The 98,579-nt window shown below is 70.7% G+C and carries 98 protein-coding genes, 5 tRNA genes and 4 pseudogenes; 42 read left to right on the top strand and 65 right to left on the bottom strand.

Annotated elements, in window-relative coordinates; all coding sequences use genetic code 11:
- The 3 genes from IE286_RS20740 to IE286_RS20730 form a co-directional block, all read left to right on the top strand.
- A partial coding sequence (locus tag IE286_RS20740; protein WP_229863210.1) for a transposase family protein occupies positions 1-210 on the top strand: 210 nt, incomplete at its 5' end.
- Between the two features lie 79 nt (positions 211-289).
- Positions 290-1,510: a hypothetical protein gene (locus IE286_RS20735; RefSeq protein WP_189798271.1), complete on the top strand. Its 1,221-nt coding sequence runs from the start codon at positions 290-292 to the stop codon at positions 1,508-1,510.
- A 398-nt stretch (positions 1,511-1,908) separates the two neighbouring features.
- A complete protein-coding gene (locus IE286_RS20730) occupies positions 1,909-2,580 on the top strand; it encodes an enoyl-CoA hydratase-related protein (protein WP_189798270.1) in 672 nt (223 codons plus the stop codon).
- Positions 2,581-2,712: 132 nt separating this feature from the next.
- Here the strand turns inward: IE286_RS20730 and IE286_RS20725 are convergent, their stop codons facing one another.
- From IE286_RS20725 to rpsB, 5 genes are all read right to left on the bottom strand, one after another.
- The gene (locus IE286_RS20725) at positions 2,713-4,050 is read right to left on the bottom strand and encodes a phosphatidate cytidylyltransferase (protein WP_189798269.1); all 1,338 of its coding nucleotides are present in this window, start codon (positions 4,048-4,050) and stop codon (positions 2,713-2,715) included.
- Positions 4,050-4,607: a ribosome recycling factor gene (gene frr / locus IE286_RS20720; protein ID WP_125499900.1), complete on the bottom strand. Its 558-nt coding sequence runs from the start codon at positions 4,605-4,607 to the stop codon at positions 4,050-4,052. Before frr ends, IE286_RS20725 begins: the two co-directional genes overlap by 1 nt.
- A gap of 188 nt (positions 4,608-4,795) precedes the next feature.
- Positions 4,796-5,554 carry a UMP kinase gene (pyrH, locus tag IE286_RS20715; protein ID WP_189798268.1) on the bottom strand — a complete coding sequence of 253 codons (759 nt, stop codon included), beginning with the start codon at positions 5,552-5,554 and terminating at the stop codon, positions 4,796-4,798.
- A 222-nt stretch (positions 5,555-5,776) separates the two neighbouring features.
- Positions 5,777-6,613 (bottom strand): translation elongation factor Ts, encoded by an 837-nt coding sequence (gene tsf, locus IE286_RS20710; RefSeq protein WP_168131274.1) that lies wholly within the window; start codon positions 6,611-6,613, stop codon positions 5,777-5,779.
- A gap of 177 nt (positions 6,614-6,790) precedes the next feature.
- Positions 6,791-7,633 carry a 30S ribosomal protein S2 gene (rpsB, locus tag IE286_RS20705; RefSeq protein WP_189798267.1) on the bottom strand — a complete coding sequence of 281 codons (843 nt, stop codon included), beginning with the start codon at positions 7,631-7,633 and terminating at the stop codon, positions 6,791-6,793.
- A 662-nt stretch (positions 7,634-8,295) separates the two neighbouring features.
- Between rpsB and IE286_RS20700 the strand changes: the two genes are divergently transcribed.
- Positions 8,296-8,739 (top strand): peptidoglycan DD-metalloendopeptidase family protein, encoded by a 444-nt coding sequence (locus IE286_RS20700; RefSeq protein WP_372462568.1) that lies wholly within the window; start codon positions 8,296-8,298, stop codon positions 8,737-8,739.
- A 26-nt stretch (positions 8,740-8,765) separates the two neighbouring features.
- On the opposite strand, the gene IE286_RS20695 is transcribed toward IE286_RS20700, so the two are convergent.
- From IE286_RS20695 to IE286_RS20680, 4 genes and pseudogenes are all read right to left on the bottom strand, one after another.
- Positions 8,766-9,323 carry a TetR/AcrR family transcriptional regulator gene (locus IE286_RS20695; RefSeq protein WP_189798265.1) on the bottom strand — a complete coding sequence of 186 codons (558 nt, stop codon included), beginning with the start codon at positions 9,321-9,323 and terminating at the stop codon, positions 8,766-8,768.
- Between the two features lie 111 nt (positions 9,324-9,434).
- Positions 9,435-10,277 (bottom strand): RNA polymerase sigma factor WhiG, encoded by an 843-nt coding sequence (whiG, locus tag IE286_RS20690; RefSeq protein WP_189798264.1) that lies wholly within the window; start codon positions 10,275-10,277, stop codon positions 9,435-9,437.
- Positions 10,278-10,551: 274 nt separating this feature from the next.
- On the bottom strand, positions 10,552-11,853 hold the full coding sequence (dprA, locus tag IE286_RS20685) for a DNA-processing protein DprA (protein WP_189798263.1): 1,302 nt from the start codon (positions 11,851-11,853) through the stop codon (positions 10,552-10,554).
- Positions 11,850-12,494 (bottom strand): annotated as a pseudogene (locus tag IE286_RS20680) (ATP-binding protein); the annotation flags it as partial. The gene dprA and the pseudogene IE286_RS20680, both read right to left, overlap by 4 nt.
- A 37-nt stretch (positions 12,495-12,531) precedes the next feature.
- On the opposite strand from IE286_RS20680, the gene IE286_RS20675 reads away from it, so the two are divergent.
- Positions 12,532-13,473: a hypothetical protein gene (locus IE286_RS20675; RefSeq protein ID WP_189798262.1), complete on the top strand. Its 942-nt coding sequence runs from the start codon at positions 12,532-12,534 to the stop codon at positions 13,471-13,473.
- A 113-nt stretch (positions 13,474-13,586) separates the two neighbouring features.
- Positions 13,587-15,221 carry a recombinase family protein gene (locus IE286_RS20670; RefSeq protein ID WP_189798261.1) on the top strand — a complete coding sequence of 545 codons (1,635 nt, stop codon included), beginning with the start codon at positions 13,587-13,589 and terminating at the stop codon, positions 15,219-15,221.
- 53 nt (positions 15,222-15,274) lie between these two features.
- Here IE286_RS20670 and IE286_RS20665 read toward each other — a convergent pair whose 3' ends face one another.
- Positions 15,275-15,535 carry a GntR family transcriptional regulator gene (locus IE286_RS20665; protein WP_189798260.1) on the bottom strand — a complete coding sequence of 87 codons (261 nt, stop codon included), beginning with the start codon at positions 15,533-15,535 and terminating at the stop codon, positions 15,275-15,277.
- Between the two features lie 168 nt (positions 15,536-15,703).
- On the opposite strand from IE286_RS20665, the gene IE286_RS20660 reads away from it, so the two are divergent.
- From IE286_RS20660 to IE286_RS27300, 14 genes are all read left to right on the top strand, one after another.
- Positions 15,704-16,045 (top strand): hypothetical protein, encoded by a 342-nt coding sequence (locus tag IE286_RS20660; RefSeq protein ID WP_189798259.1) that lies wholly within the window; start codon positions 15,704-15,706, stop codon positions 16,043-16,045.
- 791 nt (positions 16,046-16,836) lie between these two features.
- Complete coding sequence (locus IE286_RS20655) at positions 16,837-17,037, top strand: helix-turn-helix domain-containing protein (RefSeq protein WP_189798258.1); 201 nt, start codon at positions 16,837-16,839, stop codon at positions 17,035-17,037.
- Positions 17,034-17,285, top strand: a complete 252-nt coding sequence (locus IE286_RS20650; protein WP_189798257.1) for a hypothetical protein — start codon at positions 17,034-17,036, stop codon at positions 17,283-17,285. Before IE286_RS20655 ends, IE286_RS20650 begins: the two co-directional genes overlap by 4 nt.
- On the top strand, positions 17,282-17,455 hold the full coding sequence (locus tag IE286_RS20645; RefSeq protein ID WP_189798256.1) for a hypothetical protein: 174 nt from the start codon (positions 17,282-17,284) through the stop codon (positions 17,453-17,455). The genes IE286_RS20650 and IE286_RS20645 overlap by 4 nt, the downstream gene beginning before the upstream one ends.
- A 148-nt stretch (positions 17,456-17,603) precedes the next feature.
- Entirely contained in the window at positions 17,604-18,704 is a 1,101-nt protein-coding gene (locus tag IE286_RS20640; RefSeq protein WP_189798255.1) for a hypothetical protein, read from the top strand.
- A gap of 92 nt (positions 18,705-18,796) precedes the next feature.
- Positions 18,797-18,982, top strand: coding sequence for a hypothetical protein (locus tag IE286_RS20635; protein ID WP_189798254.1), 186 nt, complete (start codon positions 18,797-18,799; stop codon positions 18,980-18,982).
- Between the two features lie 85 nt (positions 18,983-19,067).
- Positions 19,068-19,670 carry a hypothetical protein gene (locus IE286_RS20630; protein ID WP_189798253.1) on the top strand — a complete coding sequence of 201 codons (603 nt, stop codon included), beginning with the start codon at positions 19,068-19,070 and terminating at the stop codon, positions 19,668-19,670.
- A 530-nt stretch (positions 19,671-20,200) separates the two neighbouring features.
- Entirely contained in the window at positions 20,201-20,542 is a 342-nt protein-coding gene (locus IE286_RS20625; RefSeq protein WP_189798252.1) for a hypothetical protein, read from the top strand.
- Positions 20,539-21,144 (top strand): helix-turn-helix domain-containing protein, encoded by a 606-nt coding sequence (locus IE286_RS20620; RefSeq protein WP_189798251.1) that lies wholly within the window; start codon positions 20,539-20,541, stop codon positions 21,142-21,144. The genes IE286_RS20625 and IE286_RS20620 overlap by 4 nt, the downstream gene beginning before the upstream one ends.
- Before the next feature lie 247 nt (positions 21,145-21,391).
- Positions 21,392-21,997, top strand: coding sequence for a hypothetical protein (locus IE286_RS20615; protein ID WP_189798250.1), 606 nt, complete (start codon positions 21,392-21,394; stop codon positions 21,995-21,997).
- 113 nt (positions 21,998-22,110) lie between these two features.
- Positions 22,111-22,527: a hypothetical protein gene (locus IE286_RS20610; RefSeq protein ID WP_189798249.1), complete on the top strand. Its 417-nt coding sequence runs from the start codon at positions 22,111-22,113 to the stop codon at positions 22,525-22,527.
- Positions 22,524-23,195 carry a hypothetical protein gene (locus tag IE286_RS20605; protein ID WP_189798248.1) on the top strand — a complete coding sequence of 224 codons (672 nt, stop codon included), beginning with the start codon at positions 22,524-22,526 and terminating at the stop codon, positions 23,193-23,195. Before IE286_RS20610 ends, IE286_RS20605 begins: the two co-directional genes overlap by 4 nt.
- Entirely contained in the window at positions 23,192-23,374 is a 183-nt protein-coding gene (locus IE286_RS20600; RefSeq protein WP_189798247.1) for a hypothetical protein, read from the top strand. The genes IE286_RS20605 and IE286_RS20600 overlap by 4 nt, the downstream gene beginning before the upstream one ends.
- The gene (locus IE286_RS27300; protein ID WP_189798246.1) at positions 23,374-23,682 is read left to right on the top strand and encodes an HNH endonuclease; all 309 of its coding nucleotides are present in this window, start codon (positions 23,374-23,376) and stop codon (positions 23,680-23,682) included. Before IE286_RS20600 ends, IE286_RS27300 begins: the two co-directional genes overlap by 1 nt.
- 467 nt (positions 23,683-24,149) lie before the next feature.
- Here IE286_RS27300 and IE286_RS20590 read toward each other — a convergent pair.
- Positions 24,150-24,428, bottom strand: a pseudogene (locus IE286_RS20590) (ATP-binding protein); the annotation flags it as partial.
- Between the two features lie 14 nt (positions 24,429-24,442).
- Between IE286_RS20590 and IE286_RS20585 the strand changes: the two are divergent.
- The 8 genes from IE286_RS20585 to IE286_RS20555 all read left to right on the top strand — a co-directional run bounded on the left by IE286_RS20585 (position 24,443) and on the right by IE286_RS20555 (position 32,130).
- Positions 24,443-25,984 carry a recombinase family protein gene (locus IE286_RS20585; RefSeq protein WP_189798245.1) on the top strand — a complete coding sequence of 514 codons (1,542 nt, stop codon included), beginning with the start codon at positions 24,443-24,445 and terminating at the stop codon, positions 25,982-25,984.
- 124 nt (positions 25,985-26,108) lie between these two features.
- Positions 26,109-26,309, top strand: a complete 201-nt coding sequence (locus IE286_RS20580; RefSeq protein ID WP_189798244.1) for a hypothetical protein — start codon at positions 26,109-26,111, stop codon at positions 26,307-26,309.
- 2,265 nt (positions 26,310-28,574) lie between these two features.
- On the top strand, positions 28,575-29,480 hold the full coding sequence (locus tag IE286_RS20575) for a major capsid protein (RefSeq protein ID WP_189798243.1): 906 nt from the start codon (positions 28,575-28,577) through the stop codon (positions 29,478-29,480).
- Positions 29,481-29,837: 357 nt separating this feature from the next.
- The gene (locus IE286_RS20570; RefSeq protein WP_189798242.1) at positions 29,838-30,128 is read left to right on the top strand and encodes a hypothetical protein; all 291 of its coding nucleotides are present in this window, start codon (positions 29,838-29,840) and stop codon (positions 30,126-30,128) included.
- Positions 30,129-30,146: 18 nt separating this feature from the next.
- The gene (locus IE286_RS28030) at positions 30,147-30,524 is read left to right on the top strand and encodes a DUF8602 domain-containing protein (RefSeq protein WP_505014454.1); all 378 of its coding nucleotides are present in this window, start codon (positions 30,147-30,149) and stop codon (positions 30,522-30,524) included.
- 282 nt (positions 30,525-30,806) lie between these two features.
- The gene (locus IE286_RS20565) at positions 30,807-31,256 is read left to right on the top strand and encodes a P27 family phage terminase small subunit (RefSeq protein WP_189798241.1); all 450 of its coding nucleotides are present in this window, start codon (positions 30,807-30,809) and stop codon (positions 31,254-31,256) included.
- A 5-nt stretch (positions 31,257-31,261) separates the two neighbouring features.
- The gene (locus tag IE286_RS20560; protein ID WP_189798240.1) at positions 31,262-31,483 is read left to right on the top strand and encodes a hypothetical protein; all 222 of its coding nucleotides are present in this window, start codon (positions 31,262-31,264) and stop codon (positions 31,481-31,483) included.
- Complete coding sequence (locus tag IE286_RS20555; RefSeq protein ID WP_229863205.1) at positions 31,480-32,130, top strand: transfer protein spdA; 651 nt, start codon at positions 31,480-31,482, stop codon at positions 32,128-32,130. The genes IE286_RS20560 and IE286_RS20555 overlap by 4 nt, the downstream gene beginning before the upstream one ends.
- A 110-nt stretch (positions 32,131-32,240) precedes the next feature.
- Here IE286_RS20555 and IE286_RS20550 read toward each other — a convergent pair whose 3' ends face one another.
- Together IE286_RS20550 and IE286_RS20545 are read right to left on the bottom strand one after the other, a co-directional pair.
- Entirely contained in the window at positions 32,241-33,005 is a 765-nt protein-coding gene (locus tag IE286_RS20550) for an HNH endonuclease (RefSeq protein ID WP_189798238.1), read from the bottom strand.
- Between the two features lie 305 nt (positions 33,006-33,310).
- Positions 33,311-33,613 (bottom strand): hypothetical protein, encoded by a 303-nt coding sequence (locus tag IE286_RS20545; protein WP_189798237.1) that lies wholly within the window; start codon positions 33,611-33,613, stop codon positions 33,311-33,313.
- Positions 33,614-33,763: 150 nt separating this feature from the next.
- Here IE286_RS20545 and IE286_RS20540 point away from each other — a divergent pair, with 150 nt between their 5' ends.
- Positions 33,764-33,985 carry a GntR family transcriptional regulator gene (locus tag IE286_RS20540; protein WP_189798236.1) on the top strand — a complete coding sequence of 74 codons (222 nt, stop codon included), beginning with the start codon at positions 33,764-33,766 and terminating at the stop codon, positions 33,983-33,985.
- Between the two features lie 62 nt (positions 33,986-34,047).
- Here the strand turns inward: IE286_RS20540 and IE286_RS20535 are convergent.
- The 20 genes and pseudogenes from IE286_RS20535 to nsdA form a co-directional block, all read right to left on the bottom strand.
- Positions 34,048-34,791, bottom strand: a pseudogene (locus IE286_RS20535) (magnesium chelatase domain-containing protein); the annotation flags it as partial.
- On the bottom strand, positions 34,791-35,156 hold the full coding sequence (locus IE286_RS20530) for a YraN family protein (RefSeq protein ID WP_189798235.1): 366 nt from the start codon (positions 35,154-35,156) through the stop codon (positions 34,791-34,793). The gene IE286_RS20530 and the pseudogene IE286_RS20535, both read right to left, overlap by 1 nt.
- 197 nt (positions 35,157-35,353) lie before the next feature.
- A complete protein-coding gene (locus IE286_RS20525; protein WP_014675276.1) occupies positions 35,354-35,662 on the bottom strand; it encodes a DUF2469 domain-containing protein in 309 nt (102 codons plus the stop codon).
- Between the two features lie 56 nt (positions 35,663-35,718).
- The gene (locus IE286_RS20520; protein ID WP_189798273.1) at positions 35,719-36,195 is read right to left on the bottom strand and encodes an NUDIX hydrolase; all 477 of its coding nucleotides are present in this window, start codon (positions 36,193-36,195) and stop codon (positions 35,719-35,721) included.
- 25 nt (positions 36,196-36,220) lie between these two features.
- Complete coding sequence (gene lepB, locus IE286_RS20515) at positions 36,221-36,997, bottom strand: signal peptidase I (RefSeq protein ID WP_189798234.1); 777 nt, start codon at positions 36,995-36,997, stop codon at positions 36,221-36,223.
- A gap of 106 nt (positions 36,998-37,103) precedes the next feature.
- Complete coding sequence (lepB, locus tag IE286_RS20510) at positions 37,104-37,982, bottom strand: signal peptidase I (protein ID WP_372462569.1); 879 nt, start codon at positions 37,980-37,982, stop codon at positions 37,104-37,106.
- Between the two features lie 25 nt (positions 37,983-38,007).
- On the bottom strand, positions 38,008-39,078 hold the full coding sequence (gene lepB, locus IE286_RS20505) for a signal peptidase I (protein ID WP_189798232.1): 1,071 nt from the start codon (positions 39,076-39,078) through the stop codon (positions 38,008-38,010).
- Positions 39,071-39,841, bottom strand: coding sequence for a signal peptidase I (gene lepB / locus IE286_RS20500; RefSeq protein ID WP_189798231.1), 771 nt, complete (start codon positions 39,839-39,841; stop codon positions 39,071-39,073). The genes lepB (IE286_RS20505) and lepB (IE286_RS20500) overlap by 8 nt, the downstream gene beginning before the upstream one ends.
- A gap of 47 nt (positions 39,842-39,888) precedes the next feature.
- Entirely contained in the window at positions 39,889-40,239 is a 351-nt protein-coding gene (rplS, locus tag IE286_RS20495) for a 50S ribosomal protein L19 (protein ID WP_125499450.1), read from the bottom strand.
- A 136-nt stretch (positions 40,240-40,375) separates the two neighbouring features.
- The gene (trmD, locus tag IE286_RS20490) at positions 40,376-41,209 is read right to left on the bottom strand and encodes a tRNA (guanosine(37)-N1)-methyltransferase TrmD (protein WP_189798230.1); all 834 of its coding nucleotides are present in this window, start codon (positions 41,207-41,209) and stop codon (positions 40,376-40,378) included.
- Positions 41,209-41,769 carry a ribosome maturation factor RimM gene (gene rimM / locus IE286_RS20485; protein WP_189798229.1) on the bottom strand — a complete coding sequence of 187 codons (561 nt, stop codon included), beginning with the start codon at positions 41,767-41,769 and terminating at the stop codon, positions 41,209-41,211. The genes trmD and rimM overlap by 1 nt, the downstream gene beginning before the upstream one ends.
- Positions 41,770-41,851: 82 nt before the next feature.
- Positions 41,852-42,091 (bottom strand): RNA-binding protein, encoded by a 240-nt coding sequence (locus tag IE286_RS20480; RefSeq protein WP_003973401.1) that lies wholly within the window; start codon positions 42,089-42,091, stop codon positions 41,852-41,854.
- Positions 42,092-42,096: 5 nt separating this feature from the next.
- Complete coding sequence (gene rpsP / locus IE286_RS20475; protein ID WP_189798228.1) at positions 42,097-42,519, bottom strand: 30S ribosomal protein S16; 423 nt, start codon at positions 42,517-42,519, stop codon at positions 42,097-42,099.
- A 309-nt stretch (positions 42,520-42,828) separates the two neighbouring features.
- Entirely contained in the window at positions 42,829-43,425 is a 597-nt protein-coding gene (locus tag IE286_RS20470) for a hypothetical protein (RefSeq protein ID WP_189798227.1), read from the bottom strand.
- Between the two features lie 597 nt (positions 43,426-44,022).
- Positions 44,023-46,005: an ATP-dependent zinc metalloprotease FtsH gene (gene ftsH, locus IE286_RS20465; protein ID WP_189798226.1), complete on the bottom strand. Its 1,983-nt coding sequence runs from the start codon at positions 46,003-46,005 to the stop codon at positions 44,023-44,025.
- A gap of 127 nt (positions 46,006-46,132) precedes the next feature.
- Positions 46,133-47,698, bottom strand: coding sequence for a signal recognition particle protein (gene ffh / locus IE286_RS20460; protein WP_189798225.1), 1,566 nt, complete (start codon positions 47,696-47,698; stop codon positions 46,133-46,135).
- A gap of 192 nt (positions 47,699-47,890) precedes the next feature.
- Positions 47,891-50,368 (bottom strand): [protein-PII] uridylyltransferase, encoded by a 2,478-nt coding sequence (locus tag IE286_RS20455; RefSeq protein WP_189798224.1) that lies wholly within the window; start codon positions 50,366-50,368, stop codon positions 47,891-47,893.
- 43 nt (positions 50,369-50,411) lie between these two features.
- The gene (locus IE286_RS20450; RefSeq protein ID WP_125499442.1) at positions 50,412-50,750 is read right to left on the bottom strand and encodes a P-II family nitrogen regulator; all 339 of its coding nucleotides are present in this window, start codon (positions 50,748-50,750) and stop codon (positions 50,412-50,414) included.
- Positions 50,747-52,096 (bottom strand): ammonium transporter, encoded by a 1,350-nt coding sequence (locus tag IE286_RS20445; RefSeq protein ID WP_189798223.1) that lies wholly within the window; start codon positions 52,094-52,096, stop codon positions 50,747-50,749. Before IE286_RS20445 ends, IE286_RS20450 begins: the two co-directional genes overlap by 4 nt.
- 335 nt (positions 52,097-52,431) lie before the next feature.
- Complete coding sequence (nsdA, locus tag IE286_RS20440; RefSeq protein WP_189798222.1) at positions 52,432-53,907, bottom strand: transcriptional repressor NsdA; 1,476 nt, start codon at positions 53,905-53,907, stop codon at positions 52,432-52,434.
- A gap of 449 nt (positions 53,908-54,356) precedes the next feature.
- On the opposite strand from nsdA, the pseudogene IE286_RS20435 reads away from it, so the two are divergent.
- Positions 54,357-55,016 (top strand): annotated as a pseudogene (locus tag IE286_RS20435) (bifunctional DNA primase/polymerase); the annotation flags it as partial.
- 144 nt (positions 55,017-55,160) lie between these two features.
- On the opposite strand, the gene ftsY reads toward IE286_RS20435, so the two are convergent.
- Positions 55,161-56,372, bottom strand: a complete 1,212-nt coding sequence (gene ftsY, locus IE286_RS20430; RefSeq protein WP_189798220.1) for a signal recognition particle-docking protein FtsY — start codon at positions 56,370-56,372, stop codon at positions 55,161-55,163.
- 255 nt (positions 56,373-56,627) lie between these two features.
- On the opposite strand from ftsY, the gene IE286_RS20425 reads away from it, so the two are divergent.
- Positions 56,628-58,091 (top strand): cytosine permease, encoded by a 1,464-nt coding sequence (locus IE286_RS20425; protein ID WP_189798219.1) that lies wholly within the window; start codon positions 56,628-56,630, stop codon positions 58,089-58,091.
- A gap of 770 nt (positions 58,092-58,861) precedes the next feature.
- Here IE286_RS20425 and IE286_RS20420 read toward each other — a convergent pair.
- The 4 genes from IE286_RS20420 to IE286_RS20405 all read right to left on the bottom strand — a co-directional run bounded on the left by IE286_RS20420 (position 58,862) and on the right by IE286_RS20405 (position 65,271).
- Positions 58,862-60,280 carry a sugar porter family MFS transporter gene (locus IE286_RS20420; protein WP_189798218.1) on the bottom strand — a complete coding sequence of 473 codons (1,419 nt, stop codon included), beginning with the start codon at positions 60,278-60,280 and terminating at the stop codon, positions 58,862-58,864.
- A 314-nt stretch (positions 60,281-60,594) separates the two neighbouring features.
- On the bottom strand, positions 60,595-64,155 hold the full coding sequence (gene smc, locus IE286_RS20415) for a chromosome segregation protein SMC (protein ID WP_189798217.1): 3,561 nt from the start codon (positions 64,153-64,155) through the stop codon (positions 60,595-60,597).
- A 259-nt stretch (positions 64,156-64,414) separates the two neighbouring features.
- Positions 64,415-64,618, bottom strand: a complete 204-nt coding sequence (locus IE286_RS20410; RefSeq protein ID WP_189798216.1) for a hypothetical protein — start codon at positions 64,616-64,618, stop codon at positions 64,415-64,417.
- Between the two features lie 371 nt (positions 64,619-64,989).
- A complete protein-coding gene (locus IE286_RS20405) occupies positions 64,990-65,271 on the bottom strand; it encodes an acylphosphatase (RefSeq protein ID WP_189798215.1) in 282 nt (93 codons plus the stop codon).
- Positions 65,272-65,441: 170 nt separating this feature from the next.
- On the opposite strand from IE286_RS20405, the gene IE286_RS20400 reads away from it, so the two are divergent.
- Together IE286_RS20400 and IE286_RS20395 are read left to right on the top strand one after the other, a co-directional pair.
- Entirely contained in the window at positions 65,442-66,404 is a 963-nt protein-coding gene (locus IE286_RS20400) for a CAP domain-containing protein (RefSeq protein ID WP_189798214.1), read from the top strand.
- Positions 66,405-66,715: 311 nt separating this feature from the next.
- A complete protein-coding gene (locus IE286_RS20395) occupies positions 66,716-67,162 on the top strand; it encodes a winged helix-turn-helix transcriptional regulator (RefSeq protein WP_189798213.1) in 447 nt (148 codons plus the stop codon).
- On the opposite strand, the gene mutM is transcribed toward IE286_RS20395, so the two are convergent.
- From mutM to fakA, 9 genes are all read right to left on the bottom strand, one after another.
- On the bottom strand, positions 67,135-67,995 hold the full coding sequence (gene mutM, locus IE286_RS20390) for a bifunctional DNA-formamidopyrimidine glycosylase/DNA-(apurinic or apyrimidinic site) lyase (protein ID WP_189798212.1): 861 nt from the start codon (positions 67,993-67,995) through the stop codon (positions 67,135-67,137). The genes IE286_RS20395 and mutM overlap by 28 nt on opposite strands.
- Positions 67,996-68,100: 105 nt before the next feature.
- A complete protein-coding gene (gene rnc, locus IE286_RS20385; protein ID WP_189798211.1) occupies positions 68,101-68,922 on the bottom strand; it encodes a ribonuclease III in 822 nt (273 codons plus the stop codon).
- A gap of 7 nt (positions 68,923-68,929) precedes the next feature.
- A complete protein-coding gene (gene rpmF / locus IE286_RS20380; RefSeq protein WP_125496153.1) occupies positions 68,930-69,103 on the bottom strand; it encodes a 50S ribosomal protein L32 in 174 nt (57 codons plus the stop codon).
- Positions 69,104-69,105: 2 nt separating this feature from the next.
- Complete coding sequence (locus tag IE286_RS20375) at positions 69,106-69,750, bottom strand: YceD family protein (RefSeq protein ID WP_189798210.1); 645 nt, start codon at positions 69,748-69,750, stop codon at positions 69,106-69,108.
- Between the two features lie 152 nt (positions 69,751-69,902).
- Positions 69,903-70,985 (bottom strand): F0F1 ATP synthase subunit B, encoded by a 1,083-nt coding sequence (locus IE286_RS20370; protein WP_189798209.1) that lies wholly within the window; start codon positions 70,983-70,985, stop codon positions 69,903-69,905.
- Positions 70,986-71,094: 109 nt separating this feature from the next.
- Entirely contained in the window at positions 71,095-71,574 is a 480-nt protein-coding gene (gene coaD / locus IE286_RS20365; protein ID WP_229863219.1) for a pantetheine-phosphate adenylyltransferase, read from the bottom strand.
- 26 nt (positions 71,575-71,600) lie between these two features.
- Positions 71,601-72,188 carry a 16S rRNA (guanine(966)-N(2))-methyltransferase RsmD gene (gene rsmD / locus IE286_RS20360; protein ID WP_189798207.1) on the bottom strand — a complete coding sequence of 196 codons (588 nt, stop codon included), beginning with the start codon at positions 72,186-72,188 and terminating at the stop codon, positions 71,601-71,603.
- 50 nt (positions 72,189-72,238) lie between these two features.
- Entirely contained in the window at positions 72,239-74,506 is a 2,268-nt protein-coding gene (gene recG / locus IE286_RS20355) for an ATP-dependent DNA helicase RecG (RefSeq protein WP_189798206.1), read from the bottom strand.
- 79 nt (positions 74,507-74,585) lie between these two features.
- On the bottom strand, positions 74,586-76,340 hold the full coding sequence (gene fakA, locus IE286_RS20350; RefSeq protein WP_189798205.1) for a DAK2 domain-containing protein: 1,755 nt from the start codon (positions 76,338-76,340) through the stop codon (positions 74,586-74,588).
- Positions 76,341-76,615: 275 nt separating this feature from the next.
- On the opposite strand from fakA, the gene rpmB reads away from it, so the two are divergent.
- Complete coding sequence (gene rpmB, locus IE286_RS20345; protein ID WP_189798204.1) at positions 76,616-76,801, top strand: 50S ribosomal protein L28; 186 nt, start codon at positions 76,616-76,618, stop codon at positions 76,799-76,801.
- Positions 76,802-77,060: 259 nt separating this feature from the next.
- Here the strand turns inward: rpmB and thiD are convergent, their stop codons facing one another.
- Both thiD and IE286_RS20335 read right to left on the bottom strand, forming a co-directional pair.
- On the bottom strand, positions 77,061-77,870 hold the full coding sequence (gene thiD, locus IE286_RS20340) for a bifunctional hydroxymethylpyrimidine kinase/phosphomethylpyrimidine kinase (protein ID WP_189798203.1): 810 nt from the start codon (positions 77,868-77,870) through the stop codon (positions 77,061-77,063).
- On the bottom strand, positions 77,867-78,832 hold the full coding sequence (locus IE286_RS20335; protein WP_189798202.1) for a thiamine-phosphate kinase: 966 nt from the start codon (positions 78,830-78,832) through the stop codon (positions 77,867-77,869). The genes thiD and IE286_RS20335 overlap by 4 nt, the downstream gene beginning before the upstream one ends.
- A gap of 237 nt (positions 78,833-79,069) precedes the next feature.
- Here IE286_RS20335 and IE286_RS20330 point away from each other — a divergent pair, with 237 nt between their 5' ends.
- Positions 79,070-79,303 (top strand): Lrp/AsnC family transcriptional regulator, encoded by a 234-nt coding sequence (locus tag IE286_RS20330; protein ID WP_125496163.1) that lies wholly within the window; start codon positions 79,070-79,072, stop codon positions 79,301-79,303.
- A gap of 21 nt (positions 79,304-79,324) precedes the next feature.
- The gene (locus IE286_RS20325) at positions 79,325-79,822 is read left to right on the top strand and encodes a DUF3515 domain-containing protein (RefSeq protein ID WP_189798201.1); all 498 of its coding nucleotides are present in this window, start codon (positions 79,325-79,327) and stop codon (positions 79,820-79,822) included.
- 40 nt (positions 79,823-79,862) lie between these two features.
- Here IE286_RS20325 and IE286_RS20320 read toward each other — a convergent pair whose 3' ends face one another.
- The 3 genes from IE286_RS20320 to IE286_RS20310 form a co-directional block, all read right to left on the bottom strand.
- Positions 79,863-81,020, bottom strand: coding sequence for a D-alanine--D-alanine ligase family protein (locus tag IE286_RS20320; protein WP_189798200.1), 1,158 nt, complete (start codon positions 81,018-81,020; stop codon positions 79,863-79,865).
- Positions 81,021-81,220: 200 nt separating this feature from the next.
- Positions 81,221-82,231, bottom strand: coding sequence for an NAD(P)H-dependent glycerol-3-phosphate dehydrogenase (locus IE286_RS20315; RefSeq protein ID WP_189798199.1), 1,011 nt, complete (start codon positions 82,229-82,231; stop codon positions 81,221-81,223).
- Positions 82,228-83,061, bottom strand: coding sequence for a lysophospholipid acyltransferase family protein (locus tag IE286_RS20310; RefSeq protein WP_189798198.1), 834 nt, complete (start codon positions 83,059-83,061; stop codon positions 82,228-82,230). Before IE286_RS20310 ends, IE286_RS20315 begins: the two co-directional genes overlap by 4 nt.
- Before the next feature lie 187 nt (positions 83,062-83,248).
- On the opposite strand from IE286_RS20310, the gene cofC reads away from it, so the two are divergent.
- Positions 83,249-83,881 carry a 2-phospho-L-lactate guanylyltransferase gene (gene cofC / locus IE286_RS20305; protein ID WP_189798197.1) on the top strand — a complete coding sequence of 211 codons (633 nt, stop codon included), beginning with the start codon at positions 83,249-83,251 and terminating at the stop codon, positions 83,879-83,881.
- Between the two features lie 337 nt (positions 83,882-84,218).
- Positions 84,219-84,422, top strand: coding sequence for a hypothetical protein (locus tag IE286_RS20300; RefSeq protein WP_189798196.1), 204 nt, complete (start codon positions 84,219-84,221; stop codon positions 84,420-84,422).
- A gap of 138 nt (positions 84,423-84,560) precedes the next feature.
- Here the strand turns inward: IE286_RS20300 and IE286_RS20295 are convergent, their stop codons facing one another.
- The 4 genes from IE286_RS20295 to leuC all read right to left on the bottom strand — a co-directional run bounded on the left by IE286_RS20295 (position 84,561) and on the right by leuC (position 87,852).
- Positions 84,561-85,187 (bottom strand): HU family DNA-binding protein, encoded by a 627-nt coding sequence (locus tag IE286_RS20295; protein WP_189798195.1) that lies wholly within the window; start codon positions 85,185-85,187, stop codon positions 84,561-84,563.
- 134 nt (positions 85,188-85,321) lie between these two features.
- Complete coding sequence (locus IE286_RS20290; protein WP_125496171.1) at positions 85,322-85,552, bottom strand: SCO5555 family protein; 231 nt, start codon at positions 85,550-85,552, stop codon at positions 85,322-85,324.
- Between the two features lie 272 nt (positions 85,553-85,824).
- Complete coding sequence (gene leuD, locus IE286_RS20285; RefSeq protein ID WP_189798194.1) at positions 85,825-86,418, bottom strand: 3-isopropylmalate dehydratase small subunit; 594 nt, start codon at positions 86,416-86,418, stop codon at positions 85,825-85,827.
- A 6-nt stretch (positions 86,419-86,424) separates the two neighbouring features.
- A complete protein-coding gene (gene leuC / locus IE286_RS20280; RefSeq protein ID WP_189798193.1) occupies positions 86,425-87,852 on the bottom strand; it encodes a 3-isopropylmalate dehydratase large subunit in 1,428 nt (475 codons plus the stop codon).
- Between the two features lie 197 nt (positions 87,853-88,049).
- Here leuC and ndgR point away from each other — a divergent pair, with 197 nt between their 5' ends.
- Positions 88,050-88,766: an IclR family transcriptional regulator NdgR gene (gene ndgR, locus IE286_RS20275; protein ID WP_028425251.1), complete on the top strand. Its 717-nt coding sequence runs from the start codon at positions 88,050-88,052 to the stop codon at positions 88,764-88,766.
- A 216-nt stretch (positions 88,767-88,982) separates the two neighbouring features.
- On the opposite strand, the gene IE286_RS20270 is transcribed toward ndgR, so the two are convergent.
- The 9 genes from IE286_RS20270 to IE286_RS20230 all read right to left on the bottom strand — a co-directional run bounded on the left by IE286_RS20270 (position 88,983) and on the right by IE286_RS20230 (position 93,340).
- Positions 88,983-89,055 (bottom strand) — tRNA-Glu (locus IE286_RS20270).
- Between the two features lie 25 nt (positions 89,056-89,080).
- Positions 89,081-89,152: transfer RNA gene (locus tag IE286_RS20265), tRNA-Gln, on the bottom strand.
- A gap of 36 nt (positions 89,153-89,188) precedes the next feature.
- Positions 89,189-89,261 (bottom strand) — tRNA-Glu (locus IE286_RS20260).
- A 27-nt stretch (positions 89,262-89,288) separates the two neighbouring features.
- A tRNA-Glu gene (locus tag IE286_RS20255) sits at positions 89,289-89,361 on the bottom strand.
- 39 nt (positions 89,362-89,400) lie between these two features.
- A tRNA-Gln gene (locus IE286_RS20250) sits at positions 89,401-89,472 on the bottom strand.
- Positions 89,473-89,564: 92 nt separating this feature from the next.
- Positions 89,565-90,311 carry an HAD family hydrolase gene (locus IE286_RS20245; protein WP_189798192.1) on the bottom strand — a complete coding sequence of 249 codons (747 nt, stop codon included), beginning with the start codon at positions 90,309-90,311 and terminating at the stop codon, positions 89,565-89,567.
- 166 nt (positions 90,312-90,477) lie between these two features.
- Entirely contained in the window at positions 90,478-91,962 is a 1,485-nt protein-coding gene (gltX, locus tag IE286_RS20240) for a glutamate--tRNA ligase (RefSeq protein WP_189798191.1), read from the bottom strand.
- Entirely contained in the window at positions 91,946-92,731 is a 786-nt protein-coding gene (locus tag IE286_RS20235) for a fumarylacetoacetate hydrolase family protein (RefSeq protein WP_189798190.1), read from the bottom strand. Before IE286_RS20235 ends, gltX begins: the two co-directional genes overlap by 17 nt.
- A 420-nt stretch (positions 92,732-93,151) precedes the next feature.
- A complete protein-coding gene (locus tag IE286_RS20230) occupies positions 93,152-93,340 on the bottom strand; it encodes a hypothetical protein (RefSeq protein WP_189798272.1) in 189 nt (62 codons plus the stop codon).
- 608 nt (positions 93,341-93,948) lie between these two features.
- Between IE286_RS20230 and IE286_RS20225 the strand changes: the two genes are divergently transcribed.
- From IE286_RS20225 to IE286_RS20215, 3 genes are all read left to right on the top strand, one after another.
- Positions 93,949-97,620: a sensor histidine kinase gene (locus IE286_RS20225; RefSeq protein ID WP_189798189.1), complete on the top strand. Its 3,672-nt coding sequence runs from the start codon at positions 93,949-93,951 to the stop codon at positions 97,618-97,620.
- A 5-nt stretch (positions 97,621-97,625) separates the two neighbouring features.
- A complete protein-coding gene (locus IE286_RS20220; protein WP_189798188.1) occupies positions 97,626-98,039 on the top strand; it encodes a roadblock/LC7 domain-containing protein in 414 nt (137 codons plus the stop codon).
- 112 nt (positions 98,040-98,151) lie between these two features.
- Positions 98,152-98,550 carry a DUF742 domain-containing protein gene (locus IE286_RS20215; protein ID WP_189798187.1) on the top strand — a complete coding sequence of 133 codons (399 nt, stop codon included), beginning with the start codon at positions 98,152-98,154 and terminating at the stop codon, positions 98,548-98,550.
- Positions 98,551-98,579 lie beyond the last annotated feature (29 nt).

Raw genomic sequence — 98,579 nt, 5'->3', positions numbered from 1 at the left:
TGGCTGACCACGGGCATCAAACGCAGGCCCCTGCAGGAACTCACCCCCACCGAGAAGACCGTCAACCGGACCCTGGCAGCAGCGCGGGCACCGGTCGAACGCGGTGTCGCCGGCCTGAAGTCCTGGCGGATCTTCCGCAGAGCCCGCTGCAGCCCGAACCGCATGACGTCAATCGCCAAAGCTGTACTCACCCTGGAGCGGCAACGCTGAAGAAACTCACTGATCTCAATGGCTCGGCCGACCGCATCCCTCCTCGTTATGCCCCATCGCGATGATCCGGAGCGCCGTCATGGCCGACTTCCCCGTGAGCGCACCCCAGGCCGGTGATCAGAAGCAGCCCGCCGTCGCCTCGTTGTTGGGCACGCAGTACATGGCGCTGTGGGCGGACCAGCACGACTTCACCGTCAAGGGCCGACTTCTGGGGCTCCAGGGCAACACGCTCGACGACGAGTTCACGGTCGGCTCGCGGCCGGCCGGAGGCGCCCCGGTGCGACCGCAGTGGCCCGCGGTCCTGTCCGCGGGCATCAGCGGCCAGTTCGCCGTCTGGCTGGAGACTTCTCCCGGCATCCCCGGCCCCCACCCGAGCCTGCGACTGCAGCGGTTCACCGACGGCCGCCCGGCCGGCGAGCCGGTGCTGGTCAGCGAGGACGTGGACCCGGAGGTCCGGCCCTTCCTCACGTTCATGACCGACGGCGGTGCCCTCGTCACCTGGGCCGACCCGCGAGCCGACCAGCGCATCCGCGCACGGCGGTTCACCTCAAAGGGCGCGCCGGCGACCGGGGAACTCACGCTCAGTACCACCGAAGGGTTCCACCGGGCGCCGGCGGCCACGGTCCTGAAGGGCGGCAACTGGGTCTGTGCCTGGTCGACGGATCCCCTCGCGATCGGCGGCGACCGGCTCACGTTGAGGTTCTTCGACTCCGAGGCGAACGCCCTGACAGCCGAGATCCAGCCGAACGTCGGCCATGTCACGGGCGTCAACGGGATCACGCTGCTCGACAGCGGGCAGTTCGTCGTCACCAGCGTCAGCCACATCCAGCCGAGCGACCTGGGCAAGGATCAGAGCACGGTGGTGGCGAACGTCTTCAAGCCGGACGGCACCAAGACCGTGCACTTCACGGCCGGCGATCCACGGCACTTCACCCGCTACGATCCCGCCGTGGCGCACCTGCCGAGCGGTCGCTTCCTCCTGGCCTGGGTCGAGGAGAGCGCGGACACCCATCAGACCGTCCCCACAGCGATGGCGCGCCTCTACTCCGAGCACGAGAGCTCGCTCGGCGAGAAGGTCCAGGTCAGTACGGCGACCACCGGTGCGCGGTTCCAGACGTGCGTCACGACGGCTTTCGGCAACGGGCCGGAGGGCGCGCTCATCGCCTGGGCCGACGACAGCCGTCCCGACGGCGACCCGAGCGTCGGTGTCCAGGGCCGCACGTTCACCATCACGGCCGGCGGAACACTGGTCCAGCTGTTCTGTCCACGGAGGTCGAGGACGCCGGTCACCGACGTGTGATCTCGGAAAAGGGTGAGATCCCCCATGCCGAAGGGTGTGCTCGTCGGCCGCCTCGTCGACCCCTCACCGCCCCGATGCTCCGGCCTGCGTGCGAGGCGGGCCGGCGGAGCAGTCGTTTTGTCCTCGGACCGCCTGTCCGAGGCACTCGACCGGTCTGCTCTGCTGTCCACCGCCCGCGGCGTGTTCATGCCGGTGCCCCGGCCTGACCGCCGGAGCACCGGACTCGCGCAGCGAGCGCCGGGTTGCGGCCCGAGGCGGCGACGGAGGAGACGATCGTCGCCGGGGCATCCCTGGCTCGGACGTCGCGCAGGCACCCCGGGCGGCGGCACCCTCCCTTGCGCGGCGGCACTCCGCCACCTACCTTGCGGGCGCACAAGCACCGCCTCGAAGGAGCCGTCATGCCCGCGCTCGACCGTCAGGACACCGTCTTCATCCTCGACCTGGGGGACGGCGAGAACCGCTTCCATCCCGAGTGGATCGGCGCGGTCGGCGCCGCGCTCGACGAGGTGGAGAAGGCCGAGGGTCCCCGCGCCCTGGTGACCGTCGCGGCGGGCAAGATCTACTCGAACGGGCTGGACCTGGAGTGGCTGTCCGCGCACGCCGACCGGTACCGCGACTACGTCGTCTCCGTGCACGAGCTGCTGGCGCGGATGCTGGCCCTGCCCGTCGTCACCGTGGCCGCGCTGCAGGGGCACACCTTCGGCGCCGGCGCGATCTTCTCCCTCGCGCACGACCTCCGCGTCATGCGCGCCGACCGCGGCTACTGGTGCGTGCCCGCAGTGGACGTCGGCATCCCCTACACCTCCGGCATGGCGGCACTGATCCAGGCACGGCTGGCGCCGCAGACCGCGCATGAGGCCATGGTCACCGCGCGCCGTTACGGCGGCACCGACGCCGCGGCCGCCGGCATCGTCGACCGGGCGGTCGCCGAGGACGCCGTGCGCTCCACGGCCGTCGAGCTGGCCCGGGCCCAGGCGGACAGGGCCGGCGAGACCCTCGGCACCATCAAGTCCCGTATGTACGCCTCGGTGCTGGCCGCCCTGCGCGACACCCGCAACCCGCTCGGCTGACCGGAGTCGCAGGGTCCGCCCGCGCCACGCCACGGACCCCCGGGCACACGCGTCACGCGACAGACACACACGCAGAGGGACCCGCCACCCCTGCGGGCGGCGGGTCCCTCTCGTGCGGGGAACGGCAGCGGGTCAGCCCGCGCCGACGAAGACGACCAGCAGCAGCCAGACCACGGGGGCGGTCGGGAGCAGGGAGTCGAGGCGGTCCATGATGCCGCCGTGGCCGGGGAGCAGGGTGCCCATGTCCTTGATGCCCAGGTCACGTTTGATCATGGATTCGCCGAGGTCGCCGAGGGTGGCGCTGGCGGCGACCGCGAGACCCAGAAGGAGGCCCTGCCACCAGGCGCCCCCGTCGATGAGGAACTCCATGCACAGCGCCCCGGCCAGCATGGCGAAGGCGACCGCGCCGAACAGGCCCTCGCGGGTCTTGCCCGGGCTGATGCGCGGGGCCAGCTTGTGCTTGCCGAAGCGCCAGCCGATCGCATAGGCGCCGGTGTCGCTGACCACGGTCAGCAGCAGGAAGGTCAGCACGCGGAACGGGCCGTCGTCGGCGGTGAGCATCATCGCCACGAACGTGGCCAGGAACGGCACGTAGAACGCCGCGAACACACCGGCCGTGACGTCCTTGAGGTATCCCTCGGGTGGTCGTGCCATGCGCCAGACCAGGACCGCGAGCGCGGTCAGCGCCATCGCCACCCACGCGCCCTCGGCGTCGCGGAGGTATCCGGCGAGCACCATCGCCACGCCGCCGACGGCCAGCGGCACCAGCGGCGCCTTGATGCCCTTGCGTTCGTCCAGTCGCTTGGTCAGCTCCCACAGGCCGACCACGACCGCGACCGCGATGACGCCGACGAAGGCCGCCTTGACGACGAAGAGGGCCGCGACGATCACCACGCCGAGGCCGACGCCGACCCCGATGGCCGCGCCCAGGTCGCGGCCCGCGCTCTTCTTCTGCGGTGCGGGCGCCGGCTGCGGGGCGTCGGGCATGGGCTCCGGATTCTGCGACGCCGTCCCGGCAGCGGGCGGCGTGTGCGGCGTGTCCTGGGGCCGTGGCTGCGGCCCTGCGTACGGCTGCGGTTGCGGTTGCGGCTGCGCCGTGTACGGCCCCGGGGGCGGCGTGGGCCGCGCGTGCCGCGGGTCGTACGGCTGCGGCGCGGGCGGTGCGACGTCCGCCGGCTCGGCGAACGGCTGCGGCCCAGGCGGTGCGGCGGGCCGGCCGGCCGGAGGCGGCTGGGGTATCTCGTCGTGGAAGGGGGGGCCGCCCGCGGGGACGGCCCCTGGGTCCTCCTGGTCACCGCCGTGAGCCGGCCACTCGGGCACGACGGGCAAGGGGCGGGTCTGCTGGGCGCCCTGCGCACCGTACTCGGGGCCTGCCGGGACGGCTCCCGGGACCGGTCCACCGCCGGGTGACCGGTCCGCGGGCCCCCAGTGCCCGGCCTGCTGCGGCGCTCCCCAGGAAGAGTCGTTCATCAGACCTCGAGCAGCTCCGCTTCCTTGTGCTTGAGCAGTTCGTCCACCTGCGCGACGTACTTCGCGGTGGTGTCGTCCAGCTCCTTCTCCGCGCGACGGCCCTCGTCCTCGCCGATCTCGCCGTCCTTGACCAGCTTGTCGATGGCGTCCTTGGCCTTGCGGCGCACGGAACGGATGGACACCTTGGCGTCCTCGCCCTTGCCCTTGGCGACCTTGATGTACTCGCGGCGGCGCTCCTCGGTCAGCTCGGGGAACACCACGCGGATGATGTTGCCGTCGTTGCTCGGGTTGACGCCCAGGTCGGAGTCACGGATCGCCTGCTCGATGTTGCGCAGCGCGCTCTTGTCGAACGGGGTCACGACCGCCATCCGCGGCTCCGGCACCGAGAACGAAGCCAGCTGGTTGATCGGCGTCGGCGCGCCGTAGTAGTCGGCCATGATCTTGTTGAACATCGCCGGGTGCGCTCGGCCGGTGCGGATCGCGGCGAAGTCCTCCTTGGCGACCACGACGGCCTTCTCCATCTTCTCCTCGGCCTCGAGGAGGGTCTCTTCGATCACCACTTGCTCCTGCGTGTCTTGAGTAGGCCCGGCTGCGGTTCCCATCGGGGCCGGCGGCCGGCTGCGTCGCGTCTTCTTCCTGCACGGTTCCCGACCGGCAGGACATTGTCCATCCCCCGGCCCGGGTCCGTCCCGTCCGTCCCCCGGACAGGTGGCGTCCCGGCGGACCCGTGCCCGGGGGTTGCCGGTCAGCTCTGGCCGACCCGGTCACCCACGAGCGTGCCGATCTTCTCACCCTTGACGGCGCGGGCGATGTTGCCCTCCTTCAGGAGTTCGAACACGACGATCGGAAGCTGGTTGTCCCGGCACAGCGTGATCGCCGTGGCATCGGCGACCTTCAGGTCGCGGGTGATGACCTCTCCGTAGCCGAGCGCGTCGAACTTCACGGCGTCCGGGTTGGTCTTGGGGTCGGAGTCGTAAACCCCGTCCACGCCGTTCTTGCCCATGAGCAGCGCCTCGGCGTCGATCTCCAGGGCACGCTGGGCGGCGGTGGTGTCGGTGGAGAAGTACGGCATGCCCATACCGGCGCCGAAGATCACCACACGGCCCTTCTCCAGGTGACGCACGGCGCGCAGCGGGATGTAGGGCTCGGCGACCTGGCCCATGGTGATGGCGGTCTGCACCCGGCAGTCCACCCCTTCCTTCTCCAGGAAGTCCTGCAGCGCCAGGCAGTTCATCACGGTGCCGAGCATGCCCATGTAGTCGGAACGGGCCCGGTCCATGCCGCGCATCTGCAGCTCGGCGCCGCGGAAGAAGTTGCCGCCGCCGATCACGATGGCGATCTGGGCACCGTCACGGACGACGGCCGCGATCTCGCGCGCGATGGCGTGCACCACGTCGGGGTCGACGCCCAGGCCCCCGCCGCCGGAGAAGGCCTCTCCGGACAGCTTCAGCAGAAACCGGCCGGGTACTTTGCCGTCGTCGCTCTTCTGGGCCTTGGTGGTCATGTATATCCCGCCTCTGTTACATGGTGCACATACGAAGAAGGCCATTGCCGGTGGGGCGTGTCTCGCATCCCATGCAGCGGCAATGGCCTCCTCGTCAGATCTGCCGTCGTCCGCGGTGCCCTGACGCCTGCCGGCACGGGTGCCGGCAGGCGCGGCCGACGGGGACGACTGCTGTCGACCCTGTCCGGGTCGGATGTCCGCCGGGTGGCGGACTCAACGGACTCAGATGCCGACCTTGATGCGCGTGAAGCGCTTCAGGGTGACACCGGCCTCCTCCAGAACCTTCTGGACCGACTTCTTGTTGTCCAGCGCGTAGGGCTGGCCGAGCAGGGTGGCGTCCTTGAAGAAGCCGTTCAGACGGCCCTCGACGATCTTCGGGATCGCGGCCTCGGGCTTGCCCTCGGCGCGGGTGGTCTCCTCGGCGATCCGGCGCTCCTTCTCGACGATCTCGGCCGGCACGTCGTCCTTGGAGAGGTACTTCGGCGCGAACGCGGCGATGTGCTGCGCGACGCCCTTGGCGACCTCGGGGTTCGGCTTGTCGAACTCGACGAGGACACCGATCTGCGGGGGCAGGTCGGGCATCGTGCGGTGCATGTACGCGGTGACGAAGCCGTCCGAGAACTGCGCGAAGCGGTCCAGGACGATCTTCTCGCCGAGGTTGGCGTTGGCCTCGTCGACGAACGCCTGGACGGTCTTGCCGGGCTCGATCTCGGAGGCGAGCAGGGCCTCGATGTCGGCCGGGGAGGTCTTGGCGACGTGCTCGGCGATGGCCTTGGCCACGGACTGGAACTTCTCGCCCTTGGCGACGAAGTCCGTCTCGCACTTCAGCTCGACGAGGACACCGGAGGAGTTGTCCTCGGCGATGATCGACACGACGGCGCCGTTCTCGGCGGAGCGGCCCTCGCGCTTGGCGACACCCTTCTGGCCCTTGATGCGCAGCGCCTCGACGGCCTTCTCGATGTTGCCCTCGGCCTCGTCCAGCGCCTTCTTGCAGTCCATCATGCCGGCGCCGGTCAGCTCACGGAGCTTCTTGACGTCGGCGGCGGTGTAGTTCGCCATGAGTCTGTGAATCCTTCTCGAAGTCTGAAGATCGACGGTCAGTGGACCGCGGGTCCCTCGCCGCTGCCGGGCGTGCCGCTCGTCGTCCGGGAGCCTGCGGCCTGCCGCTGACCTACGGGTGAACGGCGGGAGCGGACTTCATGCACCGCTCCCGCCGTCAACGCTGACGCTGACGGGTCAGGCCTGCTTCTCGCCCTCGGCGGCCGGAGCCTCGGCCGGCTTCTCGGCCTCGGCGGCCTCGGCGGCCTTCTTCTCGCCCTCGAGCAGGTCGCGCTCCCACTCGGCGAGCGGCTCGCCCGCGGCCTTCTCGCCCTTGCCCTCGGCGCCGCCGGAACGGGCGATGAGGCCCTCGGCGACGGCGTCGGCGATCACACGGGTGAGCAGGGTGACGGAACGGATCGCGTCGTCGTTGCCCGGGATCTTGTAGTCGACCTCGTCGGGGTCACAGTTGGTGTCGAGGATGGCCACGACCGGGATGTTGAGCTTGCGGGCCTCGCCGACCGCGATGTGCTCCTTCTTGGTGTCCACGATCCAGATGGCGCTCGGCACCTTCTGCATGTCGCGGATACCGCCGAGGGTCTTCTCCAGCTTGGCCTTCTCGCGGGAGAGGACGAGCAGCTCCTTCTTGGTCAGGCCGGAGGAGGCCACGTCCTCGAAGTCGATCTGCTCCAGCTCCTTCAGGCGCTGCAGACGCTTGTAGACGGTGGAGAAGTTGGTGAGCATGCCGCCCAGCCAGCGCTGGTTGACGTACGGCATGCCGACGCGGGTGGCCTGCTCGGCGATGGCCTCCTGCGCCTGCTTCTTCGTGCCCACGAACATGATCGTGCCGCCGTGGGCGACGGTCTCCTTGACGAACTCGTAGGCGCGGTCGATGTACGACAGCGACTGGAGCAGGTCGATGATGTAGATGCCGTTGCGCTCGGTGAAGATGAAGCGCTTCATCTTCGGGTTCCAACGGCGGGTCTGGTGACCGAAGTGGACGCCGCTCTCCAGCAGCTCCCGCATCGTGACGACGGCCATGGCCGTACTCTCCTTGAGTCTCGGTTGTGTCGCGGAGGCCGGACGGCTCCCGCGCCTGACGCCCGCGATGCACCGTGCCACAAGGGACCGAGGGGTGCTGACACCGGCGCTGACCACCGGATGTCGGGGCGTGCGAAGTCGACCCGGTGACCCGGGTCGCCACGAGAAGTGTACGGGACCCGGAGCGCGCCGGGTGACGCAGATGTCCACAACCGACGAGTAATCCCCAGGCCACGGCGGGTCCGGCCCGGCTGCGGGAGCCTGGGTCCATGTCTGGAATGCGCAGGACGCGGCCGGTGATGTGCGGAGCGCGCCGGCTGAGCGGATGGCTCGGTCTGCTGCTGGGTGCGGCGGGGGCGCTGCTGGCGTCGGCGGCGTGGGCGGGCGCACCACCGGCCGGCGGCCCGGCGGTCGCTGCGGCCGGTGGTGCGGCGGCAGGGGTGGACGTGGCGGCCGGCGCTCCGCCGGGGACGAAGGATGCGCCCGGTGGTGCGCCGGTGACCGGAGGCGCGCCGGGCGATGCGGGCACAGGCAGCGGGGCGGGCTCCCCGTTGAGCGGCACAGGCACCACGGGGAGCGGCTCGGGCGCCGGCGGCGGGGCGGACGCCCCGGGGGATGCGCCGGGGGACGCGTCGGTGCCGGCGGTGGGCCGGGTGTGGCCGGTGGGGGTGCGGCCGCCGGTGCTGCGGGGCTGGGATCCGCCGGCGACGACGTACGGGCGCGGGCACCGGGGCGTGGACCTGGGGGCGCCGCCGGAAGCCGTGGTGCGGGCGGTGGCGGCGGGCCGGGTGTCGTTCGCGGGCCGGGTGGCCGGACGGGGCGTGGTGTCGGTGGAGCTGGCGGGGACGGGCACACCGGCGCTGCGGACGACGTACGAGCCGGTGCGGGCGTCGGTGCGGGAGGGCGAGGCGGTGACCGCCGGGCAGGTCGTCGGCACGCTGGAGACGGCGGCGACGCGGTCGCACTGCGGCAGCGGCTGCCTGCACTGGGGGCTGCTGCGGGAGCGGACCTACCTGAATCCGCTGCTGCTCCTGCCGCCGTGGCTGCGCGACGGCGGTCCGCCGAGACTGCTGCCGGTGCTGGGGGTACCGATGCCAAAGGACTGATCGGCTCCGGCGGCGGGCGTCCCGCCTCAGCCGCGCACTCCGCGCAGCACCATCTCCACCGCCGCGTCGGCGACCGTGCCCGGCTCCTTGGCCACGCCCGCCTCGATCCGGCGCACGGCCGCGTCCACCACGCCCTGCACCAGCATCGCCGCGAGACGGGGCCGGTCGTGCCCCAGCTCGCCCAGGGCCTCGACGATCATGGCGACGAGCTCCCCGTGGGCCTGGCGGATCCTTTCCCGCGCCCCGGCGTCCAGCTCGCTCGCCGAGATCGCCACCACGGCCCGGTGCCGCCGGTCCCCGACCAGCTCCAGCTGCTTGCGGACGTAGGCCTCCACCTTGGCCTCGGGGCCGTGTGCCGCGGCCATGGCGGCGGCGACCTCGGCGGCCCACACCGGGAAGTCGACCGCGCACAGCTCCTCGACCACGGCGGCCCGGGAGCGGAAGTACTCGTACACCGAGGACCGCGCCAGCCCGGTCCGCTCGGCCAGGGCGGGGAAGGTCAGCGCCTCCGTCCCGCCTTCGGACAGCAGCGTTCGGGCCGCGTCCAGCAGGGCGGCGCGCTGCATCGACCGGTGCTCAGCCACGGAGGCCGCTCGAATCCTTGGCACGCCCCCACTGTACGGAGGCGGCCGGCGCGGCACGCCAGGCGCCGCGGCGCTGAACCGGCGGCCGGGGACCGGACCAACCGGCCGTCCTCAGCGTCCGAAACCGGCCAGCTTGGCCCGCAGCTGCAGCACCGACTTGGTGTGGATCTGGCTGACCCGGCTCTCGGTCACCCCCAGCACGTTGCCGATCTCGGCGAGGGTGAGGCCTTCGTAGTAGTACAGCGTGACGACGGTCTTCTCCCGTTCGGGCAGCGTGTTGATCGCCCGGGCCAGGAAGCGGCGCAGCTCCCGGTCCTCGGCGATCTCCACGGGGTTGTCCGCGGCGGTGTCCTCAAGGGTGTCGAGGAGGCTGAGCCGGTCGCCGCCCTCGCCGCCCACGTGCAGCAGCTCCTCCAGGGCCACCACGTTGGCCAGCGACAGCTGGCTGAAGACGGCGTGCAGCTCCTCCACCGCGATGCCCATCTCCTCGGCCACCTCGCTCTCGGTGGGAGTGCGCCGCAGCCGGGCCTCCAGCGTGGCGTACGCCCGCTCCACGTTGCGCGCCTTCTGCCGCACCGAGCGCGGGATCCAGTCCAGGGCGCGCAGTTCGTCGATCATGGCGCCGCGGATCCGGGTGATCGCATACGTCTCGAACTTGATCTCCCGGTCGATGTCGAACTTCTCGATGGCGTCGATCAGTCCGAAGACCCCCGAGGAGACGAAGTCGGCTTGTTCCACGTTCGGCGGCAGGCCGACACTGACCCGTCCCGCCACGTATTTGACCAGCGGTGAGTAGTGCAGGATCAGCTGCTCCCGCAGCCGCTCGTCCCCCGTCGCCTTGTACGACCGCCACAGCTCGTCGAGCGTCGAGGGGGCGGGCGGTCGCACGCTGCCGCCGTCACGGGCGGCTGGGGGGGGCGCCGCCCGGTCGGACCCGGAGGTGTGCTGGGGCATTCGTCGCCTTGTGTTCGGTTCTGCCGTGGGGTGCGGCTTTCTGGGTGAGTCGTCGGTATGGGATCGGGATTCGATTGTTCTGCCTCGGAACCACGTGAGCGTAGCGTGACTGACGTGTCGCGGTACGCGAACCTCAGGGCACGAGGCGTGCGCAGATGCGTTCCGCAGGGCGCCCCACGGGGTCATCGGTGTCACCCGCGGTCACCTGCGCACCGCCCAACTGCGGGTATGTGCGCAGGTGTCGGCGTTCCCCCGGACGGATGAACACGTGCGGTCAGCATCCGGTGCGGTCCGCGCGGGCCGAGATCACCGCCTGGCGTGTCAACCTCCATCCCCCGCCCTGTCGTTCGACATAGCCCAGCGCTCTGAGTTCGTACAGGCGCGCGATCGCGTCGTCCTCGGTGGTCCGTGCCTCGCGGGCGACGGCGTCCGCCGGGGCGGTGCCGTGCCCGGGCAGCGCGGCCAGGACCTGCCGGGCGTCCGGGTCGAGCAGGTCGCGCGGGAGGACCGGTCCGCGCCGGTCGGGGGCGAGCTCGCCGATGGCGCCGACCAGCTCGACGATCTCGGCGGCGTCGGTGACCAGTTCCGCCCCTTCGCGCAGCAGGTGGTGGACGCCGGCGGACAGGGCGCTGGTGGCCGGGCCGGGGACGCCCATGGTGTGCCGGCCCAGCCGCTGTGCCGCGCGGGCCGTGACGAGCGAGCCGCTGCGGTGGGCGGCCTCGACGACCACGGTGCCGCGGGTGAGGGCCGCGATGACCCGGTTGCGGACCAGGAACCTGCTGGGCGTGGGGTGGTCGCCGGGCGGCAGTTCGCCGATCACCAGGCCCTGCCGCGCCACCCGGTCGATCAGCTCGGTGTGGCCGCGCGGATAGGGCCGGTCGACGCCGCAGGCCAGCACGGCGACGGTGGCACCTGAGCCGGCGAGCGTGCCGCGGTGGGCGGCGCCGTCGATGCCGTAGGCGCCGCCGGAGACGACCACCCAGCCGCGTTCGGCGAGGCCTGCGGCGAGCGTGGTCGCCATGTGCGCGCCGTACTCGGTGCAGGCCCGGGCGCCGACCAGGGCCACCGACCGCAGCGCCCACATGCGCAGATGGGGCCTGCCGCGCACCCACAGTCCGGTGGGCCGGGCGTCGCCCAGGTCGTCGAGCTGGGCGGGCCACTCGGTGTCGCCGGGGCACACGAACCGCACACCGGCCTCGCGGGCGGCGGCCAGGTCCCGCCGGGGGTCAGCGCGTGCGGCCCGCGCCCGCAGCCCGGCCCATCGCTTGTCGGACACCCCGGGCAGCCGGTGCGTGCCCGTGCGCAGCCGCCGGGCCAGCTCCACGGCTCCCAGTTCCCGCACCCAGCGCCCCGCGGTCTCGTCGCCCGGCTCGACGACGCGGCTGAGGAAGGCCCGCGCCAGCCGCTCGTCGTCGCCGCCGTCCGGGCCGCGGGAGCCGGGGCCGTCGGCCGGGGCGGGGCCGTCGGCGGCGGTTGCCCGGACCCCGGTGCCGGCGAGCAGGGCCGCGGCGGACGCGCCGGCGGCGGTGCAGGCGTCGTCCGCACCGGGCGGCGCGGTGCCGCCGGGGGCGGTCATGCCGCACCTTCGAGGGTCATGGGCACCCCGCGCGGCACGCCGGTGCGCAGTTGCAGGGCCAGGGCCACGTCGCCGGCGTCCGGGCGGTCGTGGCCGGCGAGGTCCGCGACCGTCCAAGCGACGCGGAGCACACGGTCGAGCCCGCGGGCGGTCAGCAGGCCGCGCTCCAGCCCGCGTTCCGCCTCGTCCAGCGCGCCGGGGGCCGCCTGCCAGCGGCTGCGCAGTTCCCGTCCGGGCACCTCGCTGTTGGTGCGCCAGGGAGTGCCGGCGAGCCGTGCCGCGGCGCGTTCCCGGGCGGCGCGCACCCGGTCGGCGACCGTGGCGGTGGACTCGCCGCGCGCGCCGCCCCGGGCCAGCTCCTCCCGGGTCACCGGGTCGACCTCGACCCGCAGGTCGACCCGGTCCAGCAGCGGCCCGGACAGCCGGGCCTGGTAGCGGCGGATCGCGGAGGGCGGGCACTCGCAGGAGCCGTCCCGCAGCGAGAACCGGCCGCAGGGGCACGGGTTGGCGGCGAGAACCATCAGGAACCGCGCCGGGAAGCGGACCACCCCCGCGCTGCGGGCGACCACCACGTGCCCGCACTCCAGGGGCTGGCGCAGGGCGTCCAGGGCGTGGCTGCTGAACTCGGCGGCCTCGTCGAGTCAGACGGACTTACTCCCAAGATCGGGAGGCAGTCACATGGAACTCACCTGGGGCAAGGAAGCGGCCGGAAGCTACTTCGCCACCAACAAGAGCGGGCAGGTCGTAGCCACGGCGCGCAAGGAAGGGAACGTCTGGCACGTCGAGGTAGCGCACGACAACCGCGTCCGGCAGGTCGGCACGTACCGGCAGGCTCGGGAGGTTGCGGCCCGAGTGCTCGAAGACCAGCGGTGGGAGTCGGTCCGTGCGGAGTACCTGAGCGAGGGGGACACCCTGCGCTTCTACGAGGGGGAGGGCACGGTTACGGCCGTCGAGGAGGTAGGCAACAACCTGGGACAGCTTCGGGTGACGTACCTCTTCGACGGCAAGCGCAACACCGTCACGGTCTACCCCGGCTCCACCTTCGAGCGTCTGCGCAAGGTCGAGCCCGAGGCGGCCGAGGAGGAGCGAGCGGCTGCGTTCGTTGACCGGCACTTCCCCACCGTCGCCGCCTTCCTTGACGCCGAGGAGTCCAACCCTTGCGGCACTCGCCGTTCCGGGTGGGAGCGTCCGGGCCCTGGCCGTCACCGCCTCCCCTGCATCCTCCCTGCCGGTCACGGGGGACTGCACCGGGACATTCTCCGGACCGAGTGGCTGGAGTCCGAGGCAGGACAGGTGATCGACCTTCACCCCTTCACTGCGATCGTTGACGTGATCGCCGGTACCGGCGTCCTCATCTCTCCCCCGGCAATCGAGGACGTCACCCTGTCTGACGGTGGCGCCACGCTGCATGACGCCTTGCTCGCCGATGCTCTGCGCCGACTCGTCCCGCTCGGCGTCGAGGCACTGGAAGGGGAGGACGGCGGACTGTCTGTCGAGGGTGTCACCCCGGATGGCCGGAAGGTCTTCAGCCTCTACGTCTCGGACTGCATCACGACTGAGCCCGACTTCGAGGAGGTGGCCGTGTCCGTCGAGGCACTGCGACAGGCGGCCGGTCTCTGAGACCAGCGAGGACCGCGAAGAGGCTTCGCGTGTCCAGCGTCACGGGGAGGTCGGCTCTCGCTGGCCTCCCCCTCCCCCATCATCGAACGAGAGCACGACAGGAGAGACAGGCAGTGGCGCGGGTACTGGGGATCGTCCGACTGAGCAGGGCGACGGACGAGAGCACGTCGGTCGTACGGCAGCGCGCGAGCATCGAGGCATGGGCGCAGCGCAACGGGCATGAGGTGATCGGGTGGGCCGAGGACACCGACGTATCGGGAGCGGTTCCCCCGTGGCAGCGTCCCGAGCTCGGGAAGTGGCTCCCCTCCACCATCGGTAAGGACGTCTCCGAGGTCGAGGAGCGTCGAGCGTGGGAGGCGAGCCGAGCGGGTGAATGGGACATCGCTTGCGCCTGGAAGCTCGACCGCATCTCTCGCCGAGTCATCCACACCCATCAGCTCATGGAGTGGGCCGCCGCGAACGGGAAGCGGGTCACCTCTGCTGAAGACGGCTTCGATCCCTCCTCGCCGATGGGGAAGATCCTTCTCTCTCTGATCGCTGCGTTCGCCGAGGGGGAGTTGGAGGCGATCAAGTTCCGGGCGAAGTCGTCGTTCGCTCACCTCATGCGCTCCGGCAGGTGGCGCGGTGGCTTCGTGCCGTACGGCTACCGGGCAGAGAAGGACTCCGAGGGCGACGGCTGGAAGCTGGTCCCGGACGAGTACGGCACGGCCACGGCAACAACGCTGCGGGAGATCGTCCGGCGCATCGTCGAGGACGGAGACGCGATCAACGCCGTGTGCCGGTGGCTGAACGAGGAGAAGGTTCCGAGCTCCCTGGACGCCCAACGAATCCGGGCAGGCAAGGAGCCGAAGGGTGCGCTCTGGAGGGTCGGCAACCTTACGAAGATGCTCCGGTCTCACACGCTCCTCGGACAGGTCGAGATGACCGAGGAGGTAGAGCTACCGAACGGCAAGAAGGAGACCCGTACGCGGCTCGTCAGGGACTCCGAGGGACAGCCGTTGCAGCGTGCCGAACCCCTGCTTACTCGGGCCGAGTGGGACGCGCTTCAGGCCAAGCTCACGGAGAACGCTCGACCGAACGCGGGCAACCGCTACGACAGGAGCCCGCTCCTTCAGGTGGCGTTCTGCGTCTGCGGCCGAGCGATGTACCGGAACAACGGCCGCAACTGGATGTACTACCGGTGCAGCTCCCGGAACATCGGTGGCGCCGAGTGCGGGCAGAACCAAGCGATCCGGGCGGACGTCCTGGAGTCGACCGTCACGGACGCGTTCCTTCAGTCGGTCGGGCACCTGGAAGTCGTGAAGCGCAGGTTCATCCCCGGTACCGATAACCGGGCAGCGATCGAGGACGTCACGCGAGCACTGGCCGAGCTGCGGGAGGACAGGGAAGCGGGTCTCTACTCCTCGGAGCTCGGTAAGAAGGAGTACCGGGAGAGCTTCCTTCGGCTGGAGTCTCGGCGCGAAGCCCTGCTCTCGACCCCGAGCGAGCCGGACAGGTGGGAGGACGAGCCGACCGGCGAGACCTACCGGGAGCGGTTCGAGCGGCTGACCGATCCGGCCGACAGGAACAAGGAGCTTCGGGAGTCCGGCGTACGCGCCATCGTCCACGGCGAGGAGCTTCCCGAGACGCTTCCGCTCGTCACCCTCGGAGAGACGGAGGGACTGTTCCGGCGCACGTTCGGGAGGGTCGAGCTCACCATGCCGAGGAACTTCTACGACGCACTCAGGGAGCGGACGGCAACGCTCTGACGACTACGCTCCGCTCAGCCGGCCGTCGACCCAACGTAACCGGACCTCGTCTGTCACTCACCGGCAGGCGGGGTCTGCGGCTTCCTGAGCACGTACGTTCCCTTGGCCGGTACGGAGCCGATGAGCCCTTGTTCCCGTAGCTCCCGGACGGCACGCCTCACGGTCCCGAGTGCATCCCCGTACTCCTCGCAGAGCAGACGCTCACCAGGAAGCCGAGCGCCGACCGGTAGGCGTCCGCTCCTGATCTGCTCCGTCAAGTCCTGGGCGATCTCCTGCCACCGGTACAGCGGAAGCTCTGCACTCTCCTCGGTCATGCGCTCATCCTGCGGCGGCGTAGCGGAGTCTGCTCGGTCGGGCTGCGCCATGCTGCGGACAACTGCGTCATGCTGCGGCACACTGGAAGCCGCTCAGAACAGAGCGAGCCCCGGCCGGAAGCGACCCGACCGAGGCTCTACGCCGAGCACTGCAAGGAGTGCAGGACGATGACCGAGATGATGCCAGCCGCACGACTCCGCCGACTCCCCTGGACCGAGGACGGCAAGCCCGCGTATCTGGTGACCGGCGAGGGTGGTTCCTTCCTGGCCGAGATGGCGGATGCGATGGAAGAGGGGATGTTGACCACGGCCGAGGTGGACGCCGAGCGAGCGGACACCCTTGCCGACGATGTCCGCGCGTCCCGAGCCGAGCTGAAGATGGCCGTTCGCTACCTGGCCCGTGCCGTCGCCGATGCGGTCGAGGTGGCACGACTCCGGGGCGAACGGCTGGGCATTGACCCCGAGGCGCTGGAAGTCGGCAAGACGCTGCGCCGAGACCTGGGCGCGTAGCCTCCCGCTCGACCGTGACCCCTACTGGCGCCCCTTGCCGGTGGGGGTCTCTTCATGTGAGCCGCGTCTCAGTTTCGGATTCGATGCGGACAACTTCATGATCATCTGGCTCTTTACATGTAGAGGCTCGTTACCACACCGGCCCGATGTCGACAACGTGACCTCCGTCTCAGTCTCGACGGATCACCCTGACTTCCGGGCCGCTCGCTGCCACCAGTAAGTAGAGGGTCGTTCGCTGCGGGGACTGGCGAGTGACCGGCGTCACGGCTGAAGCGTCCTGACCATCACCCCTCCGGCTGCATCCTTCTTGGTAGGAGCACATCAAGGCTCGACTGTCAACGTGACCTCCGTCTCAATCTCGCGATCGAGAGCAACAAGCGAGGGTCGAGCTCCGTATCAGTAAGTAGAGGGTTCCGCTCCTCGCTCGCCCGGCCTGCGGGTCGGGCCCCTTCTTCTTGGCGATCCCTCCTGATGACATGTGATTCACGTCTCAGTTTCGGCAGATTGTTGCCAAAACCAAGATCGTTCTCCGTATGAGTAGATGAGGGCCGTTACCACACTGACTCACCCTTGTCAAGACCTCCTCTCACTCCTCCCTTCGTGGGTGCGCTCGTTCTGTTCGGGTTCCTGGCGCACCCCGTCTCGTCCGTGCAGGTTGGTCGCCTGGGCACTGTCACCACGGACGAGACACGGACACCCCTCGCTGGCACTCCTCCTTGGTGCTGGCGGGGGGTGTCTCTCTTGGGCCCGAACACCTGATGACAACCAATCCAACGAACGGAGTACTGCCAGTGCACACGCACAACATCAACGGCGTCCAGTACGTCGACAGCATCACCGCAGCATCGATCCTCGGACTCCACCCCGGAACCCTGCGCAACCGTCGCGCCGACCGGACCGAGACCATCCAGACCATCAAGGTCGGGCACGCCGTCCTCTACCCGCTTGCCGAGGTCGAGGAGCTGGCCAAGAAGCGGGAGGCTGGCCGATGAGCTGGAAGCGCAACAACGGCGGAGACTGGGTAAGCACCAGCAACGCCGCAATCTGGCTCGGCCAGTCCAACGCCCTCGTCCGCACCTTCATCTTCCATCTGCGAGACCTGCGGAAGCTGACCGGCGCCTGGGACTACGACTCGAACTGCACCCCGAAGCTCATGCTCGACCGGCAGTTCATCTACGACAACTGGGACGAGTGGGCGGAAGCCTGGGATCACTGGTACTCGCCGAGGCATGGCCAGTGAGCCGCTACGGAACGACGAGATCGAGCTACGGCCGAGACGTCCACCCTGGCGCACTCATCCCCAACCGAGCCGAGGTCGAGACAGAGCGCCTGTACGTGCTCGACGGCAACGGAGCCGACGAAGAGCCCGAGCAGCACGGCAGCGAAGACGGCTGGATCACCCTCAACTGAACACCCCGCGAGAAGCCACAGAACGGCCCCTCTCGCCGACTCACCCGCCCCCTCTGGTCCCGATGACCACGGGGGTTTTCTCATGCCCGGAGAACGGCACACGGCCCGTTCGCCGGCTCGCCACACCTACCGAAGGAGACCCGAACCAGTGGCTACCACCAAGACCAACACCATCGCCGACGTCATCAAGCAGGCCGAGGCCGAGCACGCCAAGAAGGTCAAGGGCTACGCGTCCGACCTGCTGTCCACCCGTGAGGCTGTCGAGCGGTTCGCCACCGAAGCCGCTCAGGCCGAGGAGAAGCTGAACGGCCATCGCGCCACCCTGGGCCGAGGCGACGACTCCGTGAGCCCCGAGGCGTTCGCCGCCGCCTTCCACAACGTCGAGCGAACCTCTCTCCTGCGGGACGGCTCGAAGCGCAAGCTCGCCACTCTGGAGCGCACCCCGGCCCACGCTGACAAGCACGTTGCCGAGCGCATCGCCGAAGCTGTCCGCGCCATCGTCCCGAGCGACGTCGAGGTGATCCCCACCTTCGCCAACGTCCGCACCTTCGAGACCGATCACGCAGCCGTCGTCGTTGTGCAGGACTCCCCCACCGTCTTCACTGGCGGTCGCGAGTCGGCAGGCGTCACCGTCCGAGTCTTCCGGAACAAGCGGTACTCCCGGATGCTCGACCGGCCGAAGCTGGCGAACGCAATCACGGCCCGAGGCTGGCACATCCCCGGCTCTCACGTCCCCGGCGACAAGATGACCGAGACCCCCGGCGTCGGAGTCGACGAGATCAAGGTTCAGGGCGTGTCCGTGTTCGACGCGATCCCGACCCTGAAGAACGACCCGACCGAGCACGCGCTTCGGCAGGCAGCGGGAAGCCTGGCCTACGAGGCTGGCGCCCGAGTCGACGTCGGCGGACCGGTCAACCTGATGCCCATCTCCGGTGGCGGTGTCCGTACCGGTCAGTTCCAGATCAGGGTCAAGGGCGTCAAGCACGACTCCCGCACGGTCAAGGGTGAGCGCACGACCGAGGTGATCGCCGAGGTGGCGTTCCAGACCAACGCGCTCAGCCTGCCGACCGGCGAGGTTCGGAAGGCCATCGTCGACGCTGCGCAGACTCTGCCCGGCCGCTTCCTGGACGGTGCGGGAGTCGTGACCGATGGGGTTCAGATCAAGCACCTGAGCGACCCTTCCCCGGCGTCCGGCGTCGAGCACACCATGGCGGTTCGGTTCTCCCTGAAGTCCAAGACCGGCGCCTGATCCCTCAGCTTCGCTCCCGAGTGGTCCGCCTCGGGGGTGTTGCTGGGGCCGATCAGACCACGGTCCCGACCGAACTCGAACGGAGAACTTCCATGGCCTACGCCATCGCCGCCCTGTACGCCGCCCTGCTCGTCGAGACCTTCTCTGTCGCCTCCCTCGCGGTGCGCACCATCGCGCCCGAGACCGAGGTGAAGCACGGGCCGCGCTACCGGGGCGTGCATACCAAGGCTCAGTACCTCTACCGGCTCGCCGCCGAGTCTGGCCACACCACCAACTGACCGACCCAACTCCGGGGCGCCCTGCTCGACCACTGAGCGGGGCGCCCCTTCGCATGCCCACAACCCGAAGGAGACCCGAACCCCCTTGCGTAACAACCGAATCCGCCGAGTGGCCGTCGCGCTACTGGGCCTGTTGATCCTGCTCGTCCTGTCCGGCGCGTTCGTGGCGTCCTGGCCCTCCCTCATGGCTGCGGCGAACGGAGTGCACCTCTCCGGCCTCGGGCAGGTTGGCTACAGCGTGGTGCCCGATGCGAGCGCCGCCCTCTCTGTCGTCTCCCTGCTCGTCCTCCGTGGCGACGTCAAGGCCCGGCGCCTGGCGTTCGCGAACCTGGCCCTCATGACCGGCGCCTCGGTCGTGCTCAACCTGGCCCACGGGCTCGGATGGTGGGGCGCTCCGGAGACGTGGCTACTCGCCGTTGCCTCGGTCGTTCCTGTCGTCTCGATCCTGATCAGCACCGACCTTCTCGTCCGCGCGTTCGTGATCCTCGCCCCCGCGCTGGAAGTCGACGAGCCCGAGGTTCAGCCCACCGTCGAGGTTCCGGCCGTCGAGGTTGCCGAGCCCCTGGTGATGACCCGCGAGGAGTTCGAGGAGCACAACGCCCGCATCTCCGAGGAGATCGAGGAGGAGCTGAAGAGCCCTCTTCTCGACGCCGCCGCTCCCCGCTCCGGTCGGGGCTACCTCCTCTGACCGTGAGCCCGACTCTGTCGCCGAGTCCCGTCCCGCGTCCTGGTGGATGGGGCTCGGGGCGGACCGGTGGCACATCAGCCCAAGCAACCCGAGAGCACCGTGAAGGAGTGTCCGCACAGTGAGCCGACGACACCACCCCGACGTATCGACCATGACCCTGGAAGAGCTGAACGAGACCGAGCCCGGAAGCCTGGTGCAACTGAGCCTCGGTCTCGGCGTCCGGCTCGTCCTACGGCGCACGAAGGATGGGAGGTGGGTTCCCGTCCATGGCTCCTGCCTGCCTACGTGGGCCGTTGCCGAGATGGCGGGACGGTGTGACGTCGACCGCAAAACCGATGAGCCGGCGTAGACATCCGGGCCTTCATGACGTAAGGTCCCGCTTCCGCCCCGATCAGTGGGCGATCACTTCGAGAGGACGTCAGGAGAGCTACCGGCCCGAGCAGGGTCACGGCTCCCGGCGTCCTCTTCTGCGTTCCGGGTCTGAGCCGAGCTCCCCGACGAACATCCCACCTACGGAAGGAGTCCGTTCCGTGCTGCCCAACCAGACAAGCACGACCGCCGCGACTACCCGACCGCTCCTCGCTCCGTCCCGTCCCGGCGATCTCGTCTACGGCGATGTGACGCCCGCGTACCTGTCCCTGCTCGGCCCTGGTGCTGTTGTCTCGGCCGTCCGCTTCCTGGCCGATGGGCGAACCCTTCGCCTCACCTTCGTACGCGAGTACGGCGCCGAGCTGTGGAGCGTGCCGGGGCTGAACGCCCGAGGGCTCACCGACGAGGAGCTGAGCCGAGATCTGGCCTGTGTGGTCTACGCCCCCGAGTACAGCTCTGCCGACTGGCGACGGAGCCTGAGAGACAAGGAGACGCCCGAGTGAGCGACGGCAAGAAGAAGCCCGCACCCTTCAAGGTCCAGTGGGAGAAGTACGTTCTCCGGCGAGCGAAGCTGAAGAACTCAACTCACGCCCTGGTGGGTCTGGCGTACATCGGCTACGCCAACCCGGACGGCACGAACAAGCGACCCCCGGCCATGAAGACGATCGCCGAAGACCTCGGACTGTCCGAGCGAACCGTAGAGCGAGCGTTCGAGGGGCTGGAGGCTGCGGGGCTCATCGAGCGACTGACCCGAGGAGTCCCCGGCCGAGCGAGTCACTGGCGCTTCGTGATCCCCGACGAAGACCCGACAGCCCTGACGGGTGTTTCCGAGGAGAAGGAAGACCCGACAGTCCTGACGGAGACACCCGACAGCCTTGACGGGAAGACCCGACAGCCCTGTCAGGAAGACCCGACAGCGGTGACGGCGTACCAACACAAGGACCAACACACCACCAACACACCTACCAACACAGTAGGTGTGTTGAAGGAAGACCCCTGGGAGTTGGCCGCTCGTATCGACCTGATGGAGCGCGAGTCTGCGGAAGCCGTCCGACTCGGCATGGTCGACCTGAAGGCAGCGGCGAAGGAAGCCGTACCGGCCTGATGCGACGGCGGTAGGAAGTGGGGTCGCGTTCGCCCCCACAAGCCGAAGACGACTTCGCCCCAGAGCCTTACCGCCGTTGCCCTTACTCCCTACCGCCGTTGCGCTTGAACCTCTGGCGCTTCGGCTTGCTCCTTCAACCGCCGACGCACTCTCTCCGCACGCCGAGGACCGCCCTCGTCGCTGCGCTCCTCGTCGCGGTGGCTGACCCCCACCACGGCACCGACCGAACCAAGGAGACCCGAACTCGATGAACGACTTCGCCTGTGGCGCCTACGACTGGATCACCCCGCCCTCGTTCGACGACGAGCTGAAGACCGAGCCTGCCGAGTGCGGACACTCCGAGCACCGGCGCCTGAAGCTGCGCGAGGACAAGCCCGTACGCGTCCTCTGTGGCGAGCCTGCCGACTTCCGCGAGACCGACATGAGCCCGATGTGTGACCGGCACCGTGCGGCTCTGCGGATCGCCAAGACCGACGAGCACGGGAGGCGAGAGCTGGAGTACCGGAAGAAGGACCCTGCCCGCCCCTTCGCCCCCGGCTTCACCTACGCGATACGGCTTCCCTCCGGCCTGGTCCGCATCGGCAAGGCTGACCGGCTCGACCTTCTCCTTCGCCGCTTCAAGGCTCACCACAAGAGCTACGGCGGACGCGTCGAGGTGCTGGCCGTCTACGAGGGAGGTGAAGACCGAGAGATGATCACGCACTACCTGTTGCGCGACTTCCGGGTGACCTCCCTGGGCGAGACCTTCTACGCCGACTTGGCCTTGATCTCGTTCGCCACCCGAGCCGACATCCACCCCGAGGCTCAGCACGTCGTCGACTACTACAACGCATGGGCCGACGAGAGCCCGTGAGCGCCTGTCTCCCTGGCGATCTCTCACCCCCTGGCCCACAACCACACCAACCGTCTTCAAGCCGTCCCAGCACGTACGGGGCGGCTTCCTGCATGTCTGGAGGTACCTCCCCCGTGTTCATCGCATCCCACCTGCACCACGCTGCCCGAGACGCCGGCGAGCACCTGGCAACCCTGCTCGACTCCCTCACGGCTTCGGCTGTCGACGTCCGGCTGATCTCCGCCGACGCCAACCAGTCCCGAGAGTCTGCCCGTTGGCTCGTCGTCGAGGTGCACGCCACCCGCAACCACCACGCCCCCGACGTCGAGTCTCCCGAGGCCGTGGCTGGCGTCCTCCCCCTCGTTCTCGACCTGATCGAGGGTGAGCCTGTCCCCGGCTTCGGCATCGTCTCCACGGCCCGTGTGGCGTCTCTCCGCCCTGTCCGTGAAGGCGTGTCCGTGGCGTTCCGTCTGTACGTCGAGGGCGACCCGAACCCCCGCTTCCCGCTCGACACCCGCTCGTACGCCCACGCCGAGGAGGTGGCCGCGTGACCCTGGCCCTGATCTGTGAGACCTGCCCGAACCCGATCGAGCACACCGGCGAGCGTGGCCCTGCTCCTCGGTTCTGCGGCTCCTGCAAGCTCGACCGGCACAACGCCCGGCAGCGAACCCGGTACGTCCGGAAGGGTTACGGTCCGCGCCCTGGAGCCGTGAAGCACTTCGAGGGGAGGGCGTACCCGTCCGGCCTGGTCCTGGTGAAGCGCATCCCCGGCGACAGTGACCGGGCCTGGTTCCAGTGCGGCGACCATGCCGTGAAGCTCCTACACATCCGGGCGGTAGTCGACGGCAAGACCGTGAACTGTTCGAGCAGGGACTACCACCCCGACCCGCGCCGCACGTCGACCCCCGCCTACTCGACCGTGCACCACCGGAAGGCGTCTACCGAGGGACCGGCCAGTGAGCACGACTGCTGGCGATGCGGACGACAGGCGGATGACTTCGCTTACCGCCACGGCGACCCGAGCCCGCTCGTCCAGCTCGACGGCAAGGACGCGGGCATGCCGTACTCCGACGACCCCGAGCAACTGGCACCCCTCTGCCGTAGCTGTCACCGGCTCTGGGACGAAGCCAAGGAGCGGACGGCTGGCACTGGCCTGTCCCTGGCGCACATCGCCCTGTACGCCGCAACAACCCACGACACGAAGGAGGATGCCGCGTGAGCACCCGCCGCACCTACGCACTGACCAACGACCCGACCGAGCTGGAGCGCCGAGAGCTGGAAGCCCTGTGCTTCGCCTGCGCTCGACCGCTCCCCGAGGACGCCGCCGCGCACCGACAGTTCTGCGATGCGACGTGCCGACAGAGACACCACCGCTTCGCCTCGGGGGGTGCTCTCTGATGGCGTGGTCTTCCAGTAACCGCCGAAGCCGACTCCCGAAGGACTGGGCGAAGATACGGGCTCGGGTGCTCCGGCGAGACAGCCACCAGTGCACCGTCATGACCGAGAGCGGCCGTTGCCCGAACCACGCGACCGAGGTGGACCACATCCGGCCCGGCGACGATCACAGCATGAGCAACCTTCGGGCGATCTGCTCCCCGTGCCACAAGGCGAAGTCGAGCCGCGAGGGTGGGCAAGCCCTGGCCCGGAAGCGTCGGGAGATCGAGCAGCGGTTCAGGCGGACCGAGAAGCACCCCGGAGAGCTGTAACCCCAAGCGATGTCACGTTGACCCCCCGGACTGGCCCCAGAATTTCGGCCGGTTCGGGGGGTCTTCTCTGCGTTGACCTGCGGTTTCGCACCCCCACCCCTGCCTGTCCGGGGGATGTCACGATGACCCTGGGACGGTGGCGCGATGGCAGGCGCTAAGACGCGTCGGTCTTCTGGCCGTCGCTCAGGGGGTCATCCCCCACCCCTCGCGCTCGACTCGGCACACGTCGACAGCCACTAGGACGGCCGAGAACGGACTGAGCGCGTCTCTCGCGGCCGATCACTCACACACCGGCCCAACTCCTCAGCCACTCACTCAACGGCCAGTACAACGGCACACAGCGGCATGACGCAGACGGACGCAGCCAACCGCTGTGAACCGCATCACATCGAGCTCTCTCGGGCTTGACAGACTCGACCGACTCAGGAGAGAACCGAAGCCGCACGGAGTAAGTCTGGATCTCTTGGCTCGTCGAGAAAAAGCACGCCGCGATGAGCGAGGGAGACGGCGCCGGGGCGGGCGACGCCGGGTCCGCCGCCGACCAGGGCTTGCATGGTCGCGGAGTGGTGCGGGGCGCAGTACGGGGCGGTGTCGATCAGCGGTCTGCCCGGCGGCAGCAGCCCGGCCACCGAGTGGACGGCGGTGACCTCAAGGGACTCCTGCCGGCCGAGCGGGGGCAGGACGCCGGGCAGCCGCTCGGCGAGCATGGTCTTGCCGGCGCCCGCTGGTACACAGTCTTCAAGGAAGGAGAAGGGGAACCGTGATACCAGCCCAGGGCCGCCCGATGCGCGCCGCCATATATTGCCGCCTCTCGCGAGACGACGACTCCTCTACTTCTATAGCTACGCAGGAAGCCGACGCACGTGCCTGGTGCCAGCTTCGCGGCTACGAAGTGGTCATGGTCCGGCATGACGTAGGGGTCAGCGGGAGCATCCGGCCGGAAGAGCGCAAGGGGTTCCGCGAGATTCTGTCCGCGCTGAACGGCATTGACGTTGTGGTTGCCCGCAGCATCGACCGTTTCTCGCGCGTCACTTCGCACTTCGCTTCGCTGGTCGAACTACTGGACAAGCGCGGCACGACCCTTGCCGATGTGCATGGACAGGCCGACCTGACGTCACCGTATGGCCGGTTCGTCGTAACGCTCATGGTGGCGTTCGCTCAGCTTGAGCGGGAGACCATCCAACAACGGATTCTGCGCAGCCGCGTGGAACTGCGACAGGGCGGCAAGTGGTTGGGCGGAGCCGCACCTTACGGCTATCGCATCGTGCCGGATGGCGAAGGGAACAAGCGGCTGGACATAGATGAGGAAGCCGCCGCCGTTCTGCGCGAGGTAATCGATCGTATCTGCGACGGTCACACGCTGAGTGCCGAAATCGAGCGCCTGAATTCCTCGGGAATCCTATCGCCCGGCGATTATCGGAAGGTTCAGCGCGGGGAAGAGTTGGGCGAGAAACGCGCTAAGTGGACCTACTCCGCGCTGTATCAGCATCTGCGAAGCGAAGTGCTGCGCGGGTATCGCGTGCAGGGAAAGCGCGATTCGCGCCGTGTGGTCCGTGACAGCGAGGGAAAGCCGGTCCGGGTCGGCCCTGCGCTGATCAGCGACAGCACGTGGCGGACGCTACAAGCCACGTTGGACGCGAACAGCGTAGCCACACAGCGCCCCCGGAAAAAGGCAACCATGCTGCTGCACGTGGCCTGGTGCACCGCATGCAACAGCCACATGCACTACAACACACGGGTCTACAACGGCCGCCGCATGGATCAGTACGTCTGCCAGGCTGCGCGAGACAAGAGCCTGCGCCATCGCTGTAGCGGAAACAGCGTGAACGCCGAGCGCCTTGAATCCGCTGTCGAAGAATGGCTGCTGCGCACGTTCGGGAACATGCCCTATGCGGAACGCGTGTTGGTCGGCGGGAACGACAGGGCAGCGGAAATCGAGGAACTAGAGGCAGATATCGCGGAGTTGGCCGAATCCCTGGTTGGTCTGCGGGGTGCTGCGAAAGCCGCTGTGCTCGCTCAACTCGAAGCCCGGCAGGAAGCCTTGGAGGAAGCGCAGGCGGAGCCGGTGAGCGAGCCGGAATGGCGCTGGGTGCCGACCGGCGAAACTGTGGCTGAGCGCTGGGCTGCCGCCGATACAGCGGGGAAGCGGCTGTTGCTGCTGTCTATGCGGATTCGCGCCAGCGTGGGGCCTACGACTAAGCGGCGCTGGGACCCTGAGCGTGTCGCCATCGGCGTACACATTGACGACCCTGCGGCGGAGGCTGCGGAAGCCGTCCTACTCGAAGAATTCCTGAGCGACTGAAGCAAAAGGGGTCGGAATTCCGGCCCCTTTTGTGATTTCCGTCACATTTTCATATTCCCGCTTAACGGCAGGCGGGAATTCTGCTGAAATAGAAACAGGCAATTTCCGAAGGGAGGCACACGAAGTGCGAATCATCGAATCTGCTGCCGCTGGCGACGTTGACGCTACGGCCGAAGTCCTGCGCGAAGCGGAAAGCCTGATCCGCGAATACGCCGACAGCGAGGAAGAGCGGCAGTCGGCCCGTGTGGCGCTGTGGGCTTCGCTGCCGGGCTTCCAGGGCGACGACTGGACGGCCTACGCGCGCAGCGTGCTGGAGACGCGATGAACAGCGAGGCGGGATATCGGGACCTTGAGTTCCAGTACGTGACGGCGCGGCTTAACGTCCTGTACGCCCGCGTAAGGGCCGGGGAGGCTTCGCCGGTACTGCGGGAGCGGATAGCGCGGCTGGAAGCCCTACAGCAAGCCTTGTGCGGCTTCCCTGAAGCGCTGGCGGCCTAACGGCCCCGACCATCAAGCCCCCTGTCTGGGAAACCGGGCAGGGGGCTTTCTCGTGCCCTCAGACGGCCCTGTGACGGCCGTTCAGGGGAGCCCGCGACTGACTGTCCGGGGCGGCAGGGAACGGCGCTGAGACGGCCGTTGGCGGGAACGGCCGACTGTCAGACCTGACGATCAGTCAGGAAGGCGCTACGCCGCTCTGAGTTGCTAGGAGCGGGGCGCACAACCAAGAAGTCCAGCGGCGCGGTGAAAGCGACTCAGGCAGCCGTACAGGGCTCCCAGCGAGGCGAAAGGCCGGACACGCAGCGAGGCGGAACCCATAACTGATTTATGGGATTTCTCTACAGCGCGGAACGGCGAGTGGTGAAGTGCTCAGCCGGTCATCAGCGGATACGTACTCTGACCTGCACAGAGTGGTGAAGTGGTGAAATGGGGTCCCGCCAGCAACCAGGATAAAGAACTATAGCCCGATGGCTGGGTGAGCCTCAGATCACCACTTCACCACTCCCCGCTGAAAATACTTTGCCAATCCTTTACCGAGCCTATCCGAGAAATCCCGCCAAAACGGCCGTCTCGGGGCTTTCGACTGGCTAGAGGATTAGTGAGAGGGGTTGAGGTATCTCCCCCTCGCTCGCTGCAAGGCCAGGAATGCGCAGCACCACAGACCCCCCAAGCGACAGGGTAATCAGTCGCATCCCGTCAGCCCCGCACTTGGGTTGAGCGCGTGTCTGTCTTCTGGCCTTGACAGTTCCGCGTTCCCTGAGTGCGGGGCTTTTCTTTTAAGGCCAGAATCGAGCTTTCTATGAACGTCCGGTCTAGGTATCAGATGGCGCACCGTCGAGTGGACAAGGCACACGGCCTTGCCAGGCATAACGCCTGCGTCTGGTGCGGACTTGATGCCCAGGATCACGCCTACACCCACAACGACCCGAACGAGATTCGCGCTGGCGGGCGTGTGTGGTCCGAAAACACGAATTACTACGTTGCGATGTGCCGTCGCTGTCATACGTCATTCGACTGGGCACACAAGCAATTTTCCGGCGTAGCCCTACAGCGCGAACTTGAGCGGCGCAAGCGTGAGGCAGACGCGCGTGTCAGCGATGAAAAGCGCAAGGCTATGGCGGAGTCTCGGGCAAGGGCTATCGAGGCCGCAGAGACTTGGTACGCGGAAAACGGCTGGGACGACGGCCCTACCTGTATCCCGTCTCGCGCTGCTGCAAAGGCCGCGCATGAGCGGATCAGGCGGGCGTACGAACACAACGCGCAGCTACGCGCTGAGAATCGAGAGGAATGAGGATGCGAGACTTTCTGCATGGCGAGGGGCTAGGTAAGCGTTACGGCCGGGTTTCTCGGCGTCGGGAGAAGGCCGTTCACAAGCTTCTGGTGCGTGCCTACGAGCGGAATGCGCAGGAGCGGGAACGTGCCGGGCAGTGAGGGGCTTGCCCCGTATGCAGCACATCAAGCCCTGAGTGTCCTGGAAGCCCACACGATCACGCCAGCGGACGCCAAGGAGCGCGCAGAGGTTTTCCGCTCCCTCGCCGTACTCAGCGAGCTTGCACAGCTCTATATGGAGGCGACCGAGAATGACTCTTAGCGATAGGCAGAGGGAATACCTCCCGGCCTTCCGCGAGATTCTGCCCCACGTGTCCGAGGATAGACCAGGGGCATCGGTCAGTGTCGGCAGGCTGTGGCGCGCTATGAACTATTGGGCTGTTAAAAACGGCACGCGCACTCTTCCCCTAGGCGTCGCATACGCTTTGATCCGCGAGGCTGGCTACAAGATCCAGTCTACGAAAAGGGGCAAGATTGTGCACGGCCTTGCCCTAACTGCTTACTCGCCTCCGTATGTTCCGTAGGGGCGAGTACCACCTACTAAAAAAGTAGGTGCTCAGCGGGGAGCCATGCCCCGGTAACTCCTCATGCCTCTTACCGGGTATGGGCGCGATGCCCGCCCGGTAAGAGGCACTGTCTTTGGCCTACGGGCCTTTCTACTGTCCCCGCGAATCCGAGATGCGATGTCTCGGCGCTGAGGCGATCTCAGGCATGTGGTGGACGTTTCGACCTGTTCACTAATACCTGAATCGAGATATCACGAATGGCTATTACTCTAGCTCAGTCCGCCCTGCTATCTCAGGATGACCTACAGCGGGGCGTTATCGAGACTTTCGTTCAGACCTCCCCCATTCTCGACCGGCTACCGATGCTTCAGGTCGAGGGAACGCACTTCGCCTACAACGAAGAGGCGACCCTTCCCGGTGTTGAGTTCCGCGCTGTGAATGAGGGCTACAGCGAGTCGACCGGTACCGTAAACCAGCGCATTGAGAACCTGGTTATTCTCGGCGGTGACGCTGACGTTGACCGGTTCATTGCTAAGACTCGTAGTGACCTGAATGACCAGCGCTCGGTTCAGACTCAGATGAAGGTCAAGGCAGCGAGCATGCTGTTTTCTGACACCTTCTTCAACGGCGACACTGCCGTGAACCCGAAGTCTTTTGATGGGCTTCGGAAGCGGCTTACTGGCGCTCAGGTTCTCGACGCTGGCGGGGTCGAGCCGGTCTCTGGCGGATATGACTTCTTCGACAAGCTAGACGCCCTTGTCGGTGCCGTTCCCGGTATCAACGCGCAGAATGGCGCTATCTACATGAATGGCGCTCTGCTGGCCAAGGTGCGATCCGGCTACCGGCGACTGGGCGGAGGCGAAATGCTGATGACCGATATCGTCGGCAAGTCCGCTCCGGCCTGGAACGGCATTCCGATGTTCGATGCTGGCCAGCGTGCGGACGGCACGGACATTCTCCCGGCCACTGAGATTTACGCGGTCCGTTATGGAAACGGCGAGGCCGACCAGGCGGTGAGCGGGCTTACGAACGGTGGCGTTGACGCTTACGACCTAGGCGAAGCCCACGACAAGCCGGTTTTCCGCACTCGTGTTGAGTTCTACTGTGGCATTGCCGTTTTCGGTGGTCGCGCTGCGGCTCGCCTGACGAACGTTGGTGCCTGATGGTTTCTGCCCCCTGGTCTGTTCAGGCCGGGGGGCTTTCCTTTTTGGATTCGACCATGAGAGATCACAGTGTTAGCCCGTTCTGCCAGATGTGCAGTCGGCCGCACCTGCCGGATAAGCCAGCGGTCGTTTCTGCGTATTACCCGCTGTCTCGTGCTGAGCTGATAGCGCTTGGTCGCAACCCTGACTTCCCTGGCTACCGGAAGTCGATGTGTGCCGACTGCTATCGGGAGCGCAGAGGCGTTCGCTGACGCAAGGGACCCCAGAATGCCGGCGTTTTGGGCCACCCCATCTGACCTGGCATTACTCCAATCCGTAGCTTCGCTGGCCTGTGTGCTGGCGTGAAGGAGAGTTTTCGTGATCGCTGATGACTGCGCACCCTCGCACGCTGAGTCCCTGGCCGAATGCCTTACCTACGCCCACGATTACGCCGACGAATTGCGGCGCATCCTCGCTGAGGGAAAGCCCGACCCTGAGAGAGCGGCACAACTGGTGCAAGCGATCCGCAACATGTTGTGTGCTGCGGAAGAGGAACTAGACGCCCTGGACGATTGCCAAGAGGTTATGGACGGCATAGCCGAGATACGGGGGCTCAGCGACGCGGAGCTATACCGGGCCATCACTGACACCCCCGCCGACCCCCGCTGAGTCCATCGGACAGGAGTAATGCCAAGGAAACCTAGAACACCATGCAGTCAGCCCGGATGCAGTGAGCTGACTAATGGCGGTCCGTGCCCAAAGCACAGACGCCAGCGTGAAGCGCAGCGAGGCAGTGCCAGCGAGCGAGGCTATGACCTTGCTTGGCAGCGGAAGCGAAAGGCTTACCTGTACGCAAACCCGTGGTGCACGCTGTGCGGTCGGCAAGCCACGGTCGCTGACCACTGGCCGCTGAGTCGAAAGCAATTGAAAGCAATGGGTGAGCCGAACCCTGATGCGCCTAAGCATCTTCGACCATTGTGCAAGCCTTGCCACGACCGCGAGACGGCACGGAATCAGCCTGGAGGCTGGGCAGCCGAACGGCAGACGCCTAAGCGGTTCGGTTGATTGCTGCCTGAGCGTCGGTCGGCTAGATGCTCGCTTGAAGTCACCCCCCCCCTGGGCATATGGCCCCTTTCAAAATTGCGCGAAACCGGCAGGGAGGCATCGCGCCCACATGGCTATTCATCTTGTTTTCGTCACGGCCTCTGGGTGCGCCGCTCCCCCAGGAATTCCACCACCCGTCATCACACTGCCCTTGCGCTGTGGCGCTCCGGCATTTCCCCATGTCCCGTCACTTGAGAAAGGCTCGTTTCCATGCCCGCACATCGAAAGCCCTACCTTCAGGCTGTGCGTGAGGGAACCTTCCGGCCGGACCGGCAGTCGGAAGGTATTCGCTTCGCGCCCACGACTCCTGTTGAACCCGATTGGGAGTATCTGATTCCCGGCCGTACCAAGTCAGCGCGCAGGATGCGAGACGATGCTGCCGATATCTGGTCGCGCACTGTTCCGGCCCTGGTTGCTTCGGCTGGCCTCACGGACACGCAGGCTCTTGCCGCTGTTGAGTACGTGATGACTGCCGTTCAGCTTCGAGAGGTTAACCGGCAGATCAGCGCGGACGGTTTCACGGTTCCTGGTGCTCGCGGTGAAAGCAAGGTTCGTCACCCGCTGCTGTCGAGTGTGCCGCAGCTTCGAATGGCGCTTATTCGGCTTGCTGGCGAATTGGGGCTCACCCCTTCCGCTGCTGCGAAGCTTGTTGCGCCTGATTCCAGCGAGGATGAGGAAGACATCTGGGACTGAGGCGCGTGACTACCGATTTCAAGGCGCGCCTAGCGCACTTCCTTACGCTGCCTGACGAAGAGTTGAGCCGCCCGCTGTGGGAGATTCCATGGGCTCAGCGGAAGGCGTTTCTGTCAGCGCGTGAACGTCGCCGTTATGCCGGATGGAAGCTGACCGCCGAGGATGGCGAAATTTACCAGCCGAGTGAGGCTGCGGAGATTGTGACGGAATGGAGCCCAACCGAGTGAGACTGACCTTCACGGACATTGTCCGCTACGTGGCCTTGCTGGCGGCCATGTCTATTTCGTTTACGACACAGCGGGAGCTAGCGCTGACACACGGCGTGCCCGAGTCCGTGGCGTTTGCCGTTCCGCTGGCCATTGACCTTTATATGATCTGGTCTGTCCGGTCGCGTAAGGACATTGCCCTAAGCGTGGCCGTTGCCGTGGCCGCGAATGTGGCCGGTGTCCTTACGACGGAATCCTTGTCTGCTGTGGGCACTTGGGTTGCGGCCGGTCTACACGCGGTCTTTCCGCTGACCGTCTGGCGAATGCACCGCGCGGAAAGCCCTGAGCGCCCGTCTGAGCCATTGCCGGACAGCGAGACGGACAATGACCGGACCTGTACAGCCAACGGCCCGCAGATGGCCGCACAGAGCCTTACGGCCGTGGCCGACAGTTGGCCGCCGGATGACCTGTGGGCTGATTTCGAGAACACGGAAGCGGACAGCGCGCCGGACATGCCTACGGCAACCCCGCCTTCCGCTGAGGACATTCGGGCTGCCGTGGCCGTTCTGGAGTCGCGGTATGGCCGCCCTGTGACCGGCCGAATTCTGGCCGACCATTTCGGCGTGTCCGAGCGGACCGGCCGTCGCTATCTGGCAATGGCCGCATGACGAAAGCCCCGTACCTGAGCCGGTGCGGGGCTTTTTTCGTTGGCGTGTGAGCGGCTAGAACCCTGGTTTGATCTGAATGGAGTACAGCGCGATGACCGCAACGGCGCACGCTATTCCTTCCGGGGGTATCGGGTGCCTTTTTCGTCGGTGACTTCAGCATCCGTCATGTTCTGGACCTCAACTCGCAGCATGGGCCACGGCATGGGTCCGGTCTCGTTGCCGTCATGGAAAAGCATGTGCCGGACATAGGCACCGACCACAAAGCCACGCTCAGCTAGGCCACTAATGTGCGCCTCCATCATCTTCTCTGCGTCACGACTCTCCCGGACGGTTACAAGATCTCCGGAGATATCCATGAGATCTTTCACCAGATCCAGAAACTCAATGACCATCGCTTCGTCATCATCCGGCAGATGATCCGGGATGCCGAACTCAAACGTGACGCTTTCTTTAAGCATGTTCCACAACGGGTTTCCCCGTAGGATTAGCTGCAACACCTTCGGCTGCGGGTAGAGCGGGTCTGGGACTAGACGCGGGCGGTTCGCATACGAGCCTGTTAGGGAGCGCACCCAACCCTCATGTTCTGACTTGATTTTCTTCAGCAACTCCACTGTGTAGTGATTGGGCTGATCGTCTACGCGCTTGTGATCCTTGCTGCAAAGCAAGATCAGGTTGGAGTGGTGATTGAGCTTGTCCTCAGAAAGTCCACCCGCTCTCGGACCGCCACTCGAACGGGCGACTATATGAGCCTCTTCACCGAATATGGATGGATCGTCGGAAGCTGTGCCGGGTGTAACGACCTGCGCTTTGCAGATGGCGCACATACCACCCGCCTGCACCCACAGGATTTTTCGATTCTTCTCGGAAACACCCATTCCCCATCTCGCCGAGTCGCGCTGGACTGCCCGTCACTAAGCATGGCGGAAACGTCGGGCGCAGTTGCTGCATTCAGCGAGGAATGAGGGCGGCGCGCTACCTGATGGCATGTCAGGCCGCCACTGCTGCGACCGTCAGCCCGCAGAAGCCCTGAGCGGCCGTCTGAGCGCCTGCGGACGGCCTACGGGGACCAGGGGCCAGGCAGCCTGCCGTAAGCCGCCAGAGGGCTTCTGACGAGCCTTCAGGCGTACACAGCGAAGCCCCTACCCACTGGTCCGCAGGCAGGGGCTTCCTCGCGGTTCACTCAGTCCGCTGCCAGCCGTTCGCCCCTCATGCGCGCAACGTTGATCGCGTCCGCCAGGCACTCGGCGGTGCGCCGCAGCATGAACAGCGCTTCATCCCGCGTCAGCCGCGCTCCCGGTGCGTACATGGGCTTCACAAGCCCCAGCACGGTTTCCGCGTTCGTCAGCGTCTGCTCTTCCACGTTGTCCGCCATCAGCGACAGGAGGCTGTTCGGGTCGTCTGACGAGAGATAGGCGGGCTTGCCGCCCTCAGTCCGCCACGGAAGACGGCGAAGTCCGGGGATCGCTTCTGTACGCTCGCTCATAGGACACGCTCCGATCGTGTCTGAGCCCCTGGACCGTCCCTAGGCCGGATGGTTCAGGGGCGCTTGCCTTTCGGCTACTCAGCCTAGTGGAAGCTTGCTATAGCTCGCTATCTCTAGCCGTAAATCGCTGTAGCACTGAGGCTTGATCATGTGGAGCTAGACCCGACCCGCGCGAAGTGGACGCAGATTGCCGCCGAGATTGAACGGCGCATTGCCGCTGGCGAGTATCCGGCGGGATCGAAGCTGCCAGGAATCCTCGCGCTGTGTGCGGAGTTCGGTGTAGCTCAGGTGACGGCGCGTAAGGCGCTGGCCGACCTGCGGGAGCGTGGCGTCATCAGGACTGAGAACGGCATCGGGTCGTTCGTCCTGTAGGGCATAACCGCAGGTCAGGGGCCGGTTCCCCGCCCGCTGGTACTCTTACTCCATCACTGTGTACCTGCGCCTGGCGGTCCCTCCAGGAACAGGTGGTGTCCGCCGGCCGCGGCGACCTGGAGAGCCGTGCGGGCGGCGTGCTGGCCGACGACGTCGGCGAGGTCGTGCCCGTGGTCGTCCTGGGCGGCGCCGACGCTGTGCAGGAAGGTGGCCTCGCCGGTGCCGGGCATGCGCAGCCCGGTCAGCAGCGGGTCCGGGCGGCCGGCCTCGCCGGGCTCCTCCTGCGGCACGGGTTCGTCGGCGAGCACGGCGATCAGCTGCCGCAGGCTGCGGATGCCGAGCACCGACATCCCGGGCACCAGCGACGCCTCGGCGGCGGCGCACTCGGGCACCACCACCTGCTCGTAGCCGGCGTCCGCCGCGGCCAGCACGGCCGGCAGGATGCCCCGTACCGGCCGCACCCGGCCGTCCAGACCGAGTTCTCCGATCATGACCACGTCGGTGAGCGTGCGGGGGTCGATCCGCTGGGCGGCGCCGAGCACCGCGCAGGCCACGGCGAGGTCGAAGCCGCTGCCGCCCTTGGGCACCGAGGCAGGGCTCAGGCCCACCGTGAGCTTCTTCTGCGGCCACTCGGCGCCGGAGTTGACCACCGCGGCCCGCACCCGGTCGCGGCTCTCGCTCAGGCTCTTGTCGGGCAGGCCCACCAGGGTGAAGGCGGCGACGCCCGGTTCCAGGTCGGCCTGGACCTCGACGACCACGCCCTCGACCCCGACGAGCGCCACGGAGCAGGTCCGGGCGAATCCCATCAGGCCACCCCCCGCACGTGCTCGACACGGGGCGCTCCGCGGCGGGGCAGCAGGACGCCGACCAGGTCGATGCGGACGCCGCCCGGGGGTGCGCCTCCGTGCTGGGCGATCCAGCGTTCGGCCAGGGCGCGCAGCCGCCGGGCCCTGGCCGGGGTGATGGCGGCCATCGGGTGCTCGAAGGCGTCCGTCCTGCGGGTCTTGACCTCGCAGACCACCAGGACGTCGCCGTCCCGGGCCACGATGTCGATCTCGCCGCTCCTGCCGCAGCGCCAGTTGCGCTGCAGGACGGTCATGCCCGCGCCGCCGAGCCGCCGGGCGGCGAGATTCTCGCCGTAGCGGCCGAGTCCGTTGCGTGCCTTGCTCATGTCGGCACCACCTCCGGGGTCCACGATGGCGCCGGGCGGACCCCGGTGGTGATCTTGGTGGGTTACTCCGCGGTTGTGGACAACCCGGTCACCCGGAAGGGGGGTTTACGCCCTGGGACACGGGGCGAGACCCCGGGACACAGAGGCCAGACCCCAGGACACAGTGGGCGAGACCCCGACTGCGAGCACCCCACCCGTCACCCGCCGGGCAGCTCCAGATCGCTCTTGTTCAGCTCCTCGATGTTCACGTCCTTGAAGGTGAGGACGCGTACCTGCTTGACGAAGCGCGCCGGCCGGTACATGTCCCACACCCAGGCGTCGGCCATGGTCACCTCGAAGAAGACCTCACCCTGGACGGAGTGCACCTGCATCTCGTAGTCGTTGGTGAGGTAGAAGCGCCGCTCGGTCTCGATCACGTATTTGAACAGACCGACGACATCGCGGTACTCCCGGTAGAGCTTCAGCTCCATCTCGGTCTCGTACTTCTCGAGGTCCTCGGCGCTCATGGCATGTTCCCCTTCAGCCGTACGGTCCCCCCATTGTGCGCCAGTACCGTGAGCCACTAGACGATTTCGGTGTCCAGCAGCACGGGCCCGGCCGGAGGACCTTCGTCGAGCAGCGTGCGCAGCAGCTCGGCGAGTCTGGTCGGATACACCGTCTCATGAGCGCGGGCCAGTTCCTGACACGTCCACCAGCGTGCTCCGGCGACACTGCGCCGTTCCAGCTCGGTCAGGGCGGTGGGGGTGGTCGCCGTCCGGGTGGTGCGGGCCAGGTAGTACCACTCGTCCTGGTTCCAGCGGCGGCCGGCGAACGGGAAGGAGCAGCGGCGCTGCCACAGCACCGGGCCGAGCTGGACGTCGGTGATGCCGGTCTCCTCCGCGAGTTCCCTCAGTGCGGCCTGTTCACGGGTCTCATCGCTCTCCAGGCCGCCGCCGGGGGTGAACCACCAGTCGTCCGCCGGGTCGCCCGGCTCGTGGCCGTGCAGCAGCAGGATGCGGTCGTCCGGGTCGAGCAGCACCACCCGGGCCACCTTGCGCATCTCTCCGTCCAGCGGAAGGGGCTGGTCAGCGGGCACCGGCGGGCTCCGTCCGGTTGCGGGACCGGGAGCGGCCCAGCCAGGTCGCGACCGGCCCGTAGGCGGCTCCGCCGAGGACCAGCACGGCTCCGGCCACGACGAGCCACACGATGGTGCGCAGCGGTCCCGGCGTGGACAGCTCGCCGAGTTCGGCGAACCCGCTGGGGCGCTCCAGCATGCCCTTCATCGGCCAGACGACGGCGTCGACCCGGGCGGTGACGTCGGCGCGGGAGACGGTGCCCCGGGCCGCGTCCTGCAGGTGGGCGGTGGAGTCCAGCGAGCCCTGGCGTTCGTCGCCCAGCAGGAACAGGCGTCCCTCGGGCACCTTCACCACCGGGAAGTCCGTGATCTCGGCGGGGCCGCCCTTCAGGTAGGGCTCGTCGATCTGCTTGCCGTTCACGGTGAGCTTGCCGTGCGTGCAGCAGGAGACCGTGTCCCCGCCGACGGCCACGACGCGCTTGACCACGGGGGCGTTGTCCGCCCAGGTCCGGTCGTGGAAGACGACGACGTCCCCGCGGCGCACCTCGTCGCCGTCGACGCGCTGGGCCAGCACCCGGTCGCCCACGCCGATAGTCGGGGTCATGGAGCTGGTGGGCACGGTGTACGGCCGGTAGACCACCGCGCCCCACGCGAAGCCGCCGAGGAACAGCACCAGGCCGAGGGCCACGGCGAGGCCGGACAGCCGCTGTCCGGTTCTGCCGCCCGCGGGGGTCCGTCCGGTGCCCCCGCTGTGCGGGGCCGTACGTGTCGAGCTCTCGCCACCCATGCCCATGGACCCGCACCCTACCCGGCGGTACCCGCGGCGGTCAGCCCCGCTCCCCGAGGAAGATCACAGCTCCACAGGGGCTTCACGGCGCCGGCGGTGCGCCGGGTCAGCGGGAGCCGGCGGCCGTCGTGCCGCTGCCGTGCGCGGTGCCGGTGTGCGGGGTCCGCCTGCGGCGCCAGAGCACCAGCGGCACGGTCGCGCTGAGCGCCACGGCGCCGGGAGCGACCGTCAGCGCGGACGCCGCCGACGGCGTCGTCTGCCGGCCGAGGCCGGGCTGGTCGAAGGTGTCGGGGACGGGCAGGGTGCCCCAGCGGGTGACGGGCCAGGCGCGCACGATGGCACGGCCGACGACGTCCTTCACCGGGACCATGCCGTGGTGCCGGTCGTTCTGGTTGTAGCGCGAGTCCCGGCTGTTCTGCCGGTGGTCGCCCATCACCCAGACATAGCCCTGGGGCACGGTCACCTTGAACTGGCCGCCCTGGTCGTCGTAGCTGCAGGGGGTGTTGCCCGGGTAGATGTACGGCTCGTACAGCGGGTGGCCGTTGACCTTGACCGGGCCGGTGCCCTCGCACTCGACGGTGTCACCGCCGACGCCGATGACCCGCTTGATCAGGTCCTTCTCCTCCGCGGACGGCATCAGGCCGATGGTGCTGAGGATCCGCTGCAGCGGGTTGGGACGGGGCGTGGGCTCGCCGGCCAGCCAGTTGTCCGGGTCGTGGAAGACGACGACCTCGCCTCGGCCGGGCTCGGAACCGAACCAGGGGGTCAGCTTGTCGACCAGGACCCGGTCGCCGCGCTGGAGGGTGTTCTGCATCGAGTCGGACGGGATGGAGAACGCCTGCACGAGGAAGGTCTTGATCAGCAGCGCCAGCACCAGAGCGATACCGATCAGGATCGGCAGCTCCTTCCAGAAGGACCGGGGCTTCTTCTCCTCCTGGGAGGGCTTGCCGGCGTCCTGCTGTGCGCTCTGGTTGTGCTCCGTCACCGTGCCGTCCTCGGCTGCGTCGCTCTCACTGCTCACGGTCACGGCGCCGTCCGCGGTGCGTCCGCGGTACTCCTCGCCGTCGCTGCCGGACCGTGCGCCCGCCGCCACATCCCCCACGCCAACTCCTTACTCCGTGCCGCCGCCTGAGCCGTATCCGGTGCAGGCCCACCACTCCCATAACGAGCGGGAGTTCCGCGGGGCTCGGGAGCTGAACCGATCCGCGTGGACCGTCAGGGGCAACCCTATGCGACAGCCGCTCGGCCGCGGCCGACCCCGCGGCCGCGTCGGGCACCCCGGCGAAAGTTTTGGGCTCTTCGAGCACACGCCAGTGGCTGAACGGCCACCCGATCAGCATCGCGCGCCCCACCACGGACTTCTCGGAGACCGTACCCCCGTACGGGGAGTTCATGTGGACCCGGGAATCGGCCGAATAGCCCCGGTGGTCGCCCATCACCCACAGGCGGCCCGGGGGCACGGTGATGTCGAACCGCTGCTCGGACGGTGCGTTGCCGGGGTACAGGTAATCTCCCTCGTCCAGGGGATGGCCGTTGACGGTCACCCGTCCCTGGGCGTCGCAGCACCTGACGTGGTCGCCGCCGACGCCGACGACCCGTTTGATGAGGTCCTTCTCGTCGGCCGAGGGCAGCAGGCCGATGAAGGTCAGGCCCTGTTTGATCTGCCGGACGACGACCGGGTCGTCCTTCGTCGCGGTCTGCTCGTCGCCCAGCCAGCCGCCCGGGTCGTGGAAGACGACGACGTCACCGCGGTGCGGGGTGGCGCCGAACCACGGGGTGAGCTTGTCGACCAGGACCCGGTCGCCGACGCGGATCGTCTCCTCCATGGAGCCGGACGGGATCACGAAGGCCTGCACCAGGAACGTCTTCAGCACCAGGGCTATGAGGATCGCGATGCCGACCAGGAGGGGGATCTCGCGGGCGGCCGAGCGCCTGCGCTTGCGCTTGACCTTGCGCTGCAGCTTGCGCCGCTCGGCCCGGGTACGGCCGCCGGCCGGTGCGACGGCACGCCGGGACGCCGCGGGCGGCGGGGTGCCGGCGGCGCGGCCGGATGCACGGCGCGGCCTGCCGCGGCTACCCATGGCCGCCGTCCACGGTGCGGGCGGCGGGCACCTGTGCGTAGGCGCCGGGCCGGGCCAGATGCGCGAGACGGCCGAAGGGCCAGACGATCCAGTCGGCGCGGCCGACGACGTCGTCCACCGGGATCATGCCGCCGCCCGGTGAGCCCAGGTGGTCGCGGGAGTCGCTGGAGGAGCCGCGGTGGTCGCCGAGGACGAACAGGGTGCCGTCGGGGACGACCACGTCGAAGGGCACGGTGGACGGGCGGTCACCGGGGTACAGGAAGGCCGACTCGTCGACCGGCCGGCCGTTCACCTGGATCCTGCCCTCCTTGTCGCAGCAGACGACGTGGTCTCCTCCCACCCCCACAACGCGTTTGATGTAGTCCGCGTGCCCGAAGTAGCCGGTGCCGTCGAAGACGACGACGTCGCCCCGGCGCGGCGACGCCCCGAAGCGGTACGCCACCTTGTTCACCAGGACCCGGTCCCCGATGTCCAGCGCCGGCTGCATGGAGCCGCTCGGGATCTGGAAGGGCTGCAGCAGGAACGTGTTGACCAGGAGCAGCAGCGCCAGGCAGATCAGGACGGCGAGGGTCGCCCGCCCGCCGGGGAGCCACTCGGCGATCCGTCCGGCCGGTGAATCGGCGATCCGTCCGGCCGGTGAAGAGGGCGACAACGAGGAACGCGACCGGTCCTCCGGCCCCTGCGGCTCCGGCGCCGGTCCGGCTCCGGAGCCGCGGGGGCGGGAGGAGCGGTCGCGCTCCGTCTGCTGTGGTTCGGTGTCCATCGGGGCGGAATGCTATCCCGCCCCGATGTGACCCGATGGAGCAGCGCTCAGCTCTCGCGCTTCTCCTTGATCTTCGCGGCCTTGCCGCGCAGGTCACGCAGGTAGTACAGCTTGGCGCGGCGCACGTCGCCCTTCGTGACCAGCTCGATCTTCTCCACGATCGGGGTGTGCACCGGGAAGGTGCGCTCGACGCCGACGGAGAAGGAGACCTTGCGGACCGTGAAGGTCTCGCGCACGCCGGAGCCCTGGCGGCGGATCACCACGCCCTTGAACTGCTGCACACGGGAGCGGTTGCCCTCGATGACACGGACGTGGACGTTGACGGTGTCGCCCGGGCGGAACGCCGGGATGTCCTTGCGGAGCGACGCGGCGTCGACGGTGTCGAGCAGGTGAGACATGTCGTCTGCTTTCTTCGCTGATGCCACAGGTCATCAGCGGCAACTAGGGATCTTCCATGAGACCGCCGCGCCGTCGGGGCGGGCGTCGTGTCCCCCTGTGGCAGGGGCGCACGCCGGACGCACGCGGGGCAGCGGCCTATTCTTCCACGTCGTCCACCCTGCGCCAAAATCGGCCGTACCGTTCCCCCTCGGGGTCCGGGACCCAGCCCAGGGCGGAGAGCGTCTCGCGGTCCTTCTTGTCGAAGGCCTTCGGGTCGCAGCGTTCGATCAGGTCCGGCCGGAAGGCCGTGGTCCGCTTCAGTGCCTCGTCGCGGCGCCACCGGGCGATCTTCCCGTGGTGGCCACTGAGCAACACCTCGGGAATCTCCCGGGCCCGCCAGCGCGGGGGCTTGGTGTAGACGGGGCCCTCCAGAAGGTTGGCCATGGTGCCGGGCGCGAAGGAGTCGTCCCGGTGCGACTCGGCGTTGCCGAGGACTCCGGGCAGCAGCCGGGCCACGGCCTCGGTGATCACGAGGACGGCCGCCTCGCCGCCGGCGAGCACATAGTCGCCGATGGACACCTCGTACACGGGCATGCGGGTGGCGTACTCGTCGAACACCCGGCGGTCGATGCCCTCGTAGCGGGCCGGGGTGAACACCAGCCAGGGGCGCTCGGACAGCTCGACGGCCAGTTCCTGGGTGAACGGCCGGCCGCTGGGGGTGGGGACGATCAGCGCGGGCTCGTGGGAGCCGGCCTCGTAGCCGTCGGCGAGGACGGTGTCCAGGGCCTCGCCCCACGGCTCGGTCATCATCACCATGCCGGGGCCGCCGCCGTAGGGCGTGTCGTCGACGGTGTGGTGCCGGTCGTAGGTCCAGGCGCGCAGGTCATGCACGTGCACGTCCAGGCGGCCCCGGGCGCGTGCCTTGCCGACGAGAGAGACGTCGAGCGGTTCCAGGTACTCGGGGAAGATCGTGACGACGTCGAGGCGCATCAGGAACCGTCCTGCCCGGCCTCGGCGTCGCGGGCGGAGGCGATCTCGGCCCGGTCGTCGATCAGGCCCGGCGGCGGTGCGATGACGGCACGCTGCTCCTCCAGGTCGATCTCGGTGACGATCTCCGCGACGAACGGGATCATCACCTCGCCGCCGTCCGGCCGCTCCACGATGAACAGGTCCTGCGAGGGCAGGTGCGAGATCTCGGTGATCCGGCCGACCGAGACGCCGTCCTCGGTGACCACGTCGAGGTCGATCAGCTGGTAGTCGTAGAACTCGTCCTCTTCCTCGGGAAGCTCGTCGGGGTCGACCTCGGCGACGAGGAGGGTGTTGCGCAGGGCCTCGGCGGCGTTGCGGTCGTCGATCCCCTCGAAGCGCAGCAGGAGGCGTCCGCTGTGGACCCGGCCGGAGGCGATGGTGAGCGGCCCGGCGGAGGGCGGGTCGGTGGCCAGGACGGCGCCCGGGGCGAGCCGCAGTTCCGGCTCGTCGGTACGGACCTCCACGGTGACCTCGCCCTTGATGCCGTGGGCGCGGCCGATCCGTGCGACTACCAGCTGCACTGTGGGTGATCTCCTGTCATACGACTGCGGGCCGGGGACGGCCCGAAGGCCTTCCCCGGCCCGAGCCGGTTGCGTTGAAGCGTCAGCGGACGTGGTCCACGTCGACCAGGTCGACGCGGACGCCGCGGCCGCCGATCGCGCCCACGACGGTGCGCAGAGCGCGAGCGGTCCGGCCGTTGCGACCGATCACCTTGCCGAGGTCGTCGGGGTGGACCCGCACCTCCAGCACGCGCCCGCGACGCAGGTTGCGCGAGGCGACCTGCACATCGTCAGGGTTGTCGACGATGCCCTTCACGAGGTGCTCAAGCGCCTCTTCGAGCATGTTGCTCAGGCCTCGGTCGACTCGGAGGACTCAGCCGCGGCCTCGTCCTTCTTCTCGGCCTTCTTCTTCGGGGTGATCGCCTCACCCTTGGCGTCGTCCTCGCCGCCGAGCGACTCGAACGACGGACGCGGGGCCTTCTCCTCCGGCTGCAGCAGCGGCGCAGGGGCGGGCTCGCCCTTGAACTTCTGCCAGTCACCGGTCTTCTTCAGGATGGCGAGCACGGGCTCGGTCGGCTGAGCGCCGACGGAGAGCCAGTACGCCACACGCTCGGAGTCGACCTCGATGCGCGAGGGGTTCTGCACCGGGTGGTACAGACCAATCTCCTCGATCGCCCGGCCGTCACGACGGGTACGGGAGTCGGCGACGACGATGCGGTAGTGAGGCGAACGGATCTTGCCCAGACGCTTCAGCTTGATCTTGACTGCCACGGGAGTGGGTTCTCCTGGAATTGACGTGGTGGGGCACGGCGGATCTCCGCGTGGGGTTGCGCAGTCGTGGTGCCCGATGGACGCGTCAGCCGGAGGAGAGAGGGGTCCTGTGCGGCTGTCGAGTACAGCCAGCCATTCTGCCATACCCCGCGGACCGGTCCGCCCCGGGGGTTGACCGGCTGCGGCCGGGCGCGCGTCGGCGCACCCGGCCCGGCGGGGGTCGTGTCGGGAGCGCTGTCCGGCGCCGCGCGGTCATCGGTCACCGTCGGCGGCCCGGCATCCACGAGATGCCGGTTCGGCGGCCGGGCGTCACGCGACCCCTGCGACCTCCGGGATGCGGAACGGCTTGCCGCAGCCGCCGCACACGATGGGGGCCTGCGCGAGGACGGACGGGACGACGCGGACGTTGCGCCCGCAGTCGCACACCGCCTTGACCCGGACGCCGCCGCCGGAGGAGCCGTGCCGGGCGGCCGGGCCGCGGAAGGTGCGGCCGGTGTCGCCGGAGGTGGCGGCGGTGTGCGCCTTCAGCGCCCGCTGCAGGCGCTCGATCGTCGGACGGTAACGCCGCTTGGCCTCGGGGCTCAGCGTGACCAGGGAGAAACCGCTGCTCGGGTGCGGCTCCTCGGGGTGGTCCAGGCCCAGCTCCTCGGCGATGGCGAGGAAGCGGCGGTTGTGGTAGCGGCCGGCCCGCGAGGTGTCGCGCACACCTCGTGCGGCGGCGATGCCGTGGACTGCCTCGTGAAGCAGTCGCTCGAAGGACAGTTCGTGCCCGCACGCGGACGACGACTCTCCGATCAGGGACTCGGGTGCGGCCAGATCGGGCAGCTCGGGGTGGTGCCGCTGAATGTCGGCCCACGCCTGCGCCAGCTCCGCGGCGAGAACAGGTGGTGTCTGTGTCGTGCTCACGTAATGGGAACGAGCGTGGGTGCCACTGTGTTCCTATTCCGGGGCATCCCAAATAATTTTGCACGTACCCGTCAGTCGGCTCTGATGCGTCCGGACGAGGGCGGGTGCGCTGATCTGCGGAGAAGTCTCACAGCTCACCCCAAGGTGGTGCGTAGGCCGCGTACGTCCCCCTGTGCGGCGCGGCCGCCGTGCGGCCGCGGGTCCCCCGGGCCGCGCCGTCGACGGGCGTGCGGAGCTCGGTCGCACGCCGGAGCGCAAGCCGCCCGCCGCAGCGCAGGAGGGGTTCCGGCCGTCCGGCGGGCGGAAGCCTGTACTGCGGTCAGCGTGCGCGGCATCCGTGACGTTACCGGTTCCGTCCACGGCGTCCCGAACCGGCTCGCGGACGGCGGCGCACCGGCTCGCGGGCACCTGGACGCGACGGGGAGCGGAGAGTCGCCCGGGCTGCGCAAAGCGAGGGTCACGAGTGCTGCGTCCTCGCCCTGTCCTGACGCGCCTCCGCCCGACCGGCCGCTGACGGGGCGGGAGCGTCGCTGGCCGCGCCGGCGAAGGAGGCTTGACTCGTCGCCTCGGGGGTCCGCCGGCACGACGCACGCCTGCTCATCCGGCGGACCGTTCGGTGCGGCCGCCGCGTGCCGCCGTGTCGCGCGCCTCCTCCCCGTCGCCGTTCTTGGCCGGGCGGGGGACGCCGGCGACCCGGTAGGCGTCGGCCTCGTCCAGGGTCTCGTTCGCCAGCAGGGCCTCGGCCAGCGCGTCCAGGCGTGCCCGGTGGTCCCGCAGCTTGCGGCACGCCTCCTCGTAGCACTCGTCGACGATGCGGCGCATCTCGGTGTCGATGGCGTCCAGCGTCTGCGGGGCGGCGGCCAGGCCGTACGCCTGCTGCGGGTCGTCGGGCAGCGCCGACAGGCGGCCCAGGTGCTCGCTCATGCCCCAGCGGGCCACCATGCCGCGCGCGATCCGGGTGACCTGCTCCAGGTCGTTCTCCGAGCCGGTGGTGATGAGGCCGTAGACGACGTGCTCGGCCGCCATGCCGCCGAGCGCGCCGATGATCCGGCCGCGCAGGTACTCCTCGGTGTACGCGTACTTGTCCGACTCCGGTGTGGACAGCGTCACGCCGAGCGCCCGGCCGCGCGGCACGATGGTGACCTTGCGGACCGGGTCGGCGCCGGGCTGGAGCATGCCGAGCAGGGCGTGCCCGCTCTCGTGGTACGCGGTGCGCCGCCGTTCCTCCTCGGGCATCACCAGGGCGCGTTCGGCGCCGAGCTGGACCTTCGCCAGGGCTTCGGAGAAGTCGCTGCGGGTCACCTCGCGCTGCCGCCGCTTGACCGCGAGCAGGGCGGCCTCGTTGGCGAGGTTGGCCAGTTCGGCGCCGGTCATCCCCGGGGTGGTCCGGGCCACGTGGGCCAGGTCCACGTCCGGGGCGAGCGGCATGCCGCGGGTGTGGATCTCCAGGATGGCCTGCCGGCCGCCGCGGTCCGGCGGGGCGACGCTGACCACGCGGTCGAACCGGCCGGGCCGGGTCAGGGCCGGGTCGAGGACGTCGGCGCGGTTGGTGGCCGCCAGCACGATCACGCCCTCGGATCCGGAGAAGCCGTCCATTTCGGTGAGGATCTGGTTCAGCGTCTGCTCGCGCTCGTCGTGGCCGCCCATCGACGCCCCGCCGCCGCGGGCCCGGCCGATGGTGTCGATCTCGTCGATGAAGACGATCGACGGCGCCGTCTTGCGGGCCTCGGCGAACAGCTCCCGCACCCGCGAAGCACCCACACCCACGATCATCTCGATGAACTCGGACGCGGACGCCGAGTAGAACGGCACCCTGGCCTCACCGGCCACCGCCCGGGCCAGCAGCGTCTTGCCCGTGCCGGGCGGGCCCGTCAGCAGCACCCCGCGGGGCATCTTCGCGCCCATGCGCCGGTAGTCGTCGGGGCGTTGGAGGAAGTCGACGACGTCGTCCAGCTCGCCTTTGACCTCGTCGATGCCGGCCACGTCGGCGAACGTGGTGCGCTGGGTGCCGGGCCGCAGCTCGACCGGCCGGGGCGGTGCCTTGCGACCCAGCAGACCGCCGGGGCCCAGGCCGGCGCCGATGCGCCGGGCGAAGAACACCCACAGCACCGCCAGGACCGCGATCGGCAGCAGCGACAGCAGCAGATTGGCGAGCAGGCTGCGCTGCTCCACCACCGGCTGCGCGGTCACCGTGACGTCGTGGCTGGTCAGGTCCTGCCAGAGCCGGTCGCCGGCGAAGGACGGACGCTGGGTGGTGAACTTCGTGTAGGTGCCGTCCCCGTCCGGCCGGGGCTGGGGCTTCTTGAGCTGCCCCTGGATGGCGTCGCCCTTGGCGTAGATCGTGCCGACGTTGCCGGCGTCCACCTGCCGGCTGAACTCCGTGTAGGAGATCGTCGGCTCCTTGCCGGAGGTGTAGGTGCTCAGGCCGGCGTAGGCGAGCAGAAAGACGACGACCGCCGTGACCAGCAGTCCCCACCACCTCACACGCGGCCGCCGGGGCCGGCGGGGTGTCTCGTCCCGGCCGCCTTCCGTGCGCCACGGCTGGTCGGGTGCGTTGCGTGAGGGCGTGGCATTGCCCATATCTGGACGTTACGGCACTCGGCGCGGCCCGGCACGCGGCGCCGGGGCGTTGCCCGGGGCGGAAGAGGGCGCCCCCGGGAAGCCCGGGAACGCCCTCGGTGCCGTCACGCCCGCGGCGCGACGGGCCTCAGCCCATGAACTTCTTGAACTCCTCCGGCAGCTCGAAGTCCTTGCCGCCCTGCTGCGGCAGCCCGAACGCGTTCCCGGCGGGGGATCCGTTCCGGGCCGCGGCACGCCGGGCGGCGGCCTCCTGCTCCTGCTGCTTGCGCTTCATCGGGTTGCCGGAGCGCTGCTTGCCCTTGGCCTTCTTCTGCTGCTTCTTCTGCCGGCCGGGGCCGCCGCCCATGCCCGGCAGGCCCGGCATCCCCGGCATGCCCGGCATACCGCCCTGAGCCATGCGGGACATCATCTTGCGCGCCTCGAAGAAGCGCTCGACCAGGTTCTTCACGGCGCTGACCTCGACGCCGGCACCCTTGGCGATGCGCGCGCGACGCGAGCCGTTGATGATGGCGGGGTCCTGGCGCTCGGCCGGCGTCATCGACTTGATGATCGCGGCGGTGCGGTCGACGTCGCGCTCGTCGATGTTGTTGATCTGCTCCTTGAGCTGCGCCATGCCGGGCAGCATGCCGAGCAGCTTGGAGATGGAGCCCATCTTGCGGACCTGCTCCATCTGGGCCAGGAAGTCGTCCAGGGTGAAGTCCTGGCCCTTGCGCGAAGCCAGCTTGGAGGCCATCCGCTCGGCCTCTTCCTGGCTGAACGTCTTCTCCGCCTGCTCGATCAGGGTGAGCAGGTCACCCATGTCGAGGATGCGGGAGGCCATCCGGTCGGGGTGGAAGGCGTCGAAGTCGTCCAGCTTCTCGCCGTTGGAGGCGAACATGATCGGCTTGCCGGTGATGTGCCGGATCGACAGCGCGGCACCACCGCGGGCGTCGCCGTCGAGCTTGGAGAGCACCACACCGTCGAAGCCGACGCCGTCGCGGAAGGCCTCCGCGGTGTTCACCGCGTCCTGACCGATCATCGCGTCGACGACGAACAGGATCTCGTTCGGCTGGACGGCGTCCCGGATGTCGGCGGCCTGCTGCATCATCTCCTGGTCGATGCCGAGGCGGCCGGCCGTGTCGATGATGACGATGTCGTGGACGCGGGCCTTCGCGTGGTCGATGGAGTCCTTGGCGACCTTGACCGGGTCGCCGACGCCGTTGCCCGGCTCCGGGGCGTAGACGGCGACCCCGGCGCGCTCGGCGACGACGCTGAGCTGGTTCACCGCGTTGGGGCGCTGCAGGTCGCAGGCGACCAGCAGCGGGGAGTGGCCCTGGTCCTTGAGCCACTTGCCCAGCTTGCCCGCGAGGGTGGTCTTGCCCGCACCCTGCAGACCGGCGAGCATGATCACGGTCGGGGGCTGCTTGGCGAACCTCAGGCGGCGGGTCTCGCCGCCCAGGATCTCGATCAGCTCCTCGTTGACGATCTTGATGATCTGCTGGGCCGGGTTGAGCGCCTTGGAGACCTCGGCGCCGAGCGCGCGTTCCTTGACCTGCTTGATGAAGGAGCGCACGACCGGCAGCGCCACGTCGGCCTCGAGGAGCGCGATGCGGATCTCGCGGGCCGTGGCGTCGATGTCGGCCTCGCTCAACCGCCCCTTGCCGCGCAGATTCTTGAAGGTCGCTGAGAGGCGATCGGAGAGAGTGTCGAACACGGCGGCGTCGGTCCTCGGTGTCGGGGGCAGTCTGAGCGTCTTCCAGGGTATCCGGCTCGGCAAGGCAATCGTCCCCGCCCGCCGCGACGAACCGGGGGACGGCGCTCGCCCGCGCCGGAGAGGGACCCGGTTCACGGGATCGTCCGCACCGGCGCCGGGGCACCCCGCAGCACGCGCACCGTGGCCGCGCTGTCAGGTTCGCAGCGTCTTCTCCAGCGTCTCCGCCAGCGCGGCGGCCTCCGCGTCGGGCAGGGGCGCACCCGTGGCGCCGGTCACGTAGAAGGCGTCGACGGCGTTGGCCCCGAGCGTCGACACGTGCATGCTCCGCACCCGCACCCCGGCCTGCTCCAGCGCGTGGCCGATCCGGAACAGCAGCCCCGGGGCGTCCTGCGCGCGGACCTCGATCACGGTGGCGTGCCGGGAGGCGGCGGGGGCGACCGTCACCCGCGGCGGCGGTGCCACGACTCCGCGTCGGCGGGTCCGGGCGGCGTCCCGTTCGGCCAGGCGGGCGGCGATGTCCAGGGAGCCGTCCAGGGCCCGGACCAGGTCGGCGCGCAGCCGGGCGGCCTGCGGGAGGCTGCCGTACTCGGCGGCGACCCGCCAGTCGAGCAGCAGCACGGGGCCGCCGTCGAGGCCGGCGGGCAGGTCGAGGGTGCGCAGTCCGGCGGTGCGGACGGTCAGCCGGTGCAGGGCCAGCACCCCGGCGACCGAGGGCAGTACGCCGGGCCGGCCGGGGACGGCGATGAGCAGTTCCACGCCGAGGGGCTGCGGCTCCGCCTCGTACCGGGACGCCTGCTCCTCCGGCGGGGCACCGGGGTGCTCCGCGCGGGCGCGCAGGGCCAGGACCGGGCCGCCGGTGCGGCCGGCCTCGACGGCGAGCCGCTCCTGTTCGGCGGTGGGCTCGGCGGAGGGCTCCGGCGTTTCGGGGGTCTCTCCGGCGAGGAGGGCCGCGACGCGCCGGACCAGGTCGCCGACGAGCGAGGCGCGCCAGGCGGACCAGGCGGCCGGGCCGGTGGCCAGGGCGTCGGCCTCGGTCAGGGCGTGCAGCAGTTCCAGGGTGGTGCGGGTGCCGACCGCCGTGGCGACCGCGCGGACGGTGGCCGGGTCGTCCAGGTCGCGGCGGGTGGCGGTCTCGACGAGCAGCAGATGGTGGCGGACGAGGGCGGCGAGCACGTCGGCGTCGGCGCGGTCGAAGCCGATGCGGGCGGCCATGTCGCGGGCGATGGTCTCGCCGGTCACCGCGTGGTCGCCGGGCCGGCCCTTGCCGATGTCGTGCAGGAGTGCGGCGACCAGCAGCAGGTCGGGGCGCTGCACCCGGCGGGTGAGGGCGGAGGCGCGCACGGCGGTCTCGATCAGATGCCGGTCGACGGTCCAGACGTGCACGGCGTTGCGCTGCGGGCGGCAGCGGACCCGTTCCCAGTCGGGCAGCAGCCGGGTGATCAGCCCCTCGGCGTCCAGTGCCTCCCAGACCTCGACGGTGGGGCGGCCGGAGCCGAGCAGGGTGACGAGCTGTTCGCGGGCCTCGGTGGGCCAGGGGACGGTCAGGGGGCGCGCGGTGGCGGCCAGGTGGCGTGCGGCGTGCGGGGAGAGTGGCAGTCCGGCCTGTGCGGCGGCGGCCGCGGCGCGCAGCGGCAGCACGGGGTCGTGTTCGGGGCGCGCGGTGCGGGCGAGCACCACCTCGCCCTCCTGCTCCACCACTCCTTCGGCGAGCGGGGTCCGTTCGGCGGCCGGTCTGCCGCCGCCCAGCACGGCGCGCAGCCTCGGCCGCACGGCGCGTGAGCGCAGCACGCGCCCCACTTCGCGCCAGGTGACATCGCTGGCGTAGGCGATGATCCGTGCCGCCTCGTAGACCTGCCGGAGCAGGGCGTCGGCGTCGGGCAGGCCGAGCGCGGCGGCGACCTGGTCCTGCTCCTGCAGGGCGAGCCGGTCGGTGGCGCGGCCGGTGGTCAGGTGCAGGGCGTCGCGGACGTCGAGCAGCTGCCGGCGGGCCTCGTCCAGGCCGGTGCGGGGGGCGTCGGCCAGCCAGGAGGCGGCCACGGCCCGCAGGGCGGTGGCGTCGCGCAGGCCGCCGCGCGCCTCCTTCAGGTCGGGTTCCAGCAGGTAGCGCAGCTCGCCCCGGCGCTCGGCCCGGTCGGCGCACAGCTGCCGCAACTCCGGCAGGCGCTTGGGTGCCTGGTTGCGCCAGTCGGCCAGCACGGTGGTGCGCAGCGCGGTGGTCAGCCCGAGGTCGCCGGCGAGGTGGCGGGCGTCCAGCAGGCCGAGCTGGGCCTTGAGGTCGTCGCGGGCGGTGCGGCGGGCCTGGGCCGGGGTGCGCACGGAGTGGTCCAGGGTGAGGCCGAGGTCCCACACGGGGTACCAGAGGCGGTCGGCGAGGGCGGCGACCCCGGCGTCGTCGGCGCCGTCGTGCAGCAGAAGCAGATCGAGGTCGCTGCGCGGGGAGAGTTCACCGCGGCCGTAGCCGCCCACGGCGACCAGGGCGATGCCCCGGGCCGCGCCGCCGGCGGCGGCGGTGAACAGGCCGGCCAGCCACTCGTCGGTGAGCCGGGCGAGGGCGGCGCGGCGCGACCGCCCGGACGGCTCCTGCTCGGTGAGGAGGCGCAGCCGTGCCGCCGCGTAGCCGCCGGATGCCACGCCGTCCGCTTCCTTCCGCGTGTCGTCGGTGTACGTCATCCGGCACCTCCTGTCCTCGGGCCGTCCGGGCCGCTCGTCGCGCTCAGAGCGCGTCCGGGCCGCGTTCGCCGGTCCGGACCCGTACGACCGTCTCGACCGGCACGGACCAGACCTTCCCGTCGCCGATCTTGCCGGTGCGGGCCGCCTTGACCAGGACCTCGATGAGCTGTTCGGCGTCCTCGTCCTCGGCCAGCACCTCGATGCGGATCTTGGGGACGAGGTCGACGGTGTACTCGGCGCCGCGGTAGACCTCGGTGTGGCCGCGCTGGCGTCCGTAACCGCTGGCCTCGGTGACGGTCAGCCCGTGGACGCCGAAGGCCTGCAAAGCCTCCTTGATCTCGTCGAGCCGGTGCGGTTTGACGACGGCGGTGATGAGCCTCATGCGTCCACCTTCCTGGTCTGCTTCGGCTGCCCGGCGGCAGTGAGGGGCGCGGTGACGGAGGCGAGGACACCGCCACCGGCACCGCTGAAGTCGTACGCGGTCTCGGCGTGCTGGGCCTGGTCGATGCCGGAGACCTCCTCGTCCTCGGTGACCCGCATCCCGAGCGTCTTGTCGATCAGGAAGGCGAGGACGGCGGAGGCGACGAGGGAGTAGGCGAGGACGCCGAAGACACCGGCGCACTGCTTCCAGAACTGGTCCAGGCCGCCGCCGTAGAACAGGCCCTTGACGTCGGACTGGCCCTCGCCGCTGGCGAAGAAGCCGATCAGCAGGGAACCGATGACGCCGCCGACCATGTGGACGCCGACGACGTCGAGGGAGTCGTCGTAGCCGAAGCGGTACTTCAGGCCGACGGCCATGGCGCACAGGGCACCGGCGATGGCGCCGACCGCGAGGGCGCCGAGCGGGGAGACCGCACCGCCGGACGGGGTGATCGCGACCAGGCCGGCGACCGCGCCGGAGGCGGCGCCGAGCGTGGTGCACGCACCGTGGCGGATCTTCTCCCAGGCGAGCCAGGCGAGCAGGGCGGCGGCCGTGGCGATCTGGGTGTTGACGAACATCAGGGCGCCCACGCCGTCGCTGTTGCCCAGCCAGGAGCCGGCGTTGAAGCCGAACCAGCCGAACCACAGCAGTCCGGCGCCGAGCACGACCAGGGGGAGGCTGTGCGGGCGCATCGGGTCCTTCTTGAAGCCGACGCGCTTGCCGATGACGAGGATCACGCCGAGCGCCGCGGCACCGGCGTTGATGTGGACGGCGGTGCCGCCCGCGAAGTCGATCACCCCGAGGTCGTAGGCCCAGCCGCCCTCGCCCCAGACCCAGTGGGCGACCGGGAAGTACACGATCGTGGCCCACAGCACCACGAACAGCACCCACGCGCTGAACTTGACCCGGTCGGCCAGGGCGCCGCTGATCAGGGCCGGGGTGATGATCGCGAACATCAGCTGGAAGACCGCGAAGACGAAGACCGGGATGGTGTATCCGGGCCACAGGTCCGTCTTGCCGATGCCGCCGAAGCCCAGGTAGTCGCCGGCCCAGCCCACGAGCGAGCCGTGGTCGGTGCCGAAGGCCACGGAGAATCCGTACAGCACCCACAGGACGGTGACGATCCCGAGGCTGATGAAGCTCATCATCAGCATGTTGAGGGTGCTCTTGACGCGGACCATGCCTCCGTAGAAGAAGGCCAGGCCCGGGGTCATCAGCATCACCAAGGCGGAACAGATCAGCATGAAGCCGGTGTCGGCGGACGACAGCGTGGGTGTGTCCGCCGCGAGCAGGATGGCTGGTGCCATCGGCGTCTCCTCGTCGGTCGTACGGCTCCGTGCGGGCGAAGCCGTGCGGTCCGGACGGTGCGGTCCTGAAAAGTTTCCTGAAGGGGTGCGCGTCGTCCGGGCGGTGAGCGGTGGGCCGGTTGTGCCGACGAGGTTGGCGCAGCACGGTTTCGGCGGGCGCGCCTCGGTGTTTCACGGGGGTGACAAAGGCGCCCGGTGTGTTACGCGTGGATGAACCGCCGGTCGCGGCGCGGACAGTGACCGGCCGCGGACCGGCCTTCCGATGACCTGGCATGGGGGAGCCGAGTCGGGCAGTTCAGGAGGGCCGGCCGCGGCCGGGGCTCGTAGGGCCGTCGTCAGACGGCCTCGGCGACGTCGGGCAGCTCTTCGGCGAGGGTGTTGCTCAGGGCGACGACCTCGGCGAGGTCGCCGTAATCGCGTACCGCGCTGTCGACGGCCTTGCGGATGCGGGTGTTGACGCGTTCGGAGCGGACTTTCCTGGCCTCCCTGAGGGCTCGGGTCACATAGTGGACGCTCTGCTCGGGCTCGCGCCTGAGCAGCTGGACGGTGGCCATGCCGGCGAGGTTCAGGGCGTAGGAGCGCTGGTGGTTCCGGTCGTCGGCGAACAGCCGCACCGCCTTGTCCATCAGCGGTTCCGCCTGGGCCGCGTAGTGCGGGCCGCGGCCGACGACGTAGGCGAGGTCGCGGAAGGAGTGGGCGGTCTCGGCGGACAGCTCGGCCTCGGAGAAGAAGCGGATCCAGTCGGGGTCGGGCTCGTCCCAGTCGGCGGCCTCGGCGAAGGTGTCCTCGGCCAGGCGTACCGCCCGCTTGCACCGGGCGGGCCGGCCCATGTTGGCCCAGGCCCGCGCCTCCATCGCATACAGCATGGCCTGGGTGCGCGGGCTCGCGCAGTCGCGGCTGCCGTACTGGGCGAGGTGGATCAGCTGCAGGGCGTCGTCGGGGCGGCCGAGGTGGATCATCTGCCGGCTCATGCTGGACAGGACGTACGAGCCGAGCGGGCGGTCGCCGGCCTCCTTGGCGGCGTGCAGGGCGAGGACGAAGTACTTCTGCGCGGTGGGCTGCAGTCCCACGTCGTAGCTCATCCAGCCGACCAGCTGGGCGAGTTCCGCGGCGACCTTGAACAGCCGCCGGCGGGTGGCCTCGGGATGCGACTCCTGGAGCAGGTCGGTCACCTCGTGCAGCTGGCCGACGACGGCCTTGCGGCGCAGGCCGCCGCCGCACTGGGCGTCCCAGGAGCGGAACATCTTCGTCGTGGTCTCCAGCAGGTCCAGCTCCGGCCGGGAGAGCGGGCCGGGGCGGCGTCCCGCGGACGGCTCGGGGTCGTCGCGCGGCACCGGCGGGGAGGGCACGAGCCAGCGCTGCATCGGCTCGACGAGGGCGGGGCCCGCGGCCACCGCCAGCGAACTGCCGAGGAAGCCGCGGCGCGCCAGCATCAGGTCGCTGCGCGAGAACTCGCTGAGCAGCGCCACGGTCTGCGGGCCCGTCCAGGGCAGGTCGACCCCGACGGCCGAGGGGGACGGGCGGGTGGCACGCAGCCCCAGATCCTCGACGGAGACCACGCAGCCGAAGCGCTCGGAGAACAGGTCCGACAGGATCCGGGGGATCGGCTCGCGCGGATTCTCCCCGTCCAGCCAGCGCCGCACGCGGGAGGTGTCGGTGGAGACGTGACCGGCCCCCATCTGGCGTGCCCGGCTGTTGACCTGCCGGGCGAGTTCGCCCTTGGACCAGCCGCTGCGTGTGAACCACGACGCGAGCAGCTCGTTCGGACGTTTGTCCGTCGCAGCGCTCGTCCCGCCGCCGTTGCCGCTCACCGGAACGCCCCCACCTTCCTGACAACCTGTGCCGCCGAGTGCGCCGAGCCCGGACGGGATGCCGGCCGGTGCGGCCGTCCCGCGCCCGGCTGTCACCCGCCGGACGGAAGGACGACTTGCCTGCGGCATACCCATGGGTGCATGTGCCCCGCAGACCCAGACACTCACAGTAATCCTACGATCACTGCTCCCACCACGGGGATGACAGAATCGCCACCATTCGCCACCCCTTCGAATGAAGTCTCGGTGGACTTCCCGCGCTTCACTTGACACAGCACGCCGACGATCAGGTGGACCGGAGCGTGAAAGGGCGCGCGCCGAGAACCTCGCCACCTGGGGTGCATCCGGACGCCGCACGGGCGTGGCAGAGCCGGAAAGGGGCAGACACAGAGGGTAACGTTCCGCATTCTTACCGTGACCGAGCGGGTGACGGAACCGTTGGAGGGGGCATGGGCTTCACGATCGGCGGGATGCGCGAGATCCGCACCGGCACTCGGCGACGCGGCCGGTCGTACCGCTCCGCGGAGTGCACGGCGGTGGCCGAGTACACCAGCCTGTGGGGCTGGGACGTGGTGCGCGGCGCACGGGCCGTCGCCGGGGCCTGCTCCTGCGGCCGCAGCAGCTGCCCCGCCCCCGGCGCGCACCCCCTTCAGTCCACCCCCGAGGTCCCGGCGGGCGCCACGCCGGCCCAGGCCACCCGGGCCTGGGCCGGCAAGCCGGGAGGCACGGTGATGTTCGCGCTCGGGCGCGCCTTCGACGCGATCGAGGTCGCCGAGTCCACCGCACGACGGGCGCTGGCCCGTATGGAGCGCATGGGTCTGCCCCTGGGTCCGGTGACGGCCGGCCCGGACGGCCGCGCCCACTTCTTCGTCGCCCCCGGGTCGGCGGCCCGGCTGCCCGGCCTGCTGTACCGCATGGGCTGGGACGACCCCGCCTCGCTGGACCTGCGCGGGCTGGGCGCCGGCCACTATCTGACCGCGCCGCCCTCCGACCGCGGCGGCCGCGGCCCCGTCCGCTGGCTGCGTCCGCCGGACCTGCACGCGGCGAGGCCGCCGCAGGCACGTCTGCTGCTGGGCACTCTGGCGTACGTCGCCCACCGGTCCCGGGCGCAGGGCCCGTCCCCGGTCACCCGGTCCGCGCGCACCGACCGGCGCAGGAGCCCCGGCACACGACGGCGCCCGCTCCCCTTTCCGTGGTGATCAGGGGAGCGGGCGCCGTGGTGCGGGGCGAGGCGATCGGCCGGTGCCGGCCGGTCAGTCGCCGATGAGGGCGTCAACGAACGCCTCCGGCTCGAACGGGGCGAGGTCGTCCGCGCCCTCGCCGAGTCCGACCAGCTTGACCGGGACGCCCAGCTCGCGCTGGACCGAGACGACGATGCCGCCCTTGGCCGTACCGTCGAGCTTGGTGAGCACGATGCCGGTGATGTCCACGACCTCCGCGAAGACGCGGGCCTGCACCAGTCCGTTCTGACCGGTGGTGGCGTCCAGGACCAGCAGCACCTCGTCCAGCGGGGCGTGCTTCTCGACGACCCGCTTGACCTTGCCCAGCTCGTCCATCAGGCCGGTCTTGGTGTGCAGTCGGCCGGCGGTGTCGATGAGCACCACGTCGGCGCCCAGCTCCTTGCCCTCCTTGACCGCGTCGAAGGCGACGGAGGCGGGGTCCCCGCCCTCCGGGCCGCGCACGGTGTGGGCGCCGACCCGCTCGCCCCAGGTCTGCAGCTGGTCGGCGGCGGCGGCACGGAAGGTGTCGGCGGCGCCGAGCACCACGCTGCGGCCGTCGGCCACCAGGACGCGGGCCAGCTTGCCGGTGGTGGTGGTCTTGCCGGTGCCGTTGACGCCGACGACCATCACGATGCCCGGCTTGCCGGTGTCCGGCTCGGTGCGCACCGTGCGGTCCATGTCAGGGCCGATCAGGGTGAGCAGCTCCTCGCGCAGCAGTCCGCGCAGCTCCTCCGGGGTGCGGGTGCCCAGCACCCGGACCCGCTCGCGCAGCCGCTCGACCAGCTCCTGTGTGGCCTGCACACCGACGTCGGCGGTGAGCAGGGTGTCCTCGATCTCCTCCCAGGTGTCCTCGTCGAGGTGCTCGCGGGACAGCAGGGTGAGCAGGCCCTTGCCCAGGGCGTTCTGCGACCGGGACAGCCGGGCGCGCAGCCGGACCAGACGGCCGGCCGTCGGCTCGGGGATCTCGATCGGCGGCGCGGCGAGTTCTTCGACGACCGGCGGCTCCTCCACGGCGGTGGGCGCGGAGGCCTCCGGAAGGTCCACCTCCTCGATCGTCCGCCGCGGCTCGTCGCGCGGCGTCTCGGCCTCTTCGCCGACGTGCGGCTCGGCCTCGGGTGCGGTGAGGTCAGGGGGGCTGGGCGGCGGTGCGACCGGTGGCTTGCGCCGCCGGCTGCCGACGACGAGCCCGCCGAGCGCGCCGAGCACCACCACGGCGATGACTACAGCAAGGATGATGGTTTCCATAACGCGTCCAGTATCAGCCATGGGCCATGGCCGAAGGCCGTTTGTGGCTTGCCCCACCGTTTGTGGCTTCCGCCAAGAGACAAAGGCCACGTACAGCCGTGAGTAGGCTCAAAGTACGATGGCACCCGAGGATCAACACGCGTAGAGTCCGGACGGCAACGCTGGGCCGCGGTGTGCCGCCACAGCGGCGTCCTCTCCTCCCCCCACTCGCACAACCGCCCCCCACACCTCACGACAAGGCACGGATTTTTCTCCATGAGCAAGACCGTCCAGGCCGAAGGCGCTCTGGAAACGCGCGGCATCGAACAGGTACCTGACGCCGAGCGCACCGGCCGGACCCGCGAACTGTTCCCCACCTGGGTCGGCGCCAACATCAGCGTGCTGCTGCTCACCATGGGCGCGAGTCTCGTCGTCGCCTACCACCTCTCCTTCTGGCAGGCGGTCGTCTGCGCCGTCGCGGCGCCGGTGGTGTCCTACGGCCTGGTCGGCCTGATCGGCATCGCGGGCAAGCGCGGCGGCGCGCCCGGCATGGCGCTGTCCCGCGCGGTGTTCGGGCAGCGCGGCAACCTGCTGCCCGGCGCGGTGATCTGGGTGGCCCGCTGGGGCTGGGAGACGATCAACGCGGTCACCGGCGCCTACGCCCTGCTCACCGTCCTGGACATCCTGTTCGGACTGAAGACCAACAGCGTGCTGGACATCGTGATGCTGCTGGCCTTCGTCGTCGCGACCTTCGCGATCTCCGGGCTCGGCATCAACGCCGTCCAGAAGTGCAACACGTACGCGACCTATCTCTTCGGTCTGTTCTCGGTGCTGGTCCTGGTGTACCTGATCGTGGACACCGACTGGTCGAAGGTGTTCTCCCGCCCCGCCGGCTCGGCCGCGGCGGTCATCACCGGCATCGGCATGATCGCGGCGGGCGGCGTCAGCTGGATCCCGACCGCGCCGGACTTCACGCGCTACCTGCCGCGCACCGCGTCGTCCAAGGCGATCGTGGGCCACTCGGTGGGCGGCGCCGGCATCGTCGTGCTGCCCATGGTGCTCATGGGCACGGTCATGGCGGTCTCCACGCCCGACCTGGCCTCGGCCTCCGACCCGGTGTCCTTCCTCGGCGAGATCCTGCCCACCTGGATCGCGGTGCCGTACCTGCTGATCGCCCTGATCGGCATGCTGCTGATCAACGCGATGTCGATGTACTCGGCGGGCTTCACCGCGCAGACCCTGGGCTTCCGGATCCCCCGTCACTGGGCGGTGTCGGTCAACGCCGTGATCTCGCTGGGCTTCGGCGGCGTGCTGATGCTGGCCGCGACCAGCTTCATGGGCTCGTTCATCGCCTTCCTGTCGCTGCTCGCGGTCGCCTTCTCCGCCTGGGTGGGCGTCTTCGGCGCCGACATGCTGCGGCGCACCGAGTACGACGGCCGCGCCATGGCCGACACCACGCGCACCAGCGCCTACTGGTACACCGGCGGCTTCTCCCCCGCCGCCGTGGCTTCCTGGGCGATCGGCCTGATCGCGGGCCTGATGTTCACCACCTCCGACTGGTTCACCGGCCCGCTGGCGAACAACAACGTCATCGGTGAGTACGGCCTCGGCTGGGTGGCCACCGTCGTGATCTCCGGTGTGCTGTACCTGGTGCTGCCCAAGCCGGCGGTGGTCACCTCGTCCCCTGCGGACGCCGCCGCCGAGTCCGCCGCCCGGACGGAGTCCGCCGTGCGCGTCTGACGACCGGGTACGGTCCGCCCCCCATTTCCGCATACGGACGTCCCCCTCTTGCCTCTCGGTGGGAGGGGGACGTCCGTATGCGGGGAGACGGATGTTCGTACACGGCTGCGGCTTGTACGGCTCGGCCGGCCGGGCGGGCAGTCCCCGTCCCGGACACCTGCGGTCCGGTGCGGGCGCCGGGGTGCGGGCCGGTTCGGTTGGGTTCGGTCCGGTGCGGTCGTACGGGGACCGCCGGCCGGCGGCGTCCAGGTCCTTGGCCGTGCGTCAGGGCGCTCCTCCGCCGTGTACGTCAGGACGCGTGTGCGGTGGGGCGGGGGCACGACCAGCTTCGCGCGGCTCGGGGCGTAGTCGTCTCTTCTTTCCCTGCCTCCCCCGATCCCCGGCGCCGTGGTTGTCCCTTCCTCCCCTGCCTCCCCCGATCCCCGGCGCTCCGCAGGCGTCGACGCAAAGGAGCAACGGGACGCCCCCCGAACCGCGCGCCCGCACGTGCCGCGCCCTAACGTGCCGGAAGGGGATCAGGACGGAGCTGTGGGCGCTCGCGTGCCCGGGCCGTGCGCGAGCCGTGCCCGGGCCGTGCGCGGAGACGACGAGCGGCGACGCGGAGCACGGGCGACCAAGCGTGGACGAAAGAGCGGAGAGGAAGAAGCGGAGACGAAGAAGCGCCGCCCCCGCCGGCGGGGTGCCGGGCGGGGGCGGCGCACAGTGCGAGGAGAGGGGCAGCGGGGTCCTGTGGCCCTTCTCCCCGGGTTCGTGTGGGCAGGCCGGTCGGCTCAGCCCATCTCCTCCAGCTTCTTGCCCTTCGTCTCCTTGACGTACTTCAGGACGAACGGGATGGAGAGCGCGGCGAAGACCGTGTAGATCACGTAGGTGCCGGAGAGGTTCCAGTCGGCCAGCGACGGGAAGCTCGCGGTGATGGCCCAGTTGGCGATCCACTGCGCGGAGGCGGCCACGCCCAGGGCGGCGGCGCGGATCCGGTTCGGGAACATCTCGCCGAGGAAGACCCACACGACCACGCCCCAGGAGAGCGCGAAGAAGAGGACGAAGACGTGGGCGGCGATCAGGGCGACCCAGCCCTGGGTGGCGGGCAGCTTGCCGTCGACCAGGTCGTAGGAGAACGCCCAGGCCTCCAGGGCCAGGCCGATCACCATGCCGGTGGAGCCGATGACGGCGAGCGGCTTGCGGCCGACACGGTCCACGAAGATCATCGCGATCACGGTGCCGACGATGTTGATGATCGAGGTCGTGAACGAGTAGAAGAACGAGTCCGTCGGGTCGACGCCGACCGACTGCCACAGCGTCGAGGAGTAGTAGAACGCGACGTTGATGCCGACGAACTGCTGGAAGACCGACAGGCCGATGCCGATCCAGACGATCGGCTTGAAGAAGAAGCCGCCGCCGAGCAGGTCCTTGAAGGTGGACTTGTGCTCGCTCTTCATCGCGGCCTCGATCTCGGCCACGCGGGCGTCCAGATCGACGCTCTCGCCCTCGACCTCGGCGAGGATCTCGCGGGCGCGGTCACGGCGGCCGACGGAGAGCAGGAAGCGCGGGGACTCGGGGATGGCGAAAGAAAGCAGCCCGTACAGGACGGCCGGGACGACCATCACGCCGAGCATGACCTGCCAGGCCTCCAGGCCCATCAGCTTGCCGCGCTGGTCGCCGTCGGCGGCGTTGAGCAGACCCCAGTTGACCAGCTGGGAGACGGCGATGCCGACGACGATCGCGGCCTGCTGGAAGGAGCCGAGGCGGCCGCGGTAGGCGGGCGGGGCGACCTCGGCGATGTAGGCCGGGCCGATGACCGAGGCCATACCGATGGCGAAACCGCCGATGACACGCCACAGGGCGAGGTCCCACAGGCTGAAGGGGAGGGCGGATCCGACCGCGCTGACGGTGAACAGGACGGCGGCGATCTGCATGCAGCGGATGCGCCCGATCCGGTCGGCGATGCGGCCCGCGGCCGCGGCGCCGATGGCGCATCCGATCAGGGCGATCGCGATGACCTGGGCCAGTGCCGCGGAGCCGATGTCGTAGCGGTCACGTATCGCCTCGACCGCGCCATTGATCACGGAGCTGTCGTAGCCGAACAGGAACCCGCCCATGGCGGCCGCCGCAGCGATGAAGACGACGTGCCCGAGATGGTCGGGATGAGCCGTAACGGCTCGCGGTGTTGGCGCCTGCGCTGTGCTGGTCACGTGTACTCCTCGGGCACACCGGCAACGCTGCCGGGGAGGGGGTCATCCGCTTCAGATCGCATGACCTGAAGGTAAAAGCAACGTTGCAGAGACTATGCCTTCAAGTTTCGAAGTCAATAGTTGAACCTTGTGATGTTGGCCCCCTCGCGTATCGGACTTGCATTCAACTTGTGAAATCACGTAGGAAGCGCGAGCCTCGCGTACCCCGGACATGTGAAAAACACGCGATGGTCCGGCCGGTCGTACGGCGGCCCCGCCGCGCTCCGAAGGCCGCGGCGGGGCCGTTGGTCAGGAGGAGCGGTGGACCGGTCGTGTCAGCGCAGCCGCTGGCTGATGACTTTCGACACACCATCGCCCTGCATGGACACGCCGTACAGGGCGTCGGCCACCTCCATGGTGCGCTTCTGGTGCGTGATCACGATGAGCTGCGAGGTCTCCTGCAGCTCCCGCATGATCCCGATCAGCCGCTGGAGATTGGTGTCGTCCAGAGCGGCCTCGACCTCGTCCATCACGTAGAACGGGCTCGGGCGCGCCTTGAAGATCGACACCAGCAGGGCGACGGCCGTCAGCGAGCGCTCCCCGCCGGAGAGCAGGGACAGCCGTTTGACCTTCTTGCCCGGCGGGCGGGCCTCCACGTCCACCCCGGTGGTGAGCATGTCGTCCGGGTCGGTGAGGACGAGACGGCCCTCCCCGCCGGGGAAGAGCCGGCTGAACACGCCCTCGAACTCGCGCGCGGTGTCGCGGAAGGCCTCGGTGAAGACCTGCTCGACGCGCTCGTCGACCTCCTTGACGACCCGCAGCAGATCGGCCCGTGTCTTCTTCAGGTCCTCCAGCTGCTCGCTGAGGAACCGGTGCCGTTCCTCCAGCGCCGCGAACTCCTCCAGCGCCAGCGGGTTGACCTTGCCGAGCTGCTGGTAGGCGCGTTCGGCGGCCTTCAGCCGCTTCTCCTGCTCGGCCCGCACGAAGGGCCGGGGCCGGCCCTGCGGGTCGTCCGGGTCGTCGGGCGGCGCCTGGCCGTCGGCGGGCACCGGGGGCGGCACCGGCTGGTGCGGCCCGTACTCCTCGACCAGCACCGACGGTTCCACGCCGAGTTCTTCCAGGGCCTTGGTCTCCAGCTGCTCGATCCGCAGCCGTTTCTCGGCGCCGAGCACCTCGCCGCGGTGGACGGAGTCGGTCAGCTTGTCCAGCTCGGTCTTCAGGTCGCGGGCCGCGGTGCGGGCGGCGGCCAGCTCCTGCTCCGCCCGTTCCTTGGCCGCCTCGGCGGCGGCCCGCTCCTGTTCGGCACGGGTCACGGAGACCTCGATGTGCGCCAGCAGCTGCCGGGCGCCCGCGGCGACGGCCCGGGCGACGGCCGCCTCGTGACGCAGCCGGGCGCGCCGCTGCTCGGCCCGCGCCCGGGCCTCGCGTTCGGCGCGGGCGGCCCGGTCCAGCGCGTCGGCCCGGCCGGCCAGCGCCTTGACCCGCTCTTCGTGGGTGCGGACCTGGAGGCGGGCCTCCATCTCGGTCTGCCGGGCGTTGGCGCCGTCGGCGGCGAGCCGGTCCCGCACGGAGGTGTCGGGCTCCTCCTCGACGGGCGTCTCCTGGGCGACGGCGAGGCGTTCGGCGAGTTCCTCGGCCTCGGCGAGCGCGGCGTCGAGCGTCTCCTGCGCGCGGGCGGCGGCGGCCGCGGCGCGCTCCGCCTCCCCGGCGGCGCCCCGGGCCTGCCCGGCGAGCCGGCCGAGCTGCTGGGCGAGGGCCGACCTCTCCCGGTCGGCGGCCCGCCGCCGCTCCCCCAGCTCCTCGACCAGTGCGGCGCACCGCGCGCGCCGCTCCTCGGCCCGCTGCCGGGCCTCGGTCAGCTCCTCGCAGCGCACCTCGAGGTCCGCCAGCTCCGCGGCCGCCTCGTCCACGGCGGCCTGCACCTGAAGCAGACTGGGCGCTCCGGCCGACCCTCCCTGTGCGAGGTGCGCGGCGAACAGGTCACCCTCGGCGGTGACGGCGGTGAGGTGGGGGTGCGCCGCCACCAGCTTCTCCGCGTCCTCAAGGGTGTCCACGACCACGATGCCGTGCAGCAGCCGGCGCACCGCCGGCATCAGCTCGGCGGGCCCCTGGACCAGGTCGGCGGCGAAGGGATGGGCGAGAGACGGCGTGTGCGGGACGGCAGGGGCCGCCTCCGGCGCTCCGGAGACGAGCAGGGTGGCCCGGCCCGCGTCCTGGTCGCGCAGCAGGCGCAGGGCGTCGGCGGCCGCGGCGGGTGTGGCCACCACGACGGCGTCCGCGGCGGCGCCGAGGGCGGCGGCCAGCGCGGTCTCGTTGCCGGGGGCGGTGGTCAGCAGCCGGGCGGCCGGGCCGAGCAGGCCGGCGAGGCGGTCCTTCGCCTCCAGCAGGGCGCCCGTGCCGTCCTTGCGGCGCAGGTTCAGTGCGAGGGCCTCGTGACGGGCCCGGGTGGCGGCCCGGCGGCGTTCGGCATCCGCCGCGGCCTCGCGGGCGGCGGCCAGGGCGTCCTCCGCCTCGGCGAGCGCCGCCTTCGCCGCCTCGTGCCGCGCGGCGAGCGCGTCATCGTCCTCCTCGGCTCCGTCGACCTCGGCGCGCAGCGCCTCGTACTCCTCCTGGGCGTGCGTCGCGCGTTCCTGGGCCTCGTCCCGGGCGGCGGCCAGGCGGTCGATCTCGGCCTGCGCGGAAGCGGCGCGCGAGCGGGCCGCGCTCACCTGGGCGCCGAGCCGCGCCAGTCCTTCGCGGCGGTCGGCGATGGCGCGGGCGACGTCCTTCAGGCGGCGTTCCTCGGCGGCGAGTTCGCGTTCCAGCTCGGCGCGGTGGGCGACGGTGTCCTCCAGAGCCCGCCGGGCCGCCTGGAGGGCCGCCTCCAGTTCGGCTTCCTGGTCACGGATGCGGGCGGCCTCGCGTTCCAGGTCCTCCGGGTCGCGTCCGCGGCGTTCCTCGACGGGCTGGGTGGTGGCGCTGTGCACGCGGGCGTCGGCGAGCGAAATGCTGCCGCGGACGCGTTCGGCCAGCCGGCTCAGCTCGTACCAGGTCTGCTGGGCGCGCTGCACGCGCGGGGCGAGCCGGCGGGTCTCCTCCTCCAGCAGGGCCTCGTGCTGGAGGGCCTTGTTCAGTTCGGCCTCGGCGGCGTCCTTGCGTTCCTTCAGGGCCGCCTCGTCGGCGATCTCGGCCCGCAGCGCCTCGCGGAGCTGTACGAGGTCGTCGGCGAGCAGGCGCAGGCGGGCGTCGCGCAGGTCGGCCTGGATGACGGCGGCCTTGCGGGCCGCGGCGGCCTGGCGGCCCAGCGGTTTGAGCTGGCGGCGCAGCTCGTCGGTGAGGTCCTGGACGCGGGCGAGGTTGGCCTGCATCGCGTCCAGTTTCCTGAGCGCCTTCTCCTTGCGTCTGCGGTGTTTGAGGACGCCGGCGGCCTCCTCGATGAAGGCGCGGCGGCCCGAGGGGTCGGCGTGCAGGACGGAGTCGAGCTGGCCCTGGCCGACGATGACGTGCATCTCACGGCCGATGCCGGAGTCGGACAGCAGTTCCTGGATGTCCAGCAGCCGGCAGGTGTCGCCGTTGATCCGGTACTCGCTGCCGCCGTTGCGGAACATCGTCCGCGTGATGGTGACCTCGGTGTACTCGATGGGCAGCGCGCCGTCGGAGTTGTCGATGGTCAGGGACACCTCGGCCCGGCCGAGGGGCGGGCGGCCGGTGGTGCCGGCGAAGATGACGTCCTCCATCTTGCCGCCGCGCAGCGACTTGGCGCCCTGCTCGCCCATGACCCAGCTGAGCGCGTCGACGACGTTGGACTTGCCCGAGCCGTTGGGGCCGACGACGCAGGTGATGCCCGGTTCGAACCGGAGCGTGGTCGCCGATGCGAACGACTTGAACCCCCGCAGGGTCAGGGCCTTGAGGTGCACGCCGCCGCACTCTACCCGCCGCTTTTACCGCACTCCACGAACCCTCGCAAGCGCGCGGTTTCGCGCATGACCTTGCAGGGCACATCAGAATCAAGAGCCGGACGGGTGCGCGGGGGAGGGCGGACGGCGGACCCGGGGGACGCCGGGAGGACGACAAGGCGCGGGGCAGGGAAGAAGGGACGCCGAGGCGCCCCTTGCAACGGTGAGAACTGGGCGGTCGACGGCACCCCGACCACAGTGTCGTGGTGCGATGCAGTGATCAGGTGAGCGCAGGCTCCGCCTGGTTCGCGTCGACACGCTCCACGACCCTGTCGCGAGAAGCGCCGGCCGTCAGCGCGTCGTTCTCCGCCTGAATCCGTACGAGTTCGGCTTCCAGGTCCTGGACGCGCTGCTGGAGCCGCCGCATCTCGGCGAGGAGTCGCGGGTCACAGCCGCCGACGTAACCGAGAAGCGCCTTTGCCATGATGGATGGTCCTCCACAATGAGTGACCGACCGATGCGGTGTGGGTCGTGAGGGATTCGCACCCGCAGTGCCTGGCACTGGTCGTCGTGCGGCCTTTCATCCATGCCAAACAGCTTCAGGTGCGCGGGCTTTCAGCGTCTCACCAAAAAGTTTGACGGTCAACACGATCACGCCCCGTATCGAACGGTGTCCCCGAGTACGCGCGCCGGAGCCCACCCGGACGCCCGCCGCGGCCGCCGGGCTCGCTCCGTGGGGACCGTCCGATGGGGACGCAGGGTGCGCGACACCCCGCACGCCCCCGGTCACCTGCTTCTTTCCCCGCCGGCGCGACGAGACGCGAGGGCTGTGCCGGCCCTGGCCGGGGCGTGCGCTCAGCGGATCGCGAAGCCGTCGTAGCCCCCGCGCGGTGTGTCCCAGATCTCGGTCACCCCGTCCACGCGTCCGGGCGTGTCGCCGTCCTTCAGCCAGGCGAGCAGCTGCTCGCAGCCCTCCTTGGGCCCTTCCGCCACGACCTGCACCCGGCCGTCGTCCAGGTTCAGGGCGAAGCCCCGCAGACCGCCGATCTCCAGCGCACACGCCCGTGTGAACCAGCGGAAACCCACGCCTTGGACCCGTCCGCGCACCCAGGCGACCAGTCGCACATCCTCGCTCATGACGGCAACCTAACCGGGCGATGTGCGTGAGAGCACGTCCGCCACCCACGCCATGCGGTACTGTCCCGGTCCGATGCATCTCATCTGAAACTCACTCGATCGAGTGAGTCCGGTTGATCGCGACGGCCCAGTGCGCATGACGCCGCCGCTGGGACGGGGAGGGCCAGGACATGGGACGCCACCGACGCTCCGCCGCCGGCCGCGCCACCACGGACCGTGCCACCGGGACGACGGACACCCACGGCATCCACGCACCAGGGCACGGGCCCGGGACGCAGCACGCCGACGACCGGGCGGGTCGAGGCCACCGCACGCGGCGGGCCGCCAGGCCGGTCCGCACCGGCTTGCTCGGTGTCTCGGCCGCGGTCGCCCTGGGCACGGTCGCGGTCTCCAGCGGCGTGCTTCCGGGCCTGCCCTCCTTCCTGCCGGGAGGCGCGAACGGCGGCCCGGAGGAAGTGCGGGCCGCGAGCGGGCCGCCGGACAGCGCGAGCGCGCAGGGCGGAGCGTCCGCCGGTGCGGTTCCCGGCAGCCGGCCGAGCACGCCCGCCGCGAGCCGCAGCACCCGCCCGCCTTCCTCCCCCACCCCGTCCGCCTCCGCCTCGGCATCCGCCTCCGCCGCACCGCCGGCCACCCCGCGCGCCACCGGACCGGCAACCGCGTCGACGAACTCCCGCACGGAACGGACCGGCACACCGTCCCGTGCGACCAGCGCTCCCGCACCGGCACCAGCCCGCTCCGCGCAGCAGGACGGCTCGGCGGCCGCGGCCGAGGCGCAGGTGCTGGCGCTGGTCAACCAGGAGCGGGCCACGGCGGGCTGCCGTCCGCTGACCACGAGCAAGGCGCTGACCTCGCTGGCCGAGAACTTCAGCCGGGCCATGGCCGAGCAGGGCTTCTTCGACCACACGGACCCCAGCGGCGCCACACCGTGGGACCGGGCGGCCCGGGCCGGCATCACCGGCCTCGGCGGCGAGAACATCGCCCGCGGCCAGCCCGACCCCGAGTCGGTGATGGACTCCTGGATGAACAGCCCCGGCCACCGGGCCAACATCCTCAACTGCGATTTCACCACCCTGGGCGTGGGCGTCCACTACGGCCCGGGCGGACCGTGGTGGACGCAGGACTTCGGGTACTGACGCGACCGTCCGGCCCGGGCGGACGAACGGGGTCCTGGGCCCGTGGCGGGCGTCGATCGACTCGTGGCGGGCGTCGATCCAGGTGCCCGGCAACGTGCGGCCGTGGCACGCTGCCGGCCCGCGTCCTTGCTGGTGGTGGACCGGTGGTGCCTGGATCCACTGGTGGGCGCAGCACATGGTCGACGGCTCACCGGATCCGGCCACCGGCTCCCGCTGGATCTCCGGTCCGCGTGACCGGCGGCTCGGTCGCGGACGCAGGCCGGGGCCGGTGCTCCCTGCGGGGCGGCGACCGGGTCGCGTACGCTTCGGTCATGAGCATCACACCGGAGTGGGTCGCGCGGCAGGAGCACCCGGCGCCGGACCACCCGGCGCGCGATGCCGCGGAGGCGAATCTCCCGTACAACGTCTTCGCCCGGGCCTGCCCTTCGCGCGGCACGCTGGAGCATGTGACGGGACGGTGGGGGGCGCTCACCATGGGCGCCTTGTACGAGGGGTCCCTCCGCTTCAACCAGCTGCGCCGCCGGGTGGACGGGGTGAGCGAGAAGATGCTGTCCCAGACCCTGCACGCGCTGGAGCGCGACGGTCTGGTGCACCGTGAGGCGCAGCCGACGAACCCGCCCCGTGTGGACTACGAACTGACCCCGCTCGGGCGTGAGGTCGCCGAGCGGCTGCTGGCCCTCATCGAGTGCGTGGAGGGCCGGATGGACGAGGTGCTGGCGGCCCGCGCGCGTTACGACGCCGCGCGGGGCGGGCGCTGACACCTCGGGCAGAAGTAGCTGGAGCGGTTCATCCAGGGGCGCCGGCGTATCGGGGTGCCGCAGCGGCGGCAGGGCAGGCCCTCGCGTCCGTAGGCGTCCAGGGACCGGTCGAAGTAGCCGGACTCGCCGTTGACGTTGACGTAGAGGCTGTCGAAGCTGGTCCCGCCGACGGCCAGGGCCGCGTTCATCACGTCGCGGATGTGGGTCAGCAGCTCGGCCGTGCGGGGACGGGTGAGGCCGGCCGTGGGGCGGTCGTAGTGGATGCGGGCCCGCCACAGCGCCTCGTCGGCGTAGATGTTGCCGACTCCGCTGATCAGCGACTGGTCGAGCAGGGCCCGTTTGATCGTGGTGCGCTTGCGGCGCAGCGCCCGGTGGAAGGCGTCCTCATCGAACAACGGGTCCAGCGGGTCCCGGGCGATGTGGGCGATGACGTCGGGCAGTCCGTCGGGGGTGTTGGGGTGCAGTGACAGGCCGCCGAAGGTGCGCTGGTCGACGAAGCGCAGTTCGGTGCCCAGCTCGTCGGCGAAGCGTATGCGCACCCGCAGATGTTTCTCGTCCGGTGCCTCGTGGGGCTGGACCAGCAGCTGGCCGCTCATGCCCAGGTGGGCCAGGACCGACTCGCCGGACTCCTCCAGCGGCAGCCACAGATACTTGCCGCGCCGCCGGGGCGTGCCGATGTGCCGGCCCCTCAGGCGCTGCACGAAGTCCTCGGGCCCGGCGAGATGGCGGCGCACGGCGCGCGGGTGCAGTACCTCGGCGTCGATGACCGAGCGGTGGGCGACCCACCGCTCCAGGCCGCGCCGGACGACCTCGACCTCGGGCAACTCGGGCATGCGGACCCCTGGGGCGGACCGCAGCCGGCTGCGGTCCGGTGGACAGTGAGAGCGCCCGCACCTCGAGCCGGGCGGCTCGGGATGCGGGCGCTCGGGACTGCTCTCTCAGGCGGTGGCGGTCGACGTGTCGCCGTCCGCGGCGGCCTCGCCGGCCTCCTGCTTGGCGCGCTCGTCCGCGGCGGCCCGGATGGCCCGCCAGGCGGACTCGGCGGCCTGCTGCTCCGCCTCCTTCTTGCTGCGGCCGGTGCCGGTGCCGTACGAGACGCCTCCGACGCGGGCGGCAGCAGTGAAGGTCTTCTCGTGATCGGGGCCGGTCTCCGTGACCAGGTACTCGGGGACGCCGAGCCCCTCGGTCGCGGTCAGCTCCTGCAGGCTGGTCTTCCAGTCCAGGCCGGCGCCGAGGTTGGAGGACTTCTCGATCAGCGGGTCGAACAGGCGGTGCACCAGTTCGGCGGCCGCCTCCAGCCCCTGGTCGAGATAGACCGCGCCGATCACCGCTTCCAGGGTGTCGGCGAGGATGGATGCCTTGTCCCGGCCGCCCGTGCCTTCTTCACCACGGCCGAGCCGGATGAAGGACCCGAGGTCGAGCCCGCGGCCCACCTCCGCCAGTGCGCGCGAGTTGACCACCGCGGCCCGCAGCTTGGCCAGCTGGCCCTCGGGCAGGTCGGGGTGGGTGCGGTACAGCGTGTCCGTGACGACGAGGCCCAGGACGGAGTCACCGAGGAACTCCAGCCGTTCGTTCGTCGGCAGACCGCCGTTCTCGTACGCGTAGGAACGGTGGGTCAGCGCTCGCACCAGAAGGGCGGACTCGACCTTGTAGCCGAGCCGCCCTTCCAGAAGCGTGTGGGACGAGGCTTTGTTGTCCGATGGGCCACTCCCGCTCGCGCGGGAAGAGTTCTTCTTCGCCGTGGACACGGTGCCTCTCACCAGCCGCTCAGACCTCGAGGACCTGGCGCTTGTTGTAGGTGCCGCACGACGGGCACGCGGTGTGCTGCAGCTTCGGCTCGTGGCAGCGCTCGCACGCAACCAGGGTGGGGACCGCAGCCTTCCACTGCGACCGGCGGTGGCGCGTGTTGCTGCGCGACATCTTCCGCTTCGGAACGGCCACGGCTACTTCTCCTGCTTCTCGTCGGCGCTCGCATCGGCGCCGCTGGTCTCGTCCTTCTCGCCGTCCCTCATGGTGTCGGCGAGTCCCTGCAATGCCGCCCAACGGATGTCGACGGCGTCGTGGTGGTGGTCCGGGTCGTCCGCGAGCCGTGCCCCGCACTCGGAGCACAGTCCCGGACAGTCTTCCTGGCACACCGGCTGCATCGGCAGTGCGAGCACCACCGCATCCCGCAGCAGAGGTTCGAGGTCGATCAGACCGTCCTCGACAAAGAGCATGTCCTCGTCGTCCTCGGCGTCGTCGCCCGGTTCCGCGGTCACGCGACCCCGGTCGTCGGCGTCAGGGTACGAGAACATCTCCTGGAAGTCCGCTTCGACGTCCAGCCGGAGCGGCTCCAGACACCTTACGCACTCCCCCTCGGCCCGTGCACGGGCGGTCCCTGTCACCAGGACACCTTCCATGACCGATTCGAGCCGGACCTCGAGTTCGACCGGTACGTCCTGAGGTACCCCGATGACTCCCTTGAGACCGAGGTCCTTCGGTGCGGGGACCGAGCGGGACAGGCGCTGCAACGCGCCGGGCCGCCGTCCCAGCTCGTGCGTGTCGAGCACGAGAGGGTTGCGGTGGTCGAGGCGGGCGTTGTGGGCCATTCCTGCTTTCCGAACTCGTGGGGACGCCGCCGCGGTGGTGTCGTCCGGGCAGCGCTGATCGCGGACGTAGGCGCGACCGAACAATCAGGATAACGGACCTTGCGCCTCCGGCCCAATCCGCGGCTTCGGCGCGGGCCGGTGCGGGCTCGCTGTCACAGCCCGCGCCCCTGCTCGTAGGCCCGCAGCTGCTCGGCGCTGATCATGCTGGTGTCGAACAGGCTCGTCTCGTCCAGGGCGTAGTCCTGCCGGGGCCGCTGCGCCTGCTGTGCCTGCTGTGCCTGCTGGAGGTCGTAGGCGGACGTCTGCTGCGGGTCGTAGCCGGGCGTGTGTGCGTAGCCGCCGGCGGCGTACGGGTCGGCCTGCTGGTAGCCGTACGGGTCGGCCTGCTGCCCGTAGCCCTGCCCGTAGCCGTAGGGGTCGCTCTGCGCCTGCTCGTGGGCGTAGCCGTAGGACGGCTGCGGGTCGTAGGCCGGCTGCTGCGGGGCGGGCGGCCCGGCGGGCGCGGGCGCCGGGGAGTCGGCGAGGGACGCGAGGCCGTCGAGGTAGTCGGCGTCGCTGGAGTGCTGGTAGGTCGTGGTGTCGTCGGCAAGGGCGCCGAGGTCGTCGGTGGCGATGCGGCCGTGCAGCTTCTGCCGGCCCCGTCCGACGGCCTCCAGGGTCTTGGCCAGGACCGCCTCGAAGGCGCCCAGCTTGGCGTCGACGTAGGCGTCGGCGTTGCGGCGCAGGGTCTCGGGGTCGTGGCTGCGCTCGGGCGCGTCCTCGTCCTCGTAGCCGTCCTCGTCGAGGCCGGGGCCGGTGCCGAGGAGCTTCTCCCGGCCGCGGCCGACCGAGCCGAGGGTCTTGGTGAGGACGACCTCGAAGTTGGCGAGCTTGGAGTCGACGTAGTCGTCGGCCTCGGCGCGGATCTCCTCGGCCTCCCTGCGGGCCTCGGCGAGGATCCGGTCGGCCTCGGCCTGGGCGCGCCGGGCGATCTCGGTGTCGGCGATCAGCGAGCCGCGTTCGGCGTGGGCGGACTCGATGATCCGCTCGGCCTCGCGCCGGGCCTCCTCCACGACCTGGTCGCGGTCCCCGATCAGCTCCTGGGCCTGAGCGAGGGAGCCGGGCAGCGCCTGGCGGACCTCCTCCAGCATCCCGAGCAGTTCCGCGCGGTTGACCACGCACGAGGCCGACATGGGCATGGACCGGGCGCCGGAGACCGTGGCCACGATCTCGTCGAGCTTCTTCTGCACGTCCACGGTGTGCTCGCCACTCCTGCCGAGGTGTTGGAGACGGACGGGACGACTGTACGACCACGCGACGGCCGCCGGACACCGGGTGTGACGACCGGTCAGGTCGCGCGCGGGCTCAGTCCTTGCGCAGCTTGCGCGTCAGGGCGTCCAGCACCTGCGGCGGCACCAGGTGCGAGACGTCGCCGCCCCAGGCCGCGACCTCCTTGACCAGGGAGGACGACAGGAAGCTGTAGGTGGGGTTGGTGGGCACGAACAGCGTCTCGACGCCGGAGAGGCCGTTGTTCATCTGGGCCATCTGCAGTTCGTAGTCGAAGTCGCTGACGGCGCGCAGGCCCTTGACGATGGCGGGGATGTCGCGCTGCTTGCAGTAGTCGACGAGCAGGCCGTGGAAGGACTCGACGCGGACGTTGGCGTACTCGCCGGTGACCTGCCGGATGAGATCGATGCGCTCATCGATCTCGAACAGGCCCTTCTTGGACTTGTTGACCATCACCGCCACGTAGACCTCGTCGTACAGGCGGGAGGCGCGGGCGATGATGTCGAGATGCCCGTTGGTGATCGGGTCGAACGACCCGGGACAGACGGCGCGGCGCACTTGTGATCCCTCGCTCTCCGGTCCGGTCATCGTGCGTCTTCGCACGTAGCGGCGGCGCGACCGTACCAAAAGGTTCCTTCACCGTAGCGCCGGGCCCGCAGCGCCACGAACCCCTCCGGCCAGTGGAATTCGCCGCCCCTGGTGCTGCGCTCCACGGTGACGAGGGCGTCCTGTGCGAGCCACCCCGTGGTGCTGAGTGTGAGGAGAATCTCCCGCAGATCGCCGTCCGGAACGGCGTAGGGCGGGTCGAGGAAGACGATGTCGTACGGCTCGGCCGGTGGGGCGGTGCGCACGATCTGCTCGGCTTTGCCGCTTCTGACCTCGGCGCCGGGCAGGCCCAGCGTGCGCACGTTCTGCCGCAGGGTGCGGAAGGCCCGGGCGTCGGCCTCCACCAGGAGGGTGTGCCCGGCGCCGCGGGAGAGTGCCTCCAGGCCCACGGCGCCGGAGCCGGCGTACAGGTCCAGGACGCGTTCGCCGTCCAGGGGGCCGCCGAGCAGGGACTGCCAGGTGGAGAACAGCCCTTCCCGTGCCCGGTCGGAGGTGGGCCGGGTACCGCTCCCGGGCGGGACGGCCAGGCGGCGTCCGCCGGCCCGGCCGGCGATCACGCGGGTCATGCTCTCGAATCCTTGTCGCTCGGCGCACTGGGGTGGGTGATCCCAGTCTGTCAGCCCTTCTCCAGGTACTGCTCCCGCTCCTCGTCCAGCAGGGCCCGAAGGGCCGTGCGCAGGGCCGGCAGCCGCTCCAGCTCCGGGTCGGCGGCCACGACCGCCGCCGCCTCCTGGCGTGCCTCGGCGATGATCTTGTCGTCGTCGATGACGGCGAGGACGCGCAGGGAGGACCGGGCGCCGGACTGGGCCTGGCCGAGGACGTCGCCCTCGCGGCGCTGCTCCAGGTCGATGCGGGAGAGTTCGAAGCCGTCCACGGTGGCGGCGACCGCGTTCAGCCGCTGCCGGGCGGCGCTCGCCTCGGGCATCTCGGTCACCAGCAGGCACAGTCCGGGTGCCGATCCCCGGCCGACTCGCCCGCGCAGCTGGTGCAGCTGGGAGACGCCGAAGCGATCGGCGTCCATGATCACCATCACGGTGGCGTTCGGGACGTTGACGCCGACCTCGATGACGGTGGTGGCGACCAGGACGTCCGTCTCGCCCGCCGCGAAGCGGCGCATGACCGCGTCCTTGTCGTCGGGCGGCATCCGGCCGTGCAGCGCCTCCACCCGCAGGCCCTTGAGCGGTCCGCGGGCCAGCCGGTCGGCCACGTCGAGCACGGCGAGCGGCGGGCGCCGGTCGGCCGTCTCCGCGTCCGCGGCCTTCCCGGCGCCCTTCGCCGCGTCGTCCTCCTCGTCCCCGATGCGCGGGCACACCACGTACGCCTGATGTCCCTGCGCGACCTCCTCGCGCACGCGTTCCCAGGCGCGGGTGAGGAAGTGCGGTTTGTCGGCGGCCGGGACGACATGGGTGGCGATGGGCGAGCGGCCGGCCGGGAGCTGGTCCAGGACGGAGACCTCCAGGTCGCCGAAGACCGTCATCGCGACCGTGCGCGGGATGGGCGTGGCGGTCATCACCAGCAGGTGCGGAGGCTGCCGGCCCTTGCCGCGCAGGGCGTCGCGCTGTTCGACGCCGAAGCGGTGCTGCTCGTCCACGACCACCAGCCCCAGGTCGTGGAACCGCACCTTGTCCTCGATGAGCGCGTGGGTGCCGATGACGATGCCGGCCTCGCCGGTGGCCAGGTCGAGCAGGGCCTGACGGCGGGCGGCGGTGCTCATGGAGCCAGTGAGCAGCACCACCTTGGTGGCGTGCTCGGTGCCTCCCGGCCGCGCCTCGCCGGTTCCCTGCCCGTCGCCGTCCGCGGACGGCTCGCGCCACAGTCCCCAACCGGCCAGCTCGCCCATCATCTCGGTGATGGAGCGGTGGTGCTGCTGGGCCAGCACCTCGGTGGGCGCGAGCAGCGCGGCCTGCCCGCCGGCGTCGACGACGGCGAGCATGGCGCGCAGCGCGACGAGGGTCTTGCCGGAGCCGACCTCGCCCTGCAGCAGCCGGTGCATGGGGTGTTCGGCGGCCAGGTCCGCGAAGATCTCCCGGCAGACCTTCCGCTGGCCCTCGGTCAGGGTGAACGGCAGCCGGTCGTCGAAGGCCTTGAGCAGGCCGTCGGGGCGGGGCCGGCGGGCCACGGCGGGCAGCTGCGCGTCGGCGTGCCGGCGGCGGGCGAGGGCGACCTGGAGGACGAAGGCCTCGTCCCACTTCAGCCGGGCGCGGGCCTCGGCGACGTCCGCCTTGGTGCGCGGGCGGTGGATCCGGGTCAGGGCCTCGGGCAGGGGGAGCAGGCCGCGGCCCGCGCGCAGCGTCTCGGGCAGCGGGTCGACGGCCTCCTGGGCGCTGGGCAGCACGGTCTGGACCGCCTTGGCGATCTTCCAGGACTCCAGTTTCGCTGTGGCGGGGTAGATGGGGATGAGCGCGCCGGCCCAGGACTCGGCGGACCGCACGGCGCCGTCGCCGTCGTCGCGCAGCAACTCGTAGGCGGGGTGGGCCAGTTGCAGCCGCCGGTTGAAGACGGAGACCTTGCCGGCGAACATCGCGCGGGTGCCGGGCAGGAGTTCCTTGTGGGGCTTGTGCACGCCGTTGCCGAAGAAGACCAGCTGGAGCCGGCCGCTGCCGTCGGTGATCGTCACCTCCAGGCGCAGGCCCTTGCCGCGGGGCGCCCGGGAGGAGGCGAAGGTGTGCAGACGGGCGTCGGCGACCTGGGCGACCACGGTGACGTGCTCGTCCATGGGCAGGTCGGCGAGGCGGGTGAGCCGGCCGCGCTCCTCGTATCTGCGCGGGTAGTGGTGGAGGAGGTCGCCGACGGTGTGCAGGCCGAGGTGCTCGGCCATCACCTTGGCGGTGGCGGGGCCGAGCACCTTCTTCAGTGGTTCTTCCAGTGCGGGCACGCAGTCCATTGCACACCACGCCACTGACAGTCCGGCGACGGCGCCGCGGGCTCGCTCCCGACGGTCCCGGAACCGTCGGGCTCCGGGGTCACTCCACGCCGACGAGCAGCAGCGAGCCCTGCCGGCCACCGTGGTAGACCACCGTGTCCACGGCCAGGTAGGACTCGCGGACGTGGCGCTCCAGCCGGCCGGCGAGGTCCTCCGGGGCGTCGTCGCCCAGCACCAGGGTGACAAGCTCGCCGCCGGCGGCCAGCATGCGGTCCAGGACGGTCACGGCGGTGTCGCCGACGTCGGAGCCGATCAGGGCGACGTCGCCCTCGATGAGGCCGAGGACGTCCCCGGCCTGGCAGATGCCGGCGGTGGTCCACGCGCGGCGCTCGGCGACGGTCACCTCGGCGTGGCGGGTGGCGCCGGCCGCGGAGGTCATCGCGACCACGTCCTCGTCGAAGCGGCGCCCCGGCTCGTGCACGGCGAGCGCTGCCAGACCCTGGACCGGCGAGCGGGTCGGGATGAGGGCGACCCGGACGCCCTCCGCGCGGGCCTGCTCGGCGGCCGCGGCAGCGGGGTCGTACAGCTCGGCGTCGCCCGGCAGCAGCACCACCTCGTGGGCGTGGGCGCGCCGCAGGGCCTGCAGGAGTTCCCCGCTGGCCGGCGGCTCGCCGGGCCGGGCGAGCACCGTGGTCGCCCCGGCCTCGGCGCACAGCCGGGCCAGGCCCTCGCCGGGGACGACCGCGACCACGGCGCGCTGGGCGCGCTCCGGCAGCGGCCGGCCGGCGGGCGTGATGTGCGCGTCGTCCGCGCCGAAGTGGGTGATCCGGATGCGATGGGGGCGGCCGGCCTCGACGCCCGCCTCCACGGCGGCACCGGCGTCGTCGACGTGCACGTGCACGTTCCACAGCCCGTCGCCGCCGACCACGACCAGGCAGTCCCCCAGCGTGTCGAGCCGCTGCCGCAGCCGGGCGACGGCGGCGTCGTCGGCCTCCAGCAGGTAGGTCACCTCGAAGGCCGGGCCGCCCCCCGGGGCGCAGGGCTCGGCGGCCTCCTCGGTCCGCGGTGTGTCCGCTCCGGCGGCCTCGGCACGGGCGTGCGGCACGACCGGCCGTCCTGCGGCGCCCTGCCCCGCCGCGCCCGCCGGCACCGTCGCGGCCTGCCGGCGGGCCGGGTGGGCCGGCGGCATCTTGCCCGTGAAGGTCTCCACCAGGGCCGCGAGCACCACGACCAGGCCCCGGCCGCCGGCGTCGACGACCCCGGCCCGGCGCAGAGCGGCCAGCTGGCCGGGGGTGGCGGCGAGGGCCGCGCGGGCGCCCTCGTAGGCGGCCCGGGCGACCGTGCCGCAGTCGCCGTCGGCGGTGGTGGCGGCCTCGGCGGCGGCCTCGGCGACGGACAGCACCGTGCCCTCGACCGGGTGGGCGACGGCCTGCCGGGCCGAGTCGGCGGCGTGCCGCAGGGCGCGCCGCAGGCCGTGACCGTCGGCGCGGGCACCGTCGCCGTCGCCGGCCAGCACCTGGGCCATGCCGCGCAGCAGCTGGGCGAGGATGGTCCCGGAGTTGCCGCGGGCGCCGATGAGCGCGCCGTGCGCCATCGCGCGCGCCGCCTCTGCCAGGGAGGGGCCCGGCGCACCGGCCGTGCCGCCCCGGCCGGCCTCGTGGGCGGCGAAGACGGCCTCCACGGCGGCGGCCGCGGACTCCACGGTCAGGTACAGGTTGGTGCCGGTGTCCCCGTCGGCCACGGGGTAGACGTTGATCGCGTCGATCTCCTCGCGCGCCCGCCCGAGCGCCCGCAGCGCCAGAGAGCACCAGGTGCGCACCGCCGGCGCGTCGAACGTCTGCGGCACCTGCGCCACCTGCGCCTCCCTGAGCTGCTGTGCTGCCGAGCTGGACGCAGGGTATCGGCCGGGCGGCCGCCCTCAGGAACAGGCCCGGTGAGGTCCTCGCGGCGGTCATGGTAGTTTCCCTAGGCGGGAGCGGCCGATGTATGCTGCTCCGGTTGCCCGATCCTGATCGGGCTCATCCCCTGGCAACGCCACCTGGATGTCAGACCGCTCCGTGGGAGCCCGAGGTCTGGTTCCCGGCATGCCGGGATCAACCGTAAGTGCATCTGAAGTCTTTGGAGTGACCCGTGGCTGCCACCTGCGACGTCTGCGGCAAGGGGCCGGGCTTCGGCAACAACATCTCGCACTCGCACCGCCGTACGTCCCGCCGCTGGAACCCCAACATCCAGCGTGTGCGTACGGTGGTCGGCGGGACGCCGAAGCGCGTGAACGCCTGCACCTCGTGCATCAAGGCCGGCAAGGTCTCGCGCTGACGCACAGCTACGGCTGAGCGCGCGGCCACTGTCCATTGCCGCATCGAGCCGGTCCACCTCCGGGTGGGCCGGCTTTTCGGCGTGCTCCGGCGGCCCTTGGCCTATTTGGCGTGCCCTGGCGGCCCTTGGCGTGCCCTGTGCGGTCCGCGGGGGCCCGCCGGGCGTCCGTGCCCGCCGGGTGCCCGTGGCCGGCGGCGGGGTTCCGGCCGGCCCCAGCGCCCCGCCGCCCTGCTCCTGTGCGGGCACCCTGCCCGGACCGCTACCCGGCCGTGTGCGGCCCGCGCAGGCGCCAGCCGTGGTCCACGGGGCCGATGCCCCCACCGAGCGCGAAGCCCGCGGCGATGGCGCCGGTGACGTACTCCTTGGCCGCCCTGACCGCCTCCGGCACCGCGTCGCCCAGGGCCAGCCGGGAGGCGATCGCGGAGGCGAGGGTGCAACCGGTGCCGTGGGTGTGCCGGTTGTCGTGGCGCGGGGCGCGCAGCCAGTGCTCCTCGGAGCCGTCCGTGAGCAGGTCCACGGCCTCGCCGGGCAGATGACCGCCCTTGACCAGCACCCAGGCCGGCCCGAGGGCCAGCACGGCCTCGGCGGCCTCGCGCAGCCGGTCCTCCGAGGTGACCCGGACGCCGGTCAGCTGGGCCACCTCGTCGAGGTTGGGCGTGGCCACGGTGGCCACCGGCAGCAGCCTGCCGCGGACCGCCTCCACGGCGTCGGCGTGCAGCAGCGGGTCGCCGTGCTTGGAGACGCCGACCGGGTCGACGACCGCGGGGGCGTCGGTGCCGGCGATCAATGCGGCGACCGTCTCCACCAGTTCCGGTGAGGACAGCATCCCGGTCTTGACGGCCTGGACGCCGATGTCGTCCACGACGCTGCGGTACTGGGCGCGCACCGCCTCGGCCGGCAGGTCCCAGACGCCCTGCACGCCCAGCGAGTTCTGCGCGGTGACCGCGGTCAGCACGCTCATGCCGTGCACGCCGAGGGCGAGCATCGTCTTCAGGTCGGCCTGGATGCCGGCGCCGCCGCCGGAGTCGGAGCCGGCGACGGTCAGGACCCGGGGCGGAGCGGCGCTCATGACTCGATGTCCCCGAAGTGGTCCCAGCCGCCCTTTCTGGTCCACGGCGCGCCGTCGACCGTGACCTGCGGCAGGGCCGAGGGGTTGAGCACTTCGCCGATCACTTTCCAGCGGGCCGGCAGCTTCACGTCCGGCGGGAAGGTGGCCACGATCGCGTGGTCCTCTCCCCCGGTGAGCACCCACTGCAGCGGGTCGACACCGACGGCCTGCCCGATGTCGTTCATCTGTGAGGGGATGTCGATGGCACCGGAGCGGATGTCGATACGGACCTTGCTGGCCTCCGCGATGTGCCCGAGGTCGGCGATCAGTCCGTCGCTGACGTCGCACATCGCGGTCGCGCCGAGCCCGGCGGCGGCGGGACCGGCATGGTACGGCGGCTCGGGACGGCGGTGGGCCTCCACGAAGGCCCGCGGGGAGCGGAAACCGCGGGAGAGCACCGCGTACCCGGCCGCGGACCAGCCCAGCCACCCGGTGACGGCGACGAGATCGCCGGGCTGGGCGCCGGCGCGGGTGACCGGCTCGTGATTGCGCAGATCGCCGAGGGCGGTGATGGACACCGTGATCGTGTCGCCGCGGACCACGTCGCCGCCGACCACCGAGGCGCCGGCGACCTGGCACTCGTCGCGCAGGCCGTCCATCAGCTCGGTGGGCCAGGTGACCGGGCACTCGGCGGGGACGACCAGGCCGAGCAGCAGCGCGGTCGGCACGGCGCCCATGGCGGCGATGTCGGCGAGGTTCTGCGCGGCGGCCTTGCGGCCCACGTCGTACGCCGTCGACCAGTCGCGGCGGAAGTGCCGCCCCTCGACGAGTATGTCGGTGCTCGCCACGACCCTGCGGTCGGGGGCGGCGACCACGGCGGCGTCGTCGCCGGGGCCGACCCGGACCGCCGGGGTGGTGGTGAGACGGGAGGTCAGCTCCCTGATGAGCCCGAACTCGCCGAGCTCACCAACAGTGCCCTTCATGACCCTTTCGCCCCTTCTGTCCCTGCTGTCGCTGTGCGTCCCTGATCGCGCCCCCGAGCGCGTCCCGGTCGCGCGTAGGCGCGGTCCTCGCTACGGTCGAGAAAGCCGCCACCCTCTGTCCTACCTGCACCCCCGGCACGCGGGCCATGTCCTTCGCGGGTCTGTCCGCGGCACATGGCGACGCGGTACCGTGGCGTTCCTTTTCCCCATGATCCTCGTGGCCGCCCTGGAGGTTCCGTGGTACAGGCGTACATCCTGATCCAGACGGAGGTCGGCAAGGCGTCGGCCGTCGCGGAGACGATCAGCAAACTGCCCGGTGTGATCCAGGCCGAGGACGTGACAGGACCGTACGACGTCATCGTGCGGGCGCAGGCCGACACCGTCGACGAACTGGGCCGCATGGTGGTGGCGAAGGTCCAGCAGGTGGAAGGCCTGACACGCACCTTGACCTGTCCGGTCGTGCATCTGTAGCCCCCGTCTACCCTTGGGCCGGTGAGTTCCTTGTGTCACCGGCGGTACGGCCTGTCCGCCCTCGCCGTGCCGGTCACCGCCCTGCTGGCCACCGTCGCGGGCTGTTCCGCGAGCGACGGCAGCCCCGCCGCCGCGGTCCCCAGCCCCGACGCGGCGGTGACGAAGCTGTGCCGGGATCTGGACAGGGCGCTGCCGCAGAAGGTGGACGGGCTGAGCCGCACGGACCCCCGGCCCGCGTCCGCGCTGACCGCGGGCTGGGGAAGCCCGGCGATCATACTGCGCTGCGGTGTCCCGCGGCCCGCCGCGATGAACGACCCGGAGGCGGACGGCGCCGAGATCGACGGCGTCGGCTGGCTGCTGCAGAAGCAGAGCGACGGATCGTTTCGCTTCACCACCACGCTGCGCCGGGCCTATGTGGAGGTGACCATCCCCGCCGGCCGCACGGACCGCGGCGTGGCCCCGCTGGTCGACCTGGCCCCGGCCGTCAGGAAGACGATCCCCGAGGGAATCGCCGACTGACGCCGGGGGCACCACCGCTCGGCGCACCGCCCTCGGGTGCTCAGCGCAGCCCGGTCGGGCGCCGCAGGGCCGCCTGCACCAGGCGGTCCACCAGCTCCGGGTAGGAGACGCCGCTGGCCTGCCACATCTGCGGGTACATCGAGATGGGCGTGAAGCCGGGCATGGTGTTGATCTCGTTGATCACGAACTCGCCGTCCTCGGTGAGGAAGAAGTCGGCGCGGACCAGGCCCTCGCAGGAGGCCGCCTCGAACGCCTCGACCGCGAGCCGCCGCACCTCGGCGGTCTGCTCCGCGGTCAGCGGGGCGGGCACGATGCCGGGCGTGGAGTCGATGTACTTGGCCTCGAAGTCGTAGTACGCGTGCTCCTCGGGCGGCGGGATCTCGGCCGGCACGGAGGCGCGCGGGCCGTCCTCGAACTCCAGCACCCCGCACTCGATCTCACGGCCCCGGATCGCGGCCTCCACCAGCACCTTCGGGTCGTGCCGCCGGGCCTCTTCGAGGGCGTCGTCCAGGCCGGCGAGGCCGTCGACCTTGGTGATGCCGATGGAGGAACCGGCGCGGGCGGGCTTGACGAACAGCGGCCAGCCGTGGTCGCCGGCGAAGTCGACGATCTTCTTGCGGGCAGCGGCGACGTCCTGCTCCCACTCGCGCGGCCGGATCACCGTGTAGGGGCCGACCGTGAGCCCGAAGGAGGCGAAGACGCGCTTCATGTACTCCTTGTCCTGTCCCACGGCCGAGGCGAGCACACCCGACCCCACGTACGGCACCCCGGCCAGCTCCAGCAGGCCCTGCAGGGTGCCGTCCTCGCCGAAGGGACCGTGGAGCACCGGGAAGACGACGTCGACCTCGCCGAGCGCCTTGGGCACCGCCCCCGGCTCGCTGTAGACGATCTCGCGGTTGCCCGGGTCGGCCGGCAGCACCAGGGCGCCCTCGGACGACTCGGCGACGTCCTCGACCTCGGGGGTGCGGCGCTCGGTGATGGCCATGCGCTCCGGCGCGTCGGCGGCGAGCACCCAACGGCCTTCCCGCGTGATGCCGATCGGCAGGACGTCGTACTTGGTCCGGTCGATCGCCTTGAGGACGGCGCCTGCGGTGACCGTGGAGATGCCGTGTTCAGAGCTGCGCCCGCCGAACACGACGGCCACGCGCGGCTTGCGCGGCGGCTGCTCAGGGCTGAGGGGAAGGTTCTCGGTGCTCATATCGCGACGAGAGTACCCGGTGGTCTCCACCACGTCAGCGCCCGCTCGACCGCCGTCGCGCAACGTCGCACAGACGGCGCTGAGCGTTGCGCCGGGCGTGGGGGCGGGCGGTGCCAGGCCCGCGGCCGCGCACGGACCCGGGCCCCTGGGGCGGGCCCGTGCCAGGTGCCCGCCCCAGGGGCCCGGGTCCGGCCGAGCGCTCAGTGGCGTTCGGGCTTGGCGCTGCGCGACATCAGCTCCTTCACCGCCGCCATCGGCGACTTGCCCTCGTGCACGATGGCGACGACGGTCTGTGTGATGGGCATGTCGACGCCGTGCCGGCGGGCCAGATCCAGCACCGACCGGCAGGACTTGACGCCCTCCGCGGTCTGCCGGGTGACCGCGATGGTCTCCTGCAGGGTCATGCCCTTGCCGAGGTTGGTGCCGAAGGTGTGGTTGCGCGACAGCGGCGAGGAGCAGGTGGCGACCAGGTCGCCGAGGCCGGCCAGGCCGGAGAAGGTCAGCGGGTCGGCGCCCAGGACCATGCCGAGCCGGGTGGTCTCCGCCAGGCCGCGCGTGATGAGCGAGCCCTTGGCGTTGTCGCCGAGCCCCATGCCGTCCGCGATGCCCACGGCCAGGCTGATCACGTTCTTCACCGCGCCGCCCAGTTCGCAGCCGACCACGTCGGTGTTGGTGTAGGGGCGGAAGTACGGCGTGTGGCAGGCGGTCTGCAGCCGCCGGGCCACGGCCTCGTCGGTGCAGGCCACCACGGCCGCGGCCGGCATCCGGGCGGCGACCTCCCGGGCCAGGTTGGGGCCGGTGACCACGGCGATGCGCTCGGCGGGCACCTTGGCGACGTCCTCGACGACCTCGCTCATCCGCATCGCCGAGCCGACCTCGACACCCTTCATCAGGGAGACGAGCACGGTGCCGGGGGCGAGCAGCGGCCGCCAGTCGGCGAGGTTGGCGCGCAGGGTCTGGGAGGGGACGGCGAGGACGGTGAAGTCGGCGTCGCGGGCCGCCTCGGCGGGGTCGGCGGTGGCCCGCAGATTCGGCGGGAGTTCGACACCGGGCAGATAGTCCGGGTTGGTCCGGGTGGAGTTGACCGCCTCGGCCAGCTCCGGGCGCCGGGCCCACAGGGTGACCTCGCAGCCGGCGTCGGCGAGAACCATGCCGAAGGCGGTGCCCCACGAACCGGTGCCGAACACGGCCGCCTTGACCGGCTGGCTCATGTGCCCTGCCCCTCCTCCCGGACGGCCTCGCGCGCACCCGGCCCGGTCCGGCCGGAGGCGACGGCCCCGCCCCGGCCCCGGGTGCGGGAGCGCGTCTGCTCCTGGGTCCTGCGGCGCTGCTCGATCCGCTCCTTGCGCGGGTCGTACGGCACGGCGGGGGCCTTCTCGCCGCGGATCTCCTCCAGCAGGCGCGTGATGGACGCCATGATGACCTCGGTGGCCTCCTTCAGCAGCTCCGGGGTCATCTCCCGGTCGTAGAAGCGCGAGAGGTCCACGGGCGGGCCGGCCAGCACATGGTGGGTCTTGCGCGGCAGCAGGTTCGGCTTCTTCGCGTACGGCGGCAGCAGCTCGTTGGCGCCCCACTGCGCGATCGGGATCACCGGGCACTTGGTCTGCAGGGCGACCCGGGCGGCGCCGGTCTTGCCGGTCATCGGCCAGCCGTCGGGGTCACGGGTGAGGGTGCCCTCGGGGTAGAAGGCGACGCACTCGCCGCACTGCACGGCGTCGATGGCCGCGCGGAAGGCGCTCAGCGCGTCGGCGCTCTCGCGGTAGACGGGGATCTGCCCGGTGCCGCGCATCACGGCACCGACGAGGCCCTTCTTGAAAAGCCCGCTTTTCGCCAGAAAACGCGGCACACGGCCGGTGTTGTACTGGAAATGCGCGTAGGCGAAAGGGTCGATGTGGGAATTGTGATTCACCACGGTGATGAATCCGCCGTCGGCCGGAATGTGCTCCATTCCTCGCCAGTCCCGCTTGATCAGAACCAGCAGCGGCGGTTTGCAGATCACCGCTGCGAAGCGGTACCAGAAGCCGATTCTGCGGCGGGGCACGCGGACACCTTCCTCTAGGACGTTCCCCCGGGACCGGGGCCGCACAAGTGTCGCCCCGGGCCGCCGGTCTGTCGAGAACACCGTACGCCCGCCCCGAGCCGCGGCCGCGCTCCCCGTGCCGCCCCGCCGCCCGGGCCCACCCGGCGGCACGGGGACAATGTCCGCGACGAGAGAGAGGCGAACGCCTGTGCACTGGACCCTGGTCATCCCCCTGAAACCCCTGGCCCTGGCCAAGAGCAGGCTGTCACAGGCCGCCGGCGACACCGTGCGGCCGGCGCTGGCCCTCGCGTTCGCGCAGGACACCGTGGCGGCGGCGCTGGCCTGCGCGCAGGTGAGGGATGTGGCGGTCGTCACGGACGACGCGCTGGCCGGCCGGGAGCTGTCCGCGCTCGGCGCGCAGGTCGTGCCGGACGCTCCGGCGGCCGGTCTGAACGCCGCGCTCGCGCACGGCGCACGGACGGTGCGCTCGGCGCGGCCCGGAAGTGCGGTGGCCGCCCTGAATGCGGATCTGCCGGCGCTGCGGCCCGGTGAATTGGCCCGGGTCCTGACGGATGCCGCCGCATTTCCGCGCGCTTTTCTCGCCGATGCGGCGGGCGTCGGCACGACACTTCTCACGGCCGCTCCCGGGCACGCTCTGCTCCCCGCTTTCGGCCCGGACTCCCGTGCCCGGCACCGTGCCTCGGGTGCGGTGGAACTCGATCTCGACGCGGTGGATTCCGTGCGACAGGACGTGGACACCGGCGACGACCTGCGCGCCGCCCTCGCGCTCGGCGTGGGCCCCCGTACGGCGCGTCAGGCGGCCCGGCTGCTCCTGCAGTGACCGTGACCCGGCGGCGGGCGGAGAACGTCCGGGCTCCGGGCGCGGATGCGGACGCGTGAAGGGGACGGCGCGGCCCCGCAGGCGGCGGGCAGGCCGGGTCCGTGAGCGCCAGGGACGGGGCCGCGGCGGGGCGCGGGACACAGGCGCAGGGGTCACCGGCGGGGCGCACGGGCAGGGCGCGGGCGCCGGGAGGGGCGGAACCGGAGTCACGGCGACCGGGCGGTGCCGCAGGGGGACGGCGCGGCCGTGCGGGCGCTGTCGCTGTGGCGGCCGGGCGGTGTCCGGGGCGCGGCGAGCGCGGTCACCCGGCCGTGCGGGCGGGAGTTACGCTGCCGTCATGCAGGCGACCGCGTACACGTACGACCCCGAAAGCCGCAGCGGGCAGGTGCTGCTGGACGACGGCACCCCGGTGCCGTTCGACGCGGCGGCGTTCGACGCCGGCGGGCTGCGGCTGCTGCGGCCGGGGCAGCGGGTGCGGATCGAGACCGAGGGCGAGGGCGACGGGCTGCGGATCACCCTCGTGACACTGCAGACCTTCTGAGAGGCCCTGGACACCGAACGCCCCGGACACGCCGCGGGCCGGGCTCCCTCGGGAGTCCGGCCCGGCGCGTGAGAGTTCCGGACACCAGGGGCGGCGGGCGCCCTTGCCGTGCGGAGCCGTGAGTGCCTCGATGATCCCCTACTTGCTGCGGGCGGTCGTCTTCTTCGCGGCGGTCTTGCGGGCGGCCGACTTCTTGGCGGGGGCCTTCTTGGCCGTCGCCTTCTTCGCGGGCGCCTTCTTCGCCGTGGTCTTCTTGGCCGCGGTCTTCTTCGCGGCCGTCTTCTTGGCGGCCGCGGTGGTCTTGGCGGCCGTCTTCTTGGCGGCGGTCTTCTTCGCCGCCGTGGTCTTCTTCGCGGTGGCCTTCTTCGCCGCCGCCGTGGTCTTCTTCGCCGCGGCCTTCTTGCCGGCGGCCTTGGCGATGGTGGCGGTCGGCCCCGACAGGCTGCCCTTGGGCGCCTTCTTCACCGCGATGTCGTTCTTCGGGAGCTTCTTGGAGCCGCTCACCAGGTCCTTGAAGCCCTGGCCGGCCCGGAAGCGGGGGACGGAGGTCTTCTTGACCCGGACCCGCTCACCCGTCTGCGGGTTGCGGGCGTAGCGCGCCGGACGGTCCACCTTCTCGAAGGACCCGAAGCCGGTGACCGAGACCCGGTCTCCCGCGACGACCGCGCGGACGATGGCGTCCAGTACCGCGTCGACGGCATCGGCGGCCTGCTGCCGGCCGCCCATCTTGTCGGCAATCGCTTCTACGAGCTGCGCCTTGTTCACGTCTTCCCCTTCGGAGACCTTGCCAGAACGAAAGTGTTCAAGCTTTTCGCACGTTAGGCAGATATATACCGCAAATCAAACACGAAACGGGCTAATCACCCTTGTGCCGCAGCGGACTCGGCGCCGTCGGCGGCTCAGCGTTCCTCGCCGGGGATTCGCCCTGCGTCGAGGTCTGCCGTGAACCGCTCCAGACGCCTTGCAGCACCGGCGAGATCGTGTTTGGCCGCGGCCGTGATGACCAGCAGGTTCCGGGTCAGCGCCATCCGTACGCCCTCCGGGACTTGCAGTGCGCGCACTCGTGCGTGCGCTTGTTTGAGCTGGGCTGCGACCGCCGTATAGAGCTGAAGTTGGCCGTCGTCATCCATGCACAGATTGTGCCATCTGGGGTGAGTTGTCGCCTGCGCAGGGGGGCAACTGACGGCGCGGACGGTCGTGCGGACGACGGCTCCGGCAAAGGTCCCGCACCTGATGTACCCCGGCAAACACGGCTCTAACGTGGGAAGTTGACCCCGTCCGTGATGCCGGCCCGGCTCACCCGGGCCCGGAAACGACTGTGCCCCCGATCACGAAGACCGGGGGCACAGCGGTGATGTGCGGTGGCCGAAACCCGACGGTGCGGGTTGCGGCCGCGGGCGGATCAGACCGTCAGGGTGCGCGGTTTGAAGGACGGACGCTTCGCCTCGTACGCGGCGATGGCGTCCTCGTTCTGCAGGGTGATCGAGATGTCGTCCAGGCCGTTCAGCAGCCGCCAGCGGGAGTTCTCGTCCAGCTCGAAGGCGGCGGTGATGCCCTCGGCGCGCACCTCGCGCCGCTCGAGGTCGACGGTGATCTCGGCGGTCGGGTCCTTCTCGGTCAGCTCCCACAGCCGGTCCACGACCGGCTGCTCCAGGACCACCGTCAGCAGGCCGTTCTTCAGCGAGTTGCCGCGGAAGATGTCGGCGAAGCGGGAGGAGATCACGGCCTTGAAGCCGTAGTTCTGCAGCGCCCAGACGGCGTGCTCGCGGGAGGAGCCGGTGCCGAAGTCGGGGCCGGCGACGAGGACCGTGGCGCCCTGCCGCTCGGGGCGGTTGAGCACGAACTCCGGGTCCTTGCGCCAGGCCTCGAACAGCCCGTCCTCGAACCCGTCGCGGGTGATCTTCTTGAGCCAGTGAGCGGGGATGATCTGGTCGGTGTCGACGTTGCTGCGGCGCAGCGGGACGGCCCGGCCGGTGTGGGTGGTGAAGGCTTCCATGATCGTTCAGACTCCAGCGGGCGTGGTGGCGGCGTCGGACAGGTCGGCCGGCGAGGCGAGCCGGCCCAGGACGGCGGTGGCGGCCGCGACCTGCGGCGACACCAGGTGGGTGCGGCCGCCCTTGCCCTGACGGCCCTCGAAGTTGCGGTTGGAGGTGGAGGCGGAGCGCTCGCCCGGGGCCAGCTGGTCAGGGTTCATGCCCAGGCACATCGAGCAGCCGGCGTGCCGCCACTCGGCGCCGGCCTCCTTGAAGACCGTGTCCAGGCCCTCGGAGACCGCCTGCAGGCCCACCCGCGCGGAGCCGGGGACGACCAGCATCCGTACGCCGTCGGCGACTTTGCGGCCGCGCAGCACCTCGGCGGCGGCGCGCAGGTCCTCGATGCGGCCGTTGGTGCACGACCCTACGAAGACGGTGTCCACGGTGATGGAGCGCAGCGGCTGACCGGGCCGCAACCCCATGTACTCCAGGGCCTTTTCGGCGGCCAGGCGCTCCGAAGGGTCTTCGTACGAAGCCGGGTCGGGGACGGACGCCGACAGCGGGGCGCCCTGGCCGGGGTTGGTGCCCCAGGTGACGAACGGCGCCAGCTCGGAGGCGTCGATGACGACCTCGGCGTCGAACTCGGCGTCGTCGTCGGTGCGCAGCGTCTTCCAGTACTCCACGGCCGCGTCCCAGTCGGCGCCCTGCGGGGCGTGCGGACGGCCCTTGAGGTACTCGAACGTCGTCTCGTCCGGGGCGATCATGCCCGCGCGGGCGCCGGCCTCGATCGACATGTTGCAGATGGTCATGCGGGCCTCCATCGAGAGCTTCTCGATGGCGGAGCCGCGGTACTCCAGGATGTAGCCCTGGCCGCCGCCCGTGCCGATCCTCGCGATGATCGCCAGGATCAGGTCCTTGGCGGTCACGCCCTCGGGCAGCTCGCCGTTGACGGTGATCGCCATGGTCTTCGGGCGGGCCATCGGCAGCGTCTGCGTGGCCAGCACATGCTCCACCTGCGACGTGCCGATCCCGAACGCCAGCGCGCCGAACGCGCCGTGCGTGGAGGTGTGGGAGTCGCCGCAGACCACGGTCGTGCCGGGCTGGGTCAGGCCCAGCTGGGGGCCGACGACGTGCACGACGCCCTGCTCGACGTCGCCGAGCGGGTGCAGCCGCACCCCGAACTCGGCGCAGTTCTTGCGCAGCGTCTCCAGCTGGGCCCGGGAGACCGGGTCGGCGATCGGCTTGTCGATGTCGAGGGTCGGGGTGTTGTGGTCCTCGGTGGCGATGGTCAGGTCCAGCCGGCGCACCCGCCGGCCGCTCTTGCGGAGGCCCTCGAAGGCCTGCGGGCTGGTCACCTCGTGCAGCAGGTGCAGATCGATGTAGAGGAGGTCGGGCTCGCCCTCGGCGCGCCGGACGACGTGGTCGTCCCAGACCTTCTCCGCGAGTGTCCTACCCATCGCTTTCCCTCCGGCCGGCAGGGATCCGCCGGCCCAACTAGAGATCGTGAGGAGGCGTTGCCCGCGCCCTGCGTTTCCGGGCATCCGCCACCAGGCCCGGGGATTCGCGGGCCGCTGTGCCTTCGTGGCATCCAGAGTGGCGCGTTCCACGGAAAATTGAACTTGCGTTTCACAGAGTGAGACGCAAGTATCGTTGCATGGACAACAGCAGCGGCGTCGGCGTTCTGGACAAGGCGGCCCTCGTCCTGAGCGCTCTGGAGTCCGGTCCGGCCACCCTCGCGGGTCTGGTCGCGGCCACCGGACTGGCACGTCCCACGGCCCACCGCCTGGCCGTGGCTCTGGAACACCACCGCATGGTGGCGCGCGACATGCAGGGCCGGTTCATTCTCGGCCCGCGCCTGGCGGAGCTGGCCGCCGCCGCGGGCGAGGACCGTCTCCTCGCCACGGCCGGTCCGGTGCTCACGCATCTGCGGGACGTCACGGGCGAGAGCGCGCAGCTCTACCGCCGCCAGGGCGACATGCGGATCTGTGTCGCGGCGGCCGAGCGCCTGTCCGGTCTGCGGGACACGGTCCCGGTCGGCTCGACGCTGACCATGAAGGCCGGCTCCTCGGCGCAGGTGCTGATGGCCTGGGAGGAGCCGGAGCGGCTGCACCGCGGCCTGCAGGGCGCCCGGTTCACGGCGACGGCCCTGTCGGGTGTGCGGCGCCGCGGGTGGGCCCAGTCGATCGGCGAGCGGGAGCCGGGCGTGGCCTCGGTCTCGGCGCCGGTGCGCGGTCCGTCGAACCGTGTGGTGGCCGCGGTCTCGGTCTCCGGGCCGATCGAGCGCCTGACCCGCCACCCGGGCCGTATGCACGCCCAGGCGGTCATCGACGCCGCCGCGCGCCTGTCGGAGGCCCTGCGCCGCTCCGGCTGACCGAAGCCGCATTGCCGGCACCCCTCGCCTCCTCCCCGGCGCCGGCCGGGACCGCCTCAACGCCGCGGCGGCCCCGCCGGAGCCCCGAGGACGCGGCCGCCCGGCCGCCGGGAGCCGCACCGCCGGTTCGGCACCGCCCGGTCCGTTCCCCGCGCGAGCACCTGCTCCGACGACACCAGAAGGGCCCTTCCTCAGCGGAAGGGCCCTTCTGTCCTGTACCCCCGACCGGATTCGAACCGGCGCTACTGCCTTGAGAGGGCAGCGTGCTAGGCCGCTACACAACGGGGGCGCGATCTTGCGTTTGCGCAGATCAGCTGGTCTACCTGGACTCGAACCAAGACTAACGGAACCAGAATCCGTCGTGCTGCCAATTACACCATAGACCAAGGTGGTTCAGACCAGTGAAGGCCGTCACCGGTGCGTACCCCCGACCGGATTCGAACCGGCGCTACCGCCTTGAGAGGGCGGCGTGCTAGGCCGCTACACAACGGGGGCCTCGATCCCGGAGTGCTCCGGGATCCGTACCCCCGACCGGATTCGAACCGGCGCTACTGCCTTGAGAGGGCAGCGTGCTAGGCCGCTACACAACGGGGGCTTTGCGGATGAGATCCGCGATGCAGATGAGCTCTGCGAGCTGGCCTACCTGGACTCGAACCAAGACTAACGGAACCAGAATCCGTCGTGCTGCCAATTACACCATAGGCCACTGGAACGCAAGCCCCGTTCGGGGATCTTGTTCTCGTTCTGCGCCTCGGGGCTCCGGCCTTCCGGCCCGCTCCCCGCGGCGCAGGAAGAACATTACCTGAAGGTCGACCGGGCTCCAAAACGGGTATGGGCACCGAGCAGCGCCGGGAGTTCGGCGAGCGAGGAGATCCGGTGCACGCCCGGGCCGGGCGGGCCGCCGGCGGCGCCGTCCGGGGACATGTCCGTGCGGTCGATCCAGACCGGCAGCAGCCCGGCCGCGGCGGCGCCCCGGGCGTCGATCTCCGGGTGATCGCCGACGTAGGCGACCTGGTGCGGAGGGAGCCCCAGGGCCTCGCAGGCCGCGTGGAACGCCCGCGCCCGGGGCTTGGACACGCCCAGTTCGGCCGCGCACAGCACGGCCTCGAAACGGTCGCGCAGGCCCAGCACCCGCAGCTTGTGCTCCTGCACGTGCAGGCCGGAGTTGGACAGCACGGCGTGCCGGTACCCGACGGCGAGGCGGTCCAGGGCGGGCAGCACGTCCGGGAAGACCGCCCAGGCGGACTCGTAGTGCCGCAGGTACCGCGCGAACCAGTCCTCGGCCTCGGCGTCGGTCAGCTCCGGCCGGCCGAGGAAGACCCGCACCCGCTCGCGCCGCTGCTCATCGAAGGAGACCTCGCCCGCCGAGAACCTGGCCCACTGCTCGTCGGTGATCCGCCGCCACTGGGCGAGGGCCTCCTCCACGCTGCCGTAGCGGTCCAGCAGCCGCTCGGCGAGCAGGTGCGCCCGCATCCCGGTGCGGTCGGCGGTGGTGTAGTCGAACAGCGTGTCGTCGACGTCCCAGAGCACGGCCCGGATGGTCATGACACCGACGGTACCGCCGGGGCGGCCGCCGCGGAGCGGCTGCGGCCGCATGCCGCACCGGTCCGGCCGGGGCGGCGGCGCGCCGGCCGCGCCCGGCCCGGGTGCGCGCATGCGACAGGGGCGGCCCCCGGGGTCCGGGGTGCCGCCCCTGTCATGTTCGCTGCGATCAAACGGTGAGCTTCGTCAGGGCCGCGTCGATCCGGGCCAGCGACTTCTCCTTGCCGAGGACCTGGAGGGACTCGAACAGGGGCAGGCCCACCGTGCGGCCGGTGACGGCCACCCGGACCGGGGCCTGGGCCTTGCCGAGCTTGAGGCCGTGGGCCTCGCCGGCGGCCAGGACGGCCTCCTTCAGCGCCTCGGGAGATGTCCAGTCGGCCGCCTGAAGCTTCTCCCGGGCGGTGCGCAGCAGGGCGTCGGAGCCCTCCTTCATCGCCTTGTTCCAGCTGGCCTCGTCGGTGACCGGCTCCGGCAGGAACAGGAAGTCGACGTTGTCGGTGATCTCCGAGAGCACCTTCACGCGGGTCTGGGCGTGCGGCGCGATCGCCTGCCACTTGGCCTCGTCGAAGTCCTCCGGCGCCCACGGGGCGAACGGGGCCTTCAGCCAGGGACGGCAGCGCTCGGCGAAGTCCTTGACGTCGAGCAGGCGGATGTGGTCGGCGTTGATCGCCTCCGCCTTCTTCAGGTCGAACCGGGCCGGGTTGGGGTTGACGTCCTTGACGTCGAAGGCCGCGACCATCTCGTCGAGCGTGAAGATGTCCTGGTCGGCGGAGAGGGACCAGCCGAGCAGGGAGAGGTAGTTGAGCAGGCCCTCGGGCAGGAAGCCGCGCTCGCGGTAGAGGTTCAGCGAGGACTGCGGGTCGCGCTTGGAGAGCTTCTTGTTCCCCTCGCCCATGACGTAGGGCAGGTGGCCGAACTCGGGGACGCGCTGGGCGATGCCCAGCTCCATCAGCGCCTTGTACAGCGCGATCTGGCGCGGGGTGGAGGACAGCAGGTCCTCGCCGCGCAGCACGTGGGTGATCTCCATCAGCGCGTCGTCGACGGGGTTGACGAGCGTGTAGAGCGGAGCGCCGTTGGCGCGGACGATGCCGTAGTCCGGGACGTTCTCCGGGGTGAACGTCAGCTCGCCGCGGACCAGGTCGGTGAAGGTGATCGTCTCGTCGGGCATGCGGAAGCGGACGATCGGCGCCCGCCCCTCCGCCGTGTACCGCTCGATCTGCTCGGCGGTCAGGTCGCGGCAGTGGCCGTCGTAGCCCGACGGCCTGCCCGCGGCGCGAGCGGCCTCGCGGCGCGTCTCCAGCTCCTCCTGCGAGCAGTAGCAGTGGTAGGCGTAGCCGGCGTCGAGCAGCTTCTGCGCTACGTCGGCGTAGATCTCCCGGCGCTGCGACTGCCGGTACGGCGCGTGCGGGCCGCCGACCTCGGGGCCCTCGTCCCAGTCGAAGCCCAGCCAGCGCATCGACTCCAGCAGCTGCTGGTAGGACTCCTCGGAGTCGCGGGCCGCGTCGGTGTCCTCGATGCGGAAGACCAGGGTGCCCTGGTGGTGCCGGGCGAACGCCCAGTTGAACAGGGCGGTGCGGACCAGGCCCACATGGGGGTTACCGGTGGGCGAGGGGCAGAAACGGACGCGTACGGGTGCGCTAGCCACGCTTGACAACCTTGTTGGTGAGAGTGCCGATGCCTTCGATGGTGACGGCGACCTCGTCGCCGACGTTGAGGGGGCCGACCCCGGCCGGGGTGCCGGTGAGGATGACGTCGCCGGGCAGCAGCGTCATGGCCTCGGAGATGTTGACGATCAGGTCCTCGATGGAGTGGATCATCTCGCTGGTGCGGCCGAGCTGCCGCTGCTCGCCGTTGACGGTGAGCTGGACGGTCAGGTCGGAGGCCTCGGACAGCGAGAGGTCCGTCTCCACCCAGGGGCCCAGCGGGCAGGAGGTGTCGAAGCCCTTGGCCCTCGCCCACTGCTTCTCGCGGCGCTGGACGTCGCGGGCGGTGATGTCGTTGGCGCAGGTGTAGCCGAAGATCACGTCCTGGACGCGCTCGCGCGGGACCTCGCGGCACATCCGCCCGATGACCACGGCCAGCTCGGCCTCGTGGTGCAGCTCCTGGGAGAAGGAGGGGAACTGGATGGGGTCGCCGGGGCCGATCACCGCGGTGGACGGCTTGAAGAAGGCGAACGGGGCCTCGGGCACCTCGTTGCCGAGTTCCTTCGCGTGCTCGGCGTAGTTGCGCCCGAAGGCGACGACCTTGTTGGGCAGCACCGGCGGCAGCAGCCGTACCTTGCTCAGCGGCACCTTGGTGCCGGAGAGCTCGAAGTCCGCGAACGGGATGCCTTTGATGATGTCGAGGACGAGCTGGTCCGGCTGGTCGCCCTCGATCGCGCCGAAGGCGACGTTCCCGTCGATGGAGAACCTGGCGATGCGCACGGGATGCTTGGCCCCTTGACTGAACTGGGAGGAGTCTGACGCTCCAGGCTAACGCGGCAGGGGCCCCGTCCTCGCGCCCACGGCGCGGCGGGCGCCCCGCGTCCGGCTGGGCACGCCCGGCTCCTGCCCGTCGCCGGGACGGCGCCGAGGGGAGCGTGCGCCGGCGGGCGGCGCCGGGTGCCCGGGACGCGGAAGGGGCGCCCCGTGCGGTGGGACGCCCCTGTGTCCGCGGCTGCGATCGGCCTGCCCGCCGAGGCCGTCGCGCGGTCCGGGCGAGCGGGCGCGGCACCCTGTGCATCACGGGAGCACCGGTCACCGCACAGGGTGTGCGCTGCCTCAGGGGCCCGAGGCCGCTCGCGGGTCCTGCCTCCGGCCCGCGACGGGCACCGTGCGACGGCGGCGCCTGAGAGCCGGGCTTTGTCACTCCGCGGGCGCGGCCTGCTTCGGGATCTCGGTCAGGACGGTGCGCCGCGGGTTGGCGGTGCGGGTGGGGAGGGTGACGGGGTGCTCCGGCACCTCCGGCGTCCGCAGTGCGCCGGCGTCCTTGAGGTGCGCGAGCGTGGTGCGCCGGGGGTTGGCTATGGTGCGGAACATCATCGTCGTCTTCACGGTGGTCAAAGGCCCTGTCGTCTAGAGGCGCCCTGAGGGGCGCGGCCCCCCGCGCGGGCGCGCTGTCGGTTTTGCCATCTCTGTAAAGCGTCAGGCTAAACGCGCCATTCCCGGCCACCGGACCGGCAAGTCCGCCGACGGCATGTGAGTTTGCTCACGAGCCGATCGGCAAAAGGGGACAATTCTGCGCCATGTGCGGGCTTCCTCCGACCTCCACGAACCGGACATCGGCCCCCCGAAGCCCTCATTCCGCTCCCGATCATGGCGACTGGGACACCAGCGGCCCGTCGTCGGCTCGTGCTCATATGTCCGGTAACGGACAGATCGCTTTCCACGACCGGTGAGCCGCCGCTCACGTGGCGTCACGCATGTCACAGGGTGACGCGGATGCCTTGTTGGAGATCCGGCACTGTGCTGGAATGCGACGGACCGCCGCAGGATCGAGCCGGCGCACACGGGGCGCGACGCAGCGCCGAGTGGCGGCGAGAAGGGGGAACCAGCGCCGGTCACCCACGACCACCGGGGAAGGCCCGAGGACCTTCCCCACGACGCCGACACCGTCCGTCCGCTGCCGCGGACGGACGCCTGGTCCAGAGGTTGCGACGCTAGTGCAGGGACGTTTCAAGAGGGATGGCAGTGCTTCGGCGAAGCCGGAGCCCCATGGTGGGACTGGCCCCATGAAAGGCAGCTCCTCGCCCCAGCACGCCCAGAACCCGGGTTCGGCACCCGCCGGTGACCGCGGCGAGCGCGCCGGCCGCTCCGGCACGGCGGGGTCGGCACCGTCCGCCGCGGCCCCCGCCCCCACGATCAAACCGGCCACGGGACGGGGCGTGGTCGGGCCCGGTTCCCGGATGGCTCTGCGCAACTGGCGCATCTCCACCCGTCTGGTGTCGCTGCTCGCGCTTCCCGTGGTCGCGGCCACCACGCTGGGCGCGCTGCGCATCAACGAGAACCTGGACGACATCCAGCAGCTCGACAACATGAAGCTGCTGACGGACATGACCAAGCAGGCCACCGAGCTGGCCGCCGCGCTGCAGGAGGAGCGCGACCAGTCCGCGGGCCCGCTGTCGCACCCGTCCAGCGCGAGCGCCATCACGGTCAAGGGCTACCAGGAGAAGACCGACCGGGCCAAGGAGAACTTCATCGACGCCTCGGAGGAGATCGACGCCGCCAGCAAGGACGGCGACCTCCAGGGCGTGCGCGACACTCTCGTCGGCCTGGCCGGCGAGCTCAACGAGCTGGGCAGGATACGCAAGGCCGCCTACGAGGACGAGGGCAACTCGGCCCGGACCATCGAGGCCTACCACCGGCTCATCACCGAGCTGCTCGACCTCTCCCAGGACATGGCCGAGGCGACCAGCAACCCGGAGATGATCCAGCGCACCCGCGCGCTGGCCGCCTTCTCCTCCGCCAAGGAGTACGCCTCCATCCAGCGCGCCGTCATCGCGGCCGCCCTCCCGGCCAGCAACAGCAGCTCCGGCCACCTCTCCGTCAACGACCGCCTCTACGGCCAGTCGGCGCTGGACGGCGAGAACTCCGAGCTGAACAGCTTCCGCACCATCTACGGCTCCGGCGTCGACGAGCTGCTCAAGCCGGTCCAGGAGGGCAACCCGACCATCCAGGCCGCGGACGTCTACGCCAAGCGCGCGCTGGACAGCGACTCCGGTCTGTCCCAGCAGGACAAGCGCTCCTACCGCGACTGGGTGGACGACAGCTCGACCAAGATCGAGCAGATGAAGAAGATCGAGCACACGCTGCTCGAGGAGATGGAGCAGAAGGCGCGCGAGCTGCGCGGCGCCACCGAGCGGGACGCCATCATCTCCGGTGCGCTGGTGCTGCTCGTGCTCGGCGTGTCGCTGGTCGGCGCGTTCGTGGTGGCCCGCTCCATGATCCGCTCGCTGCGCCGGCTGCAGGACACCGCCACCAAGGTCGCCCAGGAGCGCCTGCCCGAGCTGGTCAAGCAGCTGTCGGAGGCCGACCCGCAGGACGTCGACACCTCCGTGGAGTCGGTCGGTGTGCACTCCCGGGACGAGATCGGCCAGGTGGCCGCGGCCTTCGACGAGGTGCACCGGGAAGCGGTCCGTCTGGCCGCCGAGCAGGCCATGCTGCGGGGCAACGTGAACGCGATGTTCACCAACCTCTCGCGCCGCTCCCAGGGTCTGATCCAGCGTCAGCTGTCGCTGATCTCCGAACTGGAGTCCCGCGAGGCGGACCCGGACCAGCTGGCCTCGCTGTTCAAGCTCGACCACCTCGCCACCCGTATGCGCCGCAACGGCGAGAACCTGCTCGTTCTGGCCGGTGAGGAGCCGGGCCGCCGCTGGACCCGCCCGGTGCCGCTGGTCGACGTGCTGCGTGCGGCCGCCTCCGAGGTGGAGCAGTACGAGCGCATCGAGCTGTCCTCGGTGCCCACCACCGAGGTCGCCGGCCGGGTCGTCAACGACCTGGTGCACCTGCTCGCCGAGCTGCTGGAGAACGCCACCTCGTTCTCCTCGCCGCAGACCAAGGTCAAGGTCACCGGTCACGCCCTGCCCGACGGCCGGGTGCTGATCGAGATCCACGACACCGGCATCGGCCTGTCCCCGGAGGACCTGGCGGCGATCAACGAGCGGCTCGCCTCGCCGCCGACCGTGGACGTCTCCGTCTCCCGCCGCATGGGCCTGTTCGTGGTCGGCCGCCTCTCCCAGCGGCACGGCATCCGCATCCAGCTGCGCCCGTCCGACTCCGGCGGCACGACCGCGCTGGTCATGCTGCCCGTGGACGTCGCCCAGGGCGGCCGGAAGCCCGCGCCCGGCAAGGGCGGCGGTCCCTCGGGCGCTCCGGCGGCCGCCGCTGCCGCCGCCGGTGCGGCCGCCGCGCGGCGTCAGGCCCAGCAGTCGGGCCAGGCCGGGCTGTTCGGCGGCTCCGGCGGCTCGCGCGGCCAGGGCGGCACCGGCCAGGGGCCGCGTGCGGCGCTGCCGGGCAACAGCGGCCGTCCGGGCGGTCCCGGCGGTCCGGGTGCGGCGCGCGGTCCGCAGGGTCCGGGGCAGCCGCAGCAGGGCCGGGCGTTCCCGGCGGGCGCCGGGGCCGGCAACCGGGCACCGGCCGGTGCGCAGGGTCTGCAGACCGCCGCTCCGGGCGGTGCGGCCCAGGGCTTCGGCGGCCGGCCCGACGGCACCCGGCAGGACGTCTTCGGCGGCGCCCGGGGCGGTGCGTCCCCGCAGCAGACGGGCGGCGCCGGGCAGAGCCGTGCCCCGCAGCTGCCCTCCCGCGGCGGTCCGCGGGCCGAGCTGCCGGGCGGTGCCCCGCAGTCCCGGACGCCGAGCTGGGGCAGCACCGAGGCGGGCGGTCCCGCCACCCCCGACACGCCGCGCGGCCACGACGAGGCCCCGCAGGCGCAGACCTCCCCCATGCCGCGGATCGACGACCGCCAGGGCCCGGGCACCACGGCCGAGATGCCGGCGCTCCCCAGCGGCGGCGAGTGGCGCGGCCCGGCTCACACCGCGTCCCCGGCCCGTCCCGGCCCGGGCGCCGGGCAGCACACGGGTTCGTTCGTCCGTTCCGACGTCTTCGGCCCGCCCGCGCCGGACGGCGGGCGCGGCGCGGGACGGCAGCCCGCCGCCGCGGACCCGTTCGCGGCCGGGCCGTCGCACGGCACCGGTGCGACCGGCCAGTACCCCGCCGTGCGCCGGGAGCACGACGCCGACGCCACCGGTCGGTACCCGCGGCCCGGACACGACGCCCCCGCAGCCGGCGGGCACGCCCTGGCGGGTCGTCAGGACCCTGCGGCCACGGGCGCCTTCCCGCGGCCCCAGCCGGCCGATCCCGCCGGTGCGCGGCGCCCCGCGCAGCCGCGGCGCCAGGAGCCGGAGGCGCTGCCGCCGGCCCCCGGCGGCAGCGACCTGGGCACTCCGCTGTACGACACCCTGGAGACCGACTGGTTCCGCGGTGGCCGGCAGCGGGCGCCGGAGCCGGAGCAGCCCCCTGCGCCCCAGCGCAACGCCGCCACCGCCTGGCGCAGCTCACCGAACGACGACCTCGTGCGGCGGGCCGAGCGAGTGCGGCAGCCCGCCTCGGGCGGTGTCACCACCTCCGGTCTGCCGCGCCGGGTGCCCCGGGCGAACCTCGTCCCGGGCACGGCTCAGCAGCAACAGCACCAGAGCGGTCCGCAGGTGTCGCGCGCGCCCGACGACGTACGCGGGCGGCTGACCAATCTCCGCCGGGGCATCGCGCAGGGCCGTCGGGCCGGTTCCGGCCAGACGGGCACCTTCCCGAGCCCCACTCACCAGCAGGAGCGACAGTGAGCCCGATGAGCCAGGCGGCACAGAACCTGAACTGGTTGATCACCAACTTCGTGGACAACACCCCGGGGGTGTCCCACACCGTGGTGGTCTCCGCCGACGGACTCCTTCTGGCGATGTCCGAAGGCTTTCCCCGCGACCGCGCCGACCAGCTCGCGGCCGTGGCCTCCGGTCTGACCTCACTGACCGCCGGCGCCTCGCGCATCTTCGAAGGCGGCAACGTGGCGCAGACGGTTGTGGAGATGGAGCGGGGATTCCTCTTCATCATGTCCATCTCCGACGGGTCGTCCCTCGCGGTCCTGGCCCACCCGGAGTGCGACATCGGGCTCGTCGGCTACGAGATGGCCCTGCTCGTGGACCGTGCGGGCGCAGTGCTGACTCCCGACCTGCGCGCCGAGCTGCAAGGCAGTCTGCTGCACTGACCGGCCGCGGCACCACCCGTTTCACCACATCACCGTCCGGCCGCCACAATCCCCCCCACCGGCCCCGTCAGACGGCTAGCCCGAACGACTTGCTGTCCCGCCCGGAGGACCCATGAACCCGCCCACCGCCCATCATGATCCGTACGCCGAGCCGTACGGGGACGAGGGCGACCAACCCCTGGTCCGCCCGTACGCCATGACGGGCGGCCGGACCCGGCCGCGCTACCAGCTCGCGATCGAGGCACTGATCAGCACCACGGCCGACCCGGCCGCGCTGATGGGGCTGCTCCCCGAGCACCAGCGGATCTGCCATCTGTGCCGCGAGGTGAAGTCGGTGGCCGAGGTCTCGGCGCTGCTGTCGATGCCTCTGGGTGTGGCCCGCATCCTGGTCGCGGACCTGGCGGAGGCCGGGTTCGTGGCCATCCACCAGCCCGGCGGCGACGAGAGCCTCGGCGGCGCACCGGACGTGACACTGCTCGAAAGGGTGCTCAGTGGACTTCGCAACCTCTAGCGGAGGGTCCGCCGGCGACACCGGGAGCC

Origin of the sequence: Streptomyces thermodiastaticus (genome assembly GCF_014656135.1) — a bacterium.
Lineage (GTDB): Bacteria > Actinomycetota > Actinomycetes > Streptomycetales > Streptomycetaceae > Streptomyces > Streptomyces thermodiastaticus.
This window is presented reverse-complemented; position numbering and strand designations above follow the sequence as displayed.

Excerpts from the sequence above, each read along its gene's own strand:
- IE286_RS20735 (WP_189798271.1), top strand. The coding sequence starts at position 290 with ATGGCCGACTTCCCCGTGAGCGCACCCCAGGCCGGTGATCAGAAGCAG.
- IE286_RS20730 (WP_189798270.1), top strand. The coding sequence starts at position 1,909 with ATGCCCGCGCTCGACCGTCAGGACACCGTCTTCATCCTCGACCTGGGG.
- IE286_RS20725 (WP_189798269.1), bottom strand. The coding sequence starts at position 4,050 with ATGAACGACTCTTCCTGGGGAGCGCCGCAGCAGGCCGGGCACTGGGGG.
- pyrH (WP_189798268.1), bottom strand. The coding sequence starts at position 5,554 with ATGACCACCAAGGCCCAGAAGAGCGACGACGGCAAAGTACCCGGCCGG.
- tsf (WP_168131274.1), bottom strand. The coding sequence starts at position 6,613 with ATGGCGAACTACACCGCCGCCGACGTCAAGAAGCTCCGTGAGCTGACC.
- rpsB (WP_189798267.1), bottom strand. The coding sequence starts at position 7,633 with ATGGCCGTCGTCACGATGCGGGAGCTGCTGGAGAGCGGCGTCCACTTC.
- whiG (WP_189798264.1), bottom strand. The coding sequence starts at position 10,277 with ATGCCCCAGCACACCTCCGGGTCCGACCGGGCGGCGCCCCCCCCAGCC.
- dprA (WP_189798263.1), bottom strand. The coding sequence starts at position 11,853 with ATGACCGCCCCCGGCGGCACCGCGCCGCCCGGTGCGGACGACGCCTGC.
- IE286_RS20675 (WP_189798262.1), top strand. The coding sequence starts at position 12,532 with ATGGAACTCACCTGGGGCAAGGAAGCGGCCGGAAGCTACTTCGCCACC.
- IE286_RS20665 (WP_189798260.1), bottom strand. The coding sequence starts at position 15,535 with ATGACCGAGGAGAGTGCAGAGCTTCCGCTGTACCGGTGGCAGGAGATC.
- IE286_RS20660 (WP_189798259.1), top strand. The coding sequence starts at position 15,704 with ATGACCGAGATGATGCCAGCCGCACGACTCCGCCGACTCCCCTGGACC.
- IE286_RS20650 (WP_189798257.1), top strand. The coding sequence starts at position 17,034 with ATGAGCTGGAAGCGCAACAACGGCGGAGACTGGGTAAGCACCAGCAAC.
- IE286_RS20635 (WP_189798254.1), top strand. The coding sequence starts at position 18,797 with ATGGCCTACGCCATCGCCGCCCTGTACGCCGCCCTGCTCGTCGAGACC.
- IE286_RS20615 (WP_189798250.1), top strand. The coding sequence starts at position 21,392 with ATGAACGACTTCGCCTGTGGCGCCTACGACTGGATCACCCCGCCCTCG.
- IE286_RS27300 (WP_189798246.1), top strand. The coding sequence starts at position 23,374 with ATGGCGTGGTCTTCCAGTAACCGCCGAAGCCGACTCCCGAAGGACTGG.
- IE286_RS20575 (WP_189798243.1), top strand. The coding sequence starts at position 28,575 with ATGGCTATTACTCTAGCTCAGTCCGCCCTGCTATCTCAGGATGACCTA.
- IE286_RS28030 (WP_505014454.1), top strand. The coding sequence starts at position 30,147 with ATGCCAAGGAAACCTAGAACACCATGCAGTCAGCCCGGATGCAGTGAG.
- IE286_RS20550 (WP_189798238.1), bottom strand. The coding sequence starts at position 33,005 with ATGGGTGTTTCCGAGAAGAATCGAAAAATCCTGTGGGTGCAGGCGGGT.
- IE286_RS20545 (WP_189798237.1), bottom strand. The coding sequence starts at position 33,613 with ATGAGCGAGCGTACAGAAGCGATCCCCGGACTTCGCCGTCTTCCGTGG.
- IE286_RS20530 (WP_189798235.1), bottom strand. The coding sequence starts at position 35,156 with ATGAGCAAGGCACGCAACGGACTCGGCCGCTACGGCGAGAATCTCGCC.
- IE286_RS20525 (WP_014675276.1), bottom strand. The coding sequence starts at position 35,662 with ATGAGCGCCGAGGACCTCGAGAAGTACGAGACCGAGATGGAGCTGAAG.
- IE286_RS20520 (WP_189798273.1), bottom strand. The coding sequence starts at position 36,195 with ATGCGCAAGGTGGCCCGGGTGGTGCTGCTCGACCCGGACGACCGCATC.
- lepB (WP_189798234.1), bottom strand. The coding sequence starts at position 36,997 with ATGGGTGGCGAGAGCTCGACACGTACGGCCCCGCACAGCGGGGGCACC.
- lepB (WP_189798232.1), bottom strand. The coding sequence starts at position 39,078 with ATGGGTAGCCGCGGCAGGCCGCGCCGTGCATCCGGCCGCGCCGCCGGC.
- lepB (WP_189798231.1), bottom strand. The coding sequence starts at position 39,841 with ATGGACACCGAACCACAGCAGACGGAGCGCGACCGCTCCTCCCGCCCC.
- rplS (WP_125499450.1), bottom strand. The coding sequence starts at position 40,239 with ATGTCTCACCTGCTCGACACCGTCGACGCCGCGTCGCTCCGCAAGGAC.
- trmD (WP_189798230.1), bottom strand. The coding sequence starts at position 41,209 with ATGCGCCTCGACGTCGTCACGATCTTCCCCGAGTACCTGGAACCGCTC.
- IE286_RS20480 (WP_003973401.1), bottom strand. The coding sequence starts at position 42,091 with ATGCTCGAAGAGGCGCTTGAGCACCTCGTGAAGGGCATCGTCGACAAC.
- ftsH (WP_189798226.1), bottom strand. The coding sequence starts at position 46,005 with ATGGGCAATGCCACGCCCTCACGCAACGCACCCGACCAGCCGTGGCGC.
- IE286_RS20455 (WP_189798224.1), bottom strand. The coding sequence starts at position 50,368 with ATGACGTACACCGACGACACGCGGAAGGAAGCGGACGGCGTGGCATCC.
- IE286_RS20450 (WP_125499442.1), bottom strand. The coding sequence starts at position 50,750 with ATGAGGCTCATCACCGCCGTCGTCAAACCGCACCGGCTCGACGAGATC.
- IE286_RS20445 (WP_189798223.1), bottom strand. The coding sequence starts at position 52,096 with ATGGCACCAGCCATCCTGCTCGCGGCGGACACACCCACGCTGTCGTCC.
- ftsY (WP_189798220.1), bottom strand. The coding sequence starts at position 56,372 with ATGGAAACCATCATCCTTGCTGTAGTCATCGCCGTGGTGGTGCTCGGC.
- IE286_RS20425 (WP_189798219.1), top strand. The coding sequence starts at position 56,628 with ATGAGCAAGACCGTCCAGGCCGAAGGCGCTCTGGAAACGCGCGGCATC.
- IE286_RS20410 (WP_189798216.1), bottom strand. The coding sequence starts at position 64,618 with ATGGCAAAGGCGCTTCTCGGTTACGTCGGCGGCTGTGACCCGCGACTC.
- IE286_RS20405 (WP_189798215.1), bottom strand. The coding sequence starts at position 65,271 with ATGAGCGAGGATGTGCGACTGGTCGCCTGGGTGCGCGGACGGGTCCAA.
- IE286_RS20400 (WP_189798214.1), top strand. The coding sequence starts at position 65,442 with ATGGGACGCCACCGACGCTCCGCCGCCGGCCGCGCCACCACGGACCGT.
- IE286_RS20395 (WP_189798213.1), top strand. The coding sequence starts at position 66,716 with ATGAGCATCACACCGGAGTGGGTCGCGCGGCAGGAGCACCCGGCGCCG.
- mutM (WP_189798212.1), bottom strand. The coding sequence starts at position 67,995 with ATGCCCGAGTTGCCCGAGGTCGAGGTCGTCCGGCGCGGCCTGGAGCGG.
- IE286_RS20375 (WP_189798210.1), bottom strand. The coding sequence starts at position 69,750 with ATGGCCCACAACGCCCGCCTCGACCACCGCAACCCTCTCGTGCTCGAC.
- rsmD (WP_189798207.1), bottom strand. The coding sequence starts at position 72,188 with ATGACCCGCGTGATCGCCGGCCGGGCCGGCGGACGCCGCCTGGCCGTC.
- recG (WP_189798206.1), bottom strand. The coding sequence starts at position 74,506 with ATGGACTGCGTGCCCGCACTGGAAGAACCACTGAAGAAGGTGCTCGGC.
- thiD (WP_189798203.1), bottom strand. The coding sequence starts at position 77,870 with ATGAGCGCCGCTCCGCCCCGGGTCCTGACCGTCGCCGGCTCCGACTCC.
- IE286_RS20335 (WP_189798202.1), bottom strand. The coding sequence starts at position 78,832 with ATGAAGGGCACTGTTGGTGAGCTCGGCGAGTTCGGGCTCATCAGGGAG.
- IE286_RS20320 (WP_189798200.1), bottom strand. The coding sequence starts at position 81,020 with ATGAGCACCGAGAACCTTCCCCTCAGCCCTGAGCAGCCGCCGCGCAAG.
- IE286_RS20315 (WP_189798199.1), bottom strand. The coding sequence starts at position 82,231 with ATGAGCCAGCCGGTCAAGGCGGCCGTGTTCGGCACCGGTTCGTGGGGC.
- IE286_RS20300 (WP_189798196.1), top strand. The coding sequence starts at position 84,219 with ATGCAGGCGACCGCGTACACGTACGACCCCGAAAGCCGCAGCGGGCAG.
- IE286_RS20290 (WP_125496171.1), bottom strand. The coding sequence starts at position 85,552 with ATGGATGACGACGGCCAACTTCAGCTCTATACGGCGGTCGCAGCCCAG.
- leuD (WP_189798194.1), bottom strand. The coding sequence starts at position 86,418 with ATGGAAGCCTTCACCACCCACACCGGCCGGGCCGTCCCGCTGCGCCGC.
- leuC (WP_189798193.1), bottom strand. The coding sequence starts at position 87,852 with ATGGGTAGGACACTCGCGGAGAAGGTCTGGGACGACCACGTCGTCCGG.
- ndgR (WP_028425251.1), top strand. The coding sequence starts at position 88,050 with ATGGACAACAGCAGCGGCGTCGGCGTTCTGGACAAGGCGGCCCTCGTC.
- IE286_RS20245 (WP_189798192.1), bottom strand. The coding sequence starts at position 90,311 with ATGACCATCCGGGCCGTGCTCTGGGACGTCGACGACACGCTGTTCGAC.
- IE286_RS20220 (WP_189798188.1), top strand. The coding sequence starts at position 97,626 with ATGAGCCAGGCGGCACAGAACCTGAACTGGTTGATCACCAACTTCGTG.
- IE286_RS20215 (WP_189798187.1), top strand. The coding sequence starts at position 98,152 with ATGAACCCGCCCACCGCCCATCATGATCCGTACGCCGAGCCGTACGGG.